Origin of the sequence: Sorangium sp. So ce1335, from assembly GCF_051521615.1 — a bacterium.
GTDB lineage: Bacteria > Myxococcota_A > Polyangia > Polyangiales > Polyangiaceae > Sorangium.
Genome location: NZ_CP150363.1, coordinates 9,131,030 through 9,246,372, shown reverse-complemented (window position 1 = coordinate 9,246,372; position 115,343 = coordinate 9,131,030). Strand labels below are relative to the sequence as shown.

The following is a 115,343-nucleotide window of genomic DNA, read 5'->3' as shown; positions in this document are numbered from 1 at the left end:
GCTCGGACTTGCTGAGGCCGAGCTCGTAGAAATTGTTGTACGACACGATGTCCTCGTAAGCGGTGCGCGCTTCGTCGGTGACGAACGGGTCCCTGCCGTTCGTCGCCGAGGGCGCCGGCGGCGGCGCGGCCTCCGGCAGCGGGGGCGCGCCGGCGGGCGGCGCGGCGGCCCCGCCGGGCGCGCGGGCTGCGCGACCGGCGGTGTCGGCCACGCCCGCCGCGCCGCCCGTGAGCCAGACGAGCCCGCCGCCCACGGCCGACGCGGTGCCGGCGAAGAGCGCCGCGCTCTTCAGCAGCTCGCGCCGGCGCAGGGTGTAGAGCGCTGGAGGGGTGATCTCGGAGGAGGGCGGCTCCTTGGGCAGCTTGCTCATGCCCCCATTCTACGATCGGGGCGGTCTCCGGCCGCCTCCGGCGTCACACGGCCGTCGACAGGAGGCGCAGGGCCGTGCCGGGCGTGTGGTGGAGCACCGCGGGCAGCGCGAGCATCTGCGCGATGCGCGCCGAGCGCTGCTCGACGCCGCGGGCGATCGCCGCCCGCTCGGCCGCGCTGCGCGCGGCGAGCAGGGACAGGACGTCGGCCCAGACGCGCTCGCGCCAGCGCGAGAGCATCTCCATGGCCACCCAGGCCGCGAGGTCCGGGGCGGTGTCACGGAAGAACGCGCTGAGGACGCAGCCGTGCCGGGCGGCGAGGCGCGCGAGCGCCTCGGCCACCGAGCTGCGGAGCAGCGTATTCACCTCGTCGTGATCGTGCTTGAGCCGCGCAAGCATCCTCGGATTGTGCGCATGCCCGAACTCGACGATCGTCGCGTGGATCCCGAAGACGAGATCGTAGTTGATGTGGGCGCTGAAGCCGAGCAGCGCGCTCTGCACCGGCGGCGCGAGCCGGGATGACGTGCTCGCGTACGCGATGTGCCACGCCCCGCAGTCCTGCGCCGCGCCCCGCTCGTTCCAGCGGAGCGTCTCGAGGTACCGCTCGCAGAAGCGGCCCGCGAGGCGCGAGATCCACGCCGGCTCGAGGAACATGCCGTCGCGCCGCTCGACCTGCGCCGCGACAGCGCGCGTGACGATCCCGTATACGTCCGTGAACGCGGCGCGCCGGTCGCCTGCGGCGATGAGCCGGTCCGTCACGGTGTCGAGCACAACGGCGGCATCGTGGACGCTCTTCGGAGACAGGTTAAGGCCGTCGATGCTGCTGCTCATGAAGTCCCCCCTCCTACGTCTTCGCTCGTCGAATAAACCTGATCTGTTGTTCGAACTCCCGCATCCAACCGCCTCGTCGCGCCGGCGCGGCGCTCGGACCGCCGCGCGCGCGGCGCGCGCTGTACAGCGGGGGCGCCGTCCGGCGGCTTGACCGGCCCGGCCTGGTCCGCGGTCCCGGTGTGCGTCGTCGCCATGTCGAAGCGGATCTGCCGACCCGCCGAGAGAAAGATCGCCGCGTGTGGTGCCTGTGCTTCTCCTACTGCCGGCCCCCTCTTGATCCGGCTCCGCGCAGAAGAGCGATGATCCGATGCGATCCAGGCGCGCTCGCGGCGGGAGCCCCCCCTCGCCGCGGCGCTCTGAGCTGTATCTACTCTACGACATGGTGTGGGGTGACCACAATTGTCTTATGACGCATGTTCCCGTTCGGGACAGCTTCCGAGGCTATTCGAACTAGCGAGCTCGAACAAGCTGCTGTTGACCCTGACACGTTTCTTTGTCGCGCGGGAGAGCCCCACGTCATCTTCCGGGTTGCGCTGCTACTGGAGCGTCGAGGGTTCGTCACATCTCGAGAGGCGACACCCTGTGAGCTCGAATCGCGGCGAGATGTTCTTGAAACATGCCGAGTGATTATCCGATGTTGGCTGTACGGTCCGGTCGACACGCGCGACACGCGTTTGGGAAGTCCCTGAGGCGCTGCTCAGGAAACACCCGATCTGTTTTCCACAGGACACCTCGAAACTCCCGTGCGAGTGTAAAATTCGTGGGGTGCTGGCGGATGAGGTCGGCGTTGCTGCGACCGTCGTGGTCGGCCGTGTTGGCCGCCGATGCGGCGGCGGCGCCGGGGTTCGCCTGTCATGGCGCGGCGCCACCTCGAGGGCGCCCCGCCGCCTAGGCGGCGCATCCTCGGCCTTCGGCAGGGGAGGGCCCGCCTGACGCCGGAAGCAGCACCGACGGGCTCGCCTGGGTAGGGGAGAGCAAGAGCTCGTCCATCGCCAGCGGGCTCGGCGGCGCGGCCCGGGCGTGGGGCGCCGGCGTAACGGGCCGCCCGCGACGGCGCGGCGCCGTTCGCGACGTGCGCGGACGGGCCGACGTGTGGGGGAAGAACTGGTCGAGGGGAGGGATTGACGAGGGGGAGGGGGAGAGCGCGCGCTGCGCCGGCCCCGGGGGGAGGCCAGCGGCGCGGCGCCGCGGGCGTCAGCCGGTGCCGCCCTTGGCCTGCACCTCGCGGTGGCGCAGCGTCGCGCGCAGGTAGTCGCGGTTCATCTGCGCGATCACGTCGAGCGGGATCTCCTTCGGGCAGACCGCCTCGCACTCGCCGATGTTCGTGCAGTGGCCGAAGCTCTCGACGCGCATCTGCCCCACCATGTTGAGGCTCCGCTGATCGCGCTCGGGCTGCCCCTGCGGCAGGAGGTTGAGGTGCGTGAGCTTCGCCGCGGTGAAGAGCGACGCCGACGCGTTGGGACAGGAGGCGACGCAGGCGCCGCACCCGATGCACGCCGCCGCGTCCATGGAGCGCTCGGCGACCGGCTTCGGCACCGGGACCGCGTTGGCGTCCGGCGCGCTGCCCGTCGGCACCGAGATGTAGCCGCCCGCCGCCACGATCCGATCGAACGCGCTGCGGTCGACGGCGAGGTCGCTCACGATGGGAAAGGCCTGGGCCCGCCACGGCTCGAGCCACAGCACATCGCCGTCCTTGTAGTGACGCATGTGCAGTTGACACACGGTCGTCCCGCGTAGGGGGCCGTGCGCCTGGCCGTTGATCATGAAGCCGCACATGCCGCAGATGCCCTCGCGGCAGTCGTGATCGAACGCGATCGGCTCCTCGCCCTTGAGGATGAGCCGCTGATTGAGCACATCGAGCATCTCGAGGAAGGACATGTGCTCGCTGACGTCGGGCACCTCGTACGTGACGAACCGGCCCGCTTCGTACTTGCCCTTCTGCCGCCAGACATGGAGGGTGAGGCGCATTATTTGTAACTCCGCTGCGTGGGGTGAACCTCGTTGAACTGGAGCGGCTCCTTGAAGAGCTCCTGGGCCTGGCCTTCGCCCCGCCACCCCCAGGCGGCGACATAGGTGAAGCTCTGGTCGTCGCGCTTCGCCTCGCCCTCGGGCGTCTGGTGCTCCTCGCGGAAGTGGCCGCCGCACGACTCCTCGCGGTGGAGCGCGTCGCGGCACATGAGCTCCGCCAGCTCGAAGAAGTCGGCGACGCGCGCGGCCTTCTCGAGCTCCTGGTTCAGGCCGGTGCCCGTGCCCGAGACGCGCACGTCGCGGTGGAACTGCTCCCGCAGCTCCGGGATCCGCGCGAGCGCGCCCTTCAGCCCGGTCGCGTTGCGCGCCATCCCGCACTCTTCCCACATGATCTTGCCGAGCTCGCGGTGGAACGAGTCGACCGTGCGCGAGCCGCTGGTGGCGAGCAGCTTGTTCAGCCGCGCGCCGGCGTCGCGCTCGGCGTCGCGCACCGCCGGGTGGAGGTCGTCGACCCGCTCGAGCTTCGTCGACGCGAGGTAGTCGCCGATCGTGTACGGGATGATGAAGTAGCCGTCGGCCAGGCCCTGCATCAGCGCGCTCGCGCCGAGGCGGTTCGCGCCGTGATCGGAGAAGTTCGCCTCGCCGAGCACGAACATGCCGGGGATCGTGCTCATCAGGTTGTAGTCGACCCAGAGCCCGCCCATCGTGTAGTGGATGGCCGGGTAGATGCGCATCGGGACGCTGTACGGGTCGTCGCCGGTGATGCGCTCGTACATGTCGAAGAGGTTGCCGTAGCGCTCGGCGATGGCCGGCTTGCCGAGGCGCCGGATGGCGTCCGAGAAGTCGAGGTACACGCCGAGCCGCGTCGGCCCGACGCCGCGGCCCTCGTCGCACACCGCCTTCGCCGCGCGCGACGCGACGTCGCGCGGCACGAGGTTGCCGAAGCTCGGGTAGCGGCGCTCGAGGTAATAGTCCCGCTCGCCCTCGGGGATGTTCTCCGGCGCGCGGGCGTCGCCGGCGTTGACGGGCACCCAGATGCGGCCGTCGTTCCGGAGCGACTCGCTCATGAGCGTCAGCTTCGACTGGTAGTCGCCCGAGACCGGGATGCACGTCGGGTGGATCTGCGTGAAGCAGGGGTTGCCGAAGAGCGCGCCCCGCTTGTGCGCCCGCCAGATGGCCGTGGCGTTCGACCCCTTCGCGTTCGTCGAGAGGAAGAAGACGTTGCCGTAGCCGCCGGAGGCGAGGACGACCGCGTCGCCGAGGTGCGTCTCGAGCGCCCCCGTGATCAGGTTGCGGGTGATGAGGCCGCGCGCCTTGCCGTCGACGACGATGAGGTCGAGCATCTCGGTGCGCGGGTACATCTTCACCTTGCCGAGGCCGATCTGCCGCTCGAGCGCCTGGTAGGCGCCGAGGAGGAGCTGCTGCCCCGTCTGCCCGCGCGCGTAGAAGGTCCGCGACACCTGCGCTCCGCCGAAGGAGCGGTTCGCGAGCACGCCGCCGTACTCGCGCGCGAACGGCACGCCCTGCGCGGCGCACTGGTCGATGATGTTCACGCTGATCTGCGCGAGCCGGTACACGTTGGCCTCGCGCGCGCGGTAGTCGCCGCCCTTCACCGTGTCGTAGAAGAGGCGGTAGATGCTGTCGCCGTCGTTCTGGTAGTTCTTCGCGGCGTTGATGCCGCCCTGCGCGGCGATGCTGTGGGCGCGGCGCGGAGAGTCCTGGAAGCAGAAGCTCTTCACGTTGTAGCCGAGCTCGGCCAGGGTCGCGCTCGCCGCGCCCCCGGCGAGGCCGGTGCCGACGACGAGGATCGTGTACTTCCGCTTGTTCGCCGGGTTGACGAGCTTCAGGTTGAAGCGGTGCTGGTCCCACTTCTTCTCGATGGGACCTTCGGGGATCTTCGCGTTGAGCTGCATGGTGGGGGACGCTCCGGGCTCAGCGGACCAGGCCGAACAGGACGGCCAGCGGGATGGACGAGAAGCCGACGACGAGCAGGATCGACGACGCGGCCGCGAACTTCCGGAGCGCCGGCGTGTAGCGCGGGTGGGTGAGGCCCATCGACTGGAACATGCTCCACGCGCCGTGGTAGAGGTGCAGCCCGAGCAGGCCCATCGCCACGACGTAGGCAATCGCCACCGGCGCGGAGCTGAAGCCCTTCACGACGTTGTCGTAGGCGTCGAGCGGCACGAAGTCGGGGTGGACGGTGCCCGTCGTCAGGTGGAGCAGGTGATAGAGGATGAAGGCGGCGAGGACGCCGCCGCTCAGCAGCATCGTGCGCGCGGCGAGGTTCGGGTGCCGCTGCCCCTTCACCTGGTAGCGCACCGGCCTCGCCGCGCGGCTGTGCAGCGCGAGCGATACGCCGGTGTACACGTGGACGATGAGAGAGGCGAGGAGGACGATCCGCGTCCCCCACAGAAGCGAGGGCGTCCCGTGGAGGAAGGCGGCATAGTCATTGAACTTTTCCCGGCCCAGGTACACCTGGAGGTTGCCGGCCATGTGGCCGATCACGAAGCCGAAGAAGACGACGCCGCTCAGCGCCATCGCGAACTTCTTGCCGACGAGATCCCGGTAGAAGAGCGCGACGCGCTGGGCCCTGGAGGGGAGAGTCGATGGGGCAGCAGTGGGGCTCATCGCTCCCCTCCTTTAGTGGGGTGCGAACGCGTTCGCCAGAGGGAATCTCGCGCTCGATCACCGAAGATTTTGCGGGCGTCGGCCGCTGATCTCGGCCCGCGCGCCGCCGGGGGAGCGCGCCGCCCGGGGGCCCCGGCGACGGGGGCGCGTCAGGCGGCGCGCTCGCCGCGCGCGCGCCGTACCTTGTGACCGTAAAACGCGAGCGCGAGCTCGATCGCGAAGATGCCGATGGCCTGCTCTTCCTGGCTGGTGAACGCCGGCAGGCGCTCGTCGCGGAGCACAACGAGGCCGCCAAACGAGCGCTCGCCCAGCCGGAGCGGCGCCACGATGGCGGCGCCGAACCGATCGCCCTCCGCGGTGCAGAGCAGCTCGGGGGTGTCGTCCGCGGACAGGCGGACGGGGGCGAGCGCGCCCTCGAGCTGGCCGGCGAGCCGCGCGATGAACGCCGCCGGCACCTCCGGCCCGGAGGCCGCCTGGTAGAGCGCGGCCCCCTGGTCGAGCGCGAGCGAGAGCGCCGCACCCGTCGTGTAGACCACCTTGGCCGCGAGGTCCACGGCGCGCTCCGGGAAATCGTCGCGCGCGATGGACGCGGCGAGGGCGGCGCTCGCCTGGTGGACGGCGGCCACCGCGTCGAGGTGGGTGCGCAGCATCGCCGCCCCGAGCAGCTTCTTCATGATCTCGATGTCGTATGGCTTCTCGAGGATGTCGTAGGCGCCGCGCTCGATGCACTCGACGGCGGCCTGCGCGCTGGTGCGCGGGGCGCCGACGATGATCTCGAGGTCCGGGCTGATCGCCTTGAGCGCGGCGATCGTCTCGGCGCCCTCCATGCCGGGCGCCCTCACGTCGGCGACCGCGAGGTCGAACCGGCGCGCCTTGACGAGCTCGATCGCGGCGAGACCGCTCGCCGCGCAGGTGACGTCGAAGCCGCCCTCGCGGAGCTCGACCGCGATGCGGTCGAGGACCCTCTCCTCGGCGTCTACCACGAGCACATGGGGTCGGGCCTGGCTCACTGATGCCTCCTCCTCTGGTGTCCACAAGGGGTGGCCGCGCCGCCTCGCCGTCCGGCGCCGCCGAGATCGCTCGATGGCCACGCCTCGGCGTGGCCGCTGCCGCTCTCCATCCGGCGGGGGTCTCTCCGTTCTCTACCGGCCGTCGAGAGTCCGCCTACGGTCCAATAGAGCCGGTATTCCAGCGAAACGGAAGCCGAAGCGGCGTCGCCGGCGCCCTCCTCGACAGGGCGCGGCGTCGCGCGCTCGGCGCGAATGTGCTCCCGTGTACCGATGCTGGCGGGCCGCGAGCGGACCGTGCGCGCGCCTCGCAGGCGAGGCGCACAGCGGGGGTGCGCGCGTGGGCGCCGATCTCGGCCGCGGGCGCTGCGCGTCTCGCCACGGGCGCTGCGCGCGTCTCGCCGCGGGCGCCGCGCGCGTCTCGCCGCGGGCGCCGCGCGCGTCTCGCCGCGGGCGCCGCGCGCGTCTCGCCGCGGGCGCCGCGCGCGTCTCGCCGCGCTCGTCCCGGCGCGGACAGGCGATGGAGACGGGAGGCAGACAGGAAGGAGGAAACAAACTCGAATGACTTTCCCGACTTCCCTCCTCCGGACTCCCCACCTCGTCTGGAACATGAAACCTCGCTGACACGAAAGCGTTATCGGGACTCTCCCGAAGTTGCCTTGAAAACTCAGGATCTTCCCGAAGGTGCCTCGGAGGCGGGCAGCGAATCGTCGATTACGTTCATCCTGTCATGGACGACACGGTTTGCGCTGGTGGTTCGCCGGCCGTTGTGGGCGTTTCAAGGATCGGTGTCGCGACGTTGAATGGCTGACATGTGGCTTGACGGGAAAGCGCAGCTCGGTTCAGCTCGTCGGGCGACCGGGGGGTCGCGGAGGGGGTCCGATGTTCATCGTCAGAAGGGGCGAGATTCCGCTGTTCTCCGGTCGTTTCAAGGAAGCGGCTTCGCGCCTGCTCGATCGCCATGAGGGGACTCCGCTCGAGCTGCGCCTGTGGGGCGGCGAGCGCCTGCGCTTCGGCGCGGGCACGCCCGCGCTCTCCGTGACGTTCAGGACGCGGCGGGCGCTCTGCGAGACGCTGCTCCGGGGCACGCTGGGCCTCGGCGAGGCGTACATCCGCCGCGAGGTGACGATCGAGGGAGATCTCGAGGACGCGCTCGCCGCCCTGTTCGATCTCGCGCGGTCGGCCGGGCCCGTGCGGACGGCGCGCGCTGTCGGGGCGCTGCTGCCGCGCCTCGCGCCGTCGGCGTCCCTCGAGCGCGGCGCGGCGGGCCTGCTCGACGCGCTCGGGCTCGGGCGGCTCTCCGGCGCGGCGCGGCGCGAGCAGCGCGCGGTCGAGCGCCATTACGGGCTCGGCAACGACTTCTACGCGCTCTACCTCGACCGACGGCTCCAGACGTCGTGCGGCTACTTCCGGTCGCCGGGCGAGGCGCTCGACGACGCGCAGGCCCACAAGATCGCCCTCGTCGCGCGGAAGCTCGCGCTGCGGCGCGGGCAGCGGCTGCTCGACCTCGGGTGCGGGTGGGGGCACTTCATGTTCCACGCCGCCGAGGTGTACGGCGTGCAGTGCCTCGGCATCACCCTCTGCGAGAACCAGGCGAGGTACATCCGCGAGCAGGCGGCCGCGCGGCGGCTCCCGGTCGAGGTCCGCGTCATGAGCCACGAGGAACTCGAGGCCGAGCCCCGGTGGGACCGGCTCGTCTCCCTCGGCGCGATGTGCCACGCCGGCGAGCGCCGGATCGAGGTGTTCTACGACCGCGTGAAGGCGCTGCTCGCCGAGGGGGGCGTCTGCCTCCTCGAGAGCGTCATCCGCGAGCAGGAGTCGGCGTGGGCCGACCCGTTCCTGCAAAAGCACATCTTCCCCGGCTACTGGCCGCCGTCGCTCCGGGGGATGGCGGCGCGCGCCGCGGCGCGCGACCTCGACGTGCTCGACGCGGAGAACCTGCGGCGCCACTCCGCGCTCACGGCGCGCTGCTGGCGCAAGAACTTCCTGGAGAACCGCGACAAGATCGCGCGCGTCACGGGCTTCGACCGCGCGTTCATGAGGAAGTGGGAGTTCTACCTCGCCTGCGCCGCCGCGGCGTTCCGCACGGGGCACCTGAGCTTCATCCAGATGGTGCTGTCGAACGGCGCGCCGCGCGACTACCCGCTCGCGCGCGAGGCCCTGCACGCCGCGGACGAGGCCTCTCCGCGGGAGCGCGCGCCGATCGTCCCCGCCGCGCAGTTCAGCCTGTGGGGGGCGGCCGCGCCGTCCTGATCGGCCGGGCGCCGTCCCGCGCGCCGTCGGGCGCGGCAGATGGGGAAAACGCGCGCCGTTCGCGCGGAAGATCGCGGGGAGCGGGGAGCCCGCGCCGCTCGCGCGCGGAAGATCTTGTGAAGCCCGCGCCGCCAGCTATCAGCTAGATCATGAGCGAAAGGCTACCGGCCACCGCGCGCCGCGCCGCGGCGCGCTCGTGGTCCGCGCCGCGCCGGCGCCTCCGGGCGCGCGCGGGCGGGGCCGCCTCCGTCCTCCTCGCGCTGAGCGCCCTGCTCTCCGGGTGCACCGAGGTGCGCTACGTCGCGCAGGCGAGCCTCGGGCAGGTCTCGATGGCGTGGCGGACCGAATCGCTGAAGGAGGCCTCCCTCGACGCCCGCCGGTCGTGGCGGACGCGCGCGCTGCTGCGCGAGGTCCCGCACATCAAGCGCTTCGGGGAGCGCCACGGGCTCACCCCGACCGGCAACTACACGACGTACGTCGAGCTCGATCGCCCGGCGGCCGTCTGGGTGGTGAGCGCGTGCGAGCCGCTCCAGTTCCGCTCGAAGACGTGGACATTCCCCATCGTCGGGACGGTGCCGTACCTGGGGTGGTTCGATCTCGAGGACGCCCGGGAGTTCGCGGCGCCGCTCAAGGCGGCAGGCTGGGACGTCGACGTGCGCCCGGCGGGCGCCTACTCGACGCTCGGCTGGCTGGAGGATCCGGTCCTGTCCACGATGATCTCGGACGGGGACGAGGCGCTCGGCGAGCTCGCCAACGTGGTGCTTCACGAGTCGCTGCACGCGACGCTGTACGTGAAGGGCCAGACGCGGCTGAACGAGAGCCTCGCGAGCTTCGTCGGGGACGAGCTCGCCAAGCTGTACCTGGACGAGCGCGTGGGCCCCTTCTCCGCGGAGAAGACGGCGTACATGCGGGGGCAGGAGCGGAGCGAGGCGCGGGCGCGCGCGCTTCACGACGCCTACCTCCACCTGAGCCGGCTGTACGCGTCGCCGGCGTCGGACGCCGAGAAGCGGGCGGAGAAGGAGGCGGTGCTCGCCCGGCTCGCGGCCGACATCGGGACGCGCCGCCGGCTGAACAACGCCTCGCTCGTCCAGTTCCGCGTCTACAACTCGGGCACCCCGGAGCTCGGTGCGCTGCTCGCGGCGTGCGGCGGGAGCTGGCCGCGGTTCCTCGGCGCGCTGAGGAAGCTCGAGGGCCAGCGGTTCTCCGCACCCCAGGAGAACATCGGCCAGGTGGTCGAGCCGCTGATCAAGGCCGGCTGCCGGTAGCGCGGCGCGCCGCGCACACACGCGCCGCGCTGCGCCGCGCGCGGCACGTCGAGCGCCGCGCGCCTACCTGCCGCCGCGCGCCCTGCTGCGATCCGCGCTGCGCGCCGCGTGCCGTGCTGCGCGCCGCGCTGCGTGCCGCGCTGCGCGCCGCGCGTCAAATGCCGCGCGCTGCGCCTCCGCTCGCCGCGCTGCGCCGAGCCGGACCGTGCCGCCTCTTCGCAATCCTTCACGCTCACTGCGCGACAACGGGCGTCCGGACCCGCGGAAGGTGGACTCATTCATGTCCAGGTGAGGTTTGCGTTCTGGATCTGCACCCATCCCTGGATCGAAGCAGTCCCTGCGGAAATGTCTTACGGGCTGCGTACTTCGAGCGTACGTGGACCGGACGCTGACGGCCAAATTCGCCGCATTTCCGGCTGCCGGGGCCCAGCTCCGCGGCGCATTGCCGGTTGGCCCGCCGGTTGCTCAATGTATCCACCAGATGTCGCTCCCGCTCGCCGTTCTGTTTCAAGGGGACCCGACGGGAGTGGCCCCCCTGGCACATGGTTCGCAATGCAGGGCCCCGTTCCTGGGGGGCGTCGAGCGAGGTGATCGACGGCAGCGACTGTCGGGCGATCGTTACCCCGCCGCCACCCGGATGCCACGGGGCCTGCTATCGGGCTCCTCGATTGACTTGTCGCCGAGCACCGGCGAGGACTTCGGTTCACCTGATGACAGCCGCCTTGGGGCGATGAAGGAGGATGGTTGAGGCGCGATGCGCGCCGAGCGAGTTGGCTTATCGTGATCAGCTTGTCGATCTTGATTCAAGCTTCTCTTGACGCTTCTTCGGCTCTCGAACTCGACTCTGATTCTGCTTCTGATTTTGCGCTTCGCTTCCGCTTGACCCTGGCTTCTGCTTGAGCTTGTTCCTGCGACTCCGGTCTGCGCTTCAAGCTTCGCTTCTGCTTGCTCTTTCGCTTTGACTGGCTTCTTGGATTGCCTTAGTCTTCCGCTTCGTCTTCGCTTCCGCTTCGTTCCTGTTCTTCGCTCGCTTCGTCGTTCTTTTCTTCGTTCTTCTCCTGGTCCCTGGTTCCCCTCTCTTCGTTCTTGATTCTTCTCTCTTCGTTCTTCTCTCTTTGCTTGATTCCCGACGCTTTCTTCCTTGATCACGCTTCGCATCGCTTTTCTGTCTTCTCTGGCTTTTCTCTCGTGACCGCGGGCCTTCTCAGGTACCGCCGGCGGATCCCCCCTCCACCGGCGCTCCTGTGTGGCCCCGGTGGGTCCGGCAGCGGACCTCAGGCCGGCGGGCTCTCCCGACCGGCCTTTCTTTTTTGTCCTCCTCTCCCCGAGGATCGCGCGCGGGAGGGAGCGGCCCCGCGGCGCGCTGCGGAGCGCGGCCGGTCACGGGAGCGATCGCGCCGCGAGGGCTGGCGGGGCCGCGGCGTACCGCTCGACCTCGCCGACGAGTTCCAGTAACGACGAGCGGGTCGAGCGGTACGCCGCGCCCTCCTCGCCGCCAGGGTCGTCGTCGGGGGGGGGCGGTCCAGCGGAGGGCCAGAGATGACGCAGGAGCATCGCGGTGGGCGCAGGCAGCGCGTCGACCTCACGAATTGCGCGGCCGAGCCCATCCATATCCCCGGCAGGATCCAGCCGCACGGCGCGCTGCTCGCCCTCTCCCCCGGCGACCTCGCCGTCCGCCACGTCAGCCTCAACGTCGGGGCCCTGCTGGGGAGCGCGCCGGAGGCGCTCCTCGGGCGTCCGCTGCTCGATTACCTCGCGGCGGCAGAGGGCGCAGATCTCGAGTCCGTCCTCCGATCACCGGACCCCTCCGCGATGAACCCCCTCAAGGTGCGCCGCAGGGACGGCGGCGACGGCGGCGCGACCGCGTGGCTCGACGCGATCGTCCACCGGGCGGGCGAGCGGCTGATCGTGGAGCTCGAGCCCGTGGCCGCGCCCGGCGACGTGTCGTTCTCGAGCGTGTACCGCGCGATCCACGCGGCGATCGAGCGGATCCAGTCGGCGGAGGGGCTCTTCGACGCGTGCGAGGCGACGGCCGAGGAGATAAGGCGCCTGACCGGCTACGACCGGGTGATGATCTACAGGTTCGACCGCGACTGGAACGGGGAGGTCATCGCCGAGGCCAGGGAGGCGGACATCGAGCCTTACCTCGGGCTGCGCTACCCCGCCTCCGACATCCCGCCGCAGGCGCGGGAGCTCTACCTCCGGAACTGGATCCGCATCATCCCTGATGTCGACTATCAGCCTTCGGACATCGTCCCTCCGCCGGACGCGCCCATCGATCTGAGCTTCTCCGTGCTGAGGAGCGTCTCGCCGATGCACATCCAGTACCTCAAGAACATGGGTGTCGGCGCCTCGATGAGCGTCTCGCTCATCCGCGAGGGCGCCCTCTGGGGGCTCATCGCCTGCCACCACCGCGCGGCGAGGCCGCTGTCGTTCGAGATCCGGCAGGGCTGCGAGCTCTGCGGGAGGTTCCTGTCGATCCAGCTCGCGGCCAAGGAGAAGCTCGAGGACAGGGAGCGAAAGCAGGAGCTCAGGGCGCTGGCCGACGAGGTCGTCGCGACGGTCTCGCGGCGGGAGGACCTCATGGCCGGGCTCGCGGAGAGCGACGGAGCGCTCCTGAAGCTCGTGGACGCGTCGGGCGTCGCCCTCTTCCACGGAGACGCGGTGAGCCCGCTCGGTCTCTCGCCCGCGCCCGAGGAGCTCAGGCGCCTGAAGGCGTGGATCCGGCGCAACGTCGCGGATCGGCCGGTGTTCCACACAGACAGCCTCGCGAGGGTCGAGCCCGCCCTCGCCGACATCAAGGACGTTGCGAGCGGCGTGCTCTGCATCTCGATCCCGGAGCCGGAGCCCTGGTACGTTGTCTGGTTCCGGCCCGAGGTGATCCAGACCGTGAGCTGGGGCGGCAACCCCGAGAGGCCGGTCGAGAGCTCGGCCGAGGGCACGGTGCTCGGCCCCCGGCGCTCGTTCGCCCTGTGGAAGCAGATCGTCGAGCAGACCGCCGTCGCCTGGAAGCCCGCCGAGATCGAGGCGGCCGAGCTGCTCCGGCGCGCGCTCATCGAGCTCGATCTCACGCGGCAGGTCGTCCGGGAGCGGAGCGCGCGCGCCGCGGTCGAGCGGAGCAACGCCGAGCTGGAGCAGTTCGGGTACATCGTGGCGCACGACCTCAAGGAGCCGCTGCGCGGGATCAGGTCGTTCTCCACCTTCGTGATGGAGGACGACGGGGCGGCGCTCTCGTCCGAGTCGCAGGACCACCTGAAGCGCATCGGCGATCTCGCCGGGCGCACGATGGAGTTGATAAGCTCTCTTTACGAATACTCCCGCGTCACCCACGTGGACTTCGCCTTCGGCGAGGTCGACCTGAACGAGGTGCTCGCCGACGTCGAGCGGCGGCTCTCGGGCACGCTCCGGCTGCGCGGCGCCGCGATCCGCGCGCCGCGGAGGCTCCCCAGGGTGGTCTGCGATCGCATCCGGATCGCGGAGGTGCTGGCCAACCTCATCTCGAACGGCATCAAGTACAACGTGAGCCCGGAGCCCTGGGTCGAGGTGGGCTTCGACGAGACCGCCAACCCCACCCTCTTCCACGTCAGGGACAACGGGGTGGGCATCCCCGCGGACGAGCGGCACCGGCTCTTCACGATGTTCGAGCGACTCTCGACCGCGGCGCAGTACGGCGAGGGGACGGGCTCGGGGCTCGCCATCACCCAGCGGATCATCGAGCGGCACAAGGGGAAGATCTGGGCGGAGTCGCCGCCTGGCGGGGGCACGACGTTCTACTTCACGCTCGCCGAGGCGCCCTTCACGGACGCGTGAGCCGGGGCGCGCCGGCGCGTAGGACGCGCGCCAGGGGCCGTCGGGCGCGCGTCAGGGGCCGTCGGGCGCGCGCCGCGGGTGGACGGTGGCGGAGACGATCTTCCAGTCGCCCTCGACCTTCTCCATCCGGAGCGCCACGGGCAGCTCGTCGCGCCGGACCGGCTGTCCGTGCCGTGCGCCGGTGACCGTCGCGGTGGCGGTCACCTCGGCGGTCATGCCGGCGGGGTCGACCTGGATGTCCGTGCCGCCGAAGCTCACGTCCGCGGTCTGGTAGATGACGGCGGCCTGGGTCGCGGCCGCCGTGAGATCGTCGCGGCCGCTGAGCCGCTCGTCGAACTCGACGATGCGGGCGCTCACCTCCTTCGCGAAGATCTCCGCGAACTCCTTGCGAACACGGCCGTGGCGCACGAGCGGGTTCCGCTCGCCGTCGTCGATGCGCACCGCGTCCTCGAGCTGCGCGAGGCGGGCGCGGATCCGGTCCTCCTCGGAGGGCGAGAACAGCAGCGCCACGACGGCGAGGACGACACCGACCGCGATGAGCCCGAGCGGGAGCCAGCGCTTCATGCAGGGAGTATAGGCGACGGCGCCGCGCAGGCGCGCGGAACGGGCGCGCGGGCGCGCGGGAACGGGGCGCGGCGCCCGTCAGGCGCGCACGCTGATCGCGGCGAGGGCGCACACCTTGAGCGCGCTCAGGATCGCCTCGCGGAGCCGCGCGGAGCCGAGCACCTCTTTCCAGAGATAGCCCGCGATGCCGAGCGACTGCGCCCGCGTCAGCATCATCGGGGCCGGCTGGCCCGTGATGAAGATCACCGGGGCGTCGGTGACGCGCTTGAGCTTCTCGAGCAGCTCGAGGCCGTCCATGTCGGGGAGGCGGTAATCGAGGATGATGCAGTCGGGCCGGGTCTTCGCGCACTCCTCGAGGGCGGCCTTGCCCGTGGGCGCCTCGATCAGCTTGACCTCGACGTCCGCCCAGTCCCTGAGATAGCGCCCGTAGATGGTGCGATCGGTGTCGCTGTCCTCGACGAGGAGGATCACTGCCTTGCGGAGCGCCATGGGGTCCAGGTTCCCTTCTCCAGGCGCCCGGCGCAACATGGACGGCGCCGATCGCGGATGAGGAGCTGCCCGGATCGTCGCGCGGGCAGCCCCTGACGCGGAGGGCCGCTGGCTAGCGCCCGACGATCGGCTCGAGGCACCTGTCGCGCGCGTCGCGAAGGGCGCCGAGCTCCACGTCGATGACCTTGCCGCCGCCGGCCTCGATCGCGAGCCGGCCGCCGCCCGTCGTGCCGAGCTCGAAGCACGGCACGCCCGCGGACTTCGCCCTCCGCGCGACCTCGGGGGCGTCCTCGGGCCGGACGCTCACGACGATCCGGCTCGGCGCCTCGCCGAACAGCGCCTCGGCGAGCTCCTCGCGCGCTTCATCGTTCGGCCCCTCCGGCAGCCGCACGCGGGCGCCGACCATCGCCGCCGGGTCGTCGGCGGCGGCGCAGCACTCGCCGAGCGCGATCGCGAGCCCGCCGTCGGCGACGTCGTGCGCGCTCTGGAGGAGGCGCGGCCGCGCGCGCGCGAGCTCGAGGCAGAGCGCCTGGAGCCGCGCCTCGCGGTCGAGGTCGAGCGAGGGGCTCGGGCCCTTCACCTCGCCCGTGTGGCGCGCGACGTACTCCGAGCCGCCGAGCGGGCCGCCGCGCGGGTCGCCGAGCAGCAGCACCGTGAGGCCAGCGGCCGGGAACGAGGCCCGCAGCACGTCGCCCGCGTCCGCGACGAGGCCGACGACGGCGACCGTGGGGGTCGGCAGGATCGCGCGGCCGTCGGTCTCGTTGTAGAGCGACACGTTGCCGCTCACGACGGGCACCGAGAGCGCGCGGCACGCCGCGGCCATGCCGTCGATCGCGAGCGCGAACTGCCGCATGATCTCCGGCCGCTCGGGGTTGCCGAAGTTGAGGCAGTCGGTCAGGCCGATCGGCTCCGCGCCCGCGCACACGACGTTGCGGCACGCCTCGGCCACCGCCATCGCGGCGCCCTGGAACGGGTCGAGCTCGCAGAGGCGGCCGTTGCAGTCGCTCGAGAACGCGAGGAGCTTCTCGAACCGCCGGCCGTCCTTCTCGCACGGGACGCGCACCACCGCGGCGTCGCTGCCCGCCCGGACCTCGGTGCCGCCCCGCACGATCTGGTCGTACTGCCGCCACACCCACGCGCGCGAGCCGAGGTTCGGCGAGCCCGCCATGGAGAGGAACAGCTCGGACCAGGAGGGCGGCGCCGGGATGGTGCGCGGGTCGAAGGCGCGGCGCGCGGGCAGCGCGGCGTCGTCGCGCTGCGGGCGGTCGTACTTCGGCGCCGCGTCGGTCAGGAAGTCGACGGGGAGATCGCAGACGACGACCGGGCTCTGCGCGACGCCGGCGGCCGCGCCGCCGAGCGGGTCGTAGCCGGGCGTCGCGCGCACGACCCAGCGGCCCGTGTCGGTCACCTGGCCGATGATCGCCGCGTCGAGCTCCCACTTCGTGCAGATCTCGATGACGCGCGCCTCGCAGCCGGGCTTCGCGACGAGGAGCATGCGCTCCTGCGACTCGCTGAGGAGCATCTCGTAGGGCGTCAGCCGGGCGGCGCGCCGCGGCACGAGGTCGAGGTTCAGATCGAGGCCGCTGCCGCTCCTGCCCGCCATCTCGACCGACGACGAGGTGAGCCCGGCGGCGCCCATGTCCTGGATGCCGACGAGCAGGTCCTCGGCGAAGATCTCGAGGCACGCCTCGAGCAGGAGCTTCTCCATGAAGGGGTCGCCGACCTGCACCGTGGGCCGCTGGCTCGGGCCGCCCTCGGAGAACTCGTCGGAGGCCATGGTGGCGCCGTGGATGCCGTCGCGCCCCGTCTTGGCGCCGACGTAGAGGACGTTGTTGCCGACGCCGCTCGCGCGCCCGTAGAAGATGCGGTCGGAGCGGACGACGCCGCAGGTGAAGGCGTTGACGAGGATGTTGCCGTCGTAGGCGCGGTCGAAGAAGAGCTCGCCTCCCACGGTGGGCACGCCGATGCAGTTGCCGTAGCCGCCGACGCCCGCGACGACGCCGCGCAGGAGCTGCGGCGTGCGCGGGTGGTCCGGCCGGCCGAAGCGGAGCGAGTCGAGGTTGGCGATGGGGCGCGCGCCCATGGTGAAGACGTCGCGGAGGATGCCGCCGACGCCGGTGGCCGCGCCCTGGTAGGGCTCGATGTACGACGGGTGGTTGTGCGACTCCATCTTGAAGACGGCCGCGAACCCGTCGCCGATGTCGACGACGCCGGCGTTCTCCCCGGGCCCCTGGATGACGCGCGGGCCGGTCGTGGGCAGCCGGGAGAGGTGCACGCGCGAGCTCTTGTACGAGCAGTGCTCGCTCCACATCACGCTGAGCACCCCGAGCTCGGTGAACGTCGGCTGCCGTCCGAGCCGCTCTCGCGCGCGCTCCCACTCGCTCGCCGAGAGCTTGTGCGCCTGCGCGAGCGCGAGGTCGACCGGCGGATCGCCGGGGAAGGAGGAGGGGGAGGGAGAGGTCAGAGGGTCGGCAGCCATCGCGGCCCTAGCTAGCGCAAGGACGCGGGGAGGGGAAGGAGGGGAGCGGGCGGGCGAAGCAGGCAGCGCGCCGCGCCCCCGCCGGACCCGAACGGAGCGGGTGAGCCCCGCTCCGGCTAGGCGTCTCGCTTCACGAGCAGCGCCGTGAGGTCGTCTATCTGCTTCGCCGAGCCGGCGAACCGGCGCACCTCGGCGAGGAGGGCGCCGAGGATGTCGGAGGTGGGCCGGGCGTGAAGGCGGTGGATGAGGTCGCCCACGCGCTCCTTGCCGAACACCTGACCGGCGGCGTCCTGGTACTCGTAGAAGCCGTCGGTGAGCAGCACGAGGAGGTCGCCCGGCGCCATCACGAGGGGCGGCGTCGAGGGCAGGTCGAGGTCCTTGAACATGCCGAGCGGGACCGTCGACGGATCGCGCCAGACGACCTGACCCTCGGCCGCCCGGTAGTGGAGGAGCGGGCCCTGCCCGGCCGCGTGGTAGCGGAGCTGGTGCGTCGTCGGGTCGAGGATGCCGAGGAACGCCGTGATGAAGCGGTCGTTCGGCAGGTCCTCGATGAGCTGCTGGTTGATGTGGTGCATGAGCGCGTCCATGTCGGCCGAGAGGCGGAGGCCGATGCGGAGCATGGCGCGGAACTGGGTCACGCTGAGCGCGGGGCCGATGCCGTGGCCGGCCGCGTCGGCGAGCAGGAGGAGCATCGGCGGCGCGTCGGAGCGCTCGTCGAGCCGGATGACGTCGTAGATGTCGCCGCCGGTGTCGTCCGCCGGCTTGCTGAACGCCGACAGCGAGTATCCGGGGCAGCGCGGGAGCCGCCGCAGCAGGATGTTCTGCTGGATGTCGCGCGCGATGGTGAGGTCGTGCTCGAGCTTGATCTTGATCATGCGCTCCTCGAGCAGGAGCGTGCGCTGGACGGCGACGGCGGCCTGCGCGGCGAGCAGCTCGGCCACGTCGCGCTCGTCCGGGCCGAAGTGGCCCACCGCCGAATTCAGCATCTGGAGCACGCCGACGAGCTTGTCGTCGAGCCCGATGAGCGGCACCGTGATCAGGGATTTCGTGTGATATCCCGTGCGGCGGTCGATCTCGGGGTTGAAGCGCGGATCGGCATAACAGTCGTCGACGACGATGGTCTGGCGCCTGCGCGCGCACTCGCCGGCGATGCCCTTGTCGATGCTGACGCGGATCTGCGTCTCGCCCGTGGCCACACGCGAGTAAAGCTCTTTGGCCTCGGCGTCGTAGAGGAAGACGCTCCCGCGGTCGGCGCCTATCACCTCCCGCCCCGTCTTGATGATGAGCTCCAGGAGCTCCGTGAGATCGCACGGCGCCGCGAGCTTGCGCGAGACGTCCAGGATCAGGATGAGCGACGACGCATCGATCAGGGAGGGAGTGCCCACGCGCATGCGACCGGAGAGTTTGGGCTACGTGGAAATAGGGGTCAAGACATGGTCTCGCCCCGGGATGTCCACGGCGAAGCGTTCCGGAGCGCTCCGGGCTGTCCCGGAGCGTTCTGTGCCGTTCACGCGCGCGCGTGACGTCGCTTTCAGCGTCGGGCTCGGGCCGGCGATCTCCGTCGCCGCCGTGCTCGGGGCGAGGAGCGCGAGAGCTGCGAGAGCCGGCCGAACGCCGGCGTCGAGAGCGCCGCGGCGGCGCGGCGAGAGCGCGCGAGCGCGCGATCGACGTCGCGTCGCGTCGCAGCGCGCGCGGCCGTGGAGTCGGCGCTACCACCTCGGCCCTACCTGTCCTAGAACACGCGACGCACACTCCCTTGAAAGCGAGCTCTTCATGATCCGCCTCCGCCTCGCCGCCCTCGCCCTGCCCGCCGCCCTGATCGCGGCGGCGTGCGACGCGCCGCCCGCGCCCGTGGGCGCGGCGCCCGACGCGTCGCCAGCCCCCGCCGCGTCGCCTTCGGACCCGCCGCTCGCCTCCGCCGCGGCGTCCGCCGCGCCGCCGGCGAGCGCCCCGGCGGCGCCCGAGGACGCGGGCGCCCTCGCCGTCGCGGACGCGGCGGCGCCCGAGGACGCGGGGGCGGCGGCCGGAGACGCGGGCCAGCGGCCGCCGAGGGACGCGGGCGGCGCGGCGGCGCCGGACGACGCGGGCGCCGTCGCGTCCGTGACGGCGGACGGGGGCGGCGAGCGCGCCGAGGCGCAGGCGGCGTCGTCCGCGCCCGGCGCTGGCGCGCCGCCCCCGGTGCCCGCCGCCGAGGCCGGCTCCGCGGAGGCGGTGGCGGCGGAGGTCGACACGATCTTCGTCGGCAAGAAGACGTACCTCGCCCGCTTCAAGCAGGAGCACACGCAGAAGATCTCCGGCGCCGTCAAGAAGCAGAGCGGCACGCTGTCGGTCGAGAAGCCGAACAAGCTCTCGTTCCGCTACGATCCGCCGATCCAGAATCGCATCGTCTCCGACGGCGTGTCGCTCAAGGTCTACGTCGCCGAGGACCGGCAGATGTTCGTCACGCCGGTGCAGAACTCGGAGTATCCCGGCGCGCTCTCGTTCCTGATGGGCCACGGGCTGCGCCCGTCGTTCACGTTCACCTTCAACGAGAAGGCGAATTTCGAGGGCGGCCCCGTGCTCGTCGGCAAGCCGCGGGCGCCGACTCCCCATTACGAATACGTGATGTTCTATATCGACAGGGCGCTGCTCGCGAAGAAGGACCCGGGCGTCATCCGGCGCGTCCTCATCGTCGACGCGCAGGGCAACCGGAACCGGTTCGATTTCGAGAACGCGTCGCAGCCGGCGTCGATCGATCCCGCGGAGTTCCGGTTCACCGCGCCGCCCGGCACCGACGTCAAGCAGAACTGATGATCCCGCGACTGGCCCTCTCCGAGCTCTTCCCCGACTTCCATGCGGCGTGGGTCCTCGCCGAGGACGAGGACCTCATCGTCGTCGACAAGCCGGCTTTCATGTCGACGCACGCGCCGGAGGCGGACCGCATCGACGACGTGGTGACGCGCCTGCGCGCCTTCCTGCGCGGCCGCGGCGACGCCGACGACTACCTCGGCATCCACCAGCGGCTCGATCGCGACACCTCGGGGGTGCTCCTGTTCACGCGGCGGCGCGAGGCGAACGCCGCCGTCGCGCGGCAGTTCGAGGGGCGCACGGTGCAGAAGACGTACGTCGCCGCCGTCGCCGGCTTCGGCGACCGCGCGCCGCGCGGCACCCTGCGGCACCGGCTCGTCCCGGCGCCGGGCGGCGCGATGCGCGCGATCGCGGAGGCGGGCGCGGGGCGAGAGGATCGGGCCGCGGGCGGCAGGAAGAAGGCCGCCGCCGGCGCGGATCGGGCCGCGGCCGGCGCGCTGGCGATCACCCGCTACCGGCTCCTCGAGCGCCGCGGCGACCGCGCCCTGCTCGAGCTCCGGCCCGAGACAGGCCGCACCCACCAGCTCCGGGTGCAGCTCGCCGCGATCGGCCTGCCCATCGCCGGCGATCCGCTCTACGGCGGCGCCGAGGCCCCGCGCCTGCTGCTGCACGCGGCCGAGCTCCGCCTCGACCACCCGGCCACGGGCGCGCCCGCGGCCTTCCGGTCGCCGCTGCCGGCGGCCTTCGAGGCGTGGCTCTCGGCCGCGCCGGCGGACCCGTACGCGGGGGGCGTCGAGGCCGTCGAGCGCGCCATGCGCGAGGCCGCCGAGCGGCGCTACGGCGTCGCGCGCGCGGGCGACACGACGGCGCTCCGGCTCGTCCACGGCGCGGGCGACGGCCTGCCCGCCGTCTCGGTCGACCTCTACGGCGAGCACCTCGTCGTGTCGCTGTTCGGCGGCGGCGAGGGCGAGCCGGGCGCGCCGCCGCGGGACGTCGTGCTCGACGCGGCGCACCGGCTCGGGGCGAAGGGCGTCTACGTCAAGGTGCGCCCGAAGCACGCGAGCGTCATCGTCGACGCGCGGCGCGAGGAGTTCGCGCCGCGGCACGCCGTCCGGGGCGAGAGCGCCCCGGAGGAGTTCACCGTGCTCGAGCACGGCCTGCCGTTCAAGGTGCGGCTCGGCGACGGGCTCTCGACGGGCATCTTCCTCGATCAGCGCGAGAACCGGCGACGGGTGCGCGAGCTCGCCCGGGGCGCGCGGGTGCTCAACCTGTTCGCCTACACCGGCGGCTTCTCCGTCGCGGCCGTGGCGGGCGGCGCGCGCGAGAGCGTCACGGTCGACGTGTCCCGGGGCGCGATCGCCTGGGCGCGCGACAACCTCGACGCGATCGGCGCGGACCCGGCGGCGCACGTCGTCGTCGAGGCCGACGTGTTCCCGTGGCTCAGGGCCGCGGCCCAGGCCGGCCAGCGCTTCGACCTGATCGTGCTCGATCCGCCGAGCTTCGCGACGACGAAGAAGAGCCGCTTCAGCGCGGCGAGCGATTTCGGCGCGCTCGCCGCGCTCGCGTTCCGCCTGCTCGCCCCGGGCGGGAGGCTGCTCGCCTGCACGAACCACCGCGGCATCGCGCGCGCCAGGTTCCGGCGCCATTTGCACGAGGCCGCGCGTGAAGCAGGATGCGACGTCGTGCAGATGAAAGACCTCCCCGATCCCGTGGATTTCCCGAGCGAGCCAGGCACGGAGTCCCATCTGAAGAGCGTCCTCGCCACCGTGGGCGCGCCGGCCGCGAAGGCCGCGAAGGGCGCGCCGGTCATGAAGGGCGGGCCGGCCGCGAAGGGCGCGCCGGTCATGAAGGGCGGGCCGGCCGCGAAGGGCGCGCCGGTCATGAAGGGCGGGCCGGCCGCGAAGGGCGCGCCGGCCGTGAAGGGCGCGCCGGCCGCGAGGGCCCCGAAGGGCGCGCCGCTCCCGAGGGCCGCGAGGCCCGGAGGCGCTCGCAAGGGGCCGGCCGCGCCGGCGCGGGCGTCCCGCCGAGGTGCGCGATGAGCCAGCGCCGCCTGCTGATCACGATCCGCTCGTACGCGTACCTGGAGCCGGCCTTCCTCGCCGCGGGCGACTTCGAGCCGGGCCTCGTCGAGCGCAAGAGCTTCCCCGACGGCGAGCGCTACCTGCGCGTCGCGGTCGACTGCTGGGGGCGCGACGTCGTCCTGCTCGGCGGGGCCCCTCAGGACCTCGACTGGCTGGAGATCTACGACCTCGGCTGCGCCATCTCGCGCGCCGGCGCCCGGTCGCTCTCGATCGTGATGCCCTATTTCGGCTACGCGACCATGGAGCGGGCCGTGAAGCCGGGCGAGGTGGTGACCGCGAAGACGCGGGCGCGGCTCATCTCGGCCATCCCCACGTGCGACGCGGGCACGCGCATCTTCCTCTTCGATCTGCACACCGACGGCATCGAGTTCTATTTCAGCGACTCGCACGTGACGCGCCACCTCTACGGCGCGCCGCTCATCACGCAGGCGGTGCGCGCGCTGATGGGCGACCGCCCGTACGTGCTCGCCGCCACGGACGCCGGCCGGGCCAAGTGGGTGCAGAGCCTCGCCCGCACCCTCGGCGTCGAGCCGGCGTTCGTCTACAAGGAGCGGCGCGGCGACGGCGTCAGCGTGACGGGCATCAACGCCGATGTCTCCGGCCGGGAGGTCGTCATCTACGACGACATGGTCCGCACCGGCTCATCGCTCGTCCAGGCGGGGCGCGCCTACCTCGCCGCCGGGGCCTCGAAGGTCCACGCGGTCACCAGCCACCTCGTCCTGCCGGGCGACTCGCTCGAGAAGATCAGGAAGGCGGGCGTGTTCACGACGCTGATGGGCACCGACTCGCACCCCGGCAGCCAGCAGCTCGCCGGCACGCCCGGCGCCCTGTTCTCCGTCGCGCCTCTCCTCGTGCGCGCGCTCGAGCGCACGCCGTAGGCCTCACCGGGGGCCCGACGCCGGCGCGGGCCGGCCGCCGAGCTCCTCGTACAGGCCGGTGAGCCGCTCGACGACGCTCGCGATGTCGTACCGGGACCGCGCCCGCTCCCAGGCGCCGCGGCCCATCCGCTCGCGGAGGTCGACGGAGCCGAGCAGCCGGGTGATCCGCTCGGCGAGCGCGTCCACGTCGCCCGCCGCGATGACGAAGCCGCTCTCGCCGTCGACGATCACCTCGGGGATCGCCCCGACCCGGGTCGCGACGACCGGCCGGGCCGCCGCCATCGCCTCGAGGAGCGCGATCGGCAGCCCCTCCGCGTGCGATGGGAGGATGAACACGCTGCTCTCCTCGAGCACCCGGGACTTCGCCTCTCCGCGCACGCTGCCCAGAAACCGCACGCTGTCGCCCAGCCCGAGCTCCGCGACGAGGCGCTTGTAGCCGGCGAGGTCGTCGGGCTCCGCCGGCCCGGCGAGGTCGAGCACCGCGGCGGGGTGCTGCCGGACCACCTGCGCGAACGCCCGGATCGCCTCGGGGACACCCTTGCTGTCGTTGATGGCACCGAGGTGCAGCACGCGCGGGGCGGCGGGGAGCGGGGGCGGAGCGGCCGGCACGGCGACCCCGTTCTCCAGGGTGACGATGCGGCAGCCGGGCGCGACGCTGCCCAGGAAGTCGGCCCAGTACTCGCTCAGCGCGATCACCGCGTCCGCCCCGCGCAGGCTCCGGGCGATCCACCCCTTGAGCCGGCTTTCGGCCACGAATTCATCGAACCGGCTGCCGTGGATGTGCAGGATCGTCCGGTAGCCGAGCCACTGGCCGAGCTGCGAGAGGACCGCCTTCTCGTGGAAGGACCACCCGTAGGACGAGTGAATGTGAAGGACGCGGCACGCGGGGCGGCTCGCGACGATCGCCGCGCACCCGCGGGCGAAGCGCGCCAGCTTGCCCCGCAACCCGGGCTCGGGGGCGGTGTCGCAGTGGCGCGTGGGGATCCGCTCCAGCATGGTCTCCACGTAGGTCGCGATCCCCCCCACCGCCGGGGCCCGCGGACCGATCACCAGCACACCCGTACGCTCAGACATTGGCATCCCCGCTCGCCTGCTTCAGGATCCGGGCGGGGACTCCGCCCACCGTCGCGCCCGCCGGGACATCCTTGATCACCACCGCGTTCGCGCCCACCACCGCCCCGCGCCCGATGCGGATCGGGCCGAGGATCTTCGCGCCGGCTCCCAGGTAGACGTCGTCCTCCACCACCGGCACCTCGTGGTGGCCCGAGCGCCCGCCGATCGTCACCTGCTGGGCGATGGTCACGTTCCTGCCGATCCGCGCCCGCGCATGGACCACCACCCCCATCCCGCCGTACCCGAACCGGGTGCCGGCGCCGATCTCGGCGCTGGGCGGGATCGAGCTATTGTACAGGAGGAATATCAGCCAGTAGAGCAGCCTGGGGACCACGGGGATTCGCCTGACATGGCACCAGTGCGCGACGTTGTACAGATGAATGGCGTTCATGGGGTTCTCGACGGAGCTCGCCCGTGCCGGTCGCCATCCCATGGGTCCACCTCGTCGCCAGGGTGATGCGGCCAGGTGGTGGGCTCGAACGACCGGGCATGGACATGCCACGGGCACGGTGTGGCCGTCGAGCCCTCCGGAGGCTCCGGGGGTAGGAGTCCGACGTAGGTTGGCCTACCGCGCCCGTCGGCTCCTGCGACCGGACGCGGGTTGCTTCTTGATCGCCGGAGCCGCGGGTGGAGGACGATTCCTGTCCACGCCCGGCTTCTGGCGCGGTCAGCGCGACTCTCCCTCACTCACCGGAACACAGGTGTTGTTCGTGAGCCTGTCGATCGCGCTCTGCGCGAGCAGGAGGAAGCAGGCGGAAGCAGGAGGAGATCCATGTCGAGCGCGCGCTGAATTCCCTTGCCGGCGGGGATCGGCGCGTGGATGCTCTCCACGGATGCGCGGATCGCGCAGAAAGGATGAGCGTCGAGGCCATGGACGAGCTGGTACGAACGGTCGCAGAGAAGGTTGGCATCCCGGAAGACAAGGCGCGCCTGGCCGTGGAGACGGTGGTCAATTTCCTCAAGGCGAAGCTCCCCGCTCCGCTCGCCGCCCACGTCGACACCGCGCTCGGCGCGGCGGCCCCCGCCATCGCCAACCTGGACGTGGGCAGCCTCGCGGGCTCGCTCGGCGGCCTCTTCGGCAAGAAGTAGCGGCCTCTCCCGCCTCTCGCTGCCCGAGCGCCCTCTTCCGTCGATCACCTCTCCTCTCCTGAAATCGCCCCTCCTCTCCTGAGCTCGGCGACGCGACTCCGCTCACGGCGCGGAGGGGCGCGGCGTTGTGCTCATGTCCAGGACGCGCCCGGTCCATCGCTGTCTCGTGCGGCTCGAGCAGCCCTCCTGTGCCCGAGGCGCTTCACGTACGGTCCCCGCGCGGCCCCGCCGCGCGGCCGCGTCGTCGATCTGGGTCGCGCCTTCGCATCTCCACGCCGCGCGCGCGTCCCGAGCGCGGCGTGGAGGTAGGACGAGCGCGGGAAGCCGCGGGGTTCCTGGACGACGCGCGCGCCGCGATGCATCGCCGCTGCACAGGCGGGCTCCGGCACCGGGCTTGCGAGCGTCGAAGACCTGGAGAAGCATCCGCCCACCTCCCTCTTCGCGGGCGGCCGAGCTTCCGCGGCGAGAGGAGCGATATTCCATGGCGTCCGTGATCGGCGGCGAGGCCGCCTTCATCGGGTCTTTGACTGAACTGATCGAGCTCAATTGGTCCGCGGTGGACGCGCTCGCAGCGGCGCTCGCGCGGATGAGCCGCCCAGGCGACAAGAGCCGGCTCGCGAGCTTCCTGAAAGACCACGAACGCCACCTCGAGGAGCTCGCCGCCATGGCCCACGAGCTCGGCGAGCCCCCCGTGGACAGCGCCGTCCGACCCAGGCTGAAGAGCAGGGGGTTGACGCACGGGATCGTCGGAGATCGCGCGATCCTGGAGGCGATGAGGCATTACGAGGAAGATAGCTGCGCTGTCTACGAGCGGATGCTCGCGTCCCGAGAGGGCCTGTCCGACCGGGCGCGCGACGTCCTGCGCCAGGCGCTCGCCGTGGAGCGGCGTCATCGGGAGTGGTTCTCCGAGCAGCTCGACTCCCGTCAGGGGCTCTTGCTCTTGCCGCTGTAGCCTTCCGCGGTCTCGTGTATCATCGACGCAATGAATCGCCCTCTTCTGCTTGCCTCCGTTGGCCTTGCCCTCTCGCTCGTGGGCTGTGACGAGCCCTCGAAGCCGGCCGCCCCGGCGGCGTCGGCCGCTCCCGCCGCGCTGGCGCCTGCGTCAGCGCCCCCCGCGGCGAGCCCCGCGGCCGTGGCCAGCGCGCCGCCGAAGCGGCAAGAGGCCGTGTGCACGAGCAAGAGCGACCCGGTGACGTTCTCTCACCCTGCGCTCGAGGCCCGGGTGCGGCAGCAGCTCCAGAAGCCCGAGGGGCCGATCAAGCGCGCCGAGCTCAAGAACATCAAGACGATGAACCTGTCCGACGCCCAGGGGCTCGACGAGCTGGATCCGTGCATCTTCTCCGAGCTCACGGGCGTCAAGGGCCTCTACCTGCCGCCGGGCAAGATCGACGATCTCCGCCCGATCAAGGGCCTGCTCCGGCTCGAGTCGCTGCGCGTCTCGGCCACCCTGGTCAAGGACCTCTCGCCCATCGCCGGCCTCGTCAAGCTCGACCGGCTCGACATCGGCCGCACGCCCGTCAGCGATCTCTCGCCGCTCGCCGGCCTCACCAACCTGACCGAGCTCCAGATCGACGAGACCGAGGTGACGGATCTCGGCCCGCTCGCCAGCCTGAAGAAGCTCGAGATGCTCCAGATGAAGCGGACGCGGGTGAGCGACGTGTCGCCGCTCCAGGGGCTCAAGAGCCTGAAGAACGTCTATATCGAGGGCTCGCGGGTCGAGGACACGAGCCCGCTCCGGACCATCCCCGGGATCAAGATCCACGAGGGGTGACGCGCGCGGGCCGGGCGCTGCCGCCGCGCCTGGCCGAGCGCCGCCGCGCCCCGCCGAGCGCCGCCGCCGCCGCGAGCAGCCCGAGCTGCCAGCCCGACGGTGCGCCGACCGCGCTGCCCGCGCCGGCGGCGCTGCACTCGCAGCGCATCTGCCCGTGGACGGCGCCGTTCATGTGGGGAACGTCCTCCGCCGCGCCGCCTGCGCCGCCCGCTCCGCCGGAGCCGCCGGCCCCGCCGGCCCCGCCGGCCCCACCGGAGCCGCCGGCGCCGCCGACTGCGCCCGGCGCAGGGGGCGTGTCGATGACGTAGAGCGCCGGCTCCGCGCCGTGGGCCAGGAACGGGCGCCGCGGGAGCGCCGGCCCGAGCGGCAGCGCGGCGATGCGCGCGGCCGGCCACACGACCGCCGCGTCCGGGTCGAGCCGCCACGCGGCGGCGACCTCGTCGTCCGGCACGGCCCGCCGCGCGCCGCCGTCGACGAGCCACACGGAGGCCGCGTCGTCGTCGCCGCGCACGATCAGCGGCGACGCCGGGAACGCGTCGCCCTCGGGCAGCGCCTCGAGCTCGGCGTCCGGCGCGGCGGCGACGTCCCAGAACCGCGAGAACCCCCACGCGTCCAGCGCCTCGGCGTCGCCGATCGGCCGCCTCACGCCGTCCGGCAGATCGAGCGGGCACGAGAGAGCCTGCGGGCTCCCCTCGAGCTCGACCTCGTCGCCGCTCAGCGCGTCGACCCCGTAGGCGCGGACCGCGTGCTCGCCCCCGAGCAGGCTGAGCGGCATCGGCGCCTCGAAGCCGTGCGCGCACGAGCCGAGCGGCGCGCAGAGATCGTCCCGGTGCCGGTCCGCGGGGAGCGTGTGGCCCTCCGCGCCCGCGTCCGTCGCCGCGCCGTCGAAGTAGAGCCGCGCGCTGTGCTGCGCGCCCTCCGCGTCCGGGTCGCGGGCCCAGCCGCGGATGCCGTCGCAGCCCGCGGACTCAAGCGCTCCCTCGGGCGGCTCGTTGAGGAGCGCCCTGTACGAGGCCACGAGCGACGCGTAGGGCGGCACGTAGACCATGCCGACGCCGCTCACGGACTGCCGCACGTTGAAGTGCAGGTGAATCGTGGTCGGCGTGCCCCCGAAGACGTTGGACACCCGCCCGATGCGCTCTCCCCGCGACACGGCCTGTCCCGGCGAGACCTGGACATCGGACATGTGAAGGTAGTCGTAGCGGGTCCCGTCGTCGCCGGTCAGGTACACCGAGTAGCCGCCGACGTTCGTGATCGTGCCGTCCGCGACCGCGACGACCCAGTACTTGCCCGCCTCGCACGTCGGCGGCCGGAGGTCTTGTCCTTGATGACCCGCCCCCGAGGGGCAGAGCGGCATGTCCCACGACCGCGACTCGCAGTAGTTGTCGCGCCACGGATAGGCGTAGTTCTCCGCGTCGCACTGGCTGCCGCGCGGGCCCGCGCTCCCGCCTTTGCTGTACACCTGCGAGTTGGCGAACGCGGGGCCCTCCTCGAAGGGAAAGCGCATCGAGGGCGCGTACACGACGTCGTCGGCGCGCCCCTCGCCCGAGCCCGGGGCGAGCTCCCCGGCCGGATGGTACGAGAAGGGATCGGCCGCGGCCGCGCGCGGCAGCAGCGCGAGCGCGGCCGTCGCGAGCAGGGCGGCGGCGGGGCGGGGGCGGCGAGGGCGGCGCGGCGCGATCATGGGTTGTTCCCCGTCAGCTTCACGCCGACGCCGCCCACGTACACGAGCTCCGAGGCGAGCTCGCGGACGAGCGCGTCCGAGGCGCAGGCCGGCGCCTCCGGCGAGGCGCACTCGATGTCGAGCGCGTACGAGACGCCGTTCTCGATCCAGGAGGCGCTCCAGATGCCCTCGTTCGCCGTGATGAACGCCGGCGCGCCGCGCACGGCGTGGGCCCCGCGGATCGATGGAATGCTGGGGTATTTGCGGGAAAGCCGGGTCATCGTGACCGAGACCGTGAGCGATTCCGTCCTTGCCCAGAACGAGGTCCAGTGATCCCTGGCCACGATGACCGGCGCCGCGAGCAGGTCGCGGCGGGGCGGCACGAGGACCGGCACCTGCGAGGCCTGCGCGGCGTGGGCCGCCGCCCTGGGCAGCGCCGCGAGCGCGTCCCGGTCGAGCGAGGTGGAGGGCGGCCAGACGACGCTCGCGATCACCGGGGTCACCACCATGGCGGTCGACAGGGCGGCGGCCGCCTGTTCGTGCGGCGCCTCGGAGGGGGGCGCGGTCTGCTCGCACGCGGCGACCGCAGCGGCGATGAGGAGGGGTACAGCAAGGGGCACGCCGCGCATGGGCTCTCCCGGGGAGGGGGCCCTCTATTCTAGTCGAAAAAGCGCGCGCCTCGCCAAGAGATGACGTGGCGCGCGCAAGATGTCGTCGGGATGTGACCGGGACGACTTTACGCTTTGTGTGGTGGTCGCGTGGGCGAGACCACGCTGCGCCGTCTGGATTGCGGTTGCCAGCGCTGGCCGCGTGCGTAGGCGGGAGCCGGCTGTGGACACGGAGACGATAGTTCGCACGGAGGGCAACAAGCGATCACGCCAGACAATGGTCGTTCGTGGGGGGGTATCGGCGAAAGGATGACGCGCCTGAAGTGGAGCATCCAGGCGCTCGCCGCTCCGGCCTTCGAGCAGATTCGACTGTTTCCCAGGTTCGTGTGCGTGGCGGACGAGCTCGCGATCGACGTCGAGGAGGCGCTGAGAGGGATCCGGAGCGTGGGCCGTCCACGGGCCGCCGGCTTGAGTTCCTGGGAGGCAGTCCAGCAGCACAGCGCGCTTGCCGGCGCAGCGCGACCTCACTGCGCGTCATGACGCCATGTCCCGCTGCGCAGCGCGGCCGCCTGCCGGCGTTCCTTGCGAGCCGCAGATCTCCGCGCGATCCACCGCCCGCGCGTCAGAGCGTCGTGCCGCGCGCCGCCCGCGCGAGCGCCTGGTCGATCGCGTGCGGGCTGAACCCGACGAGGATCTGCCCGCGGACGTCGATGATCGGGATGCTGCCGCCGCGCTGGTGGCTCTTCGCGAGCTTGTCCTGCATCTCGGCGGCCGCGGTCGGGTCCTCCTCGATGTCCTTGACGATCGAGGCGACGCCCTTCGCGCGCAGGTAGTCCGCGGCCTGGTGGCACGGCTTGCACCACGAGGCGCCGTAGATGATCACGGTGACGCCGGCGAGCTGGCTCGGCGCCCCCGGCGCACCGGGGCCCGCCGGGCCGCCAGGGCCCGCCGGGCCGCCAGGGACCGGCGCCGCGGGCGGGGGCGCCGTCTTCGCGAGGTGCTCGGCGCGGCGCTTCTCCAGCTGCGACTCCCACTCCCGCCGCGGCATCGTCCGGACCGCATACGTGCCGTCCGGGCGCTTCTGCGTCAGATCCGCGACGTAGAAGACGTCGCGCGTGCCCTCCGTCCGGTCCGAGAGCATCGCGCGCACCATCGAGCGGCCCTCGGCGGGCACGTCGGCCGGCCGGAGCTCGACGTGGGTGTCGCCCTTCTCGTCGATCCACGTGAGCATCAGGTTCGCCGTGTCGTCGCGCAGCTCGAGCGGCGGCAGCTCGGCCGGCGCCGCTGCCGGGGTGGTGCCGTCGTCGCGCTTCTCCGTGCACGCCGCCGGCCCGAGCGCCGCCGACCCGAGCGCCGCCGCCGCGAGCGCCAGGAGCGCCGCCGCGCGGCGGGCGCGCGCCGCGACGCCGCGCGCGCCGGCCCCCGCGCCGCGCGCCGCGCCCGTCACGCCCCGCCTCCCGCCGTCGCCGAGGCGCCGAGCTCCTCGCTGAGCGCCATCCACTCGGCCATCGCCGCGTCGACGCGCTTCGCGAGCGCCTGCTCCTTGCGCGCGGCCTCCGCGAGCTTCGCCCAGTCGCCGCCGGGGTCCTTCTTCAGCTCCTCGCGCATCTCGGCGAGCTGCGACTCGCCGGCCGCGATCTCCGCCTCCAGCTCCTTGACCCGCTTGCGCTTCCGCTCCACGGCCCGCGCCGCCGCCTTGTCGCTCTCGAACGAGCGCCGCCGCGCCGCCGCGTCCGCAGCGTCGTCCTGCGGCGGCATCGTCGCGCCGCTCCGGCGCACCGCGCGGCCGCCGCCCGCCTTCGCGCCCCTGTCGGCCGCGGCCGCGCCGCCCCGCTGCTCGTCGCGCGCCGCCGGCGCGCCGCCCCGCCCGCCCCGGGCCGGGCCGCGCTCCGCCTCGCGCTGCTCGGCCTCGCGCGCCGCCGCCTCGGCCGCGAGCTTCTCGAGGTTGTCGCGGTAGTCGCGGAAGCCGCCGGGGTAGACGTCCACGCGCCCCTCGCGCACGGCCACGATGCGCGTCGTCACCTGCTCCAGGAACCGCCGGTCGTGCGAGACGAGCAGCACCGTGCCCTCGAACCCCGTGAGCGCCTCCTCGAGGATCTCGGCCGCCGGGATGTCGAGGTGGTTCGTCGGCTCGTCGAGGAAGAGCAGGTTGCGCGGCTCGAGCAAGAGCTTCGCGAGCGCGAGCCGGCTCCGCTCGCCGCCCGAGAAGCCCTGGACCTTCCGGAGCGCGTCGTCGCCGTAGAAGCGGAAGCGCGACAGGTACTGGCGCGTGGCGTCGACGTTCATGTCGGCGCGGACGCTGCGGATCTCCTCGACCGCGGTCCGCTGCGGGTCGAGCGAGCCGAGGTGCTGGTCGAAGTAGCCCTGGCAGAGGTTCGTCCCGCGCCGGACGTCGCCGACGTCCTCGGGCGCGCCCGCGCCGGCGAGCAGCTTGAGCAGCGTCGACTTGCCGGTGCCGTTCGGGCCGACGATGCCGACGCGGTCGCCGCGCCGGAGGAGCAGGTCGACGCCGGAGAAGAGCGCGCGCCCGCCGCGGGAGGCGCCGAGCCCGCGCGCGTCGAGCACGATGTCCCCGCTGCGCGGGGCGGGCGCGAACCGGAAGCGGACCTTCTCGGCGGTGGCCCAGACGTCCTCGGGCCGATCGATGGTCTCGAGCTTCTCGAGCATCTTGCGCCGGCTCTGCGCCTGCTTCGTCTTCTGGCCGGCGATGTTGCGCCGGATGAAGTCCTCGGTCTTCGCGACGAACGCCTCCTGCCGCTCGGCGAGCTCCCGCTCGCGGGCGAGGTCCTCCTCGCGGGCGACCGCGTAGTCGCTGTACTTGAGCGGGTAGACGCGGAAGCTGCGGTGCCCGAGCTCCATCGTGTTCGGGCAGACGGCGTCGAGGAAGGCGCGGTCGTGCGAGACGCAGAGCAGCGCGCCGGAGAGGCCGGCGAGGTGCTGCTCGAGCCAGGTGATCGTCTCGATGTCGAGGTGGTTCGTCGGCTCGTCGAGCAGGAGGAGGTCGGGCTCGATGGCGAGCACGACGCCGAGCTGCAGGCGGCCGCGCTCGCCGCCGGACAGGCTCGCGACGGGGCGATCCATGTCGGCGGGCCTGAAGCCGAGGTGGGCGGCGATGATCTCGACGCGGCGCTCGAGGTCGTCGCCGCCGGCGATGTGGTAGCGGTCGGTGAGGTCGCTGAGCCGGGCGAGGTCGGCCTCGCTGCCGCTGGCGGCGGCGTGCTGCGCCGCGGTGAGGGCGTGGCGCAGCTCGAGCACCTCGGAGAACCCGGAGAGGAAGGCGTCGAGCACCGTGCCCTCGGCGTGGAGCTCGTGCGACTGCCGGAAGTAGGCGACCCGGACGCCCTTGCGGATCACGACCGAGCCCGTGTCCGGGGTGAGCTCCCGGGCCACGAGGCGGAGCAGCGTGGATTTGCCCGCGCCGTTCGGCGCGACGAGCGCGGCGCGCTGGCCGTGCTCCAGGGAGAAGGTGATGCCCTGGAAGAGCTTGTCGGCGCCGTAACCGAAGCTGAGGTCGGCGACCTGGAGTACCGTCATCGCGGCCGAGTTCTAGCATGGGTGGGGCGCGCGCAAGGGCGCCCGGGGCGGGCCCGGTCCGTGGGGGCACCCCGTGGACCGACGGCCGGTCCCGACCTGGAGGCGGCGGGCGAGGGAGCGCCTCGCCGGCGCGGTCCGCGCGCCTCGCCGGCGCGATCGGGCGCGCCTCGCCGCCTGGGCGAGCGAGGCGCGCCTCGCCGCCTGGGCGAGCGAGGCGCGCCGTCGGGCTCAGGTCTCGTCCGTCGCCGCCTTCACGGCCGGGCGCTCCGCGATGCGGTCGAGCCACCCCTTCAGGTTCTTCAGGTCGGCGATGTCGATCTTGGCCGCCATGAGGCCCCAGCCGAGCATGGCCACGAAGTCGAGATCCACGAGGGTACAGCGCTCTCCGAGGACGTACGGGCGACCGTCGAGGCGCTCGTCGAGGATGCGGAGCAGCGCGCGCACCTCGGTCAGGGTCTGCTCGGCTTGCTTCTCGTTGTGCAGCTCCTTGGGGAAATAGTCGCTCGTGTTCGCCATGTAGCGGAACAGCGCGCCGAAGAGGCTGACCTGGCCCCAGACAAGCCAGCTCAGGGCCGTGAGCTGCTCGGGCGAGCCGGGGGCCGGCCAGAGGCCTTTCTGGACGCCGTACCGCTCGCCGAGGGCGATCTGGATCGCCACCGACTCGAACATCGGGGTGCCGTCGATCACGACGGTGGGCACCTTGCCGTTCGGGTTGAGGGCGAGGAAGTCCGGCTTCTTCTGGTCGCCGGCGCGCAGGTCGACCCGGACGACCTCGTGGGGGACGTCGAGCTCGGCGAGCGACACGCGGATGCGGAAAGCGCTGGACTGCGGGGCGTAGTAGAACGTGATGGACATGGCGTTCCTCCGGCGCCCCTTGTAGTCGACCCGGCGGGCTCGCGTCACGCGCCGTTTGCGAAGGACCGCGCGGTGCATCCGTGGCTTCGTCGAGCGAGAGGACGTCACGGGTTTGCCATGTGCAGCAAGAAACCGACGTGCCTTGATTGGCGAGCGGCGAGGCGGTGTCTCAAGCACGGATGGGAGAGAAGATGACGAGCGCCGACGCCATGAGCATTCCTTCTCCGCTCCTGCGCTCTTGACCGTTCAAAGCACGCTCCCGGGCAAGGCGCTGGTCCTGAACAACGCTGTCCGTGGCCGGTACGGCGCATCGCGCCGGTCACCCTCCCACCACCGGCGCCGGAGCCCGCCATCGCCGTTCCGGACAGGGGCGCGAGCGCTTCCCCGGCCCGCGGCATCATCCTTGCTCATGCACGGGCCGTGGCGCCCCCGAGCTCGGGAGGCGCGCTCTGGAAGGGGAACACGATGCGCAACACACTTCTTCACTTTCATTTCGTCCCGATCCTCCTTGCCCTCGCCGCCGGCTGCTCCAGCGGTGAGCCGCAGCCCCCCGGCACGGAGCCGCCCACGCCGGTCGAGCCCGCGCCGCTCGGACCCGAGCAGCAGGCGGAGCTCAAGTCGCTGCTCGACGAGCGCGACGCCTCGGCGGACATGACCGCCGAGGAGTTCGCCGCGAAGTACGCCGTCAGCTTCTCCTCGAGCCTGCCCTACGCGCCGGCGGACGCCGAGCACCTGCCGCTCATCCAGGGCTCCTCGCTCGCGCTCGACGACGACGAGCTCGCGAAGCTCTCGAAGAACGGCTTCGTCATCTCCGAGAAGAAGAGCTTCCCGACCTTCGTCTACGGCTACGAGAGCATCTACGCCCTCGACCTGCCGCTCTACGTGTCCGCCGACTCGATCCTGTACGCTGTCCACCGATCGTACGACGCGATCCTGAAGGCCGTGGAGCTCGCCGCGCTCGCCCCCGAGCTCGGCAAGATGCTCGAGGAGATGCGCGCGCGGCTCGCTGCGGGCGCCGGCGGCGAGCTCGGCGACGAGGCGCGCGCCGACGCGGACCTCTACACGGCCGTCGCGCTCGCGCTCCTCACGGGCGCGTCCGTCGCGCCCGTCGCGGGCGCGGACGCCGGGAAGATCGACGAGCTCGTCGCGGGCGCGAAGGCCCACCAGGGCATGAGCGAGGTGCGCCTCTTCGGCTCCACGCGGCTCATGGACTTCTCGCAGTTCGAGCCGCGCGGCCACTACACCGACGAGGTCGAGCTCGAGCGCTACTTCCGCAGCATGATGTGGCTCGGCCGCGTCGACTTCCGCTTCCTGGAGACCCAGACCGACGGCACGCAGGTCCTCCAGCGGCGGCAGCTCGAGGGCGCGTACGTGCTGCGCGCGCTCTCCGACGCGAAGACCCTCGACCGCTACACGCGCATCGACGACACGATCCAGGCCTTCGTCGGCGAGAGCGACTACATGACGCTGCCCCAGCTCGACGACCTGCTCAAGGACCTCGGCCTGAGCGACGCCGCCGGGCTCGCCGGGCTCACCGACGAGCAGATCGTCGAGGTCGTGATGGAGAAGGGCCACGGGACGCAGCGGATCTCGAGCCACATCATGATCAACGGGCTCGGCAAGGGCACGCTGCCCCTCTCGTCGAGCTTCGCGCTGCTCGGCCAGCGCTACGTCGTCGACTCGCACGTCTTCTCGAACGTCGTCTATGACCGGGTGAAGGGCGGCGCCCTCAAGCGCATGATGCCGAACCCGCTCGACGTCGGCTTCGCCGCGCTCGGCAATGACCAGGCGGGCCTCCTGCTCGGGCCCGAGCTCGGCCAGTTCCCCTACGCGCCCGATCTCCACATGATGCGCGTGCTCGTCGACGCGCACCCCGACGACTTCTGGGGCAAGAACCTCTACAACCGCTGGCTGGTCGCGCTGCGGGAGCTGTCGCCGGCGAAGGCGCTCGGCGACGCCGAGGGGCTGCCCAGCGTGGCGAAGACCGAGGCGTGGGGCCGGCGCCTGCTCAACACCCAGCTCGCCTCGTGGGCCGAGCTCCGGCACGACACGCTGCTCTACGCCAAGCAGTCGTACACCGGCGGCGCCACGTGCGAGTTCCCGGACGCCTACGTGGACCCGTACCCGGGGTTCTACGCGCGCATCGCCGAGATGGCCGAGCACGGCGGCAACGTCGTCGAGGCGCTCGACCTGTCGAGCGAGCCGTGGCTCGAGGAGCGCGTGCCGGCCTATTTCTCGCGCCTGCACGAGGTCGCGACCCTCCTCGGCGAGATGGCCGCGAACGAGCGCGCCGGCGTGCCCCTCACGCAGGAGCACCTCGACTTCATCAACCAGGCCGTGAGGATCCAGATGGGCTGCGGCTCCCCCGAGGGCGCCGAGGGCTGGTACGCCCAGCTCTTCTTCAACGTGCTGGAGGGCGTCAAGCAGGACCCGACCATCGCCGACGTGCACACGCAGCCGACCGACGAGGTCGGGACGCCGGTCGGGCGCGTGCTCCACGTGGGCACCGGCCTGCCGCGGCTCATGGTCGTCACCGCCGACCCGTGCGGCACGCCGCGCGCGTTCGTGGGGCTCGCCTCGTCGTACTTCGAGAAGATCACCGAGGACTTCGAGCGCATGACCGACGAGGAGTGGGCCGGCTCCATCAAGGAGACGAGGCCCGACGACGTCGCCTGGATGAAGGACCTCGTCTCCCGCTGATCCGCCCCGCGACGACGCGCCGCCGCGGTCCCGTCCCGCTGGAACTGTGCCGGGCTGTGCCGGCGCGTCATCGCGATCACGGGCTTGCCTGCCGATCGGATCGGGACGCTGTGAACCGCCAAGGCGCCAAGGACGCCAAGAAAACACAAAGATCTTGGCGTCTCATGGCGTCTTGGCGGTTCCATCATCCCGTCAGGGTGGGGAATTCCCCCGCCGCCCCGGAGAGCCTCCGGTTTGAATTTCAATTCACCCCGGGCCTCCGGAGAGCCTCCGGTTTGAATTTCAATTCACCCCGGGCCTCCGGAGAGCCTCCGGTTTGAATTTCAATTCAGTCCGGCGGCTCCGGGGAGCCTCCGGTTTGAATTTCAATTCACCCCGGGCCTCCGGAGAGCCTCCGGTTTGAATTTCAATTCACCCCGGGCCTCCGGAGAGCCTCCGGTTTGAATTTGAATTCACCCCGGAGCCTCCGGCTCCACATCAAGCGGAATCCTGCCGCCTCCCTGTGCTCGCCCTTCGTCCCCGGCGGACCGGGGCGCGCCTCACGCCGCCGCGGCGGCCGACTGGAAGGCGCGCGAGAGCTCCTCCGGGGCCGGCAGCGCCGAGCTCGCGAGCCCCCGCCGCGCCACCGCGAGCCAGCGGATCGGGTCGGCGACGGCGCCGCTCGCGATCGCCGCGAGCAGGCGGCGGCGCATCCAGTCCTTGCGGCGGTAAAAGCTCGTGCCGTGCTCGGCCATCGGGCGCGGGACGTAGCTCGCCAGCGAGACGTGCGTCTTCTCGTGCAGCAGGAGATCGGCCAGCGCGGTGAAGGCGACGGCGTCATCGCGCTGGAGCACCGCGGTGAGCAGCGCCCGCACCCGCGCGGAGGCGAGGTTCACGCTGATGCCGCTCCCGTCGGTGTGCGCCATCTCGTCGGGGCCGTAGAGGTCCTGGTGCACCCAGATCGGCGACGTCGGCAGGTCCGCGGCCTCGGAGATCGCCGCGTCGAGCCGCTCGATGACCGTCATGGCCGCCGCCGCGGCGCGGACGCCGGGCACGTCGGCCGCCGTCTTCAGGAGCGCGTCGCGCGAGGTGCGGGGCATCGGGCTCGACGCGGCGGCCGGCGCGCGCGGCACCGCCGACGACGCGGGCGGCGGCGGCGGCGCGGCCGCGCCCTCGGTCGCGAGGCGCCGCCAGAACGCGAGCGCGAGCGGCTCGTCGAGCGCGAGGTACACGAGCTCCCCGGGCCGCGCGCCCGGCGCCTCCCGCCCGGAACCGGGACCGGCGCCGAGAGACGCCTCGGGCGCCGCGGCCGAGGTGCCCTGCGGCCAGCGCGCGGTGCTCCGGGCCCCGGCCGACGGCAGCGGCGGGGCGCCCTCGAGCGGGCGGAGCACGCCGGCCCGGTGCGCGTGGAGCAGCTCGCGCAGCGTGAGCGCCGCGCTCCGCCAGTGGAGCTGGCCGAGCGGCGGGGAGGCCGCCGCGCCGTGCGACCGCGGGGCGGCGTCGACGACGATCGACCGGAAGAGGGGCGCGTCGAGCAGCCCGCCCGCGAAGCGGATGACCTGCTCGGGGGCCGCCACCGTCGGCGTGCGCGCCATCGGATCGAGCTCCTCCACCGCCTGGGCGGAGGCGATCGTGATGCTCTCGCCGAGCAGCGCCCCGTGCACGAGCCGGTCGAGCACCGACGAGAGCCGGTGATCCACCGCGCGCAAGAGCTCGCGGTCGTACAGCGCGTCGCGCAGGATGAAGCGCTCGAACGCGGCGACCAGCGCCGCCTCGACCGCCGCCGACGCGCTCGCCGCGACCGCGGAGCGGCCCTTGTTCAGCGGCACGCCGAGCGGCAGCTCCGCGACGAGGCCGAAGCCAGCCGCGGTGATCGCCCGCGCGATCTCGCGGTGCAGCCCGAGCTCGGGGCCGGGGAAGGGGTCGATCCGCGCGGTCACCGTGAGCCCCTTCTGGGTGATCGTGAGCTGCGGCTCGACGCCGTCGCCGCGGCCGACGAGGAGCTCGAGCGCGCCGCAGAGCTCTCCCGAGGGCGGGAGCCGGAGCGGCACCTCCGCGGCGCGGCGGAGGCGCGCCCGCGCCGTGTTGACGAGCGCGCCGTCGACGTAGATGCGCGCCGCGGTGGGGTCGACGAGCCCCGCGGCGGCGGCGATCTCCGCGGCGAGCGCCGGCCGCGCGATCGGCTGCGCGAGCGACAGCCGCACCGTGGTGCCCGTCGCCGGGCGGCGCGGCGGATCGAAGGCGCGCGGCGGCAGCGGCGCGCGCGCGGCGGCGTCGCCCGCGGCCGGCGGCGCGGGCGCCTGGCGGGGCAGGGGCAGGAGCGTCCACGAGAAGTCCTCGTGGCGCGGCCCGACGCCGAGCGGCGCGACGAGCAGCCGGTGGCCGCCCGACGCGGTCGCGGTGACCACCTCGATCCACGGCGCGATCTCGAGCGCCGAGAAGAAGCCGATCCCGTGCTCGCCGATCGCGTCGGGCTCGCCGGTCTTGCCGCTCCGGAACGGGACGAGCAGGTCGGTGAGCAGCTCGGTCCGGGTCATGCCGCGGCCCTGGTCGGAGATCGAGATCTCGCGCCCGTCCTCGGTCGAGCGGACGTCGATGCGGGCGCCGGGGGGCGAGGCGTCGAGCGCGTTCTGGAGCAGCTCGCGCAGCGGGCCGATCCGCGACGATGCCTGCGCGTAGATGGTGCGCGAGAGGATGCGCTGCGCGAGGTCGGGCACCGTGGCCTCGCTGCGGCAGGCGGCGACGAGGGCGAGGCGCTCCGCGGGGCTCGCCTCGAGGTAGGCCTCGGCGCGCCCGTGAATCCGCACGAGGAGCAGCTCAGAGAAAAGCCCGTACGAGATATGGGTCATGGCTGGCCTCCGGACGTCCTTTCGCCGGGCCGGGGCGCGGCGCAGGCCGCCCCCTCCACGGGTTCGCCGACGATGAGATCGCGCTCGAGATCGGCCTCGCGCACGCCGGAGGCCCGGTCGAAGGCGGCCCGCAGCGCGTACCAGTCGCTCCAGCCGGAGGGCCGCCGCACCGCCGGGCTGTCGTCGCGGACGAGCAGCATCCGGCGCGTCCCGAGGCACGGCAGCGGGCCGGGGGGGCGCCGCACCGCCGCCTCAGGGAACGTGGAGGCGAAGGTGGGCGCGAACGTGGGCGCGCCCGGCGCCCGGCGCGGCGCGGCCGCGTCGCCCGCGCCCCCGCCGCGGTCGGGCGGGAGCCGGCTCCGGCAGAGGGCGACGAGCGTCGTGTGCGGGTTCGCCGCGCGGGCGAGCAGCAGGGGCAGCCCCGCGAGGTCGCCGCGGCGCCGCGCGAGCGCCGCGAGCGTCTCCGGCGGGTCGACCTCGAGCTCGTCCTCGAGGAGCTCGCGCTCGCCGGGCAGGTGGGGCTGCCACTCGCGCTCCGCCCAGAAGCTCTCGGGCACGAAGAGGCGCTCGGCCACGCTCGGCCCGAGGAACCCGAGCAGCGCCTCGCGCCGCTCGGGCGTCACCATGCAGCGCCCGGGGCCGAGCAGCGCGCGCGCGAGGTCGCGGGCCACCTCGTCCCAGCCCGCGGACTGCAGCAAGAGGGCGCTGATCTGCGCGGCCACCTCGGCGAGCCGGTCGCGCGCGCGCCGGCCCTCGCCGCTCGCGGCGGCGAGCTGGATGAGCCGCCGGTAGAAGGCCGTCGCGGCCGCGGTGAACTCCGGCCCGACCTTGAGCGCGTCGCGCCCCTCGGTCAGCTCCACGGCGGCAGGGAAATCGATGAGCGCGAGCTCGGCGAGGGCGAGGCAGGCGTCGACCTTGACGCCGGCGTGGAAGGTGGCCGCCGAGATGCTCGGGAGCAGCCCGCGCCCGCCGATGTGGAAGCGCGCGAGCAGCGCGTCGCCGCGGTCGCGGCCCGCGGGCGCGATCGGCTCGTGGACGAGCTGCCCGCCCGAGATGAGCCGGCCGTCGTTCACGGCCGCGCCGTCGAGCAGCACGAGGGCGCGGCTCGCCGGGAAGAAGTGGAGCGCGTCGCGCACGTACGCGCGGACCGCGCTCGCCTCGAGCAGCGCCGAGGTGACGCGCACGCGCGTGCCGAGCAGCGGCGCGATCCGGCGCACCGAGCACATGAGCGCGGCGGCGAGCTCCGGCGCCGCGCGGCCGCGGCCGCGCCCCACCTCCTCCGGGGCGGACACGGGCGCCTCGGGCGCCTCGCCCGCGCCCGGCCAGGGCACGACGCGGATCGCCCACCCCTCGACGCCGTCGCCGGTCGTCAGATGGAGGCTGAAGCTCTCCGGGTCCGAGAGCCCGAACCCGAGCACCGAGAAGAACCCGACACCGAACCGGCCGAGGTCGATCCCGGGGCGCTTGTCTGTCGCGAACGGGATGAGCAGCCGTGAGAGGATTGCCCGCAGCCCCATGCCGACGCCGGTGTCGCAGACGTCGACCCGCCCGTCGGCGACGGCGACGTCGACGAGCGGCTGCGGCCCGCGGGCCGCGTCGGCGGCGTTGAGCACGAGCTCGATGAGCGGCCGGAGCGGGTGCCCGAACTGGCGGGAGATCTCCTCGTCGAGGACCTTCAGCAGATAGACGCGGTCGATCGGCGGCTCGGCGATGTCGCGCTGCCCTGCGCACAGCGCCTCGAGCGCTGGACGGTGCAGGCCGATGGCGACCAGCTCGTGCAGCGACCCGAGGAAGTACAGCCCGGCGTCTCCTTGCAGGGGCGCAGCGCGCCGGCCGCCACCCCCGTCTCCCCCCGCTCCGTAGTGCGCGTGCACGCTCGACCGCTCCCCCTCACGCCCGCCCTCGACATCCCCCCTGCGCGAAGAGCGCGCACCGACCGTGCGAAACCGCGCCGAGGGAGCGCCGAGCGGCGAACGATCGCCGGAGCTTTCACTGCCCGTGCCGAGCCGAGCCGTCGGGCGGCGGCCGTCCGTCCTTCAGCGCAGCCGCCGGGGGCATCGGCCTCCGGCGCGAGCGCAGCCGAGGGGCGCACCGGCGCTCCTGCCGCTCCTGCGCGCCGCAGACGCCGGCTATCCGCCTGTTGCGCGCCTACCCCGCGGCCCGCCGCGCCGGGGGCGAGCTCGGGGCGCCGCGGGTCTCGTCGTCCGCGGCGTCGCCCTCCTCGCTCTCCGCGGCGTCGTCGCGGCCGCCGCGGCGCGTCGGCGCGCCGCGGGGGCGCGCGGCGCTCTGGGGCTGTGTGGTGCTCTGGGGGAGCGGCGTGGAGGTATGGGGCGAGTCGGCGATGTGGGGCAGGAGATCCGAGAGCTCCAGCGCGCTCCACTTGCCCGGCGGCGGGATCGAGACCACCCCGGCGCGCTCGCGCTCGAGGCGCGCGTTCAGCTCGCCCCCGATGAGCAGCGCCAGGGCCAGGAGCCAGAGCCAGAAGAGGAAGATCGCGACGGTCGCGAGGCTCCCGTAGAAGGTGGCGTAGCGGCCGAGGGTGGCGACGTAGAGCGAGAAGAGGGTCGACACGATCGACCAGAGCGCCACCGTGAGCACCGCGCCCGGGAAGATCCGGCGCCGCTCGATGTTCGGGCGCTGGATCGAGATCCTGAAGAACGCGGCCACCATGCAGGTGACGAGCCCCGCGGGGAGCGCGAACGCGACGATGCGCGCGCCGATGGATCCCGAGAGCGAGCCGATCAGCACGCCGAGGCCCGCGACGACGGGCACCACGGCCAGGCTGGCCATCACGCAGGCCGCCGCGATCGCCCTGCGGATGTACCAGGGGCGCTCGCGGACGTTGTAGATGGTGTCGAACACGCCCATGGCGGTCGAGAGCCCGGACGACGTGATCCAGAGGAAGCCGGTGATGCTGATCGGGGCGACGGCCGACGACTGCGAGAGCCGGAGGAGCTCGTCGGAGACGATCACGGCGACCTCCGGGGGCGCCGCCCGGAGGATCGGCCGAACCACGACGTCCGACCACTGCTGGATCCGGCTGAGCACGTAGCCGGCGAACGCTGCCAGGGGGATCAGGCTGAGGAACGCGTCGAAGGCCATCGCGCTCGCCGCCCGCGGCGCGTTGTGGCGATCCAGGCTGATGATGACGCTCCACACCGCCTTGGCGGCGCGGTGGCGCTCGATGTGTCGCCGGATCGGAGCAGGCACGCGAGCAGCCTCGCTCTCCCTTGTGCGGGGCGCAATACCATCCGCCGTGCGCTCCCGGCTCCGCCGACCCCGGGACCCGGGCCTCGGCCCCGCGTTCGCGGCTAGGCGTCGGCCTTTGTGTCAGCGGCGAGGAGACTTTGCACCGCGTAGGGCACGGACTCGACCCCGGCGAGCTCGGCGAGCGCGTAGGCGATGTGCTCGCGGCTCGCGTGCGGCGGGATGCCGACGATCGCCCAGGAGCCCCCCTCGCCGCGCTGGAGGTTCTGCCCGCGCTCGACCCGGAGCGCGGCGAGCGCCGGGTAGACGGCCACGGTCATGCGCTTGGGCCGCAGGCGGTCCAGCGCGCGCATGGCGAAGGCGATCCGGTCGAACTCGGTGGGATCGCGGTACTCGACGAGCCGCTGCCGGTCGATCTCCACGTGGTGGGGGTCTCGCTCGCGCACCGCAGGAGCATAGCCCACGCGGGCCGCCCTGCCGCCCCGGGCGCGCGGATCCGGGTGTCCGCCCGCCCGCGAGGCCCGCCCGCGAGGCCCGCCCCGCGAGGCCCGCCCCGCGAGGATGAATTGCAGGGCGCCTCCGGCGCCGGTCACAGCGGGTCACAGCGGGACGACGCGGCCCGGTCGCGGCGCGCCACGCCCCCGAACAGCTTGCCCGCCAGGGGGGCTCCCAGGGCGGGCGCGCGCCCGAGCGCCGGACAAACCAAGGGCCGTGGGTGCCGGCGCAGGCCGGCCATGCTACGCGCCGGAGCGCCATGGATAGCCTCCCTCTCCTCGCCGATCACCCGTATGCCTCGTTCCTCGATCAGGTCGAGAAGCCCGCGCGCTACGCGGGCGGCGAGGTCGGCTCGGTCGTCAAGGACTGGGCGTCGGTCGAGGCGCGCGTCTGCCTGGCCTTCCCGGACATCTACGACATCGGGATGAGCCACCTCGGCTTCAAGATCCTCTACAAGCTCCTGAACGACGACCCGCGCACCCTCGCCGAGCGCTGCTACGCGCCCTGGGTCGACATGGAGGCCCAGCTCGTGAAGCGCGGGCTGCCGCTCGTCTCCCTCGAGTCGGCCCGCCCGCTCCGGGACTTCGACGTCGTGGGCTTCTCGCTGCAGTTCGAGCTCACCTACTCGAACATCCTCACGATGCTGCACCTCGGCGGCGTCCCGCTGCGCTCGGCCGACCGCGGCGAGGACGACCCGATCGTGATCGCGGGCGGCCCGACCGCGACCCACCCGGAGCCGGTCGCCCCGTTCCTCGACGCCCTCGTCATCGGCGACGGCGAGGAGAAGGCCACGGAGGTGGCCCTCACGTGGACCCGCCTGAAGCGCGAGGGCGTGCCGCGGCGCGAGCGGCTCGTCGCGATCGCGCGCCTCGGCGCCGTCTACGTGCCCTCGCTCTACGCGACCCGGCGCGACCCGGACACCGGCCTCGAGGTCGTGGACCGCCCGCTCGTCCCCGGGATCCCGTTCCCGGTCGAGCGCGCCCTCGTCGATCTCGACCGCTACCCGTTCCCCGACGAGAGCCCGACCGGCGGCCCCGAGGCGATCTTCGACCGCATGTCGATCGAGGTCGCGCGCGGCTGCACCGAGGGGTGCCGCTTCTGCCAGGCCGGCATGATCTACCGCCCCGTCCGCGAGCGCGATCCCGAGCAGATCGTCGACACGGTGATGCGCGCGGTGAAGAAGTCCGGCCAGGACGAGGTCTCGCTCACGGCGCTGTCGACCGCCGACGTCTCGTGCATCTCGCCGCTCATCAAGAAGGTCACCGATCGCCTCACCGCCGAGCGGATCTCGCTCGGCGTCTCGTCGCTGCGCGCCTACGGGCTCGAGCCCGATCTGCTCGACGAGCTGAAGCGCGTGCGCGCGACCGGCCTGACGTTCGCGCCCGAGGCGGGGACCCAGCGCATGCGCGACGTCGTGAACAAGAACGTCACGGAGGAGCAGCTCCTCGAGACGGCCGAGCGGGTGTTCAGCCGCGGCTGGGGGAAGATGAAGCTCTACTTCATGATCGGCCTCCCCACCGAGACCGACGAGGACGTGCGCGGCATCGTCGAGACGGGCGCCCGCGCGGCGGGCGCCGGGCGGAAGGCGGCCGGCAAGGGCAAGCCGGCCGACGTGACGGTCAGCGTCTCGACGCACGTGCCGAAGCCCCACACGCCGTTCCAGTGGGCGGCCATGGACACGCTCGCGGAGGTCGCGCGCAAGCAGCAGATCCTCCGGGACACGGTGCGGCCCTACCGCGCCGTCACGCTGAAGACCCACGAGGCCCACGCCAGCGTCCTCGAGGGCATCTTCGCCCGCGGCGACCGCCCCCTCGCGGACATCCTCGAGCGGGCCTGGCGAAACGGCGCCCGCTTCGACTCGTGGGACGACCAGCTCAAGCTCTCGGTGTGGGAGGAGGCGTTCGCGCACGCGGCCGTCGACAGGGCGAAGTACCTGGGCACCCTCCCGGTGACGGCGCGGCTGCCGTGGGACCACATCGACGTGGGCCTCGAGGAGGGCTTCCTCGCGCGGGAGTACAGGAAGGCGCTCCAGAACCGCCTCAGCCCGCCGTGCGGCAAGGTCGCCGGCATGTTCGTTCACCACACGAACCTCGACGACGCCCGCGCCGACACGCGCCGGCTCGTCTGTTACGACTGCGGCGTCGCCTGCGACATGACGCAGATGCGCGAGGAGCGGCTGACCTTCCTCGACCGGCTGGGCGCCCACAAGCGCTCGCTGCCGATCGTCACGGACGCCGCCGCCGCGGCGCCGCCGGAGGCCGCGGCGCCGGAGGCCGCGGCGCCGGAGGCCGCGGCGCCGGAGGCCGCGGCGGCGCCGGAGGCCGCAGCGCCGCCGAAGGCCGCGGCGCGGCGCGTGCCGCAGGGGCGTGGCGGCTTCCGCTACCGCTTCCGCTTCGAGAAGACCGGACCGGTGGCGCTGCTCGGCCACCTCGACGTCGTGCGCGAGCTGCCCCGCGTGCTCCGCCGCGTCGGCGCGCCGATGACGTACACCGCGGGCTTCCACCCGAAGCCGGACATGACGTTCTCGCCGGCCCTCTCGCTCGGCGTGATCAGCCTCGACGAGTACGTCGACCTCCGCCTCGAGCGCGAGCTCGACCCCGCCGCCCTCGACGCGCTCGTCGCGTCGATGACCGCCGCGAGCCCGCGCGGGCTCGTGTTCCGCGGCGCCGCGAGGCTCGGCCCGGAGGACCCGTCCGTGAGCAAGCTGATCGCCGGGGCCCGCTACGCGATCGCGTTCGCGCGCTCCGCCATCGGCGGCGACGCGGAGGCGACCCTCGCGGCCCGGTGCAGCGCCGCCCTGTCGGCCGCCTCGCTGCCGATCCGCCGCGAGATCGACCGGCTCGCGAAGATGGTCGACGTGCGCCAGTACCTCGTCCGGGCCGAGGTCGGCGGGCCCGAGGTGCTCTCGGCGCTCGCGCGCGCGGGGCTCGCCGGCGATCTCGTCGCCCTCGACGTCGAGGTCGACATCCGCGGCTCGGGGGCGGTGAAGTCGTCCGAGGTCGCCGCCGTGATCGCGGGGGAGCCCGGGGGAGCGCCGGGCGTGATCACGCCGCCGCCGCACCGCGCCGTGCGGCTCGAGCTCTTCGGCCGCGCCGCGCCGGCGGGCTCCGCCGCGGGCGAGCGCTTCTCGCTGCTCGACCTCGATCGGGCGCGCCGCGTCAAAGCCGCGCCGGAGCGGGCGGCGCCCGCGCCGCTCGCGGCCGACGCCGGGTGAGCCAGGCCGCGTACGGTCGCAGCGGGAAACTCCATCGTGGGTCCGCGGCGATCGAGCGCGCGAGCGCGCGGGCGATCGCGCGCAGATCGGCTACGCTGCGCTCGGCGTCATGGCAAACGAGGGTCACGAGACCGAATGCTGCGCCGCGCGCCTCGCCGCGGCGGGAGCGGTCGGCGCGAGCGTCGCTCACGAGCTGCGCAACGCCCTCGCGGTCGCCGAGTCGTCGCTCTACCTGGCGCAGCGGGACCTCGACGACAGGCCTCGCCTGCTGCGCCACCTCGACCGGGTGACGTGCGAGATCCGCAAGGCGCACGAGGTCATCGGCAGCGTCCTCGGGCTGGCGCGCGGCGAGCCGCTGCGGCGCGAGCCGGCGCCGGTGGGCAAGCTGATCGAGAGCGCCCGGCACGCGCTGGTCCTGCCCACGGCGGTCCGCTTCGAGGTCGCCGTCGCGCCGGCCGATCTCACGCTCCTGTGCGACCCGATCCTGCTCGAGCGCGTCTTCTCGAACCTGTACCTCAACGCGATCGAGGCGCTCGACAACGCGCCCGGCGGCTCGATCGTCACGCGCGCGTGGCGCGGCGACGAGCGGACGTACCTCGAGGTCGAGGACAACGGCCCCGGCGTCCATCCGTGCGTGATCGACCGCCTCTTCGAGCCGCTCGTCACGGCCAAGGTGAAGGGGACCGGCCTCGGCCTCGCGCTGAGCCGTGTGATCATCGAGGCCCACGGCGGCGAGATCACCGCGACAGCGGGCCGCTCCCGGGGCACGGCGTTCCGCATGTGGCTGCCCAGCGCGTGACACGCGCTGGCTGCCCAGCGCGTAACACGCGCCGAGGGCCGCCGCGGCTGAGCGCGGCGCGGCGACCCGCCAGGGCGCGCCGTCCACGTGCTATCCTCTTCCCATGCCCTCGATGCAGGCCAAGGGCCGGGCGGCGGAGCGCGGCCCGTTTCGCGTGGAGCACGTCCGCTCGGGTGACCCGTACGAGCTGTCGAACGGCCACCCCATCTACTGCGCCCCCACGGGGGGGCGCGGCTCCGGGCCGCAGCACCTGGGCAGCTCGGTCGTCGGCTGGGACCCGGCGGTCCGGGAGGCCGGCGTGGACACGGGCTACGCCCTGGATGGGGGGACGCTCCGCGCGCCCGACGTCGCGGTGGGCAACGTGCCCGACAAGCCCGGTTGGGTGAAGGGGGTCCCGGAGCTCGCGATCGAGTACGCCGACGTGGGGCAGGACGAGCAGAAGCTCCAGGAGAAGATCGCCGATCTGCTCGCGGCCGGCACGAAGCTCCTCTGGGTCGTGCGCCTGAGCGGCCCGCGGCGGGTCGAGGTGCACGAGCCCCGCCGGGAGATGCGCGTCGTGCTGCCCGGGGGGCTCCTGAGCGCCCCGGGCATCCTGAAGAACGCGGTCCGCGTGGAGGCGCTCTACGATCGCAGCGAGGCGGAGAAGACGACGCTGACCAACCTGCTCCAGCGGCAGGGCTACGAGGACCTCGATGCCGTCCTCGCGGCGGGGCGCGCGCAGGGGCGCGAGCAGGGGCGCGCGCAGGGGCGCGAGCAGGGGCGCGAGGAAGGCGTCCTCGAGGGCAAGCGCGACGCGCTGAAGCGCGTCCTCGACCGGCGAGGGCTGCGGCTCACGAAGACCGCGGCGGCGAAGATCGCGTCGTGCAAGAGCGAGCGCGAGCTCGACGGCTGGCTCGATCGCGCCCTCGTCGCGTCGACGACCGCCGAGGTCTTCAGGCGCGCCGGCCGCTGACCCGGCCCGCGCCGCGCGGTCAGGCGCGGCCGCGGCCGCGGACGAGCTCCGTGACGGCCTCCCCCAGGCCCTCGAGCGTGAGCGCGAACATCGGGAAGATGCCCTTGATCGCATCGACGGTCGGGTGAGGGTAGGGGCCGATCCCGTCGGGGTTCAGCCACACCGCGCGGTCGAAATGATCGCGGAGCATCATGAGCCAGGCGACGCCGGGGAGCCTCGCGTCGGACTCGAACGACGATCGCCAGTCGCCGGCCCCCCCGCCGCCGAAGCCTGACGAGCCCAGGAGCTCGTACGGCGCCATCGACGCGTCCCCGACCATCACGAGCTTGTAGTGCTTGCCGCACTCGTGGAGGAGCTCGCGCACCGGCACGGGCTCCTGGAGCCCCTCGGTCCTGTACACCTTTTCGTAGACGCAGTTGTGGAAGTAGTAGCTCCTCAGCTCCTTCCAGTGCGTCGCGCGCTTCGCCGCGCTGAAGAGCTGCGACACGAGCGCGGCGTTGGGATCCATCGAGCCGCCCACGTCCATCATCAGGATCACGCGCGTGTTCGGCCGGCGCGGGGGGCGCGTGACGATCTCGATCTCGCCCGCGTTCCTGGCCGTCGCGTCGATGGTCGCCTCGACGTCGAGCTCGCGATCGCCGCCCTCGCGCGCGAAGGCGCGCAGCTTGCGCAGCGCCACCTCGATCTGGCGCACGTCGAGGGTGAGATCGCTGCGGTAAGGCCGGTAGCGGCGCGCGTCGGCGTTCTGCACGGCGCCGCTCCGGCCGCCCGCCGAGCCGCCGACCTGGATCCCGCTCGGGTTGTAGCCGCCGCGGCCGAACGGCGACGTGCCGCCGGTGCCGATCCAGCGGCTGCCCCCGTCGTGGCGCTCCCGCTGCTCGCGGAGGCGCTCCTCGAACCGCCGGAGCACCTCCTCGACGTCGAGCTCCTCGATCATCGCCCTCTCCTCCTCGGAGAGGGCGCGCATCTTGATGGGATCCCTGAGCCACGAGAGCAGCTCCTCGGCGATCGCCTTGGCCTCCACGTGGACGCCGCGGAAGTGCTTGGCGAACGCGAGATCGAAGTCGTCGAGGTGCGCCTCGGAGTGGACGAGCATCGCCCGCGCGACCTGGTAGAAGCCGTCGAGCGAGCTGTCGTGGAGCCCCGCGGCGAGCGCCTGCGCGAGGCCGATCGCCTCCTGGGCGCCGACCGGGACCTTGCGGGCCCGGAGCTCGTAGAGGAACTCGACGAACATCGCTACGACCGGTAGCGCCTGCCGCCGGCGAGCTGGTCGGCGAGCGCGACGAGGTCCTGCTCCTTCTTGAGCAGCGCGCCGAGGAACGGCAGCGTCTTGTCGAGCTTCACCTCCTGCACGCCCGCCCTGCGCAGCACGGCGATCCAGTCGATGAGCTCGCTCGTCGAGGGCCGCTTCCGGATCCGGGCGTTCTTCCGGATCTCGTAGAAGGCCTGCATCGCCTGCTCGGCGAGCGCCCGATCGAGGTCGGGGTGGTGGACGCGGACGATCTCCCGCATGAACTCCGGCTCCGGGAAATCGATGAAGTGGAAGACGCAGCGGCGCAGGAAGGCGTCCGGCAGCTCCTTCTCGTTGTTGCTCGTGATGATCACGACCGGCCGCTCCCGGGCCGTGATCTCGTCGCCCGTCTCGGTGATGCGGAAGCGCATCCGATCGAGCTCGTGCAGGAGGTCGTTCGGGAACTCGAGGTCGGCCTTGTCGACCTCGTCGATGAGGAGCACGACGCGCCGCTCGGCGCTGAACGCCTTCCCGAGGGGGCCGAGCTTGATGTAGCGGCGGATGTCGCGCACGTCGCCGTCGCCGAAGCGCGCGTCGTAGAGCCGCTGCACCGTGTCGTAGACGTAGAGCCCGTCCTGGGCCCGCGTGGTGCTCTTGACGTGCCAGGGGATGAGCTCGGCCGAGAGGCCCTGCGCGATGGCCTCGGCGAGCAGCGTCTTGCCGGTGCCGGGCTCTCCCTTGACGAGGAGCGGCCGCTCCAGGACCAGCGCGCAGTTGACGGCGGCCTCGAGCGCCTCGTTCGTGAGGTAGCGTTCGGTGCCGCGGAAGCGGCGGAAATCGGACATGCGGGAACGGTAGCACTCGCCGGCGCGCCCGCGCCGCCCGGCAGCGCGCGCGTCAGAGCCAGTTGCGCGCGAGGTAGGCTGTCCACGAGGCCGCCCGCTCCCAGAGGGGGCGCTGGGCCCAGTGCGCGACGGTGATCTCGCGGCAATGGGCGAGGTCGTCGGCGAACATCCGCTCCATGGCGCTCGCGAACCCGCGGTGCGCGACGACGGCGTTCACCTCGAGGTTCATGCGCAGCGACTGGCTGTCGAGGTTCGTCGAGCCGACGGTGGACCACGCGCCGTCGATGACCGCGGTCTTGGCGTGCAGGACGCGGCCGCGCCACTCGAACATGCGGGCGCCGGCGTCGAGGAGGTGGCCGTAGATGGTGCGCGACGCGAGCAGGACCGCGGGCACGTCGGTGGTGCCGGCGACCATGATGCGGACGTCGACGCCGCGGCGGGCCGCGGCGCCGAGCGCGTGGATGATCCGGAGCGGCGGCAGGAAGTAGGCGTTGGTGATGAAGATCCGCCGCCGCGCGCGCTCGATGGCGTGCCGGTAGGCGTCGCGGATGCCGTGGCGGTGCCTCCGGCGGGGGAGGTCGTTGCTGACGATCTGGACGGCGGGGTCGGGCCTGCGCCCGGGGTAGCTGTAGCGTTGCTCGTCGACGGGGGCGCCGCCGGCGCGCCGCCACGTGCGCAGGAAGAAGTACTGGAGCTCGGCCGCGGCGGGGCCCTCGATGCGAAGGTGGGTGTCGCGCCAGCCGGCGCCGCCGTCCTCCGGAGCGGCGTAGTCGTCGGAGATGTTGAGGCCGCCGGTGAACGCGACGGCGCCGTCGACGATGAGCGCCTTGCGGTGGTCGCGGCGCGCGACCTTCTCGAACGGGGCGGAGAGCTCGAGGGGGCGGAAGGCGAGGGGCCGGACGCCGGCGCGGCGGAGGCCGTCGAGGAACGCCGGCGAGACGGAGGAGCCCCAGGCGTCGAAGAGCAGGCTCACCTCGACGCCCGCGGCCGCCCGCTCGGCGAGGGCCTCGGCGAAGCGCTGGCCGGCGCGGTCGCCCCGGAGGATGTACGTCTCGAGGCAGACGGTGCGCCGGGCGCGGGCGATAACCTCGAGCATGGCCGGGTAGGCCTGGGCGCCGTCCTTGAGGAGCGCCAGGCGATGGGCGCCGACGGTCATCTCGGCGAACGGGGGCTCGGCGGGCGCGCGGGGGGGCTGGGACATACAGCGACGGGCCGGGCTCCTCGGGATGAGGCGGCGCGATGATAGCGCGGTTGGGGGGACGGCATCGGCCGATCGGCGATCCCGGGGGGACGGCCCGAGGCGGGGCGGGCGAGTGCCGTGGGAGGAGGTCGGGGCAAGCAGGTAATTTCGGAGGATGATCGGATATCCGGTCGATGAGGGATGATGGCGGGGAGCGGCCTTATTTGCGACGGGCGGGTTGGACTCGACCTGGGCGCACGGGCATCATCCAGCGTCCTGAGAGGAGCGCTGCGACTCCGGGGCTCTGAACGGCGGCTTGCGCGGAGAGAGGGCACGCGATGGCACCCAGGCGAGCGAAGGGGGAACACGCCGTCGAGGACGAGCTGTCGAGCGCGGGCGGACGCGAGCACGGATATCCGAGGCCGCAGCTCCGGCGCGCCGGGTGGACTTCCCTGAACGGGACCTGGGCGTTCGCGCTCGATGCGCAGGCGAGGTGGAAGAGGCCCGGCGAGGTCGCGTGGGATCGCGCCATCGAGGTCCCGTTCTCGCCGGAGACGGAGCAGAGCGGGATCGGGGAGATGGGCTTCTTTTGCGCCTGCTTCTACCGACGCACGTTCGAGGCGCCCGAGCTCCGGGAGGGCGAGCGGCTGATCCTGCACTTCGGCGCCGTCGACTACGAGGCCACCGTCTGGGTGGACGGGAGCCTCGTCGCGCGCCACGTCGGCGGGTACACCCCCTTCAGCGTCGACATCACCGATTTTCTCGGCGCGTCCGGGCCGCACGAGATCGTCGTCCGCGCCGAGGACGACCCCGCCGATCTGGCCAAGCCGCGCGGCAAGCAGGACTGGCACCGGGAGCCACACTCGATCTGGTACCCGCGCACGACAGGCATCTGGCAGACCGTCTGGATGGAGCGCGTCCCGAGGACGTGGATCGGCGCGGTGCGCTGGGCGTCGAGCCTCACCCGCTGGGAGCTCGACTGCCTCGTGAGGGTCGCGGGCGCGCGGCGCGACGACCTGCGCCTCCGGGTGCGGCTGCACTGCGACGACGCGCTGCTCGCCGACGACACGTACGCCTTCGTCGCGGGCGAGGTGCACCGGCGCGTCGCGCTCTCCGACCCGGGCATCGACGACTTCCGGAACCACCTCCTGTGGAGCCCCGAGTCGCCCACCCTGATCCAGGCGGAGATCGAGCTCCTCGGCCCTGGCGGGGAGGTGCTCGATCGGGTCCGGAGCTACACGGCGCTGCGCTCGATCGCGATCCAGGGCGATCGCATCGTGCTCAACGGGAGGCCGCTCCCGCTCAGGATGGTGCTGGATCAGGGCTACTGGCCCGCGACCGGGATGACGCCGCCGGACGATCACGCGCTCCGCCGCGACGTCGAGCTCGCGCGCGCGATGGGCTTCAACGGCGTGCGCAAGCACCAGAAGATCGAGGACCCGCGCTACCTCTACTGGGCGGATACGCTCGGCCTCCTGGTCTGGGAGGAGATGCCGAGCGCCTACCGCTTCACCGCGCAGTCGGTCGACCGCCTCACGCGGGAGTGGATCGACGTGATCGAGCGCGACTACAGCCACCCGTGCGTCATGGCGTGGGTGCCGTTCAACGAGTCCTGGGGCGTGCCGAACCTGCCGGACAACGCGCGGGAGCGCCACTGGGTCGAGGCGCTCTACCACCTCACCAGGACGCTCGACTCGACGCGCCCCGTCGTCGGCAACGACGGCTGGGAGAGCGTCGCGACAGACATCATCGGGATCCACGACTACGACGCCGACGCGGAGCGCATCGCGCGGCGCTACCACGCCGAGGATGTCCGTCCCCGGCTGTTCCAGCGGGAGCGCCCCGGCGGGCGCCTGCTGGTGCTCGACGGAAAGACCCAGACGAGCGATCTCCCGATCATCCTGTCGGAGTTCGGCGGGATCGCGCTCCGGCGGGGCACCCCGGGGATCTGGGGCTATTCGCTCTGCGACGACGCGAGGTCGTTCGCCCGTGCTTATGAGAGCCTGCTCGCCGCCGTGCGCTCGGTCGAGCTGCTCAGCGGCTTCTGTTACACGCAGTTCGCCGACACGTACCAGGAGGCGAACGGCCTTCTCTGTGCGGATCGAACGCCGAAGTTCCCGCTCCACGAGATCGCCGCCGCGACGCGCGGCCGCGTCGCCGGCCACCCGCAGCCCGACGGCCTGGAGCTCCGCGGACGCGAGGGGCCCCGGCAGGAAGGCGTCGTCGATCCCCTGGTAGAGGACGGCGGATAGCCGACCCGCGGCGACCGGCCTCCAGCGCTCCCGCGCGGGCAGCCGGCGCCCGATCTCGTCCACCGCAGGGGCTCGCGCGGGCCGGTTCCTCTCGACCAACGCGCCTTCGTCCCGCGCTCCTCCATCATCGCGACGTCGCGAGAGCGCGGTGACGCCGCGTCGCGGCGCGCTTCACGGCATGCTCCTTGAATAGCGCTCGTCCCGAGCCCGGGCCGGGACCGAGGTGCACACCGAGACTCGAGCGGGAGGGATCGATGAGCGCGAGATCGCAGCCAGACGTGATCTGCTTTTCGCACCTGCGTTTCAGCTTCGTGTTTCAGCGACCACAGCACCTGCTCACGCGCTGCGCGCGGCGCCGCCGCGTCTTCTTCTTCGAGGAGCCGCTGTTCGACGGCCGGCTGCCGCGCCTCGAGGAGGCCTCGACCGAGCACCAGGGCGTCCGCGTCGCGACTCCGCACCTGCCCGCCGGCGCCGAGGCGCCACGGGCCTCCGCTCTGCAGCGCGAGCTCCTCGACGACATGATGAAGCGCCACGGGATCACCGATGTCGTGCTCTGGTATTACACGCCGATGGCGCTCTCGTTCTCTCGGCACCTCGCGCCCGCCGCGACCGTGTACGATTGCATGGATGAGCTCTCGGCGTTCGCCGGGGCGCCCCCGGCCATCAGGGAGCGCGAGGCCGAGCTCCTGCGCCGCGCCGACCTCGTGTTCGCCGGCGGCGCGAGCCTCTACGAGGCGAAGCGGGCGCTGCACCCGAGCGTGCACGCGCTCCCGAGCAGCGTCGACGTCGCGCACTTCGCCAGGGCGCGGGCCGCCTCCCGGGTCGAGCCCGCCGACCAGGCGCGCATCCCGAGGCCGCGCCTCGGCTTCTTCGGCGTCCTCGACGAGCGCATGGATCTCGATCTCATCGCCGCCGTCGCCGCGCTGCGGCCAGCCTGGCAGCTCGTGCTCGTGGGACCGGTGGTCAAGATCGACCCGTCGATATTGCCCCGCGCCCCGAACATCCACCTCCTCGGGCAGAAGCGGTATGAGGAGCTCCCCGCGTATCTCGGCGGCTGGGACGTGGCGCTCCTGCCCTTCGCCCGGAACGAGGCCACGCGCTTCATCAGCCCCACGAAGACGCCGGAGTACCTGGCCGGCGGCAAGCCCGTCGTCTCGACGTCGATCCGCGACGTGGTGCGGCCCTATGGCGAGCTCGGCCTGGTGCGCATCGCGGACGCGCCCGGCGATTTCGTGGCCGCCGTGGAGGCCGCGCTGGCCGAGGATCCCGGCCCGCTGCTCGCGCGCGCGGACGACCTGCTCGGGCAGCGCTCGTGGGACGCGACCTGGGCCAGGATGGAGCGCCTGCTGGAGGGCGCGCTGGAGCGCCGCGCCCGGGCCGCGGCGGCGAGGTGAGCCATGTTCGATTACCTCATCGTCGGCGCCGGCTTCGCCGGCTGCGTGCTCGCCGAGCGGCTCGCCCGTGGGGCCGGCAAGAAGGTCTTGCTCTGCGACGTGCGCATGCACATCGGCGGCAACGCGTATGACCATCACGACGGCGCGGGCATCCTCGTGCACCGGTACGGGCCGCACATCTTCCACACGAACTCGCGGGAGGTCTTCGATTACCTGTCGCAGTTCACCGAGTGGCGCCCGTACCAGCACCGCGTGCGCGCCTGGGTCGACGGGCAGCTCTTGCCTATCCCGATCAACCTCGACACGATCAACGGCCTCTACGGCCTCCGCCTGAACGCGCTGGAGGTCGAGGCCTTCCTCGCGTCGAGGGCAGAGCGGCGCGAGAGCATCCGCACGTCGGAGGACGTGATCGTCAACAAGGTGGGGAGGGAGCTCTACGAGAAGTTCTTCCGCGGCTATACCCGCAAGCAATGGGGGCTCGACCCCTCGGAGCTCGACGCTTCGGTGACGGCGCGCGTGCCCGTCCGCACGAACCGGGACGACCGCTACTTCTCCGACACCTACCAGGCGATGCCGCTCCACGGGTTCACCCGGATGTTCGAGCGGATGGTCGATCACCCGGGCATCAAGATCCTGCTCAACACGGGCTACCGCGAGATCTGCAACGCCATCCCGCACCGCGAGGTGATCTACACCGGCCCTATCGACGCCTATTTCGATCACCGCTTCGGGAAGCTGCCCTACCGCTCGCTCGAGTTCAGGTTCGAGACGAAGGAGCAAGAGGTTTACCAGGCGGCGCCCGTCATCAACTATCCCAACGAGTACAGCTACACGCGGGTCACCGAGTTCAAGTACCTCACGGGCCAGTCGCACCCGAGGACGACGATCGTCTACGAGTTTCCGAACGGCGACGGCGACCCGTACTACCCCGTGCCGCGGCCGGAGAACGCGGCGCTCTACCGGAAGTACGAGGAGCTCGCCCGCGCGACGAGCGGCGTCCACTTCGCCGGCCGGCTCGGCACGTACCGTTACTACAACATGGATCAGGTCGTCGCCCAGGCCCTGACCCTCTACACGAAGCTCACGGGCGCTCCGGGCTGGCGGTCCCTCGCGGAGGCGGCGTGAGCGGGGGAGCCGGGGAGGGCGGCGCGCCGGCGCTCGAGATCTGGGGCGGCGTCGAGTGCACGGTGAACCGCGTCGGCGACGCGTACCACGACCAGCTCGAGCGCAGCGGCCACGCGCACCGGCTCGACGATCTCGACCGCTTCGCCGAGCTCGGGATCCGGGCGCTCCGGTATCCCGTGCTCTGGGAGCGCACGGCGCCCGACGGCCGCGCGCGCTTCGCGTGGGCCGACGCGCGCCTCGGGCGGCTGCGCGAGCTCGGCGTCCGTCCGATCGTGGGCCTCGTCCATCACGGCAGCGGGCCCCCCCGGACGAGCCTCCTCGACCCGGGCTTCGTCGAGGGGCTCGCGCGCTTCGCCCGCGCGGTCGCCGAGCGCTATCCGTGGGTCGAGGACTACACGCCCGTCAACGAGCCGCTCACCACGGCCCGCTTCTCCGGTCTGTATGGCCACTGGTACCCGCACGGCCGGGACGGCCGCGCCTTCCTGCGCGCGCTGCTCACGCAGTGCCGCGCGATCGCGGCGGCGATGCGCGCCGTCCGCGAGGTGAACCCGCGCGCGCGCCTGGTGCAGACGGAGGATCTCGGCAAGACGTTCAGCACGCCGCTGCTCGCCTACCAGGCGGAGCACGAGAATCACCGCAGGTGGCTCAGCCTCGATCTGCTCATGGGGCGGGTGGACCGGGATCACCCGTTCTATCCCCAGCTCCTCGAGTGGGGCGCGTCCCCCGGTGAGCTCGAGGCGCTCGTCGCGTCGCCGTGCCCGCCGGACATCGTCGGCATCAACCACTACATCACGAGCGAGCGGTTCATCGACGAGCGCCTCGAGCGGTATCCGTCATGGTTTCACGGCGGCAACGACAGGCATGCTTACGCCGACGTCGAGGCCGTGCGCGTCGTCGCCGAGGGCGTGGGCGGGCACCTCGCGCGCCTCGTGGAGGTCTGGGAGCGCTACCGGCGTCCCGTCGCGATCACGGAGGCGCACCTGGGCGGCTCGCGCGAGGAGCAGCTCCGGTGGCTCGTCGAGGCGCACCGCGCGGCGGTGGCCGCGCGCGCCGCGGGCGCGGACGTGTGCGCGCTGGCGGTGTGGGCGCTCCTCGGCTCGTTCGACTGGGACTGCCTGGTCGTGAGCGATCGCGGGCGTTACGAGCCTGGCGTCTTCGACGTCCGCGGCCATGCTCCGCGTCCGACGGCGCTCGCCGCGCTCGTCCGTGCGCTGACGCGCGGGGAGCCGTTCGACCACCCGGTGCTCTCGTCGCCGGGGTGGTGGCGCCGCCCGGAGCGGCTCCTCTATCCGCCGGTCAGCGTCGTGGAACGCGACGGCGCAGCGCGGCTCGACCCGTCCGGCGGCGGGCCGACCGTCGAGCCATCGGGCGGCGACCCGGCCGGGCAGGCCGAGGGGCCGCCGATCCTGATCGCCGGCGCCACGGGCACCCTGGGCAGGGCGTTCGCGCGCCTGTGCGCGCACCGCGGGCTGCCGCACCGCTTGCTGTGCCGCCGCGAGATGGACATCGCCGATCCCGCGTCGGTCGAGCGCGCCCTCGGGCGCCATGCGCCGTGGGCCGTCGTCAACACGGCGGGCTACGTGCGGGTCGACGACGCGGAGCTCGAGCCACACCGCTGCGAGCGGGAGAACGCCGCGGGGCCTGCGGTGCTCGCGGCGGCGTGCCGCGAGCGCGGCGTCCGGCTCGTCACGTTCTCCTCCGATCAGGTCTTCGACGGCGCCGGGACGACTCCGTACGTGGAGACCGATCCAGCGAGGCCTCTCAGCGCGTACGGGCGGAGCAAGGCGGTGGCCGAGCAGCAGGTGCTCTCGATCTTGCCGACGGCGCTGGTGGTGCGCACCGCGGCCTTCATCGACCCGTGGGACGCGTCGACGTTCGTCACGGCCGCCCTGCGCGCGCTCCGCGACGGTCGCCCGTTCACCGCGGCCGATGACCTGATCGTGACGCCGACCTACACGCCCGACCTCGTCAACGCCGCCCTCGACCTCCTGATCGACGGCGAGGGGGGGCTCTGGCACCTGGCGAACCGGGACGCTGTGACCTGGGCTGAGCTCGTCACGCGCGCCGCCGCGCTGGCGCATGTGGACGCGAGGCCCCTCGTCCGGTGCCCGAGCCACGCGCTCTGCCTCGTCGCGCCGCGCCCCCGCTACAGCGCCCTGGGCAGCCGCAGAGGGCTCCTGCTCCCTGCGCTGGACGACGCGCTCGCGCGTTACCTCGTCGCGTGCGACGGGGGCCCGCCTCGATGACGAGGCCGCGTGAAACCAGGACGAGCGTCGGCGATCACGGTCGATAAGGACATCCCTGGTCGACCATCGGGAAGAGGCGGAGTCGCGTCCGCTACAGCCGGTGTCGAGCCGCGCCGGGCGGAGGATTGCAATCCGCGCGGTGAGCGCATGTCCAGCGCCCGATGCGCGCGAGATCCGACGAGCTCGCCCGTCGGCGCGCCATGGCTTCCATGCCACGTGCCGATCTGGGCGTTTGTCATGACAGAGGGTTCTCTGCTGGAGTGGCGTCGTGTCTGTCGAGGGCGGCGACACGTCTGTTCCACCGGAGGAAAAGTGGCAGCGCCGGGCGGCGTTGCTTGCGAGGGCCTGTGTGAGCGCCTAGCCTGGTCCGCGGACGTAACCGCGGAATTGCGGAGGAAGACGCCATGATGCCGATGATGAGCATGCCGATGATGGGCTCGATGGGGATGATGCCCCAGATGATGGGGATGATGCCCCAGATGATGGGGATGATGCCCCACATGATGGGGATGATGCCCCAGATGATGGGGATGATGCCCCAGATGATGGGGATGATGCCCCAGATGATGGGTCAGATGCCCATGATGGCGCGGATGACCTGTGAGATGGACAAGGAGGGGATGGTCTGCAAGATGATGCCCATGGAAGGCATGGGCATGGACATGCTGCGCGCACGCTGTGAAGCGATGGTGAAGATGATGGGCGTGGGCATGCCGATGACGCTCATGTGCGGCGGCATGCCGATGATGATGTGCATGGGCACCGGGATGGCCATGGGCGCCGCAAGCACGAGCAACATGGGCGCCGGCGCGCAGGTCGCCAGCATGAACAGGTGACCGCGCGCTCCTGGCGCAGTGCCTCACCCTTCAGAAGACGAGCGCGAAGACGAAGAGTGCGCCCGGGAGAAGCGATTCTCCTGCGCTCTCTTCCTCTTCGCGCTTCGACGTGATGAACGGACCCGGCCGGCGCCGTGTTATCCGGTCTTCTCGACGTAGGTCATCACCAGGTACATGATGACCTCCTGCTTGGTGGGGTTCCTGTACTGATGAGGCACGTCGGCCTCGAACAGGATCGCGTCGCCGGTCGCGAGCAGGTGCCGCTCGGCGCCGACGATCATCTCCAGCGTTCCCGACGTCACCACGAGGTTCTCGACCGTGCCCGGCGGGTGTGGATCGGCCTGCTCCGTGGCGAGTGGCGCGAGCCTGAGCTCGTAGAACTCGACGGTCCTCGGCACGTCGAACGGGAACAGCGCGCGCGACGAGAACGAGCCGTCGTGCGACGTGAGCACCTTGGCGCGCGCGGCCGGGATGATCGTGGTGCCTCCGATCGACTGGTCGCTGATCAGCGCCGAGAACGGCACGCCCAGCGCCCGCGCGATCTTCCAGAGCACGTTGATCGTCGGTGTGCTCTGGCCGAGCTCGATCTGGCTGAGCATCGCCCGGCTCACGCTCGACGCCTTCGCCAGCCGCTCCAGGGAGAGCCCGCGCTTGGTCCGGAGGCGGCGCAGGTTGGCGCCGACGATGCCCGTGAGCGCCGAGGACGCGTCCTGCGGCGCCACCTCGTAGGCCCAGGCTTCTTCCGACGCCTCGTCCGCTTCCCGCTGCGGCGTCTCCCCCGTGTCCCGGATCGAGGTCGAGCTTGCGGGCCCAGCGGCGCTCTCCGCCCCGCGGTGCGGGGAAGGTCCAGCCAGCGACAGGGCGCTCCCGTTCGGTCCGGCCGCGCCGTTCGACCCGGCCGCGCCGTTCGCCAGGCCCGACGCGGTGAGCGAGCGGTGGAAGCCCGCGCCGGAGATCGCCGCAGGGGAGGTCCGGCGCGGGTTCTGGCGGACGGATTTCATCGGATCTGCCAGACCGGCATCCAGGTCCACACGGGGAACCACCAAAGGGCGACCGGCATGCTGACCGACTTGTCCGAGGACATCTTGTCGTCCTCGGGGGCGCGTTCGTTCCGAACTACCCGCCGCTGCCGGTACTGTTCCAGGTCGATCACTTGAGCACTCTGGGGGCGCATCCGCTTTACCTCCAACCCGTAGGCCTATCATCCGTTATAACGGATTGTTTGTCAAGGGACGGCTCGGCGATGACGCACCGGGTACGACACGGTGCGTCATGGAGTCGGGTAGCTCGGGGCAGGCTCGTCCGCGGCGCAGCGTGTCGGCTCCCCTCACGGGAAGCTGCGCGGCTCCAGCGCCCCTCGCCCGGACGGGGCGTGGGGCCAGGATCGATCGTGATGACGCTTGGCGTTAGCCGAGACAGGGAGCCAGGCGGCCTGCCTCTGAAATACTGGACGGGGCGGAGCGGGGCCGCCCGCGCCCTGTCCGTCGAGCCATGGGGTGCGGTGTCCTGTGCGTTTCGGCGCCCCGTTCCGCGGGGTCGATGTCGGCGTGGCCGCTGCACGCCGGCGTGAGCGCTTCTTCTGCGGTGTCGATGTCGGCCTGAGGGCTTTTCAGGAACATCCTGCGCGCGCCGTCCTCTGTGCCTCACGTCGCGGCGCTGCGTGAGCCGGAGAGCGCCGACGTCGCGAACACACATCGCGGCATCACGAACACACGAGGAGGCAGCCATGGCGGGCGTCGACGTGGGTGGAGGCGAGAAGCGTACGCGCAACAGCGAGATCAACATGATCCCGTTCATCGATCTGCTGATGGTGACCATCGCATTTCTCCTGATCACCGCGGTGTGGGTCACGAGCTCGCGTCTCAGGACCAGCGCCGAGGCGCCTGCTGCCGCCGGTTGCGGCGAGGAGTGCCAGAAGGAGCCTCTCAAGGCGATGCACGTCCATGTCGGAGAGGACAGCTTCCGCCTGGTGTGGAAGCAGGGCGCGACCGTCCTGAGCGAGGTGACCGTCCCGAAGCGTCCTGTCGAGGTGGGCGCCTCGGGGGCCACGGCCCTCCGTTACAGGGAGCTCGGCGACGCCATCCAGCGCGAGTGGGAGCGCAGCGGCGAGCACCGCGTCCCCGGCGACCGCCGCGCCGACCAGGCTGTCCTTCACAGCGACGACAGGACGCCGTTCCGCGAGCTCGTCGCCGTGCTCGACGCCATCAACTCTCCTCGCCGCGCCGTCCTCCTCGACGATGGCCGCAGCGTCGAGATGCCCGCCTTCCTCGCCACCTTCTCCGCGCGCTGACCCCCCAACCCCCCTCACTCCCACCGTAGGCCCCCAGAGGGGGTGTTCGCTGCGCGCGGTGGGGGGTGGGGGATGGGCCGATGTCTGAGCCTTGGATGTTCGTCATCCGGCTTGCCGGATGACGAACATCCAAGGCGAGTTCGGCGGGGCCCCCACCCCCCACCGCGCGCAGCGAACACCCCCTCTGGGGGCCGGGCTACGCCGTGAACTCCGTCGTGAGCGCCACCCAGTTCGAGGGCGGCCGCACCGCGTAGCTCAGCGCCAGCACCTCGATCAGCACCACCCGGTAGATCGCGTGGACGTCGTCGACGTCCACCTCGTGCGCGTTCGCCTCCAGCGCCGCGTCGAGGTGCTCCTGCACGAAGGCGAGCACGTCGGGCTGCTCCATCGCGATGACGTCGTCCGAGTCGACCGCCTCTGCGGGATCGTGCAGCCGGATCTGCTCGTCCAGGTTCAGCGACTCCTCGACGCCGGTCAGCGCCGTCTCCGTGACCTCCTCGAGGTCCTGACCGAACAGCTCGTCGAAGGCGAGCCAGATCGCGAGCGTCAGGAAATAGCCGAGGGCGAGCGCCGTCTCGTCGAGCGGGCCCGAGAGCACCCCGGAGATCCGGTCCGCCAGCGCAGGCTGCGTCTGCTCGAAGCGCGTGAACGCATCGTCGAGCTGCTTGCGCGAGTCGTCGTCATCTTCGGCGAGCTGATCCTCGATCTCGGACAGGACGCGCGCAGGCACCTGAGCGTACGAGGGGACGGGGCGGATGGCTGCGCGGCGTACCCACACGCCGACAACCTAGCACACGATGGCGCGGTTCATGGAGCGAGCAGCCGGATGCTCGACGCCGGGACCCACCCCTCCGTCGCGCCCCAGCGGACCTCCGCGAGACCGCCCGATCTCCGGCCGACCTCGACCGACGCGCCCTCGGGGATAGGGGTCTGCTCCGCGCGGGGCAGCGCGCGCCCGCCCTCGTCGAGGAGCCGGACCTCCGGGACCACGACGACGCCGGCGCGCGTCGTCAGGCGGAGGTGCCGCGCCGCATAGGTGAGCGGCACCAGCGCGATGAGCGCGACGAGCGCCGTGGGCGCGAGGACGCTGCCCGCGACGTGCGCTGGGCCCGCCGGGCGGCGCCGCAGCACCATGCCGACCGCGAGGAGCAGCGACGCGAGGAGCGCGGCCGCCGCCCAGGTGCGCTCCGACGCGAGGCCGACGATGACCCGGTCGAGCGTGGGCCGCGCGTCGACGGCGTCCGCGGCGCGGCGCGAGCGCCGGCGCGTGAGCTCCGCGCGCACGAGGTCGAGCGCGCGATCCGCCTCCGCGTCGCCCGGACGGAGCCGCAGCGCCTCCTCGAAGGCGGCCGCCGCCCGGCCCAGGTCGCCGGGGCGGTCCGCCCCCTCGCGGACGCGCAGGACGTAGGCGAGCCCGCGGTTATAGCTCGCGTCCGGGTGCACGAAGCCGCGGTCGGCGAGCAGCTCGAACGTGTCGATCGCCGCGCCGTACTCGCCGCGGCCGAGCGACGCCGTGGCCTGCTGGAACAGCGCCTCCGGGGTCCCGGCCGGCTGCGCGCGCGCCTCGGTCCCGGCCGGCTGCGCGCGCGCCTCGAGCGAGGGCAACGCCGGCGCGAGGCACGCGGCGAGGGCGAGGAGCGCGGCGGCGAGGAGCCGGCTGCGGCGGCGGCCGTTCACGTCGGCTTCCATCGCGCGAGCTCGTTCATGACGGCGCGGCTCTGCTCGACGAGCCCTGCGGCCGCGGCGGCGCCGCCCTCCTGCGCGGCCGGCTCGAACCGGATCGCCTCGCACGCGGCCAGCGTCTCGCAGGCGCGCGCCGCCAGCGCCTCGGCGACGCCGCGCTCGCCCAGCTCGCCGGGGAGCGCCGCGAGGAGCACGCCGCGGGAGCGGAGGCCCGTCGCGGACTCGATCGCCCGGTGCACGGCGCGCTCGACCGCCGCGGCCGTGGCCTTGAGGTCCCCCTGCGCGGCGGCGTCCTCCGCCTCCTGAAGCGCCACGGCCGCGAGCCGGGCGGGCGAGGTCGCGCCCGCCGCGCGGCGCTCGCGCGCCCGGCGCACGAGCCGATCGCCCGCGCCGAACAGCGTGACGAGCAGCGGCGGCGCGGCCAGCAGGAGCCAGAACGGCGCCCCGTCGAGGGGCAGCGTCGCGGGCGGGGCGTGCGGGCCGAGCGACGAGCGGAGCCCCGGCATCCCGGCGAACGGCTCGGCGCGGCCGGCCGCGTCGCGATCCGCGTCCTTCGCGCCCGGCGTCGGCCCGGAGGGCGCCGGCGGAGCGACAGCGGTCACCTGGACGACGCCGAGGTCCGCGGTCTCGACGACGTAGCGCTTCTGCGCCGGATCCCAGTACGGGAACTCGATCTTCCCGAGGCTCACCGCGCCGCTCTCCTGGATCCGGACGACGTAGCCGAACGAGCGGAAGCCGCCGATCGCGCCGCCGCGCGGCTCGATCGACTCGCGCTTCTCGGGGTCGAGCCACTCGAGGCCGGTCCGCTCCGGCACCCGGAGCGACTGCGGGAAGTTGCCGGTGCCGGCGACCTGCACGCTCACGGCCACCGAGCCGCCCTGCTCGATCTGGCGCGGCTGCACGGTCGCCTTCAGCGTGAACTGACCGACGTCGCCGAGGGTGTAGCCGGACGGGCGGCCGGCGACCGGCGGCTCGGTGACCTGGACGACGACGTCGTTCGACTCGCGCAGCACGCGCGCGCCGATGCGCCGCCCGGTGATGCGCGCCTGCATCTTGCCCGTGCGCAGCTCGCCCGCCCTCAGCGGGAACAGCGCCAGCTTGTCGACGAGGCGCGCGGCGTAGCGGTGCCCGCCGACCCGCGTGTACACGGGCCGCTCGTGGCGCGGATCCTCGAGGAGCGCGTGGCGGAGGAAGTCGGCGGCGGGCGCGGCGCGGGGCTCGCTCATCTCCGCGTTCTCGCGGAAGTACAGGTAGAACGAGACCGTGACCTGCTCGCCGACCACCGCGGTCGTCTTGTCGGGGATGGCGCGAAGGAACACCACCGGATCGGGCTCGCTCGGCATCGCCAGCTCCGGCGCCTGGTCCTCGGGCTCGTCGACCTCCTCGTCGTCGAGCAGGCCTCCCGGGCCGCTGAACGGCCACGGCAGGCCGTGCAGCGGGCCGCCGGGGAAGAGGAACGGGCTGCTCGGACGGCGCGGCCGACCGCTCGCCGGCACGACCTTGATCACGATCGGGGCCGCGATCAGGCGCTTGCCGTTCCACGTGACGGTCGGCCCGGGGATCGTGTAGCGGCCGGGCTTGTTCGCGACGATCTGCCAGGTCGCGCTGATCCCGAGCTGCGTCGTCACCATGCCGCCGCTCATCTGCGTCTTCATCTGCGTCCCGATGCTCGGGCCGGAGACGATGTCGAGATCGGGCGGGACGCGCAGCTCGGGGTCCGACGGCATGCCGGCGCCGCGCTCGACCAGCGCCTTCACCTCGACCGAGAACGGCTCGCCGACCTCGACCTCGGTGGAGCTCGCGCGGGCCGAGAGCTCCGGCTGCTGGGCGCGCGCCGTGAGCGGGGCGAGCAGCGCGAGCAGCGCGAGGAGCAGCGCCGTCGCGAGCGGCGCTGGGCGCGGGGCGGTCAGCGCGAGCGGGGCAGGGCAGCGCGCGGCCAGCGCGAGCGGGGCGAGGATGCGCGCGGCGAGCGCGAGCGGGGCGGGGGAGCACGCCGGGCGCGTCACTTGTCCTCCATCCCGCGGCCGCGCCGCATGCCGGCCCGGCTCTTCGCTTCCTGCTCCTGGTAGGTCGGCGCCTCCTCGAGCTGGTCGAGGACGCGATCGTCCTGCCGGCCGGACGGCGGCGGCTCCTGGGGCTGCTCGGGCGGCGGCTCGGGCTGGTCGGGCTGCCCGGCGTCGGGCTGCTGATCCTGCGGGCCCGCGTCAGGGCTCTCGTCCTGGTCGCCGCCGCCGTCGTCGCCCGCGTCGGGCTCGCCGCCGTCGTCGCCCGCGTCGGGCTCGCCGCCGTCGTCGCCCGCGTCGGGCTCGCCGCCGTCGTCACCGGCGTCGGGCTCGGCGTCCGGCGGCGCGTCGGGCTCGGCGTCCGGCGGCGCATCGGGCTCGGCGTCCGGCGGGCCGGCGTCCTTCTGCTCCTCGATGCGGCGCAGCGCGATCGCCCGGTTCCAGGCCGCGTCGCGGCCGACGCCGTCGCCGCCCGCCTCCTCGAGGACGCCGGGGATGATGGCCAGCGCCTGATCGTAGTACTTCACGGCGTCCTCGTACTTGCGCCGCAAGAACTCGAGGTTTCCCGCGAGGTAGCGGGCGCGCGCGCGCAGGTCGGCCGGCACGCTCGGATCGGCGGCGATCGCCTTCACGAGGGTCAGCGCGCAGTCGATCTCGATCCCGCGCAGCGCGTCGTTCTGCTCCTGCTCCGGCCCGCCGTCCGCGAGCTCCTCGTCGCCGAAGCGGTGGCCGTAGCGCTCGGCCATGTGGAACAGCGTCAGCCCGAGATCGAACGAGCCGTTCGGCTTCTGGCGCACGGAGTCGGGCAGGCCGATGCCCGCGTCGCTGCACGGGCCCGTCCCGAGGTAGCTCTCGAGCGCCTGCGCGGCCGACTCGAGGTTGCCCGCGTCGAGCTCGCGGATCGCCTGATCGACCGCCGGCGCGTTCCGCTCGAACGGGGACGTCGGATCCCACCCGCTGCACCCGGACGCCGCCGAGAACGCGGCCCCGGTGAGGCACGCCGCGGCGAGCCCGATCGCGAGGACGCGCCCGTGGCGCGCGAAGAACCCGGGGAGATCCGCCCGCTTGCGATCACGACGCGGCATGCTGCCCTCCCGCGCCGCCCGCCGCGGCCGGCCCCGTCTCCCCGCCGAGCTCCGCGCCGCCCGCGCCCCCCGCGCGCCCCTTCAGCAGCGAGGCGCGCCGCGGCGCGGCCTTGGGGTGCGTCGCAACGAAGCGCCGGCGCGGGGCGTCCTTCAGGAACACCTCGGCGATGAGGAGCAAGATCGCGAGGCCGAGCGGGTAGAAATACACGTCCGCGTACACCGTCTCGACCCGCTCCGAGAACTCGCTCTTCATCTGCCGCCGGAGCTCCGCGGCGATCGTCTCGATGCCCGTGGTCCCCTTCTCCGCGCGGATGATCTGCCCGCCCGGCGTCGCCTGCGCGATCGACGCGAGCTGCTGCTCGCCCGACAGCGACAGCTCGGTCGTCAGCGGCTTGCCCTGGCGGTCCTGCCGCCACCCGACGATGCGGCCGTCCGGGCCGATCTCCGGGATCGGCTCCGGCGTGCGCCCGCCGATCTGCACGACGTGGATCGTCGTGCCCTGGGCGCCGATCGCCTGGGCGACGCTCAGCGGGTAGCCCTCCAGATCCTCGCCGTCGGTGACGAGCAGGATGATCCGCTTGTGCTCGGCGGACTTCGGATCGCGCCGCAGGAGCTCGTTCGCCTGGTCGAGCGCGCGCGCGATCGCGGTGCCGCCGATCGGCATGTCGTTGGGGTCGAGCTGGCGGAAGAACTGCGCGATCGCGGCGCCGTCCGCGGTGAGCGGGAAGCCCATCGGCTCGCCGGCGAACGCGACCGCGCCGAAGCGCGCGCCCTCGAGGTCCTTGATGAGCCGGGCGACCTCGACCTTGGCGCGGAAGATGCGCGAGGGCTCCACGTCGCGCGCGTACATGCTCTTCGAGTAGTCGAGCACGACGACCACGTCGACGTTCGTCGCCGGCACGAGCCGCGTGCCCTTGCCGTACTGCGGCCGCGCCGCGGCGACGAACGCGAGCGCCGTCGCGAGCACGAGGAGCACGCCCTTCCAGGCGCGGCGCTTCGACGGGTCGGCGGTGGTCAGCGCCCTCACGCGATCCTCGTCGCCGAAGCGCTTGATGGCGCGCGCCACGCCGAAGCCGCCGAGGATGAGCAAGAGGCCGATCAGCGCGGCGAACGCCGTCCCGAGCAGGAACCAGGGGGCCGCAAAATTCACGGGAACCTCCGGAGCAGCCAGGCGCGCAGGAGCGCGTCGAGCCCGATCAGGAACACCCCGGGCAGGAGCAGGAACGGGAAGAGATCCTCGTACGCCGAGATCGACGCCTCGAAGCGCGTCTTCTCCAGCCGGTCGAGCACGTCGTGCATGCTGTCCGCGAGCGCCTTCGCGTCGGTCGCCACGTACGACGCGCCGCCCGTCTTCTGCGCGATCTCCTGGAGCAGCGCGGGGTTCACCGGGAAGCGGTGGCGCACGTAGCGCGGCTGCCCGAAGAGATCGATGCCGTCCTCGACCTCGACCTCGTCGTCGGTGCCGATCTGGATCGTGTAGACCTTCACGCCGAGCGTCGTCGCGAGGTGCGTCGCGTACTCGGGGGAGATGGCGCCGGCGTTCGAGTCGCCGTCGGTCAGGAGGATCACGACCTTGGACTGCGCGTCGCTCCTGCGCAGCCGGGCGACCGCGGTGCCCAGCGCGTCGCCGATCGCCGTCGCGCTGCCGTCGATCACGTTGAGCGTCATCTGCGAGACCATCTGCGTGAGCAGGTGGTAGTCGAGCGTCGGCGGCGACAGCACGTAGGCGGCCTTGCCGAAGACGACGACGCCGAGGCGATCGGTCCTCCGCCGGCTGATGAAGTCCTGGAGGACGAGCTTCGCCGTGTCGAGCCGGGTCAGCCGCTTGCCGCGCGGCAGCTTCGGCTGGCCGGGGAGGTCGGTCGGCCTCGCGTCGAGGATCGCGCGCATCGAGCCCGACAGGTCGAGCGCCACGACGATGTCGATGCCCCTGTCGTCCGAGCGCTGCTCGCGGAGCACGCTGACCGGCCGTCCCATCGCCAGGATGAGCAGCGCGAGCGCCACCGTGCGCAGCACGCCGGGCAGGTCGCGCAGGTGGCTGCGCACGCCGCGCGGCCCGCGCGCGAGCGGCGCGACCGTGCCGAGCCGGAGCCGGGGCCTGCGCGCGTCCTCCGCGAAGATGCCCCAGTACCAGACGACCGGCACCGCGATGAGCGCGACGAGGAACCACGGCGTCTGCCAGCTCGCGCCGACCCAGGCGTCGCGGCGCGCGAGGTAGGGGTAGAGGCAGGCGATCGCCGCGACGACGAGCGTCGCCGCGATCGCGAGCGCCGCGCGCTTGGCCCGGCTCACGGCGCCTCCTCGGGCGCCCGGGACGGGCGGTCGGATGCCGGCTGCTTGCCGGCGGGCCCGGCGGCGTCGCCGGGGCGCACGGCAGGCGGCGTCGTGCGGTGCACGATGACCTCGCCGCGCTCGATCGCGTCGAGGCAGTCGGCCTCGGTCGGCTGGAGCCGCGCGAACTTCACGAGGTCGCAGTCGGCGAGGAACTTCGTGATCTGCGGCAGCACCGGCACGGGCGGGCGCACCCGCGCGAGCAGCGCGCGCATCTCGTCGCTCGTCGTCTCGAGGCCGTCGAAGCCGTACCGCGCGCCGAGGTACTTGCGCACGCAGTCGCTCACGCGGTCGAAGTACTCGTCGGTCCGCCCCTGGCTGAGCAGGTCGGAGCGCCGGAGCTCCTCGAGCTCCTCGAGCGCGGCCACCCACGGCAGCTTCGGCGGCGGCGCGGCCACGACGCGCGGCCGGCGCAGCCAGCGCCGGACAAGCCAGGCCACGAGCACCCCGAGCGCCGCGCCGATGAGGATGCCGAACGTGAGCTGCTTCGCGAGCACCCACTCCTCGCGCTGCGGCCGCGGCGGCGGGTTCGGCTTCACCTTGGGGTCCCGCTCGTTGGCGATCGGATCCTCGACGATGATCTCGTGCGGCCGGGTGCACACCGTGACGAGCTCGCCGCTCGCGCGCGACACGGCGATCGGCACCGGTGGCAATTGCAGCACGCTCCTCCCCGGCTCCTTCGGCAGCGGGACGAACGGGATGACGAGCTTCGTCGTCGCGCCGGTGTCGGTCGCCGTCGTCGTGCTCGTCGGCCCGGCGCCCGCGTCGGCCTCGGGCAGGAGGAACCCCGCCTTCTCCAGCGCGCGCGCGGCGTCGCTGTCGCCCTGGACCTTGAAGCCCTCCGGCAGCACCGTCTCGCCCTTGCCGTGCGCGACGGTGACCTCGAGGGGCGCCGCGTAGCCGCTGAACCCCTGCTTCGGGAACGTCTCCTGGATCTGCGGCCGCGTCGCGCCGGGCGGCACGTGCTCCGCGCACGAGGCCCACACGCTCCCCCCGCCCCGCTGCGCCGCGGCAGGCGCCGGCGCCGGCGCCGGGGGAGGAGGAGGCGGCGGGGCGTCGTCGTCCCGCGCGGCGGGCCCGCCGGCGGCGCCCGCGTCCGGCTGCGCGCCAGCCGGCAGGGCGCACGCGAGCGCCGCCGCGAGCGCGGCCCACGCGAGCGGGCGCGCGGCGCAGGCCGGGGAGCAGCGCTGCGTCATCGCCTGAGCCTCCGCGCCCGCTTGGCGAACAGGTCGCGCAGCGGGGTGACGAAGCTCTCGCCCGTCTTCACAACGACGGCGTCGAGCGCGAGCTTCTTGAAGAGCTTGTCCCTGTCGCTCCGGAGCTTGCGCATCGCGGTGCGGTAGTGGTCGCGCACCGCCCGGTCGCCGGTGTCCACGACGACCTCCTCCCCGGTCTCCAGGTCCTCGAACGTCGCCAGCCCCACGTCGGGCAGCTCCTCGTCGCGGGGATCGACGAGCATCACCGGGATCACGTCGTGCTTGGCGGCCGCGAGCGAGAGCGAGCGCTCGAAGCCGGACGCGAAGAAATCGCTGATCACGAACGCCACGCTCCTCCGCTTCGCCACCTTGACGAGGGTCTCGAGCGCGAGCTTCAGGTTCGTCCCCGTGTACTTCGGCTCGTGCCCGAGGATCTCCCGGATGACGCGCATCACGTGCTTGTCGCCCTTCTTCGGCGGCACGAGCTTCTCGACGGCCTCGGTCGCGAGCACGAGGCCCACGCGGTCGTTGTTCTTGATGGCGCTGAAGGAGCAGAGCGCCGCGATCTCGGCGGCCACGCGCGCCTTCGACGCGCGCCGCGTGCCGAACTGCTCGCTCTGCGAGGCGTCGACGACCAGCATGACGGTCATCTCCCGCTCCTCGACGAACACCTTCACGAACGGCTCGCTCATGCGGGCCGAGACGTTCCAGTCGATCCAGCGCACGTCGTCGCCGGGGTTGTAGGCGCGGACCTCGCGGAACGAGAGGCCCTGCCCCTTGAAGACGGACGAGTACGTCCCGGAGAGCTGCTCGTTCGCGAGCCGTTGCGTCCGGATCTCGATGCGCCGGAGCTGCTTCAGGAGCTCCGGCGGCAGCGGGTTCTTCGAGCCGGAGGCCTTGATCACGGCACCTCGACCACCTCGAACACGCGCCGGACGATCTGCTCGGACGTCACCTCCTCGGCCTCGGCCTCGTAGGTGAGGACCACCCGGTGCCGGAGCACGTCGGGGCCGATCGCCTTCACGTCCTCCGGCGTGACGTAGCCGCGGTGGCGCAGGAAGGCGTGCGCGCGCGCCGCGAGCGCCAGCGCGATCGAGGCGCGCGGGCTCGCCCCGTACTCGATGAGGCTGCTCAGCTCCCGCATCCCCTTCTGCCCGGGCTCGCGGGTCGCGAAGACCACATCCACGATGTAGTCCTTCACGCGGTCGTCCATGTACACGTCGCGCACGACCTTGCGCGCGGAGACGAGCTCGTCGGGCGTCGTCACCTTCGCGGCCTTGCCCTCGATCACCGCGGTCGTCCGGTCGATGATCTGCCGCTCCTCGGCCCGCGCCGGGTACCCGACCTTGACCATCAGCATGAACCGGTCGACCTGCGCCTCGGGCAGCCGGTACGTCCCCTCCTGCTCGATCGGGTTCTGGGTCGCCATGACGACGAACGGGCTCGGCAGCGGGTAGGTCGTGTCGCCGATCGTGACCTGCCGCTCCTGCATCGCCTCGAGCAGCGCGCTCTGCACCTTCGCCGGGGCGCGGTTGATCTCGTCGGCGAGCACGAGGTTCGCGAAGATCGGGCCCAGCTTGGAGGTAAAATCGCCCTTCTGGTGGTTGTAGATGACCGTGCCGATGAGGTCGGCGGGCAGGAGATCCGGCGTGAACTGGATCCGGGAGAACTTCGCGTCGATCGCGTCGCAGAGCGTCCGCACCGTGAGCGTCTTGGCCAGCCCCGGGACGCCCTCGAGGAGCACGTGGCCCCCGGTGAGCAGCCCGATGAGGATGCGCTCGATCATGTACGTCTGGCCGACGATGACCTTGCCAACCTCGTTGAGCAGGGTGTCGATGAAGGCGCTCTCTTTGGCGACCAGCTCGTTCAGGGCGCGTACGTCGTGCATAACGGGTGGGAGCTCATAGCAAGCCCGGCCGCCCGAGGACAACCGGCGTCGCCCGATTATTCCTCGGGCGCCGGGGCCGTCCTCCGCGCCCGCCGCGGCCTCTGACGACGCGCGCGAGGCGCGCGACGTGGTCAGCGGCCGCGCTAGAAGCCCGGATCGCGGAACTTGGCGCGCCCGGTCTCGGCGGGAGATCGCGCGGGCAGCGGGGCCGCGGGCGCGCTCGCGGCGGGGGCGGAGGACGGCGCGGGCGCGGGCGCGGAGGACGGCGCCGACGCGACGGCGCGCGGCGGCTCCGGCGCGCGCGGCTCGGCCGTGGCGACGCGCGGCCGCGGCTCGTCCGGGAGCGCCGGCGCCGCGGGCTCGGCCAGGCCGGGGGCGGCGGGGCCCTCGCCGAGGCCGACCCAGAGGAGCGTCGCCGCCCCGAGCAGCGCGCCCGAGGCGACGAGCGCCGCCGCGGTGGCGATCGTCCTGGCGCGGCGCTGCGGGTCGAGGCGGGCGCTCGGCCGCCCCCGCGACCTGCCGTCCGCGGCGCGCAGCGCGTCCTTGATCACCGCCGTCTTCCGCGCGGTGCGCGAGGCGAGCGCGTCGCGGATGTACCCCGTGACCTCCTCGCGGCGTCCGCCGAGCGTGGCGTCCACCGCCTCGAGCGCGTCGGCGAGCTCGGCCATCGTCGCGAACCGCTCGGCCGGATCCTTGGCGAGCGCGCGCATCACCGCGGCCTCGAGCGCGGGCGGGTAGTCCGGGACGAGCGAGCTCGGCGGATCGACCGGCTCGGGCCGCGCGATGCGCGCCATCGTCGCGAGGTCGTGGCTGGCGGCGAACGGGTGCGTGCCGGTCGTGAGCTGATAGAGCACGATCCCGAGCGCGAAGATGTCCGACCGCCGGTCGAGCTGCTCGCTGTAGACCTGCTCGGGCGCCATGAAGAGGATCTTGCCCTTCATGTGCCCGGTGTTCGTCGTCGGGTTGTCCGCCTGCGCCATGGCCTTGGCCACGCCGAAATCGGCGATTTTCACCGAGCCGTCGCGCGTGATCAGGATGTTGTGCGGCGAGACGTCGCGGTGCACGAGCCCGACGAGCGTCCCGTCGTCGTCCCGGAGCTCGTGCGCCGCGTGCAGCCCCCGCGCCGACTCGATCGCGATCCGCACCGCCACGGGCAGGGGCAGCGGCCGGCCCTGCTTGCGGGCGCTGCCGCCGAGCAGCGCCACGAGCGCGTCGCCGTCGATCCACTCCATCACGAAGTAGAGCACCCCGTTCTGCTCACCTTGATCCAGGATCGCGCACACATTCGGGTGCTTGATGCGCGCCGCGATGCGAGACTCGGTGAGGAACATGCGCTTGCAGCGCGGATCGCTGGAGAGCGCCGGCAGCATCGTCTTCACTGCCACGATCGTGTCGCCCGCCGCCCCGCCGCGCTCCCGGGCAGCCCACACCGTGCCCATTCCGCCCTGCGCGATGGCGATCAGCAGCTCATAGCGGCCGAGAAGCTGGCCTGGCACAAGATCGACGGGCGCTATCACAGCTCGTACCTGCGACTCCTGTGTCGTCGTGAATCCGACCATGCTGAAGCTCTCAGCGGAGATGCAAGAGCGTTCCAGGATCGGGTACCGATCTCAAACAATTTTCCAGTTGTCGAGAATCGGGGAGCGTGAGTACGGTTAGATTGCCTCTATCGCTTCGTTGAGGAAGGAGGCGCGGGTGGAGCATCGGATCACCATCGGCGGAGTGGTATTCTTCGCCGTGGTCGGCGTAGGTCCGGCTGCGTTCGCCGATCCTTCCCCGAGGCCCTCGCCGACGCCATCGCCGTCGGCGTCGCCCTCGTTGTCGATCGAGCGGCGCCCGCCGCCGGCCGCCATCGCGGGCGACACGGCGGCTCCCGCCGCGCCGCCCGCGACCGTCGCGGGCGATATGGCGGCTCCCGCCGCGCGGCCGGCGACCGTCGCGGGCGACACGGCAGCTCCTGCCGCGCCGCGGCAACCGAGCGCCGCGGAGCTCGCGTCCGCGCGGCAGCTCTTCGCGCTCGGCCTCGCCGCCGAGGACAACGGCCGGTGGGCCGAGGCGCTGGCGATCTACGAGCGCATCCGCAAGGTCGTCGTCTCGCCGCCGCTCCTGTATCACCTCGGCGTCTGCCACGAGGCGCTCGGCCACGTCGTCGAGGCGCTCAACGCGTTCGAGCTCGCCCAGTCCGGCGCGACGGCGCGGCGCGAGTTCGCGCTCGCCAGGGAATCGCGGTCGCGCATCGAGAAGCTCCGCGCGAGGACGTCGCAGATCGTCCTGCGCCTGCCCGAGGACGCGGCCGGCGTGCGCGTCGAGATCGACGGCGAGCCGATCCATCCGGCGCTCGTCGGCGCGGCCATCCTCGTGACCCCCGGGGAGCGGCGGGTTGTCGTGCGGGCAGAGAATTACACCGAGCCGTTCGAGGCCGCGGTGCAGGCCGAGACGGGCTCGGTGGTCGAGCTGTGGGCCGAGCTCGGGCGCAGGCGGCCGCCCGCGGCCCTGCGGCCGCTCGTCCCCGTCCGCCCGGCGCCGGCCCGCGCGGCCGCGCCGGGCCCGGGCATCCCGCCGGTGGCCGTCGTGGGGACGGCGGCCGCGCTCGCGGCCGGGGCCCTCGTCACGGGGGTCATGGCGTACGACGTGCGGCAGAGCTTCCTGAGGAAGAACGCGAACCCGGCCCCGGGCTCGCTCGACGAGCGGCGGGCCCTGCGCGACCGCGGGCAGGCGCTCGCCATCACGAGCACGGCGCTCACAGGGGCCGCCCTCGTCGCGGGCGGCTTTGCCGCGTACCTCTTCTGGCCCTCCTCCTCGTCGCGCGCGGCGCCCCCGGACGCCGCCGGTCGGCAGGCGCGGCCCGCGCCGCGCGCCCCCGGCCCGACGGCGCTCTCGCCGTGGGTCGGCCTCGACGGCGCGGGCGTCGCCGTGCGAGGGGCGCTGTGAGCTGCGCGCGCCGCCTCGTCGGCGCCGTCGCGGCGCTCGCCCTGGCCTGCACGGGCGCGTGCGCCTTCCTCGCGCCCTTCCCCGAGGTCGCGCCGGACCCGCTGGGCGAGGGGGGGAGCGGCGGCGGCGGCGTCGCGGGCACGGACGCGGGCGAGGGCGAGGGCGAGGGCGGGGGCGGCGGGGTCGAGGAGCGCTGCGTCCCCCGCGCCACGACTGCCTGCTATACAGGGCCGCAGGGCACCGCGGGCATCGGCATCTGCGCGCCCGGCCTCGCGACGTGCAACGACGACGGGATGACGTTCGGCGCGTGCGCCAAGCAGGTCCTGCCGGCGTTCGAGAGCTGTTCGACGCCAGAGGACGAGAACTGCGACGGGCGGGGGTGCACGGGCGATCCCGTGCAGAGCGCCGCGCTGGGCGGCACCGGCGATCAGCACGGCCGGGCGATCGCCGTCAGCGAGCACGCCGTCGTTGTGGTCGGGTCCGCGTCCGGCAGCACCGACCTCGGCGCGGGCGCGACGGACGAGCTGGGCACGCTCGGCGACGCGGACGCCTTCCTCGTCTCGTTCCCCCGCGACGCGTTCCCCCGCGACGGGCTGTCGCGCGACGCGCTCTCGCGCGGCGGTCGCTTCCGGTTCAGCCGCCGCTTCGCGGACAGCGTCGCCCGCGGGGTCGCGCTCTCGCCGGAGGGCGACGTCGTGCTCGTGGGCAGCGCGTCGGGCGACGTCGATTTCGGCGGCGGCGTGCGCAAGGGCCGCGGCCACCGCGCCGACGTCGTCGTCGCGCGGTTCGACGCCGCGGGCGCCCACCAGTTCAGCCGGCGCTTCGGCGACGCCGTCACCCAGCAGGCGACGGCGGTCGCCGTGGACCGCGCGGGGAACGCGTTCGTCACCGGCGAGTTCTGGGGCACGCTCGACTTCGGCGAGGCCCGCCAGGGCGAGCGCCTCACCCTGAAGAGCCGGGGCAAGCGCGACGTGTTCCTCGTCAAGCTCGACGCCGCGGGCAACGTCCACTGGGCCAGGCAGTTCGGCGACGCGGAGGACCAGTCCGGCACCGGCGTCGCCGTCGACGGCGCGGGCAACATCGTGCTCGTCGGCTGGTTCAGCGGGAGCATCGGCTTCGGGGACGAGAAGGCGCTCATCACCGAGGCCAAGACCGACCTGTTCATCGCGAAGCTCGACCCCTCGGGCGACCACCTCTGGAGCAAGTCGGCCAACGCGACGAACGCCGCCGAGGCGCTCGGCGTGGCCGTGGACGGCGCGGGCAACGTCCTCGTGACCGGCTCGTTCCGCTCGTACGTCACCCTCGGCGAGTCGCCGCGCACGACCGACGGCGACAAGGACATCCTCCTCATCCGGCTCGACGAGAACGGCGTCCCGCTCTGGAGCGAGGACTACGGCGACGACGCCGACCAGGAGGGCGCCTCGATCGCGGTCGACCTCGCCGGCAACATCCTCCTGACCGGGTGGTTCCGCGGGAACCTCGAGATCGGCGACGACGTCCACACGGCCACGGGCGCCGCCGACGCGTTCGTGGCCAAGATCGACCCCAACGGCAGCCCGATCTGGTCGCGTTCGTTCGGCGACTCGGGCGAGCAGGGGGGCGCCTCGGTCGCGGCCGATCTCCTCGGCAACAGCTGGGTGACCGGCCACTTCAGCGGCGCCGTCGACCTCGGGACGGGCGCTCTCTCGAGCCGCGGCGCCGGCGACGCGTTCCTCGTCCAGATCGGCCCTTGAGCGCCGCCCGCGCTCGCTGTCCGCGCTCGCTGTCCGCGCTCGTTGCCCACGCTCGTTGTCCACGCTCACAGGGCGCGGCGCGCGCCGCCCGCGCTCACTCGCCGGCGAGCGGGTAGATCGGCCGCAGGTCGATCGGGATCCCCTCGAGGCCGCCGAGCGCCTGCTGCATCGGCTCCGAGACCGCGCCGTACCGCGCGAGGAGCTCGCGGGCGGCCTGCTGGTCGCCGCGGTGCTGGACCATGCAGAGGTCGCGGACGAGGCGAGAGATGGCGGCCTCGAGCTCCGCGGCGTCGACCGTGAAGCGGCGGGTCGCCGGGTCGAAGCGGGCGGCGCGCTCCTCCAGGAAGCGGTTGATCTGGAGCGCGGCGCCCTTGCCGTGCGCCTCGGCCACGCCGAAGCGGGTGCTCCGGAAGAGCCCCGCGAAGTAGGAGACGAGGAGCTTCTCCCGGAACGCGGCGGGGAAGTAGCCTCGCTGGATCATGAAGAGGACGTTGTAGGCGCCCATCGCGTCGGCCTTCGCCTCCTCGAGGGCCGAGTAGGTCGAGCCGAGCGCGAGGCGCACCTCGACCCGCTCCCCGCCGACGGTCGTGAACGCGGGGCCGAGGCTGTGCGAGAGCTCGTGGAAGAGCGTCTCGTTGAAGAACGCGTCCGCGGACAGGTGCTCGAGCTGCGCCGGGTCGAGGATGCGCTCGGCGATGGGGCGCATGATCAGCTCGAACTTCGTCTCGATGACGTTGCGGAGCAGGACCTTCTTGGCCCCCTTCTCGGCGCGGACGCGCTCGTCGTTCGGCAGGTTGAACGCGATCGTCTGGACCGACTTGCGGGCGTCGCCGGCGCTGAAGACGAGGTCGACGACCTGGATGGGGCTCTCGCCGCCGCGCTCCGTCTTCACCTCGTCGGGGATGGGCAGGTTGCGCTCCATCTCCGGGAGGAGCTCCTTGTACCGGGAGAGCTTCCGGGAAGCCTCCGGGTCGCTCACGGTGACGAACGACTCGAACGAGGCCTTCAGGCCGAGCAGCTCGTCCTCGTAGGTCTCGTACGGGCCGATGGTCACCTCGACCTGGCTGTCCAGGTCCATCCAGTCCTTGTCGGATGCATAATAATCATCCGTGCGGAACGCCTCGGCCCGGGACCGCAGGAAGCGCCGCAGGCTCTCGTTCTGGGTGAGCGACGCCGCCTCCTCGAGGAGCGCGCCGGCGGGGCCGAGCCACGCCGCGTAGGCCTGGCTGTACGGCACGGCGACGAGCCCGTCCGCGTCGCGGCGGATGAGCGTGAACAGGCTCTCGAAGGAGGCCTTGTCGCCGGGGTGCTGCGCTGTCCACGCATGGAGCTCGTCGGCCGAGAGATCTTCCGGGTAGAAGCCGGCGCCGGGCGGACGGGGCCTGTCGATGGCGAAGGGGCGGTGGTGATCCTGCCTGTCCCAGGGGCCGCGCATGATGTCGAAATAGGCGAGCCGGTCGCGCCCCTCGGGGGTGCCGTCCGCGAGCAGCCGCTCGCGCAGCTCGGGGTTCGCGGCGTAGGCCTGCCGGTCGAAGACGGGATCGAGCAGCCGCGAGGCCTCGATGAGCTTGCCGAGCGCCGCCCGCTCCGGCGCGGGCAGCTTGCTGACGTCCGCGGTGAGCCTGGCCGGCGTGAACTGCTTGACCTTGTCGGAGAGCAACGGGACCTCCTCTCGCGTGGTTCACGTGATGCGATGTCCGGCGGGCGCCGGACGGTTCTGGGTCAGCTCGTCGGGACGGGGTGCGCGTCGCGGTACTCGCGGATCGCCTGGGCCTCGTCGACGGCGTGCTGGAAGCCGGTGGCGGCGCGGAAGGCGGCGCTGTCGACGACGACGGGGTACTTGATGTGGCTGAGCGCCGCGCGCGGGAGCTTCGGCAGGCCGAAGCGGCCGAGTGCGTTGCGGAGCACGAACTCGGGGAGGGGCACCGGCACGCGCCCGGCCGCCCGGATGATGAGCGAAAGGGGCACGGGCTGCGGGCCCGAGACGTTGTAGACGCCGCGGATGCGCTTCTCGAGGGCGAGGCAGATGGCGGTCACGACGTCCTGCTCGTGCATGAACTGGAACAGCGGGTCGAACCCGAGGACGTACGGGACGTGGGGGCCGCGGAGGAAGCTCGCCAGCGTGCCGTGGCCCGTCGGGCCGAGTGTGTAGCACATGCGGAGCACGGTCGTGCAGAGCTCGGGGGCGCGCCAGAGCGCCGTGCAGGCGTAGAGATCGGCCGCGACGAGGTCGGCGAGCTCGGGGAAGGTGGACACCGCCATCGGCGGGTCCTCTTCCTTGTGGTAGAGCGGCGACTCGGGGCCAGCGCCGTAATAGGTGTGCCTTCCGACGAAGATCACGTGCTCGACCCCGCAGGAGCGGCTGTTGTCGAAGACGACGCGCGTGCCGCCGAGGTTGATGCGATACCGCTCCTCCGTCTGCTCCACGAGGTGCGTCACGGTCGCCATGTGGATGACGGCCTGAGGGCGGCTCTTGCGGAACACGTCCTCGGCGGCGCGCTTCTGGAGATCCACGTTGTGCATCTCGATGCCGGCGGGGGCGGTCGGCCACGGCCTCCGATCGATCCCGATCACCTCGTGGCCCTCCTCGAGGAGGCGCGTCGCGACCATGCGGCCGAGCTGGCCGGTGATTCCGGGGATGAGGACCCTCATGCGCGCTCCTTCGATGAGCCATGCGATGGATCTGGCGATGAATCGTGCGATGAATCGTGCGATGGCCCCTGCGATGAATCGTGCGATGGCCCCTGCGATGAATCGCGCGATGGCCCCTGCGATGAATCGCGCGACGGCCCCTGCGATGGACCGCGCGACGAACCCGGCGCCTGGGCCGTGGCGCCGCGCTGGTCGAGCGCGAGCTTTCCGCGGCGCCGCTGCCGGCCGGCCTCGATGAGCTCGGCGATCTTCGCCTTCACCTGGTCCACGTGGCCCAGGATCACCTCGTCTTCCTCCGCGCCGGTCCCGGGGAACGTCATCGGCTCGCCATAGGTGATCTCGAGCTGGACCGGCAGCGGGGCCGGGACGAGGTACGGGGTGATCGGGATATACGGCACCCCGAACAGCCGGCCGATCGCGTACGAGTTGGCGATGGTCGGCACCGCCTCGCCGCCGCCGGCGAAGCCGAACGGGATGATGGGCGTCCTCGTCTTCATCGCGAGCCGGACGAACCCCGATCCGAAATGCACGAGCGAGTTGCGCTCGCTGTAGAGCTTGGCGGTCCCGCGCGCCCCCTCGGGGAACACCATGAGCAGCCGCTCGTCCTCGAGCAGGCGGCTCGCGTGCTCGGGCAGGCCGGTGAAATGGCCTGTTCGGCTCGACCAGAGCGAGGTGAACGGGAGGCGATTGATGAATTTCTCCGCCATCCCCTCGGCCAGCCGCGGCGGCTCCATCTCGAAGAACATCGACGCGACGACCATCGCGCCGTCGATGGCGACGCCGCCCGAGTGGTTGCCGACGAGCATCGCGCGCCCGCGCGCAGGCACGTTCTCCGTGCCAACCACGCCCACCGAGAAGTAATGATGATAGAAGAAATCCAGCACCGAGAAGAAGAGCCCGAGGTGCTTCCGGGAGATGCCGTAAGGATCGACCCCGAAGCTGTTGAAAGGGATCTCCAGCCGCTGGACGCGCTGGACAATGGAGTCGCTGACGAGCACTGTCAAAGGGGACCCTCCGGCTTCGGCGGCCCGGAGGGTACGCACGATCGGGCGGGGAGCACAACCTCCGCCAAGGCGGCCGCCGGGCGCCGCCGGGGAGCCGGCCGGACCGCGCTGCGCCGGCGCGCGGCGCTCATCGAGCGCGTACGGCGCGCGGCGCTCATCGAGCGCGTACGGCGCGCGCTTCACGGCGCTCTCCGAGCGTCAGGGCGCTCCCCACGCTCCACGGGAGCTCACGGCGGATCCTGGAGGAGCTCTCGCCGCTCTCGTCGAGGATCATGTCTTGAAACATAACGCGCCGCGGCGGGGCTCGGCGGCGGGCGCCGCGGATGGGCTCTCCGCCGGGGCGCGGCCATTGAGCAGCCCAGCGGCCCGCGGTATGGGTCGGCCATGTCGACCCGACGCCTCGCTCCCGAACACCCCCGTCCGGCGCACGCCTACCGCGCGCCGGAAGGACGCCCCTGCGACGCCCGCCGGGAGGTCGCCTCGTGACCGATCTCGTGATCCGCCGGGCCGCGCCCACGGACGCGCCGATCCTCGCGGCCAACAACAGGGCGATGGCGCTCGAGACGGAGGGCAAGGTGCTGGACACGGCCACCACCCTCCGCGGCGCCGCCGCGCTGATCGAGGACGGGACGAGAGGGTTCTATCTGGTCGCCGAGCGCGCCTCCGAGGTCGTCGGGCAACTCATGGTGACCTACGAATGGAGTGACTGGAGAAACGCTACTTTCTGGTGGATCCAGTCCGTTTACGTGTCCCCCGCGGCGCGTCGCAGCGGCGTCTTCCGGGCGCTGTACCGGCGCGTCCAGGAGATGGCGGCGGACGCGGGGGACGTATGCGGCATCCGGCTCTACGTGGAGACCGCGAACGTGCGGGCTCAGTCGACCTATGCCGCGCTCGGGATGCAGCGGTCGCATTACGAGCTCTACGAGCTCGACTTGGCGTTCGGCTCCTCCTGAGGTGTCCGGATCTCCTGATTCGCGTCGGGGGGAGCGACCGCGGGCATCGAGGGCCAGGAGCCCTTCACCAGGGCGCGCATCGCGGCCGTCTTCAGCGCGACCTCGCCGGGATCGAGGAATACGGCGAGGGCCTGGCGGATGTGCGGGAGCGAACGGATGAGATCGGCAGGCGTCATCGCGTCGGGCGGAGACACGCCGCTGCGCTCGCAGGCCTCCTGGATGAGCCTCCTGGCGAAGGCTGGCGCCAGGCCACAGCACTCGACCACCTGCTCGAAAAGCGAGCGCATGAGCTGATTCCCCCCGGGGTAACGTCTGACGCGCGGCGCGCCTTTCACTTGGGCGATCTCATTCCGCCCCACGACAAGAATAGCCTGCCTCCCATGTCGTGCTCGTGAGACGACGACTGACCGTCTGCTGTCCTTTGCGAGGATGTAGGTGACGTGGCGCGGCGTGTTCCATCGGCGACAGCGCTGCCCGCGCGCCGCGCGATCGGAGCCGATTCGCAACAGGCGCAGAGGGAGCTCGCGGTCGCCGGAGCATTGGACGGGCTTCCCTCGCCGGCGCGTTGGACGTGGCGCAGAAAAGGATCTTCGCCGCGCCAGCCGCGAGACGCGACGAGGACGCGCCGCATGGCGGTGCTCGGGCCCGGCGACGCGATGTCTTCTGTCCGTAGTTGACGGCCGGGGCGATGGGTCGTCCGGTGGTCTCGTGTCGGCCTGAGGAGCACGGGGCTCAGGCGCCTCGGCGGGAGCTGCCCGCCGCCGCGACGACGTCGCGCGTCGCGCGCGTCACAACCCGGAGGGCTTGTAGGGCGTCCGGGATGTGGTGCGCGGGGCGGTCCGCTTCGGCTCCGGCGCCTTCGTCGTCGCGCGAGGCGCGGCCGAGGAGCGGACGGTCGGCTTCGGCGCCTGGACCGTGGGCCCGCTCGCGGTGCGCACGTCGGACCGGCCCGTCCTGGGTTTTGCCGCGGGCGGGGTCGCTCGCTGGACCGGCCGCGGGGCCGCGGTGGCCGCGCGGTTCACGGTGGGCGCGGGGCCCTGGGCGGCCCTGACGGGAGCGGCGCCCCGAACGGTCCGGCTGGGGAGCGGAGCGTGCGCGGCGCCGGTGGGGACGGGGGCCTGGGCAGCGCCGCCGAGGGCGGGGGCCTGGGCAGCGTCGCCGAGGGCGGGGGCCTGGGCAGCGTCGCCGAGGGCGGAGCCCTGGGCAGCGCCGCCGGGCTGGACCGGCGCAGCCGCCGTGGCGGGCGCGCTGCCCGCCACGGCCGCGGGCGACGGGGCCGCGTAAAGCGGGGGAGCCGCGACGCTCTCCTCGGCCTGCAGCGCGGCGGGCCCGCGCTCGCTGGCCACGAAGAAGACGCCCACCCCGACCGCGAGCGCGGCCCCACAGAGGCTCGCGATCACGCTGCGGCGCACGATGTGCTGCCGGCGGCGAGCCACCGCCTCGGAGACGACGGCGCCCAGCGCCGACGCGCTGGCGTCGGCGCCCGAGAGGTCCTGCGCCGGGCCGACAACCGGCTGGCTCCGGGGCGCGCGCTGGCTCCCGGGCAGCGGCTCGCTCCGAGGGGCACGCTGGCTCCCGGGCAGCGGCTCGCTTCGTGGAGAGCGCTGGCTCAGCGGCGACCGCGCCGACCTGGGCCCGGAGCCCGACGCCGGACCGCTCCGCGCGCTGATCGGACCGCCGAGGCCGTCCGGCGCCCCTCGCAGGCCGACCTCCTTGATGAGCGCCTCCACCGCGCGGGGCGACGACACGGCGAGGCCCGGCGTCTGCGCCGCCGCCTCTTCCAGCGCCTCCGCGAACGCGGCGGCGGTCGGGAACCGGTCGTTCGGGTCGGTGTTCAGGGCGCGCAGGCAGATCAGGTCGATCGCGGCCGGCACCGACGGCACCACGCCGCGCGGGCCCGTGGGCGGGCCCTGGAGGATCTGCGCGATCAGCGCGCCGTCGTTGTCGGCCTTGAAGAGGCGCTCCTCCGTGAGCATCTCCCAGAGCACCACCCCGGCCGAGTACACGTCGCTGCGGCGGTCGATCTGCTGCGCCCGGATCTGCTCGGGCGCCATGTACGCGAGCTTGCCCTTGAGGGCGTTGCCCCGCGTCGACATGAGCCTCGTCTCGGCGCGCGCCACGCCGAAGTCGGTGATGCGCGCGACGCCGTCGACGCCGACGAGCACGTTCTGCGGCGAGACGTCGCGGTGCACCAGGTGGAGCGGCTCGCCGTCCGACCCGGTGAGCTCGTGCGCCGCGTGGAGCCCCGCGAGGACGTCGAGGAAGATGCGGAGCGCGATCCCGAGGGGGAGGGGCCGCTTCGCCCGCGCGCACGTGCGGAGCAGGAGGTGAAGCGACGGGCCCTCGATGTACTCCATGACGAGGAACAGCGGGTCCTCGACGAGGTCGAATGTCGCGACGACGTTGGGGTGGCGCACCCGCGCCGCGAGGCGCGCCTCGTCGAGGAACATCGCGACGAACTCGGGCTCCGCCGCGATGTGCGGGTGCATCATCTTCAGGGCGACGAGGCGCTCGAACCCGCCGGCGCCGAGGGCCCGCCCGAGATACACGGTGGCCATGCCGCCCGACGCGATGGCGCGCAAGCTCTCATAGCGGCCAGCGTGCAAGGTCACACGCGGAGGCTACACCATGCCTCGCGCGTTCTCCACGAGTCCCGCGCCGCTTCCGCGAATGCGCACGTCCAGCACAGCATCACGAATCCAGGGTGTTTTCGTGTCGATGTGAGCCACCCTACGACCGATGGCCGATTCGCCGACACCCGGCGCCGGCGTGGCTCGTCTGTCGGCGATCGGGGCTGGTGGCGCAGGCGCGCGTGAAGGCTGCGGGATCAGGTCACGATCGGCAGCCGCCTGGTCGGCGGCCGCGCGCGCGTGGCGCCCTGCTCGCGCTCGCGCAACGCAAGGTCGTGCTCGACGATCGTAAGGGGATTGTCGTAGGCAGGTAGCGGAAGATCCTTATTCTTCGCATACACCGGGTGCCTACCGTGCTTCTTGTACCACTCGGCGACGGTGGCGTTGGCCTTCATCTTCTCGAGGATGTTCCGCCACCCAGCACCGGTGTTGTACGCGCAGAAGCTGATCTCGCCGAGCTGCGTTCCGTACGGAATGATGCACATCTCGGTGCGACGGAAGTCGTAATTGAACAGATCCTGAAACCACATGCCCGCGACGAACAGGACGCGCCACTCGTACTCGCGGGCGTCGCCCTCGCCCGCGTGCGCGGCGCCGGTCTGGCTCATGAACTGCTTCACCAGCGTCCCCAGGTGGAAGTTCGGCGGCGCCTTCTCGGGCCGGTAGTGGCGCAGCAGCGCGGCGACGACCTGGGCCTTCGCGAGCGCGCGGCCGCGCCCGGCGTCGAAGATCGCGCGCAGGTCCGAGAGCAGCCCCTCGACATCGATGAAGTCGAGGAGCGGGACCATCTGCTTCGTCTTCTTGTGGACGAACAGCACGGTCCCGATCCCGCAGTTCGGGTGGCAGCCGCAGTTGATCTGCCCCCAGTCCTTGTCGGGGCCGTCGAGCAGATCGGTCACGTTGCCGAAGGGGCTGAGCGCCGACAGGGGGAACCAGTCGCGGAGCGGATCGGTCACGCCGGTCTGCTTCGCGACGTCGTGCGCGAGGTGGCTGAGCGTGTAGCGCTGCTCCTCGCGCAGCTCGTCGGAGATGTCCTCGTCGCGGCCGGTGAAGCTGACCGGCTGGAAGCTGACGACCGTGACCTTGTCGGCGTTCTGGACCGCGAAGTCGATGATGGGCCCCACCTGGTCGTTGTTCACGCCGTTGACGATCGTCACGACGAGGATGACGTCGATGCCGGCGGCCGAGAGCTCCTCGATGGCCCGCAGCTTCACGTCATAGAGGTTGCCGATCTTACGGTGGCTGTTCGCGGCGTTCGTGACCCCGTCGAACTGCAGGTACGCCATCCGGAGCCCCGCCTCCTTCGCCTTCCTGGCGAAGCCAGGCTCCTCCGCGAAGCGCAGCCCGTTCGTCGCGCACTGCACCGCGAAGTACCCCTTCTTGCGCGCGTACCGGATGGCGTCGAGGAAGTGCGGGCTCAGCGTCGGCTCGCCGCCGGAGAACTGGATCGACATCTGCCGGCGCGGGCGCACGTCCGCCGCGTCGTCGAGGATCTTCGTGATCTCCTCCCAGGAGAGCTCGTGGACGTAGCCGACCTGATTGGCATCCATGAAGCACGGGTCGCACATCATGTTGCAGCGGTTCGTCAGGTCGACCGTGAGCACCGCGCCGCGCCCGTACCGGATGGTGCTCGATCCGTGGTTGTGGATCTTGTCCGGCGTCATCTCGACGTCGCGGCCGCCGAAGAGGCGCTCGATCCGCGAGAGGAACTTCGGGTCTATCGAGATCGTGTCCGAGAAGGAGCCGTGCTTCGGGCAGGTCTTCTCCATGACGACGCGCCCGTCGCGCTCGACGATGCGGGCGCGGATCTCCCCGGGCTTGTCGGTGATGAGCTTGGTCCAGTCCGCCCTTCCGCTCAGGATCTCGGCGCGCGCCTCCTTGACGCAGCGCGGGCACAGGCTGTCCGTCTCGCGGGGCCAGCCGAGCGGCGGCCTCGAGCGCTGGCTGCCCCTCGGGATCGGTTTGTCGCTCCACTTCGGGTGGAACGGCTCGGGCTCGCCACCGAGCTGGCTGAGCTGCTGCAAGACCGGCCACACCTTGTCAGCGGATACCGTGATGGCCTTTTCCAGTGTCCGTACCAGGTCGATCAAGCGTCACCTCTCCCGCAGCCGTTTCCGCGGCTGCACCGTAGGTCGACCTAGCGCGTGCTTCCATCAAATTCCAGGCTTGCCACGCCGCGCCGGCGCGCCGCGGGGGAGCGTGACAGCGGGCCGCCGATCGCGGGATAGTGCGGCGGAGCGAATGCGATCCCTCCCTGGAATCCCCCGCGCGCCGGCCCTCGCGGCGGCGCTCGTGGCCGCCGCGATCACGATGGCGGGCGCGGCCGCGGCGCAACCGGTCGCGCGGACCGCGCGGGCGCCGCAGGGCCCGGAGGACGGCGGCGGCGCGGCCTCGGCGGCCGAGCCGGGCGCCACGCCGCTGCGCGGCAGCCTCGGCGTGCCGGTCGCGGAGCGGCTGCTCGCGTCGAGCGACCCGGAGGCGCGGCTCCGCGGCATCGAGCGGCTCGGCGCGATCGGCACCGAGGAGGCGGTGAACGCGCTGCTCGCGGCGCTCGAGCAGGGGGCGCCGGGGGCGCGCGATCCGAAGGCGCGCCTCGCGGCGGTGCGGGCGCTCGCCCCGCACGCGGCGCGCGACAGCGTGCGCCAGCTGCTCGCGCGCGAGCTGTCCGAGGGCGGCGCCGCCGCGCGCAGCGCCGCCTCGCCGCTCGGCGATCTGCTGCGCGGCACGGCCGCCCTCGCGCTCGCGCGCTCCGGCGACCGGCGCGCGCTCGGCGCGCTCGTGAACGCGATCGTGCAGGGCGGGGCCGCGGGCGAGGCCGCGGCGCGCGCGCTCAAGGCGTACCCGCCCGCGTCGCTCCAGCTCCTGCTCGGGAGCAGGAAGCGGCTCGAGCCCGCGCTCGTCGCCTTCCTGGGCGAGCTCGGCGATCTCCGCGCGATAGGCGCGCTGCGGCCGATGCTCGAGGGCGGCGACAGGGCGTCGCAGGTGGCGGCGGCGCGCGCGCTCGCGCGGCTCGGCGACGAGGCCGCGCTGGCGAAGGCGCGCGCGTGGCTGCGCAGCCCGGAGCCGGGGCTCCTCGAGGCGACCGCCGAGATCCTCGTCCACCTCGGGGCGCCGGAGGCGCCGGACGCCGTGGCCGCGCTGCTCGGGTCCGATCGCGCGCGACTGCTGGAGGGGCTCAGGCTGGCCGAGCTCGCGCCGTCGGCGCGGCTCGTGCCCGCGCTCGCGCGCGCGCTCCCGCTGCTGCCGGAGGACGCGCGGCCGCGCGCGATCGCGGCGATCGGCCGCGCGGGCGGCGCGCAGGCGGCGCGGGAGCTCCGCCGGCTGGTCGAGCGACCCGAGCTCGCGACGGCGGCGGCGTTCGCGCTGGCGACGACGCCCGGGGCCGAGGCGCGGGCCGCCGTCGCGGAGCTGATCGAGGGCGCGCGCGCGGCGAGCGACGCGGATCACCGCCGGCTCGGCCTGCGCGCGGGCGTGGTCCGCGGCCTCGTGCTGGGCGACGCGCCCGACGCGCTCGAGGGGCGGCTGCTCGCCGCGCTCGCCGCGCCGAGGGGGTCGAGCGATCGCGCCGCCGGGGTGTTCGGCGCCGTGGCGCTCGGCCTGCGCGACGCGGCCGACGTCGTCGGCGCGTGCTCGCCGGCGTCCTGCGATCGCGCGGCGGTCCACGCGGCGGCGCGCGGCGCGCTCGCGCGGGGCGAGCGCGCCCTCGCCGGGCTCGCGCCGCTCTTCGCGGAGCTCGCCGCGCCCGGCGGCGGAGGGGCCGCGCCGGGCGGCGACGACGTCGCCCCCGACGCGGCGGCGATCTCCGCCGGCGTCGCGCTGCTCGCGGCGCCCGGGGGCGGGGCGGTCGCCACCTCGCGGCTCGCCGCCCTCGCGGAGGCGGGCGGCCCCCTCGCGCCGCTCGCCGCGCGCGCGCTCGCGGCCCGCGACGACGAGGTGATCCGCAACCGGCTCAAGCGGCTGCTCGAGGGGAGCGATCCCGTGGTGCGCGCGCACGTCGCGCTCGGTCTCGGGAGCGACCCCATGCCCGACAGCGTCTCGCTCCTCGCGCGCGCCTACCGCTTCGAGGACGACCCCGCGGTGCGCCGCGCGATCGTCCGCGGGCTGTCGCGGCGCACCGAGGTGCAGCGCGGGCGCGTCCTCGCCGAGGCGCGGGACCTCGATCCGGACGAGGGGGTGCGCGCGCTCGCGCGGACCGCGCTCTCCGACGTCCCGCGCCCCCGCGCGCGGGGGCGCGACGTGCCGCGCCCCGCGCTCGCGACGGGGGTCGTGTGGGTGGCGATCGTCCCGAACGACCGGAGCGCGGCCGCGAGCGCGTCCGCGCGTCCGGCGCGGCTCGTCCGCCCGGATGGCGTCGCCGTCCCGGTCGTGGCCGATCCCGACGGCGTGCTCCTCGTGCCAGGGGTGCCGCCCGGGGTGAGCTCCGTCCTGCTTGCGCCGGCCGCACCCCCGGGGGACTCTGGCCCATGACGACGATGAGCAACGCGACGGACGAGAGCGGCGCGGGCCGCGGCACGGACGCGGGACCTGGCGCGGAACCTGGCGTCGGAGCGAGCGCGGAGCCCCGCGCCACGGCGACCGGCTCCGCGGGCGAAGGCGATCGCGCGTCGGGGAACGGCGACAAGGTCGCGGGCGCCGGCGCGATGTCCTTCGAGGAGTCGACGCGCCGCCTCGCGAAGATCGTGGCGGAGCTCGAGGGCGGCGACCTGCCGCTCGAGCGCGCGCTGTCGCTGTTCGAGGAGGGCATCCGCCTGTCGCGATCCGCGCAGGAGCGCCTCGACCGCGCGGAGAAGCGCGTGGAGGAGCTGCTCGGGATGGACGCCGACGGGCGCCCGGTGACGCGCGAGTTCGAGGGGTGAGCGGAGCACAGGGAGAGATGAGGACCGCGGCGGCGCTGATCATCGGCAACGAGCTGCTCACCGGGAAGATCGCGGACGAGAACCTGTTCGTCCTCGCGGGCACCCTGCGTTCGCTCGGGGTCAAGCTCGAGCGCGCCGTGATGGTGCTCGACGACCTCGAGGTGATCGCCGCCGAGGTGCGGGCGCTGGCCGCGTCGCACGACTGGCTCTTCACGAGCGGCGGCGTGGGCCCGACGCACGACGACCTCACGATCGCGGGCGTCGCGCGCGCGTTCGGCGTGCCGGTGGTCAGCGCGCCCAACATGGAGAGCATGCTGCGCGAGTACTACGGCGACCGGCTCACCGAGGGGCACCTGCTCATGGCGCGCATCCCGGAGGGCGCGCGGCTCGTGACGGGCGGCAGCGCCGCGTGGCCGGCGGTGGTGATGCGCAACGTGTGGATGCTGCCCGGCGTGCCGCAGATCTTCCGGGCGAAGCAGGCGCTCATCCAGGCGGAGCTGTCCGGCGGCACGCCGTTCGTCTCGTTCGCGGTGTTCACGACCCTCGACGAGGGGCAGCTCAAGCCCATGCTCGATCGGGTGGTCGAGTCCCACGGCGACGTCGACATCGGCTCCTACCCCCGGTGGTCGGGCGCCGACTACCGCACGAAGCTCACGTTCGACGGCCTCGTCGAGGCGAAGGTGCGCGCGGCGCGCGACGCCTTCGCGGAGAGCCTGCCCGCGGAGACCATCGTCCGCGTCGAGTGACGCGCGGGCGTCGGCGAAGCGCGGGCGCGCCGGCCGCGTCACTCGACGCGCGCGCGCGTCGAGTGACGCGCGGGCGTCGGCGAAGCGCGGGCGCGCCGGTCGCGGCGCGCGCGCACTGGCGGCCGCCACCCTCCGCCGCCGGACCGCCACCCCCGGGGCCCGCTGGATCCCGCCGGCGCGGCGGGGCCGCCGGCCGGCCCGCGGCGTGCTTCAGGCCCGCGCATGAGCCTGTGGAAGAGCGCCGCGCTGCCGTCCAGTCACCTCCTCGACCCGTACGCCGATGAGCCCTCGGCGCTCACCGGCTTCGCCGGCCCGCGGGAGCGGGCGCTGGAGGAGGGGATCTGGTCGCTCGGCGACGCCGATCTGCTCGCGATCGTGCTCGGCACCGGCCTCGTCGGCACCCCCGTGACGCTCGTCTCCGCCGCGCTCCTCGCCCGGTTTTCCGGGCTGGAGGGGCTCTCGCGCCTCGGCCCGCACGCGCTCGCCCAGCACCCAGGCCTCGGCCTCGCGAAGGCCCTCCGCATCGCCGCGTCGCTCGAGCTCGGGCGCCGCGCCTTCGAGCGCGCGGTGCGCCCGCGTCCTCCGGTGCGCACGTCGGCGTCGATCGCGGCGTGGTGCGCGGCGCACCTCGGCCCGCTCGAGCACGAGCAGATGTGGGTGATCTCGCTCGACGGCCGCAATGGGATGCGCGGCGCCCGCAGGGTCTCGCAGGGCGGGCTCCACGGCTGCTCGGTCACCGCGAAGGACATCCTGCGCGCCGCGCTCGCGGACGCGGCCTCGGCGCTCGTGCTCGTGCACAACCACCCGAGCGGCGACTCGGCGCCGTCCCCCGAGGACGTGCTCATGACCAACTCGGTCGCCGCCGCCGGCGCGGTGATCGGGGTGCCGCTCCTCGATCACGTCATCCTCTCGCCGGACGGCCACTACTCCTCGATGCACGATCTCGGGATGATCGATCGCGGCGACGCCCCGCCCGGCGGCGCCGAGCGGCCGAGCCCCTGATCCTCGCGTGAACCCCGGCGCTAGCCCCGCCGGCTCACCAGGATGCCGTGCCGCTCGCCGCCGGGCCTCCCCGCGGCGCCCGGCACGCTCGCGAGGCGCGCTGTCGCGCCGCCCCAGTCGACGGAGGGCGCCCCCTGGAGCAGCGACGCATAGAGCGCGCTCGCCTGCGTCATGGGGCAGCCGAGCGCCTCGCGCAGGAACGTGAGCGACGCGCCCGTCGCGTAGTTCACCGGCGCCTGCCGGCCGTCCTCGCCGATCACCGCGACCTTGAAGACGTCGTCCTCGGATCGCGCGGCGCGCTCCGGATCGGTCAGCGCGAGGTGCAGCGCCTCGATCACACCGCCGCCGCCGCCGGGGCCTCGGGCCGGATCGAGCGTCACGTGGAGCTCGAGCAGCGGCGCCGTGTAGCGGACGACCTGCCGCGCCGCCCCTCCTCCCGCCGCCGGCGCCTCCGCCGCATCGCGGCGCCGGAGCTGCGCCTCCACGACGAGCGCCGACCGCGCGAGCTCCCGCTCCGTCTTACCGAGCAGCCGGCGCGCGCGCATCTCGGCGAGCGCGCGCCGCAGCACCTCGCGGTTGTGCGCCGCCTTCTCGTGGCTCCGCTCGCGCGCGAGCAGCGCCTCGAGCTCGCCGAGCGCCTGCTCGTGCTCCCCGATCGACGCGAGCGCGTCGGCCAGCGTGAGCCGCGCGTCGGTGAACCCGGGCGCGCGCCGCACCGCCTCGCGGTAGGCCGCGATCGCCGCGGCGATGTCCCGCCGCGCCTCGTGCGCGAGCCCCAGCGCGAACGCCGCCCGCCCGTCCTCCGGCGCCGCGTCGCACGCCCGCGCGAGCCAGCGCGCGGCCTCGTCGTGGCGGCGCTGGTCGTAGAGCACGATCCCGAGCTCGCGCAGCACCCGCGCATCGGGCGGCTCCATCGCGGCGGCCTGCCGGAGCTCCGCCGCCGCGTCGTCGAGCCGGCCCAGGCGCACCAGCGCGCGGGCGTAGGCGAGCCGCGCCTCGACCTCGCCGCCGCCCCGCTCGACCGCGCGCGCGAGCGCCGGAGCCGCCGCCGCCCACCGGCCCTCGGCCGCGTGCGCCGCCCCGAGCGCGAGCCAGGCCCCCGCGTCGTCCGGCGCGGCCGCGAGGTGCGCCTCGAGCCCGGCGATCCCGCCGGCCATGTCCCCTCGGCTGAGCAGGTCGAGCGCGCGCGCGCGCAGCGCTTCGGGCGGCGTCATGGCGGCAGGGTACGCCGGCGCGAGGACGCGGGTCGAGCGCCGCCGGGCCGCGCCGCCGCGGGGGCGCCCTCGCCCGCTGACCTCGCCCGCGTCGCCGCGGCGGTCCTCAGTAGCCGCGCGGCAGATCGGCCGTCAGGCACGAGACGGTGTTCGGCGCGGCGCGCGACGACCACAGGGCGCCGGCCGGCGCCCCGCCGGCGAAGCGCACGCCCTCGCGCGGATCCCACCCCGGCGCCTCGCCCGGCCGGAGGGAGTGCGTCCCGCTCTGGTAGAACGCGATGATGTACGTGTGCCCCGCGACACGGCAGCCGAGCCGGTCCGCGAGCGCCCGCGCGAACCCCTGGCCGGTGTGGCCGAAGGCGCTGCAGCAGCGGAGCCACACGAGGGCGTCGGGGCCCGCGAGCTCGCCCTTCAGGGCGTCGATCGCCTCGCCGAGCGGCGAGCCCGGCCGGAGCGCCGCCTCGTCGAGCCGCGTCTTCCCGATGCGCATGTACCCCCAGCCGCCGTGCCCCCAGGCCTGCAGCGACCTGATCTTCCGGCCGCGCTCGCGCGCCGTGCGCGCCGCCCACCCGAGCGCCTCGGCCCAGCTCGAGGCCGCCTCCCACGCGTCGGCCGCGCCCGTCATGCGGTGCAGGAGCGCTCCGGCGCGCCAGATCGGCGTGAGGCCGATCGTCGCGCCCACCGCCTCGCCCAGCGCCGAGAGATCCTCGGCGTCGGTCGTCGCGGGCTCCGCGGTCGTCGCGGGCTCCGCGGTCGTCGCGGGCTCCGCGGTCGTCGCGCGCTCCGCGCGAGCCGCGACCTCGCGCCGCCGGGGCGCGCCGTTTCCCCGCCGAGCGCCCCACCCGACGTCGGTGTTATCGAAGAGGACGAGCCGCATGGAGCCTCCCATTCTGCGCATTCCGAATGTACCGCCGCTCGCAGCCGCCGCCACGCGGTCGATTCCCCACCCGCACCCCGAGCATCTCCCGATCGCGCAGGCACGTCCCGGGCGCGGCGAGGCGCGGCAGGGCGCGGCGGGGCGCGAGGCGGACGGGCGGACGTCGGCCAGTTCGCGGTGGGCGCAATCGCTAGTGATTTCCTCCCGCGCCCTCGGGTAGCCTGCCCGAACCGATGGGCCTGTCCGAAAACATCAGGTTTTATGCGGCCACCGATGTCGGCCGCATGCGGGACCACAACGAGGACAACTACCTCGTCGACAAGAAGCTCGCGCTCTTCGTGGTTGCCGACGGCATGGGCGGACATGCCGCGGGCGAGGTCGCGAGCGCCCTCGCGGTCCGCATCATCCACGAGGAGCTCAAGAAGGAGCGGGACCTCATCGAGAACCAGGCGCGCAGCAACGTGCGGCGCGCCGCGATGAAGGAGGTCCTCAGCCTGCTCGAGCACGCCGTCCAGCGCGCCTGCGCCCGCATCCACGAGGAGGCGAAGGCCGACGCGACGAAGCGCGGCATGGGCACGACGCTCTCCGCGCTCCTCATCGCCGGATCGCACGGCTACATCGCCCACGTCGGCGACAGCCGCATCTACCTCCTCCGCGAGGGCCGCATCCAGCAGGTCACGGAGGACCACACCGTCTACAACGAGCTGATCAAGCGCGGCAAGCTCACGCGCGATCAGATCGAGAAGGTCGCGCAGAAGAACGCGATCACCCGCGCCGTCGGCGTGTACGAGCGCGTCGAGGTCGACACGCTCACGATCGAGGTGCTCCCGGGCGACCAGTTCCTCCTCGCGTCCGACGGGCTCCACGGCTACATCGCGCACACCGCCGAGCTCGAGCCGTTCTTCGAGGAGGAGAACGGCGAGGCCGCGGCGAACGGCCTCATCGATCTCGCGAACAGGAAGGGCGGCAAGGACAACATCACCGCGGTCCTCGTGCGGCTCGGCGCGGGCGACCACCGCGACAGCGTCCGCGCCCGGCTGCTCGCCCTCAAGCGCGACGTGCTCGCGAAGATGCCGCTCTTCGCGCGCCTCCACGAGCGCGAGATGCTCCGGGTCATGCAGGTCGCCGAGGTGCTCTCGTTCGAGCCCGGCCAGGTCGTCGTGCGCGAGGGCGACCGCGGCGACGAGCTGTTCATCGTGCTCTCGGGCCTCGTCCGGATCGTCCGCGGCGACGCCGTGCTGAGCGAGGTCGGCCCGGGCGAGCACTTCGGCGAGATGGCGCTCATCCGCAGCATGCCGCGCTCGGCCACCGTCTCGGCCGTCGAGCAGAGCGAGCTCATCGCCGTCCGGCGCGCCGACTTCTTCGAGATCCTCCGCAAGGAGCACGAGCTGGCCGTGAAGCTGCTCTGGCAGTTCCTCGGCGTGCTCGCCGACCGGCTCGATCAGACGTCGCGCGACCTGACGACCGCCCGCGAGGAGCTCGCGGCGGAGGACATCACGAGCGAGATCTTCCCGGACAGCGAGGAGGGGAAGAGCCCGTTCGCCCCCGAGGAGCGCGCCTCCGCGCGCTGATCCGCCGCGCCGCGCCGCGCCCGCGCCGCGCCCGCGCCGGCCGAGCGATTCGCAGATTGACACCCTCCGGCCCCGGCCGGTAGCGTCCGTCCGACGGATCACCATGAGCATGCACGGCAGAAGGTACGGCGAAGGCCATCTTGCTCGCGTCGCCATTCGCGTGGCCCATCGCGCGGCTGATCGCGTGGACTGCGGCCCGGCGCTCGCGCCGCTGGCCGCCGCGGCGGTTCTCCTCGCGGCGTCCCCCGCGGCCGCGGACGAGCCGCGGAGCGCCACCGAGCCGCGGCTCATGGTGGAGACGGGCGAGATCACGAGCGTCATCGACGCCTTCGACGACGGCGACAACTTCGATCTGAACTTCAGCTTCGGCTTCGAGTACGCGAGCAAGAGCGCGAAGATCCGCCGCGAGACGAGCATCGCCTCGCCGGGGCTGTCGACGGGCGGCTACACGTCGAACCTGCTCAACGTCGCGAGCTACAGCGAGGCGACGTCGAAGTTCAACATGCGCCTCGACGTCGGCGTCTACCGCGACCTCGCGCTCTACCTCAGGATGCCGCTCATCCTGAGCCACTCGCGCGAGCTCGCCGACCTCGACGGCAGCGCCGCGAACCAGGGCGTCGCCCTCGCGGGCGCCCCGGGCGAGCAGCTCTTCTCGCTGCCGTTCACGTCGCCGACCCGGAGCGGCATCGAGTACCTCGCCATCGGCGCCGACGTGAACATCATGAACCAGGCGCGCGACCGGACGAAGCCGACGTGGCTGTTCGGGATCGAGGGGCGCTTCCCGGTGAGCGAGCCGATGCACGCCTGCACCGAGTCGCCGAAGAGCGGGCAGGTGAAGTGCGCCGATCCCACGGACATGAACCGGAACGGCCTGAGCGACGGTGAGTTCGAGGGGGAGCGGCTCGCGCAGCGCGAGCCCGGCGTCTCGCGCGGCACCATCGGCCTCGAGGTGCACACGTACCTGTCCAAGCGGATCAAGTACGTCGAGCCCTACGGCGGGTTCAAGGCGCTGTTCGAGTTCCACCAGGAGTCGAGCGACTACGGCCTCACCGACCTGCAGACGTCGCTCGTGAACCACCCGCCGCTCGTCGGCACCGTGATGCTCGGCCTGATGATCATCCCGTGGGAGAACCGCGAGAAGTTCACCGGGCTCACGTTCGATCTGCGCTTCACCGGCGAGTACCACTCCGAGGGGCGGGACTACTCGGAGCTGTTCGACGCGCTCGGATCGAGCGACGCGGGCACGCTGCGGCAGCCGCAGTGGGCGGCGTTCCGCGCGAACGAGGCGTACAACGAGGGCACGTGCAGGATGACGAGGGACCCGCGCGCCTGCACGCCGTCGGTCGTCGATCAGGGCTCGCAGCGGACGTACTTCACGGGGCTCAGCGACGTCCAGCCGTACGGCTCGTACCGCGGCTCGGCGAGCGTGACGTGGAAGGCGGCCGAGCTCGTGAAGTTCCAGCTCGGCGTCGGCTTCCGCCACGATCAGGGGCACGGCATCGGCGGCGATCAGCCGTGCAACTCGGCCTTCAAGAACAACGGCCTCGGGGGGGCCGGGCCTTGCCGCGTCCCGAACGCCGACTACGCGCCCGGCAGCCCGGATCCCGCATACTTCCCGACCGGCAGCCCGAACCCCAACTACCGCCCGACCATCAACGCGATCGGCCGTCGCTTCTATGTCAACGACAGCAACACGTTCGACATCTTCGCGAGCGGCACGTTCATGTTCTGAGCGCCGCGCCGAGCGGCGGCGGCCGTTGCGGCGAGCGTCGCCGGGGGCCGAAGCAGCGACACCATGATCGAGCCCTGGCATCTCCGCGGTCGCGCGCTCGCCCTGGCGCTCGCCGCGGCGCTGCCAGCGCTCGGCGCGGCGCTGCCGGCGTCGGCCCAGCCCGCGGACGCGACGTCGCCCGCGCGCCCCGGACAGCCCGCCGCGGGCGCCGGGCATTCCGCGGGATCCTCGCGAGCGACGCCGGCGGCGAGGCCGACCGTCGTGCTCCCGACCGCGCTCGCGCCCGAGGACGCCGAGCGCGCGGCGCCGCTCGCGAGCGCGCTCGACGCGCTCCTCTCGGACACGGCGCAGGACCTCGGTCTCTCGGTGGATCTGGCCGATCGCTCCGCGTCGAGATCGCGGCCCGACGAGGCCGAGCTCATGGAGCGCGCGCGCGCGAGCGACAGGCTCTTCATCGCGCCGAGCCTCGACCTGCGCGGCGACGACGTCGAGCTCCGGCTGGCGCTCGCGTCCGGCGGCGCGCGATCGCTGCGGGTGCGCGTCGAGCGCGTCGCCCGGGACGAGCTCGCGGTGCGCGCCGCCGTGATGCTCCGCGACCTCGTGGCCGAGCTCGACGGCGGCGCGAGCGCGGCCCCGCCGCGCGACGAGGAGGCGCCTTGCTCCGAGCGGTGCCGCGGGCGCCTCGCCACGCCCGCGCGCAGCCTCGGGAAGGCGACGCTCGCGGCCAACGCGACGCTCTACGGCGGCCTCGTCGGCTTCTCGATCCAGCGATCGAGCGGCTCGGACGACCCGCGCCTCCTCTACCCGCTCCTCGCGGTCGGCGCCGGCATCGGGCTCGGCGGGGCGATCATCATCGCGGAGGAGTGGGACGTCGGCGTGGCCGACGCGTGGTACCTCGGGTCCGGCACGTGGTGGCCGACGATCGCGGGCCACCTCATCTACGAGGGCCGCTTCGCGGAGCACGCCGCGGATCCGGACCAGGAGCGCTGGGCCTCGGGCCTCATCGGCGGGACCGCCGGCATCACGCTCGCGGCGCTCGGCCTCTCGCTCGGGCGCATGTCCGACGGCGGCGCGCTGCTGGCGCAGTCGGGCGGCGGGCTGGGGCTCACGCTGGGCGCGCTCGTCGAGTGGGCGGCGCGCGGCGACGTGAACCGGACGCCGATCGCGGGGATGGGCTACGGCGCCGCGCTCGGCTGGCTCGCCGCGGCCGCGGCCGCCACGCAGCTCGACATGACAGCGTCGCAGGTCCTCACGATCGACGTGGGCGCGCTGCTCGGCGGCCTCGGCGCCGCCGCGCTCGCCAGCCCGCTCGTCTTCGAGTCCCCGACGCAGGGCCAGCAGCGGGCCTGGGTCGGCGCCGCCGCCGGAGGATTTCTGCTGGGGGCGGGCATCACGTGGTACGTGACGCGCCCCGCGTTCGCCGGCGCCCGCGGCGCGCGCCCCTCGTGGAACCGCTTCGGCCTGCCCATGATGGGAGTGATAGGAGAGAGCGTGGTCGGGAGCCGGCGGGCGCCCGCGCTCGGCCTCGGGTGGCAGGGGGCGATTCCGTAGGAGCTATGAAGATCACGATCACCGAGCTGGATGCAGGGACGCGCCTCGACAAGCTGCTCGTGCAGGTGCTGCCGGGGCTGGGGCGCGCGGGCGCCAAGCGGCTGTTCTCCGAGGGGCGCGTGCGCGTGCACGGGGCGGGGAAGGGCGGCGCCGGCCGGCGCGCGTCGAAGGGCGACGTCGCGGTGGCGGGCGAGGTGCTGGAGGTCGACGTCGAGCCGAACGAGGCCTCCGGCGCGGCGACGCCGGACCCGGACGTGCCGCTCGACGTGGTGCTCGAGCGCGACGACCTCGTGGTGGTGAACAAGCCCGCCGGCATGCCGACGGCGCCGCTCGATCCGGGCGAGCGCGGCACGCTCGCGAACGGCCTCGTCGCGCGCTACCCCGAGATGGCGTCGATCGGGTTCTCCCCGCGCGAGCCCGGGCTGTGCCACCGGCTGGACACGGACACGAGCGGCCTCGTGCTGGCGGCGCGGACGCCCGCGGCGTTCGCGGCGCTCGGCGCCGGGCTCAAGGAGGGGCGGCTCGACAAGCGCTACCTGCTGATCTGCCAGATCGGCGATCTCCCCGAGATGGGCTCGATCGAGGTGCCGCTCGCGCCGCACCCGAAGGACAAGAAGCGGGTCTACCCGTGCATCCACCCGCGCGACGTGGCGCGGTACGCGCCGCGCCCCGCGGCGACGATGTACAAGCGCGTGCGGCAGGTGGGGTTGTGGGAGCTCGTCGAGGCGCGGGCCCCGCGGGCGCTGCGGCACCAGATCCGCGCGCACTTCGCGTCCGTGGGGCACCCGCTGGCCGGGGACGTGCTCTACGGCGGGCCCGCGGTGGAGGGGCTGGGCCGCCACGCGCTGCACGCGCACTACATCGGGTGGGGCGGCACCGACGCGGTGCCCGCGTTCGTCGTGACCTCGCCGCTGCCCCCGGACATGGCGGCGCTCGTCGGCGAGGGCTGATCGGCGCCGCGCTCGCGCCACCGCCGGGCGCGCCGCGCCGCTTCCGGGCGCGCCGCGCGCTCGCCCCGCTCAGGGCAGGCTCACCTCGACCTCGTGGCCGTTCACGTCGCGCGCCCGCGCCGTGATCCGGAGATCGTCGGCCGACGCCGTCCCGTCGAGGTTGCTGAACCGGAACGCGATCACGTACGCGGCCGAGGACGTGTTGAACTTCGCCGGCTCGATCCGGATGCCCTCGAGGCTCTCGTCGTCGATGATCGCGGCGTCCCCCTCCGCCGTGTATTTCCGGTTCCACTCGTCGTAGTTGATCGCCCGCTCCTCGATGATCTCCCCGGTCGAGCGGTTCGACGTCGCGACAGCGACCTCGAGGAGCCCTGGTGCGATCCCGGGCAGGGTGGCCTCGACCTCGACCGAGACGCTCGACGTGGAGTCCTCGTCGGTGCGGCGCACGGCGATCGCGGGGGGCAGCCCGCGCGGCGCCGGGAGGAAGCGGAGCGGGTGCACGCAGTACACCTTCTCGGTCCCTCCCTCCCGGATCTCGAAGTGCAGGTGGGGGAACAGGCTGCTGGCCGCGAGGCCGGTGTAGCCGATGTGCTGCCCGCGATGGACCTGCTCGCCGGGCTCGACGAGCGGCATCGTCAGGTGGACGTACGTGCTGAAGAAGCACGCGGCCGCCCCGTCGCAGTGCTCGATCTGTATCACGACGTCATCGAAATCGTCGTAGCGCCCGGCGCGCGTCACCCGGCCGTCGCCGACGGCGTACACGGGCGTTCCCATGGGGGTGGGGATATCGATGCCCCGGTGAAAGTCGTAGACGCCGTCGCGCGACGTCTGCAGGCGCGGGCCGAAGCTCGACGACATCGGCTGCATCTCGTCCGTTCCCCCGATAGGCCACACGAGATCGGGGCCCTCGGGGTCCGAGCCGCAGCCGGCCGCGATCGCGGCGAGGGCCAGGAGGGTCGCGAGATACGATGGCTTCCGCGAGGGCTTCATGGTGGCGGGTCCGTGGCGCGCGGGCGCGGTGCAGGTGTCGAGTCCACGGCGCAGCGCCGCTCGCGGATGATACCGGAGCCGCGCACACGCGTCGAGGCGGCGGGGCCGTGGGCCCGTGTCCTCAGGGCGTCGCCGGGGCCAGCGTGTACGACCTGTGCGTCGTCGTCACGCCGAGGCTCGTGAGCGCCGGATTCGTGGCGGTGCAGCGGACGAAGCTCCAGTTGTTCGGCGTCGGGAACGCGAACCCGAGCGAGCCGTCGGCGATCGTGCCCTCCCACTCGATGAGCGACACGTCGTCGAGGAACGTGTTGGCCTCGCCGCTCGCCGGCGGGGCCGCCCTGAAGTAGACCCGCACCGAGCCTGCGTTGGTCGGCGGGGTGAGGTCCACGGTGAACCGCTGCCAGTCGTACGTGCCGGCCGCGCGCGTGTACACGACGCTGTTCGACAGGCTCGCCCCGCCGCTCGTGTACCAGTAGACCTGCGCGCGGAGCTGCCCGGCGTTCTCCCCCTTCAGGTACCCCGTCACGGTGAGCTTGCGGCCGGGCTCGAACTTGACGCGGTTGTTCATGTAGGTCGACACCTCGGAGGTGCTGCTCGACTTGCGCAGGAACACCATCGCGCCTGTCCCGCCGTGGACGACGCTGTTCTGGATGTAGCGGTATTCGCTCATCGACCACATCGACCCTTCGTGGAAGGTGTCGTCGACGTCGCCGTCCTCGAAGTCGCCGTAGAGCATGATCTCCCGGCCGTAATCGCAGCTCGCGGCGGCGCTCGTCCGGAGGGCGGCGAGCGAGTCCGACGCGTCCGAGCGCACGTGCGCGACGGGCCCGGTGCTGCGGCTCGCGAGCGGCACGCTCCGCGTCTCGAGCCGATCGCTCGTCGCGTACTGCGCCGGGTCGCTCACCGCGGCGGCGCGCGGGCCGCTCGCGAACACGACCGCGCCGGTCAGGCCGTCCGCCGCGTCGCCGGGCGACGGCGCCGCGGGCAGCGTCGTGGAGAGGTGGCCGATGTGGCGGATCGCGCGCTCGAGCCAGGCGCCGCCCACGAGCTTCGGCACGTACTCCTCGTTCTGGAACGGGATGAGCTGCACCCGGTGCACCGCGCGGGTGCCGTCCGCCGCCTGGTCGACGTCGACGACGGCGAGGTAGGACTGGTAGGTCTCGAAGATGTCCTGATCGAAGACCATGTTGCCGAGCGACATGAAGACGAAGCGCGGGCCGGCGCCGGCGTCGTACAGCCCGACGCCGTGGATCGTGTGCGGGTGGTGCGCCACGACCATGCCGGCGCCCATGTCCACGAGCTGGGTGAACCGCCGCCGCATGATGGACGTCGGGTAGTCGCTGTACTCGGAGCCTCCGTGCAGCACCGGGATGGCGAAGCGCCCCACCGCGTCCGTCTGCATGAAGTCGCTGATCTGGGTGAGGCCGAGCTGGAGCGAGCCGGCCTTGGGCGGGGGGCCGTCGGCGGCGTTGAGGTTGTACTCCGTCAGCGCCGTCCCGCCGCTCACGAGCTGGTTGAACCCCTGGAAGGCGACGTCGACGCCGCGGATCGTCCGGTAGAGCACGCTGCCCTTCGCCGTCGCCTCGTCGACGCCGGCGCCGAACCAGTCGAGTCCGGCGTTCGGCACGGCGCTGAGCGTGTCGGTGACGCCTCCCTCCAGGTAATCGAACATGTGATTGTTGCCGAGGCTCACCCCGTCCACCCCGGAGAGCGCGAGGGCCCTGACCGTCTCGGGGTAGGAGAAGAACGTATACGATTTGTACGGGTGCGGCGTCTCGGGGTTGGCCGTGACAGGGCACTCCAGGTTGACCTGGGTGTAGTCCGCCGACGAGAGGACGTCGCGCAGGAAGGAGAGGATGGCGCGCGCGTCCGCCTCGCGGGTGTCGGGGCGGATCAGGTCGCCTTCCTCCCCCTCGACGCCGTCGGCGTCGCTGTCGACGAAGCGCCGCCCGAACATCGTGTCGCCCCCGACGAGGATCCGCGCGCGGCCGGGGCGCTGCACGGTCAGGACGACCTGGCCGACCCCGGCGGCCGCCGCGGAGAGCGGGCGGTGCAGATCGGCGGGGATGATCTCGCTGTAGTACCCGTCGGCCTCGACGCGCAGGAGGACCGAGCGCCGCGCGAGCGCCTCCAGCGTGAACGCGCCCGCGTCGTCGGTGAAGGCGATCTCGCCGTGGTTGACCGCGCCGCTCCCCCAGCCGATCGCCGTCACCTCCGCGCCCGCGATCGGCGATCCCGCCTCGTCGACCACGACGCCGGTCACGTCGATGGGCGTCGCCGCGTACGTCGCGTCGAACGCCGCCTCGGCGGTGTCGAAGCCATACGCCGCCAGGGCGTCGCCCGCGGCGAGCGAGGCGCAGATCGCCGCGCCCGCGCACAGCGATGAGGACGTGAATGTAGGGATGACGCGTCTTCTTGCCATGATCGCTCCCGGTCTGTTGGGGCCTGTCCGAGGACGGCCAACATCAAGAGATGACGACGGGGCCCGAGCAGAGCTCCGCCGGGGCCGGCCAGGCATGTGTAAAAATGCCGTGTGACCGTACTCCGTCGTTCCTCATCAGGCCGATGCAGGGTCTACGAGCATCGAACTCAGCCCTCGCTGTGGAGACAGCGGGAGCGCCGACCCATGCACGATTCGATCCGTTCCTGCGCTGTGCTGTGCGACAAAGATGATCAGCTCGAGACTATCATGATCGGGTCGGCTCTCGCTATACGCATCGAGTGGTGCGTCCGTGTTTTCTTTGGCTGTCGGCTGGCGGCTGTCGTCTGTCGTCGCGGCCCGTGTCGGATGGGCGGCCTTGTCGTCGTGTCGCCCTCGTCGCATCGTCAGATAACGTCGCTGTCGTCTCTTTCGTGTGGGGGCGCGGGCAGGCACGGCGCGCTGCGGCGATGCGCGCCGGCGTCGCACCTGGACACACTGACTTGGCTGACCTGGAAGAGTGCCAGTCGCGAGAAATCCGGAGCTTCGCGCCGGAACGGGCTCTCCACGGCTCGCTGGCGCGGGCGCGGCGAACAAACCGTGATTTGCCGCTATTTTCTCCGTTGTCAGAGAGCGGAAACTCGGTATCATCGCTCGTTTGAACGTCGGCGCCCGTCGCGCGGAACGTAAACGGCTCTCCTGACGATGCGCGCGGTGTCTCGCCGTCGGGGCCGTGAGCGCGAGGAGCGCGCTGCGGATCCGTTGTAGTCGGCGCCGTCCCTCGCCGCGCCCCTCGGGGCGTGCCCGGTCGCGCGAGGGGGAGGCTCGCCTCGTGTCAGGAGGCGAGGCGCGTCGGGTGCGGCGGGGAGCGGCTCGCGGGGAGCGGGAGGAGAGACGCGCCCGGTACGGCGAGGAAGGGCGCGCCCGGGCTCAGGAGGCGTGGGCGCTACGCGGCGGCGGAGATCGCCTTCTTGCCGGGGCGCGGCGCCCGGGTCGCTCCGGGCGAGCCGGCGCCCTGCGGCTTCGTCGGCGTGGCGTCCACGGGCGGGGTGGAGACGGCGCGGACGAGCGCGGCGGCGATGGACGCCGTCATGCGGGCCGTCGGCAGCCGCGGCGCGAACGCGAGCACGCGCTCGCCGGGGCGCCGGCCGCGCGACGAGCGGCCGCTGCGCGCGAGCCGCTCGACGGCGCGCTCGCAGGGCGAGCCCGGGGTGACGCGCAGCAGGACCTCGGGCAGCCCGATGGCGCCGCCGGCGCCGGGCGCGTAGACGACGCCGACCTCGATCGCGACGAAGCCGGGGAGGGCGGCGCGCGGGGCGAGACCGAGCCGGAGCTCGTCGGCGTCCGGGCTGCCGTCCGGGATGCGGAGGCGGCCGACGACGCGCAGCTCCGTGGCCGCCGCGGCGCGGGCCGCGGCGCCCGCAGACGCCCTGGCCGCGGCGCCCTTCGACGCGGCGCCCGCGGCGCCCTTCGACGCAGCGGTGGGCGCCGCGCTCGCGGGCACCTTCAGCGTGCGCCGCACGCGCCGCGCGACGTCGCGCAGGAACGCGACCGGTCGCGCCGCCGGATCGGGGGGGAGCTCGGCGAGGCGGCCGGTGCAGAAGATCGCGAGCAGCGCCGTCGCGTCGAGCGCGAGGAGGTGCGCGTGGTACGGCGAGGCGCCGGCCACGGCGTGGACCCCCGCGCCGAGCGCGGCGAGGAGCGCGACGAGCAGCGCCTTGCCGGCGCGCGTCGAGACGTCGAGGTACACGCCGCGCACCCGCGGCGGCTCGCGGAAGGCCTCGGCCTCCGCGACCGGGAGCCACTTGCCAGGGCGGCGCAGGGCCCCGCCGGCGCGCTCCGGGCGGGGGGTGCGGTGCGCGGCGAGCGCGGTCGCCACGGCGACCAGCGCGGCGCCCGCCGTGCCGTCCCGGAGCAGGAGCTCCAGCGCGACGCCCGCCACGAGCGCGAGCCCCGCGAGCGCGGCGCGCGGCGCGAGCGGGATCGGGACGAGGGGCCGCGGCTCGACGCCCGCGGCGCGCGCGAGGCGCTCGTGCTCGCGCGCCTTGAGCGCGACGAGCGCGCTGTAGAGCGCGAAGAGGGCCACGCCGGCGGCGATGTAGAGCGTGCGCCCGCGGTCGTGGCTCGAGGCCGCGGCGCCCGCCAGCCGCCCGAGGGCGTCGGCGCCGGGCGCCGCCGCGGCGGGCGCGGGCTGGAAGGCGCGCGCGTCGGCGCGGACCGCCCAGCGGAGCGGCTCGCTCTTCGGGGCGTACGGGCGCAGCAGCTCGAGCTCGTCCTTGTCGAGCGACCGGCGCAGCGTGGAGAGCGTCAGCGGCGCCTCGAGCCCCTCGGCGGCCGCGTCGCCGGCCTCGTCGACGCGCGGCTCGTCGGGCGCGGCCGGGACCTCGACGGTGAGCCGCGCCGCGTCGTAGCCGTCGTCCCAGAGGGGGCCGGTCCACGTCACGCGGGCGCTCGGGCCGTCCTGCTGGATGAGCCCCCGCTTCATGAGGTCGGTGCGGTAGCGGAAGAAGAGGACGAACACCCCGCGGCTCAGGCCCTTGCCGTCGAAGCGGGCCCGCAGCGTCGCCGTGCGGCGCGCGCCGTCCTCGCGCGGGCGGAGGTCGGGCGGCAGGAGCTCGATGGCGACCGGCGTGGCGTCCGTGAGCGAGCTCGCCTGCGCGGCCTTGAACGGCACGGCGTAGCTGCCCTGGTCGAGCTCGGCGTCGGGGTCGACGCCCTGGATGTCGAGGGCGCGGAGCGGCCCGCCCGAGATCTTCAGCGTGACCTTGTGCTCGACCCGGGCGGTGCCGGCCCGGTCGATCGCGAGCCGCACGTCGTCCCCCGCGACGTGCACCTCGACCCACGCGCGGGCCGGAAGGGCGAACGCGATGGCGAAGAGCGCCGCCAGGAACGGGAGCAGCAGCGCCGGCCCGGGGCGGCGGGCGATGCGTGAGGGCATGGTGCAGACGTCCCACGGCGCCGCGCGCGGGGCCAAGTTCTGTGGCCGGCGCCGGTCGGCCGACGCCGCGCTGCGCGCTGCGCGCCGGTCGGTCGACGCCGCGCGCCGCCTCCCACCGCGGCAGGTGGCCGCGCTTCCCCCCGCCCTGCCGATCAGGGCGCAGCGGATGCGGTCAGTACGCGACGCCGAGCGAGAGCGACCCCATCAGCTTGACCTTCCCTATCTTCTCGTAGAACACGTACGCGGAGTTGCCCGCGATCACCTCCGCCGGAGGCGCGAGCGCGACGCCGATCCCGAACCCGCCGGACATGGCGAACCCGCCGTCGCGGCCGAAGATGTTCGTGCTCCCGATGATGAGGCCGAGGACGGCGCTGCTCACGTCGCGCTTCCCGGCGACCGACGGGATGCGGGGAGAGGGGGTGTAGACCGCCTCGAACGACTCGTAGCCGAAGCGCCCTTTCACCCAGAACCCCTGGAGCGCCTTGCCCTCGACGTAGACACCGACGTCGGCCGCCAGCGCGTATCCTGTCGTGTCGATCCTCGCGTCCTCGAGCGAGCCCCAGATCCACGACGGGGTGATGCCGATGGTGAGCGGCCCGAGGACGGCGACCTCGCCCTCGAAGGTCGCCCTTCCGAACAGCAGATCCAGGGCATTGTAGCGGACCGACCAGCGGCAGCAGGTCGCCTCGGGCGGCTTCGGGGGCGGCGGCGGCCCTTCCGGCAAGGCGTAGCCCGGACCATAGCCGGGCGGCTGCTGGGGATAGCCCTGCGGAGGATACCCTTGCTGCTGGGGATAGCCCTGTTGCGGGTACCCCTGCTGGGGATAGCCCTGCTGCTGGGGATAGCCCTGCTGCTGGGGATAGCCCTGCTGCTGGGGATAGCCCTGCTGCTGGGGATAGCCCTGCTGCTGGGGATAGCCCTGCTGAGGATATCCTTGCTGCTGTGGGTATCCCTGCTGCTGAGGGTAACCCTGCTGGGGATACCCTTGCTGGGGATATCCTTGCTGCTGAGGGTAACCCTGCTGAGGATATCCCTGCTGCTGCGGATACCCGGCCGGCGGCTGGGCGGCCCCGCCGGGCTGCCCCTGGCCCTGGGGCAGCGGCGGAGCGGGCTCTTGCGCTGCCGCCGCGGGCGCGAGCAGGAGCGCGCCGAGGCCGAGAAGGACACCGCAAGCTGCCGAGCGCGGAGCCGCCCTGGAGGCGGGCGCGCGCGCGGAGCCCCGACCCGTGCTGAAAGCGCAATCCATGGCGGGGGACTGTACCGAATCCCGAGCAGGCCGGCCATACGCGCGCTGCGGACCGTGCGCTGCGGACCGTCGCCGCGCTCGCGCGCGCGATCGCCTGCCTGTAGTCTTCCCGCCCCCCGATGCCGCCTGTCCCCGATGTCGCCGCCTTCGCCGCCGATCCCGCGCCCGCAAGCCTCACCGTCAGCGACGCCGCGGCCGCGCCGGCGGCGGATCTCGGCGCCGCGCGCGGGCCGGAGACATCGCCGGCAGAGCTCGATCGCGCGCTGTCCGAGCTGGGCGACGCGGCGCTCGCGTTCGCGCGCATGCCGCCGCGCGAGAAGGCCTCGCTGCTCCGCTCGCTCCTCCCGGGCCTCCTCGCCGCCGCGCGCGCGCAGGTCGAGGCGTCGTGCGCCGTCGCGGGGCTCGATCCCGGCTCGGCGGCGAGCGGCGCGGCGTGGCTCGCCGGGCCCTGGCCGACGCTCTCCTACGTGCGCCTCCTCGCCGAGGCGCTCGAGGACGTCGCCGCGCGCGGCCGCCCGCGGCTCGGCCGCGGCGCGCTGCGCGCCCGCGCGGACGGCCGCGTCGAGGTCGATGTGTTCCCGGCGCGCCTCGGGGACACCGCGCTCCACGGGCCCATCCGCGCGCGCGCGCTGATGCTGCCCGGCGCGACGCCCGCGGGCGTACTCGAAGGGCAGGCGCGCTTCTACACGCAGCGCGACCCCGAGGGGGGCATCGCGCTGGTGCTCGGCGCGGATGACGTCGCGAGCGTCCCCCTCCGGGACGCCCTCCACAAGCTGTTCGTCGAAGGGCGCGTCGTCGTGCTCGCGGTGAGCCAGCGCAGCGCGCCCCTCGGCGCGATCTTCGAGCGCGCCGTCGCGCCGCTCGTCGCGCGCGGGCTCCTCCGCTTCGTGTTCGGCGGCGCGGACATGAGCGCCTACCTCGCGGCCCACCCCGCCGTCGCCGAGGTCCACGTCACCGGCTCGGCGGCCGCGCACGACGCGCTCGTCTGGGGGCCGCCGGGCCCCGCGCAGGCGCTCCGGCGCGCGTCGGGGGAGCGGCTCCTCGACAAGCCGATCTCCTCCACGCTCGGCGGCGTCACCCCCGCCCTCGTGATGCCGTGGCTCTACGGCGAGGACGAGCTCTGGTTCCAGGCGAGGCTCCTCGCGAGCCAGCTCGCGAGCAACGCCTCGCTCGGCGCCCACGAGGCGCAGGTCCTCGTGCTGCCCAGGGGCTTCGTCCAGCGGCCGCTGCTCCTCCGGATGCTCCACCGCGCGCTCGCCGCCGTCCCCCCGCGGCGCGCCGCCCACCCGGAGGCCGCGTCGCGCCACGCCGCGCTCACGGCCGGGCGCGCGCCGCTCGAGCGCGAGCGCCTCGAGGGCTCCGCCGACGTGCCGCTGCCGCCCGGGGTCGTACGCATCGGCGAGCCCGGGCCGGGCGAGCTCCCGTGGACGCTGATCGCCGGGCTCGCCGCCTCGGACGCCGCCGAGCCGCTGTTCTCGACCGAGCCGCGCTGCGGCCTGCTCTCGATCGTCGAGGTCGGCTCGAGCGATCCGGTGGAGTTCCTCGACGCGGCCACGCGCTTCTGCAACGACCAGCTCCAGGGCACCCTGAGCGCCTCGATCGTCGCGCACCCGATCAGCGAGGAGGACCCCGCCGTCGGCGCCGCGCTCGACCGCGCCCTTCTCGATCTGCGCTACGGGGTGATCGCGGTGAACCAGGCGCCCGCCGCCGCGCTCGCGGCCGTCGTCCCGCCGTGGGGCGCCCACCCGAGCGCCACGCTCGCCGACATCCAGAGCGGGCTCGGCTTCGTCCACAACACGGCGATGCTCGCGCAGGTTGAGAAGACGATCCTGCGCGCCCCGCTCACCGCCTTCCCGCGGCCGCCCGCCTTCTGCGATCACCGGCGCGCCAACGTGGCGGGCGAGCGGCTCGCGGCCTGCGCCGCGGACCCGCGGTGGGGCAATGTCGCGCGCGCCGTGGCGGCCGCGCTGCGGGGGTGATCGGCGACGGCAGCGCCCCGCCGCGCCCGCCGGTGGCCGGAGCGGCCGGGAGCGCCCGCGGCGCGGCAACAAAATGAGGCTGGCGGCGATCTCCAGCGCTCCGGCAGGAACCCTGGCGAACGCCGCCAGCGGCGCCGCTCACGCGGAGCAGCGCGCTTCGGTGCGGGGGATCAGGAGGGGAGCGACGAACGGAACTCCTTCACCTTCTCCAGGATGTCGCGCAGCGCGTTCCGCGAAGTCTCCGAGACGTCCTCGGCGAGCTTCTCGGCGTCGAGGAGCGTGGGCTCCAGCTTGCCCCAGGCGTCCTTCGCCTCCATGCCCGCGAGGTGGAGTCTGACCCGGATCTCGTCGCGCAGGGTCTGAAGCGACTCCAGGCTCCTGGTCAGATCACTCTTCAGGTCGGACGTGATGTTGCTCATTCTTCTTTCCTCCCGTAGGTACGAGGTGTTGGTAGCTCCGCGTCTTCCGCGATCGCAGCTCAATGCATCTGCCGCGCCAGGTAGCGCGTTTCGACGCAGCGCGCGACGTCCGCGCGTCCGGGCTGGAGCCGAACACAGCCATCCTCGTGGCGATCACCGTCGTTCGCCCGTCGGCGGTGTGGCGGAATTGCTCGCGACGTGCGTTTTTGCCTCGCCCGCCGGCTGAGCCCGCCGCCGCGAGCGCCTCAGGCAAGCTGCTTCTGCGCGTAGATGACCCCGTCGTGATCGGCATAGACGAATCCGCCGGGAACATAGGTGACGCCGGCGAACGTCACGGGCACATCGCGGTCGCCCGCGCCCTTCTTGCCGCTCTTTCGCGGGTGCGTCGCGAGGGCCTTCACGCCGATCGCGAGTCGGGCGATCGCCTCCGCGTCGCGGATGCAGCCGTACACGACCAGCCCGGCCCAGCCGTTCTGGCGGGCCATGTCGGCGAGGTTGTCCCCGAGGAGCGCGCAGCGGAGCGACCCGCCCCCGTCGACGACCAGCACCCGTCCTTCGCCCGGCTCCTCCAGCGTCTTGCGGACGAGCACGTTGTCCTCGTGGACCTTGACCGTGGCGATGCGCCCGTGGAACAGGCGCGCGCCGCCGTAGTCCCGGAAGACCGGCTCGGAGACGACGACGGCGTCCGGGTGCTCATCGCAGAGATCCGTGGTTCGATACCCGATGGCTGAGCTCATGGAGGCTCCTTCGCGTGGTTCACCGGAACGGCCCACGATCCTCTCCCCGCCCGCGCCCGGCCGTCGTCCAGAGGAGCGGGAGGCCCGCTGACCCGGTGTCCTGGTAACGGGTGATCCGTCAGAGACGAGGGCCAGAGACGGGCGAGGCGTCAGAGACGATACGGGCTCTCTCCGATTCCTGCCTTCGCTCCAGAACACTCTGGGGCATCCAGCGCCGAATTCAACCGCTCGTCCGCTCGCTCGCTTGTTCGCTCGCTCGCGGCGCGCAACGCATCGCTCAGGACGGCTCGCGGCGTCCGCCGTCCTCGCCGGCGGGGGGGCGCTCCTCGTCGCTGTCGGTGGTGCCCGCGCGCCCGCCGGCGAACGCCGCCGCGTCGAGGCCGTGGCGCGCGAGCCAGCGGCGGAGCTGGTTCCGGTGCATGCCGAGCGAGCGGGCCGCGCGCGAGACGTTCCCGCGCTCGCGCCGCAGCGCCATCTCGATGGCGACCCGCCGCATCTCCACCGGCGCCGGCGTGCGCCGCGCGACCTCCGTGATGTCGAGGCCCGCGGACGGCGCGAGATCCAGCGCCTCCACGACGGCGCGCCCCGCCTCGCGCGCCGCGAGGCCCGCCTGCCGCACCTCGCGGAGCAGCTCCCGCACGTTGCCGGGCCACGCGCGCAGGGCGCAGGTCTCCAGGAGCCCGGCGCCGGGCGCGAGCCGCGCCCCGTCGCGCCGGAGCTCCGCCGCGACGAGCCAGGGCAGCTCCTCGATCCGCTCCGACAGCGCCGGGATGCGCACCTCGGGCCGGCCGATCCGGTAGTAGAGATCCTCCCGGAAGCGGCGCGCCGCGACCTCGGCCTGGAGATCCCTGAGCGTGGCCGCGCAGAGCCGGAACTCCACCTTGCGCGGGCGCGTGTCGCCGAGCGCGACGACCTCCCGCGTCTCGAGGACGCGGAGCAGCTTGGGCTGGACCGACGGATCGAGCTCCGCGACCTCGTCGAGGAACAGCGTGCCGCCGTGGGCCGCCTGCACGTAGCCCTCGGCGTCGGCGTTCGCGTCCGAGTACGCCCCGCGCCGCGCCCCGAAGAGCAGCCGCTCCGCGAGACCCTGGGGGATGGCGGCGCAGTTCACGGCCACGAAGGGCCCGCCGCGCCCGGTCGCCGCATGGAAGGCGCGCGCCGCGAGCTCCTTGCCCGAGCCGCTCGGCCCGGTGAGCAGCAGCGTGTCGCCGCGCGCCCCCGCGCGCTCGATCTTCTCGCGGGCCGCCCGGAGCGTGGGGCCGACGAGCCCGTCCTCGTGCTCCAGGACGCCGCCCCGCTGAAACGGCGCGCTATCCGCGGTGAAGCGCATCAACGTGCTCCCGATCCGGAGCACGCGCGGGAGCGACGGGAAGACCCGGCTCTCGATCTTCTTGCCGTCGACGAACGTGCCGTTCCTGCTGCCGAGATCGGTGATCTCGATGCCCTGCGCCGCCAGGGCGACGCGGGCGTGCCGGCGCGACACCTGGTCGTCCTCGACGACGACGATGTCGTCCGCCGGCGCGCGTCCGAGGACGACCGCGCCGGCGTGGAGCGGGATCGGCGCGCAGGCAGGCTGCCCGCGGGTGAAGATGACAACGAGCCCGGGCGTCGCCGTCTCCGCCGGCGACCGCACCGCGTCGTGCGCCCTGATCGTCGACTGATCGTCAGCTCCCACACTGCAGACATACCCGATCCCACAGCAGCCCAGAAGGGAGCCGGGGTGTTGCTGAAGTGAGAGTGAAAAAATCGATCGTGGCGCGATCCGCGCGCTCGTCGCCGGGAGCCTGCGCGCGCTCGCCGCCGGGGAGCCGGCGCGCGGGGCGGTCCTCAGTAGCGGGGCACGGAGGGATCGACCTTGTGCGACCAGGCGTCGATCCCGCCCTCGAGGTTGTAGAGGTTCCTGAAGCCCTTCGCGAGGTAGTGCTCCGCGGCGGCCTGGCTGCGCCCGCCGTGGTGGCAGTGGAAGACGATCCGCGCGTCCCTCGGGAGCGTCTCCAGGTAGCGCTGCCCTTCCTGGTCGAGGTGGCGGGCCCCCGCGATCGTCGCGATCGCGCGCTCCTGCGCGGTGCGGACGTCGAAGAGCTCGAGCGGCTCGCCGCCGTCGAGCATCGCCTTGAGCGCGGCGGGAGAGAGCTGCTTGACCCTGGGCGGCTCGTTCGGGCTCTCCAGCTTGAAGCCGCCGGTGGGGCCCTCGACGAAGTCGATCGACAGCCCCTCGGCGCGCCGCGCGCTCGCGCGGTCGAGGAGGAACACCACCCCGCCGGCGTGGACCTCGACGTCGCCGGCCTGCCGCGGGCCGAAGTAGAGGCCGTACTTGTGCGAGGGGTCGATCTCGATGTGCACGAAGTCGGCGTCCGACTCGCGCGCCGACGTGAACGCGGCGGCGGCCGCCGGGGTCACGCGGATGGCGGGCGGATCCTGCGGCGCGCCCTGCGCGAGCCCGAGCGCCTTCACGAGCTCCCCGGTCGCGTGCAGCTCCTTCACGATGTCGCAGCCGCCGACGAACTCGCCGCGGATGTAGAGCTGCGGGATCGTCGGCCAGCTCGAGAACTCCTTGATGCCGTCGCGCAGCGCGGGGTCCGAGAGGACGTCCACCGTCTGGTACTCGGGCAGGTGCTCGTTGAGGATGCTCACCACCGTGGCGGAGAAGCCGCATTGCGGCATCGACCGCGTTCCCTTCATGAACAGGACGACGTCGTTCTCGCGGATGATGGTGGCGATCCTGGCCCGCAGGGGCTCGCTGAGGCTCATGTTCCTGTCTCCGTCCGCGGCTGTGCGGCGCGGCCCTCGTCCGCGCGCTACCGCGGCCTCTCGCTAGCATGGGCCACGCACGGCAGCGAGGCCCGCGCGCGGCCGCGGCCGTGTCTGCCGCGGGCGTTCGCGCCGGCTCCGCGGCGCGCGGCGCGCCGGGCAGACGGCGCGATCAGCGGCCGACCAGGAGCCCCACGACGGCCGCGATCGCGGCGAGGGTCGCGAGGACGGCGGGCGCGCTGAGCTGCGCGCCGAGCGCGCGCAGCCGCCCGCCGCCGTCGCTCGCGGGGCGCGCGAGCGCCTCCGACGACGGCGGCGGCGCGATGCGGCGCACGCCCGGCGACGCCTCGCTGTCCGCGCGGACGTCGACGAGGAGCTGATCGAGGGGGGCGTGCTCGCCGAACGGGCGCACGAGGCGGAACGTCGCGCCGCCGGCGAGGTCGGCGGGCAACCGGAGCCGCAGCGTCCTCGCGGCGAGCTCCGCCGGGGCGCGGTGGGCGCCGCTCCGGGCGCACCCGTCGCAGCCGCCGCCGTCGCAGCGGGCGCAGGAGACGCGCGCGGGCACCGCGATCTCGATGTCAGCGCCGCCGCGCGTCCACGCGGCCGGGACGGCGATCGAGAGGCGGCCCCGCGGCCCGTCCGAGGCGTCGAGGTCTTCGCGATCGACAAGCTGCCCGAGCTCGGCCCTGCCCATGATCATGGTGTGCCGCACCCGGGCGCCCGCGCCAAGCGGGACGTCCCGGGGCGCGCCGCGCTGCGCCGAAGAACGGGCAGATCAGCAGGGGAAGGTGGAGGCAGGGCCGCGCCTCTCGACGAGCGGGCCGACGCGCGGGGGGCGGGCAGGGGCGGGCCGCGCCTTCGCTGCCCGTGACGAGCGGCGGAGGCGCGGCGCGAGGATCAGTCGCCGAGGTCGACGATATCGAGCCCGTGGTGCCCGAGCGAGCAGAGCGCGAGGTCGCCCGAGACCGTCACCTTGTGGGAGTACGACGAGAGCTCGCCCTTCGTCTCGTACGTCACCTCGCCGAGGTCGGTCGCGTCGATGACGCCGATCGTCGGCGGGTAGTAGCTGGCCACGACGGCGCGCTTCCCGTCCGCGGAGATCGGCCAGCCGTAGTTGAGCTCGTCGAGCTCCTTCGTCACGACCTCGATGCTGCCCTTCTCGAGCCCGCTGACCACGAGGATCCCGGGCCCGTCCGCGTCGTCGGCCTCGGTCCCCACACGGGTCGCGGAGGTGGACATGAACACGCGGTCATCGCCGAGGAGCGGCTGCGAGATCGATCGGTTGTCGGGCAGCGGGCTCTCGTCGCGCAGGCGAGCGGTCGTGTCGCCCACGTCGAGGAGCTTGAACGCGCGGCGCGTCGCCGTGCAGAGGCCGGGGCCGTTCCAGTCCTCCGTGTCCGTCGGCCTGAACTGGGCATCCGCGAAGACCCCGTAGCACGCCGTGGAGTTCGCCGCCTGGAACTCGACCGCCTCGTAATCCACGGTGAGCGCGCGGCCTGACGCGCGGTCGAAGGCGAGCAGCGAGCCGGGCACGTTGACCGGCGTCCGCACGACCGGCGAGGACGGGTCGGCCACGTCGATGCGGTCGAGGTAGAAGCGCGCCCTGGAGGGATCGTCGGGCAGCGGCACCCAGTGCGACGTCAGCACGGTGGTGCCATCGATCTGAAGGCCGGTGTAACCAGCGCCCTCGGGCAGCTTCACCGTGCGGTGCGCCGGGCTCGACGGATCGGACAGATCGAGGATCTCGAGCGACGCCTCGGAGGGCTGCGCCCCCCCGGTGCCGGTGCTGGTGCCCTCGTATTCATCGTAATAATAGACCTCGTTCGCGTTGCGGATCACGAGGGTGCTCCCCGCCTGGACCACCGCGTCGCCCGCCTGGACGACGCCGCCGTAGTATCCGCCGACGTAGAGCGCGCTGCTGTTGACCGGAACCGTGCGCTGGCTGGCGATCCGGGGAGCCTCGGGGGTCGTGAAATCGACGACGGCGAGGTGCATCTTCGTCCAGTCCGAGTACGAGGGCCAGAGCAGGTAGGCGTACCGGCCGTGCGTGAAGACGCGCGCCTCGGCGAGGCCGGAGCCGTAGCAGCCGTCGCCCGACCCGACGGTGAGCGCCGTCAGGTCGAGCTTCCCGAGCGGCTCGGCGCGGCCCGGATCCGCGGCGGGAACGACGTCGAGCTGCGCGCTGTTCGTCCACCAGTCCGCGCTCATGCGCACGACGAGGTCGCCGGCGACGACCGCGTTGCTGACGATCGTCGCGAGGGCGAGGTCGGTGACGGCGGCGGGGGCGTCGCGGTCATCGATGCGGAACGTCCCGACCTCCTGGTCGGAGACGGCGAAGAGCCGGTCGTCGTGGACGAAGGCGCGGCGCGCCTGGCCGCGCGCGGGGGCGACGCCGCGCTTCGCGAGCGTGTCGGCCGTGAAGTCGATGAGCTGGATGCCGCTCGAGTACTTGCCGCAGCCGTCCCCATCCTGGTCGAACTCCCAGCCGCTGTAGGGCACGAGGATCGTGCCGAGGTCGTCGAGGATGGTGAAGGCCTTGTGGATCCGGTCCTGATCCTCGGCGAAGCTGCCCCACTCGCCGCCGAAGTGGATGCGCTCCAGCATCGTGGGGTTCGTGAGATCCGAGACGTCGAAGAGCGAGACGTGGAGCGCGCCCTCCTCGGCGGCGTTGTCGAAGCCGAGGGCGAGCACGCGATCGCCGCGCGGCTCCATGTGGTAGACCCAGCCGGGCATCTCGAGCTCGCCGAGCTGGGCGGGGTTCTCCGGGTCGCTGAGGTCGATGGTGAACAGCGGGTCGGTCTGCTCCGCGGTGATCGCGTAGGCGCGGTCGCCGTCGAAGCGGACGGAGCGCAGCGACTCGGGCCGGGGCAGGGTGAGCTCGGTGTAGCCGAGGGGCGTGATCTCGTTCGAGGACGCGACGGCGAAGGTCTGGACGCCTGGTTTGGCCGCGTTGTTCCACCAGAGGCCGGGCTGGCTGATGACGCGGAGGACGCCCTCGTGCTCATCCATCTGCCAGCGGCTCTGGATCTGGCCGACGGCCTCGACGGTCGCGCCCTCCTCGAGGTCGCCGGAGGGGTCGGAGATGTCGATGACCTGGATGGTGGAGTGTCCCTCGTCGGTGCCGTTCCACTCGACGCCGGCGACGTACATGCGATCTGCGGTGACGCTCACGCTGCGCTGCCACCCGTAGTTGTAGGGATCCGGGTCGTCGTAGGTGAGCTGATCGACGACGGCGATCTCGGCAGGGTCGCCGACGGCAAGCGAGGTGACGGTGGTGTTCCGCGTGTCCGAGCACCCCCAGCAATACCCGTTCTCGAAGGTGACGGCGTACAGCACGTCGCCGACGATGCGGGAGTCGGAGATGCTGCCTGGCAGGTCGAACGACCCGAGCGACGCGATGTCCGCCGGGTCGGAGACGTCGAGCGCCTCGATACGGCTCGTCTGCTCGTAGCTGTAAGAGCCGTCCGCGTCGTTGTAGATATAATGTCCCCACGACGAGAACATCGCGTAGACGACCCCGTCGCGCAGGTACATCTCGAACGGGATTCCGCTCGCCTCGTAGCGCCCGAGCAGCTTGAGGCGGTCGCGCCGCGAGATATCGATGATGCTGAGGCCCGAGTACTGCGACAGCGCGTAGAGCT

85 protein-coding genes and 1 pseudogene (2 of these 86 running past the window's edge) are annotated in these 115,343 nt (G+C 73.1%); 32 read left to right on the top strand and 54 right to left on the bottom strand.

Annotated elements, in window-relative coordinates:
• From msrP to WMF24_RS34265, 6 genes are all read right to left on the bottom strand, one after another.
• Positions 1–370, bottom strand: the beginning of a protein-coding gene (gene msrP / locus WMF24_RS34290) for a protein-methionine-sulfoxide reductase catalytic subunit MsrP (protein ID WP_437731657.1). The gene continues 680 nt to the left of window position 1, outside the view; the window shows 370 of its 1,050 coding nt (coding positions 1–370); its start codon is at positions 368–370; the stop codon falls past the left edge of the window.
• A gap of 43 nt (positions 371–413) precedes the next feature.
• Positions 414–1,199 carry a DUF5995 family protein gene (locus WMF24_RS34285; protein ID WP_437731656.1) on the bottom strand — a complete coding sequence of 262 codons (786 nt, stop codon included), beginning with the start codon at positions 1,197–1,199 and terminating at the stop codon, positions 414–416.
• A gap of 1,194 nt (positions 1,200–2,393) precedes the next feature.
• Positions 2,394–3,167 (bottom strand): succinate dehydrogenase/fumarate reductase iron-sulfur subunit, encoded by a 774-nt coding sequence (locus WMF24_RS34280; protein ID WP_437731655.1) that lies wholly within the window; start codon positions 3,165–3,167, stop codon positions 2,394–2,396.
• On the bottom strand, positions 3,167–5,080 hold the full coding sequence (locus WMF24_RS34275; protein ID WP_437731654.1) for a fumarate reductase/succinate dehydrogenase flavoprotein subunit: 1,914 nt from the start codon (positions 5,078–5,080) through the stop codon (positions 3,167–3,169). The genes WMF24_RS34280 and WMF24_RS34275 overlap by 1 nt, the downstream gene beginning before the upstream one ends.
• A gap of 19 nt (positions 5,081–5,099) precedes the next feature.
• The gene (locus tag WMF24_RS34270) at positions 5,100–5,795 is read right to left on the bottom strand and encodes a succinate dehydrogenase cytochrome b subunit (RefSeq protein WP_437731653.1); all 696 of its coding nucleotides are present in this window, start codon (positions 5,793–5,795) and stop codon (positions 5,100–5,102) included.
• 149 nt (positions 5,796–5,944) lie between these two features.
• Positions 5,945–6,805, bottom strand: a complete 861-nt coding sequence (locus tag WMF24_RS34265) for a response regulator (RefSeq protein ID WP_437731652.1) — start codon at positions 6,803–6,805, stop codon at positions 5,945–5,947.
• A gap of 879 nt (positions 6,806–7,684) precedes the next feature.
• On the opposite strand from WMF24_RS34265, the gene WMF24_RS34260 reads away from it, so the two are divergent.
• The 3 genes from WMF24_RS34260 (at position 7,685) to WMF24_RS34250 (ending at position 14,130) form a co-directional block, all read left to right on the top strand.
• Complete coding sequence (locus WMF24_RS34260; protein ID WP_437731651.1) at positions 7,685–9,055, top strand: class I SAM-dependent methyltransferase; 1,371 nt, start codon at positions 7,685–7,687, stop codon at positions 9,053–9,055.
• Positions 9,056–9,204: 149 nt separating this feature from the next.
• Entirely contained in the window at positions 9,205–10,320 is a 1,116-nt protein-coding gene (locus WMF24_RS34255) for an aminopeptidase (protein WP_437731650.1), read from the top strand.
• Positions 10,321–11,859: 1,539 nt separating this feature from the next.
• Positions 11,860–14,130 carry an ATP-binding protein gene (locus tag WMF24_RS34250; protein WP_437731649.1) on the top strand — a complete coding sequence of 757 codons (2,271 nt, stop codon included), beginning with the start codon at positions 11,860–11,862 and terminating at the stop codon, positions 14,128–14,130.
• A 51-nt stretch (positions 14,131–14,181) separates the two neighbouring features.
• Here WMF24_RS34250 and WMF24_RS34245 read toward each other — a convergent pair whose 3' ends face one another.
• From WMF24_RS34245 to WMF24_RS34230, 4 genes are all read right to left on the bottom strand, one after another.
• Complete coding sequence (locus WMF24_RS34245; RefSeq protein ID WP_437731648.1) at positions 14,182–14,694, bottom strand: nuclear transport factor 2 family protein; 513 nt, start codon at positions 14,692–14,694, stop codon at positions 14,182–14,184.
• A 78-nt stretch (positions 14,695–14,772) separates the two neighbouring features.
• Positions 14,773–15,183: a response regulator gene (locus WMF24_RS34240; RefSeq protein WP_437731647.1), complete on the bottom strand. Its 411-nt coding sequence runs from the start codon at positions 15,181–15,183 to the stop codon at positions 14,773–14,775.
• Positions 15,184–15,295: 112 nt separating this feature from the next.
• Positions 15,296–17,662, bottom strand: a complete 2,367-nt coding sequence (purL, locus tag WMF24_RS34235) for a phosphoribosylformylglycinamidine synthase subunit PurL (protein WP_437731646.1) — start codon at positions 17,660–17,662, stop codon at positions 15,296–15,298.
• Between the two features lie 116 nt (positions 17,663–17,778).
• Positions 17,779–19,053, bottom strand: a complete 1,275-nt coding sequence (locus WMF24_RS34230) for a PP2C family protein-serine/threonine phosphatase (protein WP_437731645.1) — start codon at positions 19,051–19,053, stop codon at positions 17,779–17,781.
• Positions 19,054–19,435: 382 nt separating this feature from the next.
• On the opposite strand from WMF24_RS34230, the gene WMF24_RS34225 reads away from it, so the two are divergent.
• Genes WMF24_RS34225 through prs form a run of 3 tightly spaced genes read left to right on the top strand, consistent with a single transcriptional unit; the run spans position 19,436 to position 23,408 of the window.
• Complete coding sequence (locus tag WMF24_RS34225; protein ID WP_437731644.1) at positions 19,436–20,452, top strand: LolA family protein; 1,017 nt, start codon at positions 19,436–19,438, stop codon at positions 20,450–20,452.
• Entirely contained in the window at positions 20,452–22,488 is a 2,037-nt protein-coding gene (locus WMF24_RS34220; protein ID WP_437731643.1) for a class I SAM-dependent methyltransferase, read from the top strand. The genes WMF24_RS34225 and WMF24_RS34220 overlap by 1 nt, the downstream gene beginning before the upstream one ends.
• The gene (prs, locus tag WMF24_RS34215; protein WP_437731642.1) at positions 22,485–23,408 is read left to right on the top strand and encodes a ribose-phosphate diphosphokinase; all 924 of its coding nucleotides are present in this window, start codon (positions 22,485–22,487) and stop codon (positions 23,406–23,408) included. Before WMF24_RS34220 ends, prs begins: the two co-directional genes overlap by 4 nt.
• Before the next feature lie 3 nt (positions 23,409–23,411).
• Here prs and WMF24_RS34210 read toward each other — a convergent pair whose 3' ends face one another.
• Positions 23,412–24,458, bottom strand: coding sequence for a glycosyltransferase family 4 protein (locus WMF24_RS34210; protein ID WP_437731641.1), 1,047 nt, complete (start codon positions 24,456–24,458; stop codon positions 23,412–23,414).
• 16 nt (positions 24,459–24,474) lie between these two features.
• On the bottom strand, positions 24,475–24,912 hold the full coding sequence (locus tag WMF24_RS34205) for a serine O-acetyltransferase (protein WP_437731640.1): 438 nt from the start codon (positions 24,910–24,912) through the stop codon (positions 24,475–24,477).
• Between the two features lie 464 nt (positions 24,913–25,376).
• On the opposite strand from WMF24_RS34205, the gene WMF24_RS34200 reads away from it, so the two are divergent.
• The 3 genes from WMF24_RS34200 (at position 25,377) to WMF24_RS34190 (ending at position 27,381) form a co-directional block, all read left to right on the top strand.
• Complete coding sequence (locus WMF24_RS34200; RefSeq protein ID WP_437731639.1) at positions 25,377–25,610, top strand: hypothetical protein; 234 nt, start codon at positions 25,377–25,379, stop codon at positions 25,608–25,610.
• A gap of 481 nt (positions 25,611–26,091) precedes the next feature.
• Positions 26,092–26,562 carry a ferritin-like domain-containing protein gene (locus WMF24_RS34195; protein ID WP_437731638.1) on the top strand — a complete coding sequence of 157 codons (471 nt, stop codon included), beginning with the start codon at positions 26,092–26,094 and terminating at the stop codon, positions 26,560–26,562.
• Between the two features lie 30 nt (positions 26,563–26,592).
• Positions 26,593–27,381 carry a leucine-rich repeat domain-containing protein gene (locus WMF24_RS34190; protein ID WP_437731637.1) on the top strand — a complete coding sequence of 263 codons (789 nt, stop codon included), beginning with the start codon at positions 26,593–26,595 and terminating at the stop codon, positions 27,379–27,381.
• Here the strand turns inward: WMF24_RS34190 and WMF24_RS34185 are convergent.
• Entirely contained in the window at positions 27,362–29,065 is a 1,704-nt protein-coding gene (locus WMF24_RS34185) for a M23 family metallopeptidase (RefSeq protein ID WP_437731636.1), read from the bottom strand. The two genes, WMF24_RS34190 and WMF24_RS34185, sit on opposite strands and share 20 nt — an antisense overlap.
• Entirely contained in the window at positions 29,062–29,673 is a 612-nt protein-coding gene (locus WMF24_RS34180; protein WP_437731635.1) for a hypothetical protein, read from the bottom strand. The genes WMF24_RS34185 and WMF24_RS34180 overlap by 4 nt, the downstream gene beginning before the upstream one ends.
• A 288-nt stretch (positions 29,674–29,961) precedes the next feature.
• Here WMF24_RS34180 and WMF24_RS34175 point away from each other — a divergent pair, with 288 nt between their 5' ends.
• Entirely contained in the window at positions 29,962–30,192 is a 231-nt protein-coding gene (locus WMF24_RS34175) for a hypothetical protein (RefSeq protein WP_437731634.1), read from the top strand.
• 82 nt (positions 30,193–30,274) lie between these two features.
• Here the strand turns inward: WMF24_RS34175 and WMF24_RS34170 are convergent, their stop codons facing one another.
• The 3 genes from WMF24_RS34170 to WMF24_RS34160 form a co-directional block, all read right to left on the bottom strand.
• Positions 30,275–31,099: a glutaredoxin domain-containing protein gene (locus WMF24_RS34170; protein ID WP_437731633.1), complete on the bottom strand. Its 825-nt coding sequence runs from the start codon at positions 31,097–31,099 to the stop codon at positions 30,275–30,277.
• On the bottom strand, positions 31,096–33,186 hold the full coding sequence (locus WMF24_RS34165) for an ABC-F family ATP-binding cassette domain-containing protein (protein WP_437731632.1): 2,091 nt from the start codon (positions 33,184–33,186) through the stop codon (positions 31,096–31,098). Before WMF24_RS34165 ends, WMF24_RS34170 begins: the two co-directional genes overlap by 4 nt.
• Before the next feature lie 228 nt (positions 33,187–33,414).
• On the bottom strand, positions 33,415–34,041 hold the full coding sequence (locus tag WMF24_RS34160) for a glutathione S-transferase family protein (protein WP_437731631.1): 627 nt from the start codon (positions 34,039–34,041) through the stop codon (positions 33,415–33,417).
• A 465-nt stretch (positions 34,042–34,506) separates the two neighbouring features.
• On the opposite strand from WMF24_RS34160, the gene WMF24_RS34155 reads away from it, so the two are divergent.
• Positions 34,507–36,741: a DUF3160 domain-containing protein gene (locus tag WMF24_RS34155; RefSeq protein WP_437731630.1), complete on the top strand. Its 2,235-nt coding sequence runs from the start codon at positions 34,507–34,509 to the stop codon at positions 36,739–36,741.
• A 539-nt stretch (positions 36,742–37,280) separates the two neighbouring features.
• On the opposite strand, the gene WMF24_RS34150 is transcribed toward WMF24_RS34155, so the two are convergent.
• From WMF24_RS34150 to WMF24_RS34135, 4 genes are all read right to left on the bottom strand, one after another.
• Positions 37,281–39,569, bottom strand: a complete 2,289-nt coding sequence (locus tag WMF24_RS34150) for an ATP-binding protein (protein WP_437731629.1) — start codon at positions 39,567–39,569, stop codon at positions 37,281–37,283.
• A complete protein-coding gene (locus WMF24_RS34145; RefSeq protein WP_437731628.1) occupies positions 39,566–41,443 on the bottom strand; it encodes an ATP-binding protein in 1,878 nt (625 codons plus the stop codon). The genes WMF24_RS34150 and WMF24_RS34145 overlap by 4 nt, the downstream gene beginning before the upstream one ends.
• 274 nt (positions 41,444–41,717) lie before the next feature.
• A complete protein-coding gene (locus WMF24_RS34140; RefSeq protein ID WP_437731627.1) occupies positions 41,718–42,779 on the bottom strand; it encodes a YihY/virulence factor BrkB family protein in 1,062 nt (353 codons plus the stop codon).
• A 101-nt stretch (positions 42,780–42,880) separates the two neighbouring features.
• Complete coding sequence (locus tag WMF24_RS34135; protein WP_437731626.1) at positions 42,881–43,222, bottom strand: hypothetical protein; 342 nt, start codon at positions 43,220–43,222, stop codon at positions 42,881–42,883.
• A 308-nt stretch (positions 43,223–43,530) separates the two neighbouring features.
• On the opposite strand from WMF24_RS34135, the gene WMF24_RS34130 reads away from it, so the two are divergent.
• From WMF24_RS34130 to WMF24_RS34120, 3 genes are all read left to right on the top strand, one after another.
• Entirely contained in the window at positions 43,531–46,485 is a 2,955-nt protein-coding gene (locus tag WMF24_RS34130; RefSeq protein WP_437731625.1) for a TIGR03960 family B12-binding radical SAM protein, read from the top strand.
• Between the two features lie 109 nt (positions 46,486–46,594).
• Positions 46,595–47,284 carry a sensor histidine kinase gene (locus WMF24_RS34125; RefSeq protein ID WP_437731624.1) on the top strand — a complete coding sequence of 230 codons (690 nt, stop codon included), beginning with the start codon at positions 46,595–46,597 and terminating at the stop codon, positions 47,282–47,284.
• A gap of 103 nt (positions 47,285–47,387) precedes the next feature.
• Positions 47,388–48,236: a Uma2 family endonuclease gene (locus WMF24_RS34120; RefSeq protein WP_437731623.1), complete on the top strand. Its 849-nt coding sequence runs from the start codon at positions 47,388–47,390 to the stop codon at positions 48,234–48,236.
• Between the two features lie 19 nt (positions 48,237–48,255).
• Here WMF24_RS34120 and WMF24_RS34115 read toward each other — a convergent pair whose 3' ends face one another.
• The 3 genes from WMF24_RS34115 to WMF24_RS34105 are packed head-to-tail and all read right to left on the bottom strand — an operon-like array spanning position 48,256 to position 51,513.
• Positions 48,256–49,470: a vWA domain-containing protein gene (locus WMF24_RS34115; RefSeq protein WP_437731622.1), complete on the bottom strand. Its 1,215-nt coding sequence runs from the start codon at positions 49,468–49,470 to the stop codon at positions 48,256–48,258.
• Between the two features lie 2 nt (positions 49,471–49,472).
• A complete protein-coding gene (locus tag WMF24_RS34110) occupies positions 49,473–50,312 on the bottom strand; it encodes an AAA family ATPase (protein ID WP_437731621.1) in 840 nt (279 codons plus the stop codon).
• Between the two features lie 52 nt (positions 50,313–50,364).
• Complete coding sequence (locus WMF24_RS34105; protein ID WP_437731620.1) at positions 50,365–51,513, bottom strand: phospholipase D-like domain-containing protein; 1,149 nt, start codon at positions 51,511–51,513, stop codon at positions 50,365–50,367.
• 317 nt (positions 51,514–51,830) lie between these two features.
• Here WMF24_RS34105 and WMF24_RS34100 point away from each other — a divergent pair, with 317 nt between their 5' ends.
• The 5 genes from WMF24_RS34100 to WMF24_RS34080 all read left to right on the top strand — a co-directional run bounded on the left by WMF24_RS34100 (position 51,831) and on the right by WMF24_RS34080 (position 59,345).
• Entirely contained in the window at positions 51,831–53,744 is a 1,914-nt protein-coding gene (locus WMF24_RS34100; protein WP_437731619.1) for a glycoside hydrolase family 2 protein, read from the top strand.
• Positions 53,745–53,998: 254 nt separating this feature from the next.
• Positions 53,999–55,138, top strand: coding sequence for a glycosyltransferase family 1 protein (locus tag WMF24_RS34095; RefSeq protein WP_437731618.1), 1,140 nt, complete (start codon positions 53,999–54,001; stop codon positions 55,136–55,138).
• 3 nt (positions 55,139–55,141) lie between these two features.
• On the top strand, positions 55,142–56,263 hold the full coding sequence (glf, locus tag WMF24_RS34090) for a UDP-galactopyranose mutase (RefSeq protein ID WP_437731617.1): 1,122 nt from the start codon (positions 55,142–55,144) through the stop codon (positions 56,261–56,263).
• On the top strand, positions 56,260–58,509 hold the full coding sequence (locus WMF24_RS34085) for a family 1 glycosylhydrolase (RefSeq protein ID WP_437731616.1): 2,250 nt from the start codon (positions 56,260–56,262) through the stop codon (positions 58,507–58,509). The genes glf and WMF24_RS34085 overlap by 4 nt, the downstream gene beginning before the upstream one ends.
• A gap of 404 nt (positions 58,510–58,913) precedes the next feature.
• Positions 58,914–59,345, top strand: coding sequence for a hypothetical protein (locus WMF24_RS34080; RefSeq protein ID WP_437731615.1), 432 nt, complete (start codon positions 58,914–58,916; stop codon positions 59,343–59,345).
• Between the two features lie 137 nt (positions 59,346–59,482).
• Here WMF24_RS34080 and WMF24_RS34075 read toward each other — a convergent pair whose 3' ends face one another.
• Entirely contained in the window at positions 59,483–60,346 is an 864-nt protein-coding gene (locus WMF24_RS34075; protein WP_437731614.1) for a helix-turn-helix domain-containing protein, read from the bottom strand.
• Entirely contained in the window at positions 60,343–60,498 is a 156-nt protein-coding gene (locus WMF24_RS34070) for a hypothetical protein (RefSeq protein ID WP_437731613.1), read from the bottom strand. The genes WMF24_RS34075 and WMF24_RS34070 overlap by 4 nt, the downstream gene beginning before the upstream one ends.
• Positions 60,499–61,071: 573 nt before the next feature.
• Here WMF24_RS34070 and WMF24_RS34065 point away from each other — a divergent pair.
• Positions 61,072–61,635 (top strand): ExbD/TolR family protein, encoded by a 564-nt coding sequence (locus WMF24_RS34065; RefSeq protein WP_437731612.1) that lies wholly within the window; start codon positions 61,072–61,074, stop codon positions 61,633–61,635.
• Positions 61,636–61,831: 196 nt separating this feature from the next.
• Here WMF24_RS34065 and WMF24_RS34060 read toward each other — a convergent pair whose 3' ends face one another.
• The 10 genes from WMF24_RS34060 to WMF24_RS34015 form a co-directional block, all read right to left on the bottom strand.
• The gene (locus tag WMF24_RS34060) at positions 61,832–62,413 is read right to left on the bottom strand and encodes a hypothetical protein (protein WP_437731611.1); all 582 of its coding nucleotides are present in this window, start codon (positions 62,411–62,413) and stop codon (positions 61,832–61,834) included.
• Positions 62,414–62,442: 29 nt separating this feature from the next.
• The gene (locus tag WMF24_RS34055; protein WP_437731610.1) at positions 62,443–63,324 is read right to left on the bottom strand and encodes a tetratricopeptide repeat protein; all 882 of its coding nucleotides are present in this window, start codon (positions 63,322–63,324) and stop codon (positions 62,443–62,445) included.
• On the bottom strand, positions 63,309–65,324 hold the full coding sequence (locus tag WMF24_RS34050) for a BatD family protein (RefSeq protein WP_437731609.1): 2,016 nt from the start codon (positions 65,322–65,324) through the stop codon (positions 63,309–63,311). Before WMF24_RS34050 ends, WMF24_RS34055 begins: the two co-directional genes overlap by 16 nt.
• Positions 65,321–66,406 carry a tetratricopeptide repeat protein gene (locus WMF24_RS34045; RefSeq protein WP_437731608.1) on the bottom strand — a complete coding sequence of 362 codons (1,086 nt, stop codon included), beginning with the start codon at positions 66,404–66,406 and terminating at the stop codon, positions 65,321–65,323. The genes WMF24_RS34050 and WMF24_RS34045 overlap by 4 nt, the downstream gene beginning before the upstream one ends.
• The gene (locus WMF24_RS34040; RefSeq protein WP_437731607.1) at positions 66,393–67,556 is read right to left on the bottom strand and encodes a vWA domain-containing protein; all 1,164 of its coding nucleotides are present in this window, start codon (positions 67,554–67,556) and stop codon (positions 66,393–66,395) included. Before WMF24_RS34040 ends, WMF24_RS34045 begins: the two co-directional genes overlap by 14 nt.
• Entirely contained in the window at positions 67,553–68,698 is a 1,146-nt protein-coding gene (locus WMF24_RS34035) for a vWA domain-containing protein (protein ID WP_437731606.1), read from the bottom strand. Before WMF24_RS34035 ends, WMF24_RS34040 begins: the two co-directional genes overlap by 4 nt.
• Positions 68,695–69,933, bottom strand: a complete 1,239-nt coding sequence (locus tag WMF24_RS34030; protein WP_437731605.1) for a hypothetical protein — start codon at positions 69,931–69,933, stop codon at positions 68,695–68,697. The genes WMF24_RS34035 and WMF24_RS34030 overlap by 4 nt, the downstream gene beginning before the upstream one ends.
• Positions 69,930–70,838 (bottom strand): DUF58 domain-containing protein, encoded by a 909-nt coding sequence (locus tag WMF24_RS34025; protein WP_437731604.1) that lies wholly within the window; start codon positions 70,836–70,838, stop codon positions 69,930–69,932. Before WMF24_RS34025 ends, WMF24_RS34030 begins: the two co-directional genes overlap by 4 nt.
• Entirely contained in the window at positions 70,835–71,821 is a 987-nt protein-coding gene (locus WMF24_RS34020; protein WP_020739576.1) for an AAA family ATPase, read from the bottom strand. The genes WMF24_RS34025 and WMF24_RS34020 overlap by 4 nt, the downstream gene beginning before the upstream one ends.
• A gap of 143 nt (positions 71,822–71,964) precedes the next feature.
• On the bottom strand, positions 71,965–73,317 hold the full coding sequence (locus WMF24_RS34015; RefSeq protein ID WP_437731603.1) for a serine/threonine-protein kinase: 1,353 nt from the start codon (positions 73,315–73,317) through the stop codon (positions 71,965–71,967).
• A gap of 199 nt (positions 73,318–73,516) precedes the next feature.
• On the opposite strand from WMF24_RS34015, the gene WMF24_RS34010 reads away from it, so the two are divergent.
• Positions 73,517–74,752, top strand: a complete 1,236-nt coding sequence (locus WMF24_RS34010; RefSeq protein ID WP_437731602.1) for a hypothetical protein — start codon at positions 73,517–73,519, stop codon at positions 74,750–74,752.
• Complete coding sequence (locus WMF24_RS34005) at positions 74,749–76,485, top strand: hypothetical protein (protein WP_437731601.1); 1,737 nt, start codon at positions 74,749–74,751, stop codon at positions 76,483–76,485. Before WMF24_RS34010 ends, WMF24_RS34005 begins: the two co-directional genes overlap by 4 nt.
• A gap of 94 nt (positions 76,486–76,579) precedes the next feature.
• Here the strand turns inward: WMF24_RS34005 and WMF24_RS34000 are convergent, their stop codons facing one another.
• The 3 genes and pseudogenes from WMF24_RS34000 to WMF24_RS33990 all read right to left on the bottom strand — a co-directional run.
• Complete coding sequence (locus tag WMF24_RS34000) at positions 76,580–78,145, bottom strand: dipeptidyl-peptidase 3 family protein (protein WP_437731600.1); 1,566 nt, start codon at positions 78,143–78,145, stop codon at positions 76,580–76,582.
• Positions 78,146–78,207: 62 nt separating this feature from the next.
• Positions 78,208–79,137, bottom strand: a complete 930-nt coding sequence (locus tag WMF24_RS33995) for an SDR family oxidoreductase (protein ID WP_437731599.1) — start codon at positions 79,135–79,137, stop codon at positions 78,208–78,210.
• 203 nt (positions 79,138–79,340) lie between these two features.
• Positions 79,341–80,141 (bottom strand): annotated as a pseudogene (locus WMF24_RS33990) (1-acyl-sn-glycerol-3-phosphate acyltransferase); the annotation flags it as partial.
• Positions 80,142–80,623: 482 nt separating this feature from the next.
• Here WMF24_RS33990 and WMF24_RS33985 point away from each other — a divergent pair.
• The gene (locus tag WMF24_RS33985; RefSeq protein WP_437731598.1) at positions 80,624–81,094 is read left to right on the top strand and encodes a GNAT family N-acetyltransferase; all 471 of its coding nucleotides are present in this window, start codon (positions 80,624–80,626) and stop codon (positions 81,092–81,094) included.
• On the opposite strand, the gene WMF24_RS33980 is transcribed toward WMF24_RS33985, so the two are convergent.
• From WMF24_RS33980 to WMF24_RS33970, 3 genes are all read right to left on the bottom strand, one after another.
• On the bottom strand, positions 81,061–81,381 hold the full coding sequence (locus WMF24_RS33980) for a hypothetical protein (protein ID WP_437731597.1): 321 nt from the start codon (positions 81,379–81,381) through the stop codon (positions 81,061–81,063). The two genes, WMF24_RS33985 and WMF24_RS33980, sit on opposite strands and share 34 nt — an antisense overlap.
• Positions 81,382–81,882: 501 nt before the next feature.
• Positions 81,883–83,706, bottom strand: coding sequence for a protein kinase domain-containing protein (locus tag WMF24_RS33975; protein ID WP_437731596.1), 1,824 nt, complete (start codon positions 83,704–83,706; stop codon positions 81,883–81,885).
• A 215-nt stretch (positions 83,707–83,921) separates the two neighbouring features.
• The gene (locus tag WMF24_RS33970; protein ID WP_437731595.1) at positions 83,922–85,748 is read right to left on the bottom strand and encodes a radical SAM protein; all 1,827 of its coding nucleotides are present in this window, start codon (positions 85,746–85,748) and stop codon (positions 83,922–83,924) included.
• A gap of 217 nt (positions 85,749–85,965) precedes the next feature.
• On the opposite strand from WMF24_RS33970, the gene WMF24_RS33965 reads away from it, so the two are divergent.
• The 4 genes from WMF24_RS33965 to WMF24_RS33950 all read left to right on the top strand — a co-directional run bounded on the left by WMF24_RS33965 (position 85,966) and on the right by WMF24_RS33950 (position 90,328).
• Positions 85,966–88,191: a HEAT repeat domain-containing protein gene (locus tag WMF24_RS33965; RefSeq protein WP_437731594.1), complete on the top strand. Its 2,226-nt coding sequence runs from the start codon at positions 85,966–85,968 to the stop codon at positions 88,189–88,191.
• Positions 88,188–88,580 carry an exodeoxyribonuclease VII small subunit gene (gene xseB / locus WMF24_RS33960; RefSeq protein WP_437731593.1) on the top strand — a complete coding sequence of 131 codons (393 nt, stop codon included), beginning with the start codon at positions 88,188–88,190 and terminating at the stop codon, positions 88,578–88,580. Before WMF24_RS33965 ends, xseB begins: the two co-directional genes overlap by 4 nt.
• 17 nt (positions 88,581–88,597) lie before the next feature.
• Positions 88,598–89,326 carry a competence/damage-inducible protein A gene (locus WMF24_RS33955; protein ID WP_437731592.1) on the top strand — a complete coding sequence of 243 codons (729 nt, stop codon included), beginning with the start codon at positions 88,598–88,600 and terminating at the stop codon, positions 89,324–89,326.
• 222 nt (positions 89,327–89,548) lie between these two features.
• The gene (locus tag WMF24_RS33950) at positions 89,549–90,328 is read left to right on the top strand and encodes a JAB domain-containing protein (RefSeq protein WP_437731591.1); all 780 of its coding nucleotides are present in this window, start codon (positions 89,549–89,551) and stop codon (positions 90,326–90,328) included.
• Between the two features lie 20 nt (positions 90,329–90,348).
• On the opposite strand, the gene WMF24_RS33945 is transcribed toward WMF24_RS33950, so the two are convergent.
• Together WMF24_RS33945 and WMF24_RS33940 are read right to left on the bottom strand one after the other, a co-directional pair.
• Positions 90,349–91,542: a tetratricopeptide repeat protein gene (locus tag WMF24_RS33945; protein ID WP_437731590.1), complete on the bottom strand. Its 1,194-nt coding sequence runs from the start codon at positions 91,540–91,542 to the stop codon at positions 90,349–90,351.
• 106 nt (positions 91,543–91,648) lie between these two features.
• Positions 91,649–92,419 (bottom strand): hypothetical protein, encoded by a 771-nt coding sequence (locus WMF24_RS33940; protein ID WP_437731589.1) that lies wholly within the window; start codon positions 92,417–92,419, stop codon positions 91,649–91,651.
• Between the two features lie 233 nt (positions 92,420–92,652).
• On the opposite strand from WMF24_RS33940, the gene WMF24_RS33935 reads away from it, so the two are divergent.
• From WMF24_RS33935 to WMF24_RS33920, 4 genes are all read left to right on the top strand, one after another.
• Entirely contained in the window at positions 92,653–93,990 is a 1,338-nt protein-coding gene (locus WMF24_RS33935) for a Stp1/IreP family PP2C-type Ser/Thr phosphatase (protein ID WP_437731588.1), read from the top strand.
• Positions 93,991–94,174: 184 nt separating this feature from the next.
• Entirely contained in the window at positions 94,175–95,722 is a 1,548-nt protein-coding gene (locus WMF24_RS33930) for a hypothetical protein (protein ID WP_437731587.1), read from the top strand.
• A 63-nt stretch (positions 95,723–95,785) separates the two neighbouring features.
• Positions 95,786–97,273, top strand: coding sequence for a hypothetical protein (locus WMF24_RS33925; protein ID WP_437731586.1), 1,488 nt, complete (start codon positions 95,786–95,788; stop codon positions 97,271–97,273).
• A 5-nt stretch (positions 97,274–97,278) separates the two neighbouring features.
• Positions 97,279–98,223 (top strand): RluA family pseudouridine synthase, encoded by a 945-nt coding sequence (locus WMF24_RS33920; protein ID WP_437731585.1) that lies wholly within the window; start codon positions 97,279–97,281, stop codon positions 98,221–98,223.
• A gap of 69 nt (positions 98,224–98,292) precedes the next feature.
• Here the strand turns inward: WMF24_RS33920 and WMF24_RS33915 are convergent, their stop codons facing one another.
• The 4 genes from WMF24_RS33915 to WMF24_RS33900 form a co-directional block, all read right to left on the bottom strand.
• The gene (locus WMF24_RS33915) at positions 98,293–99,213 is read right to left on the bottom strand and encodes a M23 family metallopeptidase (RefSeq protein WP_437731584.1); all 921 of its coding nucleotides are present in this window, start codon (positions 99,211–99,213) and stop codon (positions 98,293–98,295) included.
• A 121-nt stretch (positions 99,214–99,334) separates the two neighbouring features.
• Positions 99,335–101,635 carry a CapA family protein gene (locus WMF24_RS33910; protein WP_437731583.1) on the bottom strand — a complete coding sequence of 767 codons (2,301 nt, stop codon included), beginning with the start codon at positions 101,633–101,635 and terminating at the stop codon, positions 99,335–99,337.
• 943 nt (positions 101,636–102,578) lie between these two features.
• A complete protein-coding gene (locus tag WMF24_RS33905; protein ID WP_437731582.1) occupies positions 102,579–104,570 on the bottom strand; it encodes a hypothetical protein in 1,992 nt (663 codons plus the stop codon).
• 172 nt (positions 104,571–104,742) lie between these two features.
• Complete coding sequence (locus WMF24_RS33900; RefSeq protein WP_437731581.1) at positions 104,743–105,816, bottom strand: hypothetical protein; 1,074 nt, start codon at positions 105,814–105,816, stop codon at positions 104,743–104,745.
• 119 nt (positions 105,817–105,935) lie between these two features.
• Here WMF24_RS33900 and WMF24_RS33895 point away from each other — a divergent pair, with 119 nt between their 5' ends.
• On the top strand, positions 105,936–107,795 hold the full coding sequence (locus tag WMF24_RS33895) for a hypothetical protein (protein WP_437731580.1): 1,860 nt from the start codon (positions 105,936–105,938) through the stop codon (positions 107,793–107,795).
• Positions 107,796–107,965: 170 nt separating this feature from the next.
• Here the strand turns inward: WMF24_RS33895 and WMF24_RS33890 are convergent, their stop codons facing one another.
• The 6 genes from WMF24_RS33890 to WMF24_RS33865 all read right to left on the bottom strand — a co-directional run.
• Positions 107,966–108,214, bottom strand: a complete 249-nt coding sequence (locus WMF24_RS33890) for a hypothetical protein (protein WP_437731579.1) — start codon at positions 108,212–108,214, stop codon at positions 107,966–107,968.
• Between the two features lie 245 nt (positions 108,215–108,459).
• Positions 108,460–108,951 carry a ribonuclease E activity regulator RraA gene (gene rraA, locus WMF24_RS33885; RefSeq protein ID WP_437731578.1) on the bottom strand — a complete coding sequence of 164 codons (492 nt, stop codon included), beginning with the start codon at positions 108,949–108,951 and terminating at the stop codon, positions 108,460–108,462.
• Positions 108,952–109,228: 277 nt separating this feature from the next.
• Complete coding sequence (locus WMF24_RS33880) at positions 109,229–110,626, bottom strand: sigma 54-interacting transcriptional regulator (protein ID WP_437731577.1); 1,398 nt, start codon at positions 110,624–110,626, stop codon at positions 109,229–109,231.
• Between the two features lie 152 nt (positions 110,627–110,778).
• A complete protein-coding gene (gene grxD, locus WMF24_RS33875; RefSeq protein ID WP_437731576.1) occupies positions 110,779–111,702 on the bottom strand; it encodes a Grx4 family monothiol glutaredoxin in 924 nt (307 codons plus the stop codon).
• Between the two features lie 172 nt (positions 111,703–111,874).
• Entirely contained in the window at positions 111,875–112,402 is a 528-nt protein-coding gene (locus tag WMF24_RS33870) for a hypothetical protein (protein WP_437731575.1), read from the bottom strand.
• A gap of 197 nt (positions 112,403–112,599) precedes the next feature.
• Positions 112,600–115,343, bottom strand: partial view of a beta-propeller domain-containing protein gene (locus WMF24_RS33865; protein WP_437731574.1) — the 3' portion only. 298 nt of this gene lie beyond the right edge of the window; 2,744 of the gene's 3,042 nt are visible here — the last part of the coding sequence; the start codon falls outside the window, past its right edge; the stop codon is at positions 112,600–112,602.

Coding starts and splice junctions, on each gene's coding strand:
- WMF24_RS34285 (WP_437731656.1), bottom strand. CDS start 1,199: ATGAGCAGCAGCATCGACGGCCTTAACCTGTCTCCGAAGAGCGTCCAC.
- prs (WP_437731642.1), top strand. CDS start 22,485: ATGAGCCAGCGCCGCCTGCTGATCACGATCCGCTCGTACGCGTACCTG.
- WMF24_RS34055 (WP_437731610.1), bottom strand. CDS start 63,324: ATGGAAGCCGACGTGAACGGCCGCCGCCGCAGCCGGCTCCTCGCCGCC.
- WMF24_RS34065 (WP_437731612.1), top strand. CDS start 61,072: ATGGCGGGCGTCGACGTGGGTGGAGGCGAGAAGCGTACGCGCAACAGC.
- WMF24_RS34030 (WP_437731605.1), bottom strand. CDS start 69,933: ATGACGCAGCGCTGCTCCCCGGCCTGCGCCGCGCGCCCGCTCGCGTGG.
- WMF24_RS34250 (WP_437731649.1), top strand. CDS start 11,860: ATGACGCAGGAGCATCGCGGTGGGCGCAGGCAGCGCGTCGACCTCACG.
- WMF24_RS34190 (WP_437731637.1), top strand. CDS start 26,593: ATGAATCGCCCTCTTCTGCTTGCCTCCGTTGGCCTTGCCCTCTCGCTC.
- glf (WP_437731617.1), top strand. CDS start 55,142: ATGTTCGATTACCTCATCGTCGGCGCCGGCTTCGCCGGCTGCGTGCTC.
- WMF24_RS33955 (WP_437731592.1), top strand. CDS start 88,598: ATGAGGACCGCGGCGGCGCTGATCATCGGCAACGAGCTGCTCACCGGG.
- purL (WP_437731646.1), bottom strand. CDS start 17,662: ATGGCTGCCGACCCTCTGACCTCTCCCTCCCCCTCCTCCTTCCCCGGC.
- WMF24_RS34240 (WP_437731647.1), bottom strand. CDS start 15,183: ATGGCGCTCCGCAAGGCAGTGATCCTCCTCGTCGAGGACAGCGACACC.
- WMF24_RS34125 (WP_437731624.1), top strand. CDS start 46,595: ATGGCAAACGAGGGTCACGAGACCGAATGCTGCGCCGCGCGCCTCGCC.
- WMF24_RS33995 (WP_437731599.1), bottom strand. CDS start 79,137: ATGAGGGTCCTCATCCCCGGAATCACCGGCCAGCTCGGCCGCATGGTC.
- WMF24_RS34205 (WP_437731640.1), bottom strand. CDS start 24,912: ATGAACGCCATTCATCTGTACAACGTCGCGCACTGGTGCCATGTCAGG.
- WMF24_RS34180 (WP_437731635.1), bottom strand. CDS start 29,673: ATGCGCGGCGTGCCCCTTGCTGTACCCCTCCTCATCGCCGCTGCGGTC.
- WMF24_RS33920 (WP_437731585.1), top strand. CDS start 97,279: ATGAAGATCACGATCACCGAGCTGGATGCAGGGACGCGCCTCGACAAG.
- WMF24_RS34045 (WP_437731608.1), bottom strand. CDS start 66,406: ATGCCGCGTCGTGATCGCAAGCGGGCGGATCTCCCCGGGTTCTTCGCG.
- WMF24_RS33945 (WP_437731590.1), bottom strand. CDS start 91,542: ATGACGCCGCCCGAAGCGCTGCGCGCGCGCGCGCTCGACCTGCTCAGC.
- WMF24_RS34230 (WP_437731645.1), bottom strand. CDS start 19,053: ATGCGCGTGGGCACTCCCTCCCTGATCGATGCGTCGTCGCTCATCCTG.
- WMF24_RS34185 (WP_437731636.1), bottom strand. CDS start 29,065: ATGATCGCGCCGCGCCGCCCTCGCCGCCCCCGCCCCGCCGCCGCCCTG.
- WMF24_RS34105 (WP_437731620.1), bottom strand. CDS start 51,513: ATGTCCCAGCCCCCCCGCGCGCCCGCCGAGCCCCCGTTCGCCGAGATG.
- grxD (WP_437731576.1), bottom strand. CDS start 111,702: ATGAGCCTCAGCGAGCCCCTGCGGGCCAGGATCGCCACCATCATCCGC.
- WMF24_RS34245 (WP_437731648.1), bottom strand. CDS start 14,694: ATGAAGCGCTGGCTCCCGCTCGGGCTCATCGCGGTCGGTGTCGTCCTC.
- WMF24_RS33935 (WP_437731588.1), top strand. CDS start 92,653: ATGGGCCTGTCCGAAAACATCAGGTTTTATGCGGCCACCGATGTCGGC.
- WMF24_RS33870 (WP_437731575.1), bottom strand. CDS start 112,402: ATGATCATGGGCAGGGCCGAGCTCGGGCAGCTTGTCGATCGCGAAGAC.
- WMF24_RS34120 (WP_437731623.1), top strand. CDS start 47,388: ATGCCCTCGATGCAGGCCAAGGGCCGGGCGGCGGAGCGCGGCCCGTTT.
- WMF24_RS34150 (WP_437731629.1), bottom strand. CDS start 39,569: ATGACCCATATCTCGTACGGGCTTTTCTCTGAGCTGCTCCTCGTGCGG.
- WMF24_RS34080 (WP_437731615.1), top strand. CDS start 58,914: ATGATGCCGATGATGAGCATGCCGATGATGGGCTCGATGGGGATGATG.
- WMF24_RS34255 (WP_437731650.1), top strand. CDS start 9,205: ATGAGCGAAAGGCTACCGGCCACCGCGCGCCGCGCCGCGGCGCGCTCG.
- WMF24_RS34155 (WP_437731630.1), top strand. CDS start 34,507: ATGCGCAACACACTTCTTCACTTTCATTTCGTCCCGATCCTCCTTGCC.
- WMF24_RS33925 (WP_437731586.1), top strand. CDS start 95,786: ATGATCGAGCCCTGGCATCTCCGCGGTCGCGCGCTCGCCCTGGCGCTC.
- WMF24_RS34270 (WP_437731653.1), bottom strand. CDS start 5,795: ATGAGCCCCACTGCTGCCCCATCGACTCTCCCCTCCAGGGCCCAGCGC.
- WMF24_RS34110 (WP_437731621.1), bottom strand. CDS start 50,312: ATGTCCGATTTCCGCCGCTTCCGCGGCACCGAACGCTACCTCACGAAC.
- WMF24_RS34225 (WP_437731644.1), top strand. CDS start 19,436: ATGATCCGCCTCCGCCTCGCCGCCCTCGCCCTGCCCGCCGCCCTGATC.
- WMF24_RS34275 (WP_437731654.1), bottom strand. CDS start 5,080: ATGCAGCTCAACGCGAAGATCCCCGAAGGTCCCATCGAGAAGAAGTGG.
- WMF24_RS34020 (WP_020739576.1), bottom strand. CDS start 71,821: ATGCACGACGTACGCGCCCTGAACGAGCTGGTCGCCAAAGAGAGCGCC.
- WMF24_RS33915 (WP_437731584.1), bottom strand. CDS start 99,213: ATGAAGCCCTCGCGGAAGCCATCGTATCTCGCGACCCTCCTGGCCCTC.
- WMF24_RS34260 (WP_437731651.1), top strand. CDS start 7,685: ATGTTCATCGTCAGAAGGGGCGAGATTCCGCTGTTCTCCGGTCGTTTC.
- WMF24_RS33905 (WP_437731582.1), bottom strand. CDS start 104,570: ATGCCCTCACGCATCGCCCGCCGCCCCGGGCCGGCGCTGCTGCTCCCG.
- WMF24_RS33980 (WP_437731597.1), bottom strand. CDS start 81,381: ATGCGCTCGCTTTTCGAGCAGGTGGTCGAGTGCTGTGGCCTGGCGCCA.
- xseB (WP_437731593.1), top strand. CDS start 88,188: ATGACGACGATGAGCAACGCGACGGACGAGAGCGGCGCGGGCCGCGGC.
- WMF24_RS33910 (WP_437731583.1), bottom strand. CDS start 101,635: ATGGCAAGAAGACGCGTCATCCCTACATTCACGTCCTCATCGCTGTGC.
- WMF24_RS34130 (WP_437731625.1), top strand. CDS start 43,531: ATGGATAGCCTCCCTCTCCTCGCCGATCACCCGTATGCCTCGTTCCTC.
- WMF24_RS34220 (WP_437731643.1), top strand. CDS start 20,452: ATGATCCCGCGACTGGCCCTCTCCGAGCTCTTCCCCGACTTCCATGCG.
- WMF24_RS33900 (WP_437731581.1), bottom strand. CDS start 105,816: ATGGATTGCGCTTTCAGCACGGGTCGGGGCTCCGCGCGCGCGCCCGCC.
- WMF24_RS34095 (WP_437731618.1), top strand. CDS start 53,999: ATGAGCGCGAGATCGCAGCCAGACGTGATCTGCTTTTCGCACCTGCGT.
- WMF24_RS34280 (WP_437731655.1), bottom strand. CDS start 3,167: ATGCGCCTCACCCTCCATGTCTGGCGGCAGAAGGGCAAGTACGAAGCG.
- WMF24_RS34200 (WP_437731639.1), top strand. CDS start 25,377: ATGAGCGTCGAGGCCATGGACGAGCTGGTACGAACGGTCGCAGAGAAG.
- rraA (WP_437731578.1), bottom strand. CDS start 108,951: ATGAGCTCAGCCATCGGGTATCGAACCACGGATCTCTGCGATGAGCAC.
- WMF24_RS34175 (WP_437731634.1), top strand. CDS start 29,962: ATGACGCGCCTGAAGTGGAGCATCCAGGCGCTCGCCGCTCCGGCCTTC.
- WMF24_RS34195 (WP_437731638.1), top strand. CDS start 26,092: ATGGCGTCCGTGATCGGCGGCGAGGCCGCCTTCATCGGGTCTTTGACT.
- WMF24_RS33895 (WP_437731580.1), top strand. CDS start 105,936: ATGCCGCCTGTCCCCGATGTCGCCGCCTTCGCCGCCGATCCCGCGCCC.
- WMF24_RS33890 (WP_437731579.1), bottom strand. CDS start 108,214: ATGAGCAACATCACGTCCGACCTGAAGAGTGATCTGACCAGGAGCCTG.
- WMF24_RS34115 (WP_437731622.1), bottom strand. CDS start 49,470: ATGTTCGTCGAGTTCCTCTACGAGCTCCGGGCCCGCAAGGTCCCGGTC.
- WMF24_RS33950 (WP_437731591.1), top strand. CDS start 89,549: ATGAGCCTGTGGAAGAGCGCCGCGCTGCCGTCCAGTCACCTCCTCGAC.
- WMF24_RS33940 (WP_437731589.1), bottom strand. CDS start 92,419: ATGCGGCTCGTCCTCTTCGATAACACCGACGTCGGGTGGGGCGCTCGG.
- WMF24_RS33965 (WP_437731594.1), top strand. CDS start 85,966: ATGCGATCCCTCCCTGGAATCCCCCGCGCGCCGGCCCTCGCGGCGGCG.
- WMF24_RS34100 (WP_437731619.1), top strand. CDS start 51,831: ATGGCACCCAGGCGAGCGAAGGGGGAACACGCCGTCGAGGACGAGCTG.
- WMF24_RS34165 (WP_437731632.1), bottom strand. CDS start 33,186: ATGACGGTACTCCAGGTCGCCGACCTCAGCTTCGGTTACGGCGCCGAC.
- WMF24_RS34075 (WP_437731614.1), bottom strand. CDS start 60,346: ATGAAATCCGTCCGCCAGAACCCGCGCCGGACCTCCCCTGCGGCGATC.
- WMF24_RS34160 (WP_437731631.1), bottom strand. CDS start 34,041: ATGTCCATCACGTTCTACTACGCCCCGCAGTCCAGCGCTTTCCGCATC.